Genomic DNA, 115,343 nt, shown 5'->3' with positions numbered 1-115,343 from the left:
AACCGTCGACGTGCTCGCGAGCGGCCGCGCCGCGCTCGAAACCGCCAATGTGGAACTGGGCCTCGCGCTCGCCGACGACGAAATCGACTACCTGGTCGACGCATTCACGAAACTCGAGCGCAATCCGACCGACGTCGAACTGATGATGTTCGCGCAGGCCAACAGCGAGCACTGCCGCCACAAGATCTTCAACGCGGACTGGACGATCGACGGCGAGAAGCAGGACATGTCGCTGTTCAACATGATCCGCAACACCGAGAAGCTGAACCCGCAGGGCACCATCGTCGCGTATTCGGATAACTCGGCGATCATGGTCGGCGGCATGGCCGAGCGCTGGTTCCCGCGCACGCCAGCCGAACTCGGCGCGAGCGAATTGCCCGAGCACTACGGTCGCAGCGTCGAGCTTACGCACACGCTGATGAAGGTCGAAACGCACAACCATCCGACCGCGATCTCGCCGTTCCCGGGCGCCGCGACCGGCGCGGGCGGCGAAATCCGCGACGAAGGCGCGACCGGCCGCGGCGCGCGCCCGAAGGCGGGTCTCACGGGCTTCACGGTATCGAACCTCGAACTGCCGGACGGCGTCGAGGCGTGGGAAAACGCGCGCGACTCCGCACAGCCGCTCGCGCAGCGTAATCCCGCCGACCAGCACGAAGCGTACGGCCGCCCGGACCGCATCGCGTCGCCGTTGCAGATCATGATCGACGGCCCGCTCGGCGGCGCCGCGTTCAACAACGAATTCGGCCGGCCGAACCTCGGCGGCTACTTCCGCACCTACGAGCAGAATGTCGCGGGCCTCGTGCGCGGCTATCACAAGCCGATCATGATCGCGGGCGGCATCGGCAATATCTCCGACCAGCACACGCACAAGCACGATCTGCCGGAAGGCTCGCTGCTGATCCAGATCGGCGGCCCGGGCATGCGCATCGGCATGGGCGGCGGCGCCGCGAGCTCGATGGCGACCGGCACCAACACCGCTGAACTCGACTTCGACTCGGTGCAGCGCGGCAACCCGGAAATCGAGCGGCGCGCGCAGGAAGTGATCAACGCATGCTGGCAGCTCGGCGAGAAGAACCCCATCCTCAGCATTCACGACGTCGGCGCGGGCGGTCTGTCGAACGCGTTCCCCGAAGTGGTGGATGGTGCGGGCAAGGGCGCACGGTTCGAACTGCGCAAGATCCAGCTCGAAGAAAGCGGCCTGTCGCCGCGCGAAATCTGGTCGAACGAAGCGCAGGAGCGCTACGTGCTCGCGATCGCGCCGGCCGATCTGCCGGTGTTCGAGGCGATGTGCAAGCGCGAGCGCTGCCCGTTCGCGGTGATCGGCACGGCCACCGCCGAGCGTCAGCTGAAACTGATCGATTCAGAGCAGAACGAAGCCGCGCACCAGCCGGTCGACATGCCGATGGAAGTGCTGCTCGGCAAGCCGCCGCGTATGCACCGCGACGTGAAGCGCGTCGAGCGCGCGCTCGAACCGGTCGACGTCACCGGCCTCGCGCTGCCAGAGGTCGCGCAGAGCGTGCTGCGTCATCCGACGGTCGCGAGCAAGTCGTTCCTGATCACGATCGGCGACCGCTCGGTCGGCGGCACGACCGCGCGCGACCAGATGGTCGGCCCGTGGCAGGTGCCGGTGGCCGACGTCGCGATCACGACGATGGATTACGCGGGCTTCAGCGGCGAAGCGATGACGATGTCCGAGCGCACGCCGCTCGCCGTCATCAACGCGCCGGCCTCGGGCCGCATGGCGGTCGGCGAGGCGATTACCAACATCGCGGCCGCGCCGATCGCGTCGCTCGACAAGCTGAAGCTGTCGGCCAACTGGATGGCCGCGTGCGGTGCGCCGGGCGAAGACGCGGCGCTCTACGACACGGTCAAGGCGATCGGCATGGAGCTGTGCCCGGCGCTCGGTATCGGCATTCCGGTCGGCAAGGATTCGCTGTCGATGCGCACGCGCTGGGAAGACCGCGGCGTCGCGAAGGAAGTGGTCGCGCCGGTGTCGCTGATCATCTCCGCATTCGCGCCGGTCGAAGACGTGCGCAAGCACCTGACGCCGCAACTGCGGCGTGTGAGCGAAGTCGGCGAGTCGGTGCTGATCGCGATCGACCTCGGTCGCGGCAAGCAGCGTCTGGGCGGCAGCATCCTTGCACAGGTCACGCAGCAGGTCGGCGACACGGTGCCGGACGTCGACGATCCGGAAGATCTGAAGCGCTTCTTCAACGCGATCCAGGCGCTCAATAGCGACGGCAAGCTGCTCGCATACCACGACCGCTCGGACGGCGGCCTGTGGGCGACGGTCTGCGAAATGGCGTTCGCGGGTCACGCGGGTGTGTCGCTGAACGTCGACATGCTGGTACTCGATGCAAACCACGAATCGGATTACGGCGACGCGAAGGACTGGGCGAAGCAGACCAGCGGCCGCCGCGAAGACCGCACGCTGCGCGCGCTGTTCAACGAAGAGCTCGGCGCCGTCGTGCAGGTGCGCGCGGCCGATCGCGACGCGGTGCTGGCCGCGCTGCGCGAACATGGCCTGTCGGCGTGCTCGCATGTGATCGGCAAGACCAACGAGCGTGACGTGATCGAGATCTATCGCGATGCGAAGAAGGTCTACGAAGCGCCGCGCGCCGAACTGCATCGCACGTGGAGCGAAGTGAGCTGGCGCATCGCGCGTTTGCGCGACAACCCCGCCTGTGCCGACGCCGAATACGATTCGCTGCTCGACGCGGCCGACCCGGGCATCACGCCGGTGCTGAGCTTCGATCCGGCGGAAGACGTCGCCGCGCCGTTCGTCGGCAAGGGCGCGCGTCCGCGCGTCGCGATCCTCCGCGAGCAGGGCGTGAATTCGCATCTGGAGACGGCCTATGCATTCGATCGCGCCGGCTTCGACGCGTACGACGTGCACATGAGCGACCTGCTCGCGGGCCGCGCGAACCTCGCCGATTTCGCGGGTGCGGTCGCCTGCGGCGGTTTCTCGTACGGCGACACGCTGGGTGCCGGCGAAGGCTGGGCGAAGACGATCCGCTTCAACGCGCAACTGGCCGACATGTTCGCCGCGTTCTTCGGTCGTGAAGACACGTTCGCGCTCGGCATCTGCAACGGCTGCCAGATGATGAGCAGCCTCGCGTCGATGATCCCCGGCGCCGAAGCATGGCCGAAGTTCACGCGCAACAAGTCGGAGAAGTTCGAGGCGCGTTTCTCGCTCGTCGAGGTGCAGGCATCGCCGTCGCTGTTCTTTGCGGGCATGGAAGGCTCGCGCATTCCGGTCGCCGTCGCGCACGGCGAAGGCTTCGCGGACTTCTCGCAGCAGGGTGACAAGTCGAAGGTCGCGGTCGCGATGCGCTACGTCGATCACCGTGGTCAGGCGACCGAGCAGTATCCGTTCAACCCGAACGGTTCGCCCGAGGGCATCACGTCCGTCACGACGGCCGACGGTCGCTTCACGGTGCTGATGCCGCACATGGAGCGCGTGCATCGCGCGGTGCAGATGAGCTGGCATCCGCAGGGCTGGGGCGAGATCGGCACGGACGCGAGCCCGTGGCTGCGTGTGTTCCAGAACGCGCGTCGCTGGCTCGGTTGATGGTTCAGGGGGCTGCCGCCCGTGTGCGGCGGCCTCTGTTTGCGGCAGCAGTACGTTGACGCCCCGCAAGTCTCACAGCAACAAAAAAGCCGCCCACGGGCGGCTTTTTTGCGTTCCGGCTTCTTCAGAGCCGGGAGGCGGCGGACTGTCCAAAGACGATCCGCCCGCCGCTGACACTCACTGAATCTTCGCGTTCTTGCGCAGATTCTCTTCGAACGCCTGCAGCTTTTCCTGCTGGATCTGCTGCACGATCTGCGCACGCACCTGCTCGAGCGGCGGCGGCGTGACGGCGCGGATGTCGTCGACACGGATGATGTGCCAGCCGAATTGCGTACGCACCGGCGTGTCGGTCATCTGGCCTTTCTGCAGATGGGCGGCCGCGTCCGCGAATTCAGGCACGTAGGCCTTCGGGTCCGACCAGTCGAGGTCGCCGCCGTTCTTGCCCGATCCCGGGTCTTTCGAGTACTGCTTGGCGAGATCTTCGAAGCTTGCGCCGGCCTTGATCTTCGCGATCAGGTCCTTCGCCTGCTGCTCGTTGTCGACGAGGATATGGTGCAGGTGATATTCCTTGCCGCCTGCTTCCTTGACGAGCGCGTTGTAGCGCGCGGTGACTTCGGCGTCGGTCGGCTGGTTGTTCTTCACGAAATCTTCGATCAGCCCGCGCAACACGACGGTTTGCTGTGCGACCGCGATTTGCGCCTTGATGTCCGGACGGTTCGGCAGCCCGCGACGCAGGGCTTCCTGCATCAGGATCTCGCGATTCACGAGCTCTTCGCGCACCGCCTGCTGCAGCTGCGGCGTGTCCTGCTGGCCCTGGTGAACCAGTTGCTGGATCAACGCATCGGCGCGCGACTTCGGAATCGGCGTACCGTTCACGACGGCGATGTTCTGTGCGAATGCAGGTGCGGCCGCGAACGCAGCCAGCAATACCCAGAGGCGGGTTTTCTTCAAGGTCATCGAAAGGTTCCTAGCGGGGCAACAAAGCAAATTCTTCGGGCGTGTACGCCGTGATGGCAAGGGCATGAATGCCGCGCTGCATGGCATCGGCCAGCGCATCATACACCATGCGATGCCGCGCCACGCGGGGCTTGCCGGCAAACGCGACGGCCACGATCGTGACACTGAAATGCCCGCCGGCGGCGGCACCTGCGTGGCCCGCGTGCTGCGCGCTGTCGTCGGTGATCTGGATCGACTCGACGGGTGCGAGCGCGGCCGTGAGGCGCGCTTCGATCAGCGCGGCGCGCTCGGCGGTGGTGGCGTGCATGAACAGGTCGCTCATGTCATTCCTCCTTCATGTACTTCGACAGCCACAGGCTCTGTCCGACGATGAACACGAGCAGGCACCCGGTCGCGCCGAACAGTTTGAAATTGACCCACTGATCGGTCGTGTAGTGATACGCGACGAACAGGTTCAGAAGACCGAGCAGCACGAAAAACACCGCCCAGATCAGGTTCAGCTTGCCCCAGATCGCGTGCGGCAGCGTGATCTGCTTGCCCATCATCGCTTCGATCAGGTTCTTGTTGAAGCCGAGCTGCGACACGATCAGCGCGACCGAAAACGCCCAGTACAGCCCGGTCGGCTTCCATTTGATGAAGGTGTCGTTGTGCAGTACGAGCGTCGCACCGCCGAATACCACGACGACGCCGAGGCTCACCCACAGCATCGGGTCGACCTTGCGGTGGCGGAACGCCACCCACGCGATCTGCACCAGCGTGGCGACGATCGCCACTGCCGTCGCCGTGAAAATGCCCCAGATCTTGAAGGCGACGAAGAACAGGATGATCGGGAACAGATCGAACAGGAATTTCATTATCTGGTCGGGAAGTCGGAGAGTGAGTCGAACGGTGAGTCGAACATTGATGCGCGCCAGCCTGGCGTGCAAGGTGCGCGGTGCCCGCCGACGAGCGGGGGGTACCGCATTGAAAGGGCGCCGCGCGCGGTTTCGCGCCCCGGCGCCCAAAGCGGACAAGGCTGCTGCCGCGCCGCGTTACTTGGGCTCGAATTGTAACGCAGCCGAATTGATGCAGTAGCGCAGACCGGTTGGCGCCGGACCGTCCTCGAACACGTGGCCCAGATGCGCACCGCAGTTCTTGCACTGCACCTCGATGCGCAGCATGCCGTGCGAGCGGTCGGTCTTCTCGGCGATCACCTCGCCGTTGATCGGCCGGAAATAGCTCGGCCAGCCGCAGCCGGCGTCGAACTTGGTGTCCGATTCGAACAGCGGCGTGCCGCAGCACACGCAGTCGTAGAGGCCGCGTTCCCAGTGGTCGTTGTAGCGGCCCGTGAACGGGCGCTCGGTGGCCGCGTGGCGGGTCACCTGGTATTCGATGTCGGACAGCTCCTTGCGCCACTCGGCGTCGCTTTTCTGGACGGCTGGGGCGTCATGCTTGAGATCGTCGGGGTTGCTCATGGTCGGGTTCCTGTCTCGGGTTTGTACCGGTGTTTTCTGGTGGGACGGCCGTGGCGATTCAACTGCAAAGGCGCGTCATGACGAACAGCTCACTTCCAGTGAGCTTGCCCAGTCGGGCGGCAGGCCCGCATACGACGCGTATTCGGGCTGCTCGTCGAACGGACGACGCAGCACGGCCGCGAGCCGTTCCACCTCGGAGAAATCCTTCTCCCTCGCACGCTGGATCGCCGTTTCCGCCAGATGGTTGCGAAGTACGAATTTGGGGTTCACACGATTCATTGCAATGGCGCGCGCAGCGTCGTCGCGTGACTCAACGGCCAGCCGCGCGCGATAGTCGTTCGCCCATGCGTCGAAGGCGGCGCGATCGAGGAACAGGTCGCGTACCGGCGCATCGCCGCTCGCATCGTGTTTCGACAGGCGCGCGAGGTTGCGGAACGTCAGCGTGAAATCGGCGCGGTTCGTGTGCATCGCTTCGAACAGCCGGTTCACGAGCGCGTCGTCGCCGTCGCGCGGCTGTTCGAGGCCGAGCTTCGCGCGCATGCGATTTTCGAGCGCCGGCGCGAAGCGCTCCTTGAAGCCCGCGAGCACGTGCTGCGCTTCTTCGACCGCCTTGTCGGCGCGCACGCTTTCGTCGTGCTTCTCGCCGAACAACGGCAGCAGTCCCTGCGCGAGGCAAAAGAGGTTCCAGTACGCGATTTGCGGCTGCAGCCGGTAGGCATAACGCCCCTGCGTATCGGAGTGATTGCAGATGTGGCCGGCATCGAAGCCATCCATGAAACCGAACGGGCCGTAGTCGATCGTCAGGCCCAGAATCGACATGTTGTCGGTATTCATCACGCCGTGACAGAAACCGACCGCCTGCCAGTCGACCATCAGATCGGCGGTAGACCGTACCGCTTCGGCGAGCAGCGCCAGATACGGATCGTCGGCCTCCTTGCAATGCGGATAGAAGCGCTCGATGACGTGATCGGCCAGCGCGCGCAACGCGTCGACGCGATCGTTCGCATAGAAATGCTCGAAGTGGCCGAAGCGCACGAAGCTAGGCGCGACGCGCGTGACCACCGCGGCGGTTTCGATCGTCTCGCGCCGCACCGGCTGGTCGGAGCCGATCACGCACAACGCGCGCGTGGTCGGAATGCCGAGATGATGCATCGCCTCGGAGCACAGATATTCGCGGATCGACGAGCGCAGCACCGCGCGGCCGTCGCCCATGCGCGAATAAGGCGTGCGGCCCGCGCCTTTGAGCTGCAGTTCATTGCGCTCGCCGTCGTGTTCGAGCTCGCCCAGCGTGAGCGCGCGGCCGTCGCCGAGCTGGCCGGCCCACACGCCGAACTGATGCCCCGAGTACACCGACGCATAAGGCAGTGCGTCGGCCGGCCACTCGCGCGTCGCATTGCCGCAGAACAGCTCGAGGAAGCCCTGCTCGCGCTCGATGCCCTCGGGCATCCCGAGCCGCGCGGCGGTCTCGGCCGAGAAGCCGACGAGGTAGGGTGCGTCGAGCGGCGCGGCGGGCAGCCGCGTGAAGAAGGTGCCGCCGAGCCGCGCGAACGCGTTGGCTGGGGGTGTGGCGAGTGTGTTGGAAAGATCCGTCAATGCTGCGGATAAGCCTGCAAAGCTTGGGGAAAACGACATGTTGAGCGCCTCTGGATTAGCCGATATTGTAAGTCCGCGCCCGCGGCGCTGCTGGGCGGCCGCCTTCATCGTTCGGACCATGCTGCGTACGACGCCGCCACGATCCTGCATTTCGCGCTGTTCGGCGCGCTATGCGTTTCACGACCAGGTATTCAACAAACCCGACCGCAACCCCATCGACACACTGACAAGCCGAGGAGACCCCGCCTTATGACGACGCCGCTGCTGGGCCAGATGATGGACGTGCCGCTCACCGTATCATCGTTGCTCGCGCATGCCGCACGCCATTTCGGCAGCACCGAAATCGTGTCGCGGCGCATCGAAGGCGACCTGCATCGCTACACGTACCGCGATTGCGAGAAACGCGCGAAGCAACTCGCGCAGGCGCTTATCGCGCTCGGCGTCGAGCCGGGCGACCGGGTCGCGACGCTCGCGTGGAACGGCTACCGGCATCTCGAAGCGTATTACGGCACCACCGGCTTCGGCGCCGTGTGTCACACGATCAACCCGCGCCTTTTCCCCGAGCAGATCGCCTACATCATCAATCACGCCGACGATGCGTACGTGCTGTTCGACACGACGTTCGCGGCGCTGGTCGACACGCTCGCGCCGCAGTGCCCGCGCGTGCGCGGCTGGATCGCACTGTGCGATGAAGCGCATCGGCCGCCGATGCAAACGTCGGTGCTGTGCTACGAAACGCTGATGGACGGGCAGGACGGCGGCTTCGACTGGCCCGCGCTCGACGAGCAGCAGGCGTCGTACCTCTGCTATACGTCGGGCACGACCGGCAATCCGAAAGGCGCGCTGTATACGCATCGCTCGACGGTGCTGCACGCGTTCGGCGCGGCATTGCCCGACTCGATGAGCCTGTCGGCGCGCGACTCGGTGCTGCCGATCGTGCCGATGTTCCACGTCAACGCGTGGGGCCTCGCGCATGCCGGGCCGCTGACCGGCGCTAAGCTCGTGTTCCCCGGCAAGGATCTCGACGGCAAGTCGCTGTACGAACTGATGGAGAGCGAACGCGTCACGTGTTCGGCCGGCGTGCCGACCGTGTGGCTCGGTCTGCTGAACCACCTGCGCGAAACCGGCGCGAAGTTTTCGTCGCTCGAGCGCACGGTGATCGGCGGCTCCGCCTGTCCGCCCGCGATGCTGCGGGTGCTCGAGGACGACTACGGCGTGCAGGTGATCCATGCATGGGGCATGACGGAGATGTCGCCGCTCGGTACGTTGTCGAAGCTGAACTGGGAGCAGAGCCAGCGGCCGCTCGCCGAGCAGCGCAAGCTGCTCGAAAAGCAGGGCCATGTGATCTATGGCGTCGACATGAAGATCGTCGGCGAGGATGGCCGCGAGCTGCCCTGGGACGGCGTCGCGTTCGGCGATCTGCACGTGCGCGGGCCGTGGGTCATCGACCGGTATTTCCGCAAGGAAGACTCGCCCCTCATCGACGGCTGGTTTCCGACCGGCGACGTCGCGACGATCGACCCCGACGGCTTCCTGCACATCACCGACCGCTCGAAGGACGTGATCAAGTCGGGCGGCGAATGGATCAGTTCGATCGAACTCGAGAATGTCGCGGTCGCGCATCCGGCGGTCGCGGAAGCCGCGTGCATCGCGGGCGCGCATCCGAAGTGGACCGAGCGGCCGCTGCTCCTCGTCGTCAAACGCGCGGGGCACGACGTCACGCGCGACGAACTGCTGGCGTTCTACGACGGCAAAGTGGCGAAGTGGTGGATTCCCGACGATGTCGTGTTTGTCGACGAACTGCCGCACACGGCGACCGGAAAGCTGCAGAAGCTGAAGCTGCGCGATCTGTTCCGCGACCACGTGCTGCCGTCCGCGCTCGAAGACAGCCGCAACTGTCCGCTGACCCCCGAGGCCTAGGTGGAAACCCTATATTAGAATAAATTGAACGTTCGTGCTTTTTCAGTGTATTCTGCCTGCTGACCCCGGAACCGCCGCTTGAAAAAGTCTGACAATGAGCAGACGCGGTGACCCGGACGGGCGGCGCATCATGCGCCGCCTCAATGAATGCATGGATCGCACGGAGGCACGCAGATGGCAGTGGACTACACAACTCATGACGGCGTGGCCGTTCTCACGCTGAACAATCCCCCCGTCAATGGGCTCGGTCTGTCGACGCGGGCGGGGATCGTCGAAGGGCTCGAGCGCGCGCAGAACGATCCGGCCATCAAGGCCATCGTGCTGGCGGGCGCGGGCAAGGCCTTCTCGGGGGGCGCCGACATCACCGAATTCAATACGCCGAAGGCGACCCAGGAACCGACGCTCGCGACCGTCATCAAGGCCGTCGAAGGCAGCGCGAAGCCGGTCGTCGCGGCGATTCACAGCGTCGCGATGGGTGGCGGCCTCGAGCTTGCGCTGGGCGCGCATTACCGCGTCGCCGCGGCCGGCGCGCAGATCGCGCTGCCCGAAGTGAAGCTCGGCATCCTGCCGGGCGCGGGCGGCACGCAGCGTCTGCCGCGCGCGATCGGTCTGGAAGCATCCCTGAACATGATCGTGTCGGGCGCGCCCGTGCTGTCGGAAAAGCTCGCCGATTCGGGACTGTTCGACCAGGTCGTCGCGAATCCCGCCGAACTGGCCGAAGCCGCTCTCGCGTTCGCGCGCAAGGTCGGCGCGCAAGCGGGCCCGCATCCGAAGGTGCGCGATCGCAAGATCGAGCATCCGAACGCGGCCGGTTTCATCCAGTTCGCGCGCAATAGCGTCGCGGCAATCGCAAAGAACTTCCCGGCGCCGCATAAGTGCATCGACGCGGTCGAAGCCGGCGTGAAGGACGGCTTCGACAAGGGCCTCGCATTCGAGCGCGAATGCTTCATTGCGCTCGTGCAGACGCCGGAGAGTCATGCGCTGCGTCACGCGTTCTTCGGCGAGCGCGCGGCGAGCAAGATTCCCGACGTGCCGTCCGATACGCCCGTGCGCGAGATCAATCAGGTGGCCGTGATCGGCGCCGGCACGATGGGCGGCGGCATCGCGATGAACTTCCTCAATGCGGGCATTCCGGTCACGCTGCTGGAAACCAGTCAGGACGCGCTCGACCGCGGTCTCGCGACGATCCGCAAGAACTACGAGGCCACCGTCAAGAAGGGCAAGCTGAAGCCCGAGGTGATGGAGCAACGTCTCGCGCTGCTGAGCCCGACGCTGTCCTACGACGACCTGAAGCACGCCGACATGATCGTCGAAGCCGTGTTCGAAGAGCTCGGTGTGAAGGAGCAGGTGTTCGGCCGGCTCGATGAAGTCGCGAAGCCGGGCGCGATCCTCGCGTCGAACACGTCGACGCTCGACGTCGACAAAATCGCCGCGTTCACGAAGCGTCCGCAGGATGTGGTCGGCATGCACTTTTTCAGCCCGGCCAACGTGATGAAGCTGCTCGAAGTCGTGCGCGGCAAAGAGACCGCGAAAGACGTGCTCGCCACCGTGATGAAGCTCGCGAAAAAGATCAGGAAGACCGCGGTGGTGTCGGGCGTGTGCGACGGCTTTATCGGCAACCGGATGATCGAGCAATACCTGCGTCAGGCGCTCTTCATGCTCGAAGAGGGCGCATTGCCCGCGCAGGTCGACAAGGCCATCGAGAAATTCGGCTTCGCGATGGGCCCGTTCCGCATGAGCGACCTCGCCGGCAACGACATCGGCTGGGCGATCCGCAAGCGCCGCTATGTCGAGCATCCCGACATGCACTACTCGAAGATCGCCGACCGTCTGTGCGAGATGGGCCGCTTCGGCCAGAAGACCGGCGGCGGCTGGTACGACTACAAGGCGGGCGATCGCACCGCGTATCCGTCCGGCGTGGTCAACGAAATGATCGTCGAGTACTCGAAGGAAACCCACTCCGAGCGCCGCACGATCAGCGACGAGGAGATCGTCGAGCGTCTGGTGTTCGCGCTCGTCAACGAAGGCGCGAAGATTCTCGAAGAAGGCATCGCGTCGAAGGCGTCGGATATCGACATGGTCTATCTGACCGGCTACGGCTTCCCGCTCTATCGCGGCGGCCCGATGCTGTACGCGGATACGGTCGGGCTGTACAACGTCGAGCGCGCGATTCGCCGCTATGCGGCGCGGCCGAACGGCGACGCGTGGAAGCTCGCGCCGGGCATCGCGAAGCTGGCGGCCGAAGGTCGCGGCTTCAACGGCTGAGCACGGCCCACTTCAGCAGACGAATCGAGCGCTGCGGGTGACGCCCGCAGCGGCTCGCATCAAACGACAGAGGCGGCGCGGTGATGCGCTTTTGAACGCACGGCAGGGAGCCGGCGCGCCACTTCGACATTGCAATTGGAGACACCCATGACTGACGCCGTAATCGTATCCACCGCCCGCACGGGCCTCGCCAAATCGTGGCGCGGCGGTTTCAACATGACGCACGGCGCGACGCTCGGCGGCCACGTGACGCAGGCCGCGGTCGAGCGCGCGAAGCTCGACCCGGCGCGCGTCGAGGACGTGATCATGGGTTGCGCGAATCCGGAAGGCGCGACGGGCGGCAACATCGCGCGTCAGATCGCATTGCGCGCCGGCCTGCCGGTCAGCGTGCCGGGCATGACCGTGAACCGTTTCTGCTCGTCGGGATTGCAGACGATCGCGCTCGCGTCGCAACGCGTGATCGCGGGTGAGGGCGACGTGTACGTCGCGGGTGGCGTCGAGTCGATCTCGTGCGTGCAGAACGAGATGAACCAACACATGATGACCGACGGCTGGCTCACCGAGCATAAGCCGGAAATCTACTGGTCGATGCTGCAGACCGCCGAGAACGTCGCGAAGCGCTACTCGATCTCGAAGGAGCGCCAGGACGAATACGGCGTGCGCTCGCAGCAGCGCGCGGCGGCCGCGCTCGAAGCCGGCAGGTTCAACGACGAGATCGTGCCGCTGACGGTGCTCGCCGGTGTCGCCGACAAGGCGAGCGGCCGTCTCTACACGAAGGAAGTGACCGTCAGCAGCGACGAAGGCATCCGCGCCGACACGACGCTCGAAGGCGTGTCGAAGATTCGCACCGCGCTGCCGGGCGGCGTGATCACCGCGGGCAATGCGAGCCAGTTTTCGGACGGCGCATCGGCTTGCGTCGTGATGAACGCGAGGCTGGCCGAACGCGAAGGGCTGCAGCCGCTCGGCATTTTCCGCGGCTTCGCGGTGGCTGGCTGCGAGCCCGACGAAATGGGCATCGGCCCGGTGTTCGCGGTGCCGAAGCTGTTGCAGAAGGCCGGCCTCAAGGTCGAGGATATCGGCCTGTGGGAGCTGAACGAAGCGTTCGCGGTGCAGGTGCTCTATTGCGCGGACCAGCTCGGTATTCCGCACGACCGCCTGAACGTGAACGGCGGTGCGATCGCGGTGGGCCATCCGTATGGCGTATCGGGTGCGCGGCTCGTCGGCCATGCGCTGATCGAAGGCAAGCGGCGCGGTGTCAAGTTCGTCGTCGTGACGATGTGCATCGGCGGCGGGCAGGGCGCCGCGGGTCTGTTCGAGATCGCGTAAGTCGGGCGCGAACGCCCCTCAAGAAGACGGGCGCCGCGGTTCGACGTTTTTTATCCGCCGCCTTCTTGCCTACTGCGACGCCATGCCCGGCAGCGTCAACATGCCCTGATCGGTGAAGCGTGTCGTGCCGGTCAGGCCGCCCGCGAGCTTGCCTTGCAGCCGGTACGGAACCTGCCCGGACTGCGCGATGCCCGCAAGCCCGAGCGCCTGGCGAACCGCGGCGAACGCGGGCACGGTCAGCGGCACGCTGACGACGGTTTCGCCGAAGCGCGGCACGGTGCCGCTCTGGTCGCTGACACCGCTCGCGAACGGCTTGCCGTTCAGTTCGAGATCGACCGCGATGCCGTTGAAGCTCACTGCGGAATCGTTCGGGTTCTGCACGCGCAGCTTCAGGTTGAAGCGCATCTCGAGGCCTTCGCCGGCCAGCGGCTCGATGCCGGCGACATTGACGCGCAACGCATCGCCGCCGAGCAGCCCGGCGCATGCGCCAAGCGTCAGCGTGATCGCGCAGGCGAGGTGGAAATAGCGTACGAGGGTGGCGAAACGGCTGAAACGCCGCGTGCGTGGGAAGGACATGACCGGCACCTCGAAGCAGGAAGCGGTTGGTCACGCATTCTAACTGGCGGCGAGGCGTCGATTTTGGCGATCGAGTCGGAGTTCAGGTAATACGCCGCCACGATCTCGCGACGACACCAGCGAGACGCCGGTCGGTTCGACGGACGAGTTCGCGAAGTTCCGCCGCATTGCCGGGCGAAGCTTGCGCGATCAGCACCGCAGCGCCCGCGCGCGACGCGCGGATCGACATGACGCCGCGTTGGCCGGTGATGAAATGCTCACCATCGCGCACGATGATCGACGTGCAGGGTACGGCGCTGCCGAGCCACGCGAGCGCGTGATCGCGAAATTCGAGTTAGAGATCGCCTTCGACGGCCAGGATCGTGGTCCCGGCGTTCAGATCGAGCATCGCGGCCTGGTCGCGCGCGTCGGCCGAATTCTTCGAGGCGGCGTTGGATGATGGCATCCGCGTCATGCCTGGGACCGTGTTTTCAAACACCGGGCGCTTCGATCGTTTCATCCGCCTGAGTTGCCCGAGCGCGGAGTTCGATCTTGTCGATGAAGCGGTGCGCCGCTTGGGGCGGTCGGCGACGCGTATGACGGAGCGCAATGAGGCGGATGGAGCCAGGCGATAGCCGGTAGAATTTCCCATTTAGCGCCAATGCGTACACCTCGCGGAGTGCCGGGACGCGGCGAATCGATTTCCGAGGTTGCCGGCCACGAACTCCAGACACCGCCATGACCGACCCCACCACTTCCGCCACAACAGGCAACCCATCGTTGCCGGAAAGCCCCTTCATCGACCGTCTCGGCGCGCAGTTGCTGCGCGCCGCCGATGGCGTCAGCGAAGTCGTGCTGCCGTTGCAACCCGATCATATGAACACATGGGACGTCGCGCACGGCGGGGTCACGATGACGCTCGCCGACGTCGCGCTCGCGATGGCCGCGCGCAGTCTCGCGGGCGACGGCGTCGGCGTCGTCACCGTCGAGATGAAGGTCAACTTCATGCAGCCGGGGCGCGGCGAGTTGCGCGCGACCGGCCGCGTGCTGCATCGCTCGACCACGATGGCCTATTGCGAAGGCGAGATCCGCGACAGCGAAGGTCACTTCGTCGCCAAGGCGCTCGGCACCTTCAAGTACATGCGCCGCCTCGCGGTGGGCCGCGACGTCAGGCGTCAGCGTCTGCGCAGCGACCCGGCGGCCAGGCCCGGTCCGAGCGACTGAGCCCTCATCGCAATCAACTTCCGACCTGGATTCGACGAATGCAGGTCAATCCCCGACAATCCAAGGAGACGACTTCATGGCCCAGATCAATCGCCAGGTGCTGCTGGTTTCGCGCCCGCACGGCGAAGCCACGCCCGATAACTTCAAGCTCGTCGAAACGCCGCTGGCGCCGCTCGCCGACGGCGAAGTACGAGTGCGCAACCACTATCTGTCGCTCGATCCGTATATGCGCGGGCGCATGAACGACAGCAAGTCGTACGCGCCGCCGCAGCCGCTGAACGAGGTGATGATCGGCGGCACGGTCGGCGAAGTCGTCGAGACGAGGAATCCGAAGTTCGCGGTCGGCGACAAGGTCGTCGCGATGTTCGGCTGGCAGGAGTACGGCACCTCGAACGGCGCGGGCATGCAGAAGGTCGACGACACGCACGTGCCGCTGTCCGCGTATCTCGGCCCGGTCGGCATGCCGGGCGTCACCGCGTGGTACGGGCTGAACCGCATCATCGCGCCGAAGGCGGGCGAGACGGTGGTCGTCAGTGCGGCGAGCGGCGCGGTGGGCAGCGTGGTCGGCCAGCTCGCGAAGGTGGCCGGCGCGCGCGCGGTCGGCATCGCGGGCGGCGCGGACAAGTGCCGCTACGTGGTCGACACGCTCGGCTTCGACGCCTGCGTCGACTACAAGGCCGGCAACCTGTACCAGGACCTGAAAGCCGCGACGCCCGACGGTGTGGACGGCTGCTTCGAGAACGTCGGCGGCGAGGGGCTCGACGCGACGCTCGCGCGTATGAACCCGTTCGGGCGCATCGCGCTGTGCGGCTTCATCGCGGGCTATGACGGCCAGCCGCTGCCGCTCAGGCATCCGTCGCTGATGCTGACGCAACGGCTGCTCGTGCAGGGCTTCATCGTCAGCGAACATATGGACGTGTGGCCGGAGGCGCTCAAGCAGCTCGGCACGCTCGTCGCGCAGAAGAAGCTGCACTATCGCGAGACGATCGCGCAAGGGCTCGAAGCCGCGCCCGAGGCATTCATCGGCTTGCTGAAGGGCCGCAACTTCGGCAAGCAACTGGTCAAGCTGATCTGAGCACGACGTCGTCATGCATCGGCCAGCCGCCACTCAAACAGGGAGTCACTCGATGTTCGAATTCGCAGGCAAGGTGGCGGTGATCACCGGCGCGGGCAGCGGCTTCGGCCGCGCGTTCGCGCATAAGGGCGCGGCGCTCGGCATGAAGCTCGTGCTCGCCGACGTCAACGCCGAGCAGCTCGCGCAGACCGTCGACGCATTGCGCGAAGGCGGCGCCGAAGCGATCGCCGTGCCGACCGACGTATCGAGCGCCGCGCAGGTCGAGGCGCTCGCGCGAGCCGCGCTCGCCGCGTTCGGCAAGGTCCACCTGCTGTTCAACAACGCGGGCGTCGGCACTGGCGGCTTCCTGTGGGAAAGCTCGGCCAGCGACTGGTCGTGGGTGTTCGGCGTCAACGTGATGGGCGTCGCGCACGGCGTGCGCGTGTTCGCGCCGCTCATGCTGGCGCAGAACGAGCCCGCGCATATCGTCAACACGGCGTCGGTCGCGGGGCTGCTGGCGCCGCCGGCGATGGGCATCTACAACGCGTCCAAACATGCGGTGGTGGCGCTGACCGAGACGCTGTATCACGACCTGAAGCTCGCGCAGGCCGGCACGGGCGGCGAGGTCGGCTGTTCGCTGCTGTGTCCCGCCTTCGTGCCGACCGGCATCGCGGACGCCGAGCGCGCGCGTCCGGACGAACTGCGCAATGCAAGCCGGCCGACGCGCTCGCAGATCGCTGCGGCCAAGCAGTTGCAGCGTGCGGTGCAGTCGGGCAAGCTCAGCGCCGACGATGTCGCCGACATCACGTTCGAGGCGATCGCCGCGCGGCGTTTCTATATCATCACGCACCCGGGCATCATGGCGACCGTCAAGCTGCGTCACGAGGATATCGAACAGTTGCGCGAGCCGTCCGATCCGATGTCGCTGAAACCCGAGGTGAAGAACGCGGAGTAGCGACCGGCTGCGTGGCCGCTGCGCCGGGTCCTGACAACAATCGGCGCGCTGCGCGCCGCCCTGCGCTGTGCGCATCACGTTGCCGAAACCATGCCGCTGAATCCAACGATCGAGCAGGTGCTCGACATGATCGCGCGGGCCAAACGCCCGCAGTATCACCAGATGAGCGCGCAAGCGGCGCGCGCGTCGTACGAGAAAAGCGCGCCGATCCTCGAGATCGCGAGCGCGCCGATGCTCTCCGTCGAAGACCTGCGGGTGCCGACGCGCGACGGCGCGACGATCCGCGCGCGCCTCTATTTCCCGGTCGAGCCGAACTGGGCCGAGCCGCTGCCGGCGTTCGTGTACTACCACGGCGGCGGCTTCACGGTCGGCAGCGTCGACACGCACGATGCGTTGTGCCGGATGTTCGCGCGCGATGGCCAGTGCGCGGTGCTGTCGGTCGATTACCGGCTCGCGCCCGAGCACAAGTTTCCGACCGCGGTCGACGATGCCTTCGATGCCCTTAGCTGGCTGCACGCGCACGCGGCCGAGTTCGGCATCGACGACACCCGGCTCGCGCTCGGCGGCGATAGCGCGGGCGGCACGCTCGCGACGGTCTGCGCGGTGCTCGGGCGTGATGCCGGCATCGCGCTCGCGCTGCAATTGCTGATCTACCCGGGGACAACCGGCCATCAGCAGACCGACTCGCACTCGCGCCTCGCCGACGGCTTCCTGCTGTCGGGCGACACGATCCAGTGGTTTTTCGAGCACTACCTGCGCGATAGCGGTGATCGTGACGACTGGCGTTTCGCGCCGCTCGACGGCGAGCGCGGCGCGCCGGATTTTCGCGGCGTCGCGCCCGCGTGGATCGCGACCGCCGAATACGATCCGCTCAGCGACGAGGGCGATGCGTATGCGGAAAAACTACGCGCGCTCGGCAATCCGGTGACGCTCAAGCGCTACGCCGGCATGATCCACGAGTTCTTCAAGATGGGCGGCTTCGTGCCCGAAGTCGGACAGGCGCATGCGGATGCCGCGGCGGCGTTGCGCGCGGCATTCGGCATCGGGTGAGGGTAGTCGTCGCGAAGCGGTGAGCGGCCAGCGGCGAATGCGCCGGCGAGGCGCCGATCAAACGATCACGCCACGCTCATCCGGTCGCGCTCGACGTTGAACGCGAAGCTGCGCTCGAAATCGCCGGGCCGCACGATGCGGTGCGAGCCGTTATCGTCGCTGCGCTCGGCGACCGCGACGCCGATCACGTCGCCATAGGCGGCGACGCGCAGCGCGGTGGTGCTGCGCGTGCCGTATTCCGGCGATTCGATGAATGCCGCCGACAACACGCGCTCGCGTTCGAGCGGAATACCGGTCGACGGCAATTCGTCGTCGCGCGCGAGCCGCGGATCGCGCATCAGGTCGATCAGGCGTTCGAGCGGCGGCATTGCATTGCGCGCGAGTAACGCGCCGAGCTCGCCGCGCTTTCTGACCAGCTTCGGCCACGCGGTGTCGAGCACCGCGTTCGAGATGCCGTGCGTGCCGGGCGCGAGCAGCGCGGGGCCACTGTTTGCGTCGACGGCGCCGCGATTGCAGTACCACGCGAGCTCACGGCGCGTCCAGTCGCCGACCAGCAGGTTGAAGCCGTTGTAGATGTCGCCGCTTTGCGCGACGTGCTCCAGATAGGCGAGCGGCGTTTCGTGCGGATGGCCGTCGGCGTCGCGCGCGGCGCTCGTGAGCCAGTTGATGACGAGCGTGCCGCGGGTCGGCGCATCGGCGCGCATTTCGCCCGGCGCGCGGTAATTGGTCAGCGCGGCGAAGCGGCCGTCGCGCGACAGCCCGAGCCACGTGCCGCCGCCCACGAGATCGCGGCCCGCCAGCACGCCCGGCGCGTCGCGCCACCAGCCGATGGGCTCGGCCGTGCGGCGGAAGAACTCGTCGCGATTCGCGGCGAGCGTGAACAGCGGACCATCGACCGCATCGGGTCGCCAGTCGAAAACGATCAGGCACATCGGGGAGCATCTCCCGTTCAGAGCATGGGGCGGCCGCCTGATGCCGCAAAGGCAGACGGCAAAGAAAGCGACAAAAATCAGACGAGAATAAAGTAGCCAATAAAAAACGGCGCCCGATTGCGCCGCTTCTTACCTGCCCAACGATCAGACCTCGGCCGGCAGCCCGTAGGGCAGCGTCAGGAAGCGCAGCGCGGGGCCGTCGGCCGCGCCGACATGCACGCTGCCGCTGTCGAGCGCCGTGAGCTTGATCTCGACCAGCAGATCGACGCCGCCGCCTTGTGCCGATGCCGCGTTGACGATCATCCCGCACGGCTGGCCAGGATCGTCCGAGTGGAACAGCTCGGCGCCGGGGCGCACCGTATCAAGCTCGCCGGCGACGTTGGCGAGCGACGTGCGCCGCTTGATCGTGCCGCGATACTGGCTGCGCGCGACCACTTCCTGACCCGGATAGCAGCCTTTGCGGAAATTGACTGCGCCGAGCACGTCGAAGTTGACCATTTGCGGCACGAACTGCTCGACGACCGGCTGCGTGATGCGCGGCTCGCCCGCGCGGATGTCGAGCCAGTCCCACACGGCCGGCGACACGCGTTTCAACTTGCCGTCGAGCGACGGCAGCAGCGCTTCGACCTGCGCCTTCGGCCCGATCCACAGATAGCGCAGCCGCTCCAACGCGTCCGGCACGCGGATCAGCGTGCCCGCGGTGCCGTCGACCTGCACGTGCACACCGTCGGGCAGCGCGTCGAACACGCCCGACAGCGCGCCGCGCACGTCGCCCGCGAGGCCGACCACCGCAAGCTCGCGGCTCGCGTCCACGAGCCTGGCTTTGGCGCGCAGCACGAACATCGACAGGCGCTTTTGCACGGCGGCCTGCACGTCTTTCGATACCAGCAGGCGGATCGTGTCGCCGCTGCGCCAGCTGAGGAACGATGCGAGCAGCCGGCCCTTGGCCGAGCAGTAGCCGGCGAGGCGCGCGTTCGCGGCGTCGAGATGCTGGACGTCGTTGGTCAACTGGGCGTGCAGGAAGCTTGCCGCGTCGTCGCCGGTCGTGTCGATCACGCCGAACTGCGACAGCGGCATGTACGCGCCGTGCTCCAGCACGGCAGCGAATTCTTCGGCCGACGGGCGCGGGAGGATGGGCAGGGCGGCGGGTGCCGCCGAGGTCGGAGCGAGACCGGAAGCGTTAGCTGGGGCGTTCACGAGCGGTGTGTTCATGGATTCCGGGAACAGTCAATTCTGACTTTGGCTAAGGCAAACAGTTATTATATTCAGTCCAACCCAGTCACGTTTCGCATGACCCTTTTCAAGAAATGTTTCGCAGCCGGCGCGCTCGTCGTTGTGCTGGCCGCGGCGGCCATCGCCGCTGGATACTTCTGGGCCACCCGGCCGCTCGAATTGACCCCGGCGCAACTCGACGTCACCGTCAAACCGCACAGCAGCCTGCGCAGCGTCGCGCTGCAGCTCAATCGCGGCGGTGTGCCGGTCGAACCCGAGCTGTTTATCGCGATGACGCGGCTGCTCGGACTGCAAAGCGACCTGAAGTCCGGCAACTATGAGTTCAAGAGCGGCATCACCCCCTACGAGGTGCTGCAGAAAATCGCCCGCGGCGACGTCAACGAATACGTGGCGACGATCATCGAAGGCTGGACCTTCAAGCGCATGCGCGCCGAGCTCGACGCGAATCCCGCGCTGAAACACGACACGCTCGGCATGAGCGACGCCGATCTGATGAGCGCAATCGGCGCGCCCGAGGCGTCGATCGGCAACGGCGAAGGGCTGTTTTTCCCGGACACCTACCTGTTCGACAAGGACACGAGCGACCTCGACATCTACCGCCGCGCGTACCGGCTGATGCGCGTGCGTCTCGACGAAGCGTGGCTCGCGCGCGCGCCGAACCTGCCGTACAAGACGCCGTACGACGCACTGACGATGGCGTCGATCATCGAAAAGGAAACCGGCAAGGCGTCCGACCGGGCGCTCGTCGCCGCCGTGTTCGCCAACCGTCTGCGCGCGGGCATGCCGCTACAGACCGACCCGACGGTGATCTACGGGATGGGCGAAAGCTACGCCGGCCGCATCAGGAAGAAAGACCTGCAGACCGACACTCCCTACAATACCTACACCCGGATGGGCCTACCGCCGACGCCGATCTCGCTGCCGAGCGTCGCGTCGCTGCAGGCGGCGATGAACCCGGCGCCAAGCAGCGCGCTGTACTTCGTGTCGCGCGGCGACGGCAGCAGCATCTTTTCTGACACCCTCGGCGAACACAACAAGGCCGTGGACAAATACATTCGAGGGCAATAATGGCGCGCGGCAAATTCATAACGTTTGAAGGCATCGACGGCGCGGGCAAGACCACCCATCTTGGCTGGTTCCGCGAACGCCTCGAGGCGAAGCTCGCGCCGAGCGGCCGCTCGGTGGTGATGACGCGCGAGCCCGGCGGCACGCCGCTGGGCGAGCAAATCCGCGAGATCGTGCTGCATCAGAAGATGGACCTCGAAACCGAGGCGTTGTTGATGTTCGCGCTGCGCCGCCAGCATCTGGCCGAGGTGATCGAGCCGGCGCTCACGCGCGGCGACTGGGTGCTGTCCGACCGTTTCACCGACGCCACCTTCGCGTACCAGGGCGGCGGCCGCGGCCTGCCGCGCGACAAGCTGGAGACGCTCGAGCGCTGGGTGCAGGGTGGTTTCCAGCCGGATTTGACCGTGCTGTTCGACCTGCCGCCCGCCGTCGCCAACGAGCGGCGCAGCGCGGCGCGCAACCCGGATCGTTTCGAGAGCGAGTCGGCGGCGTTTTTCGAGCGCACGCGCGCCGAATACATGCGCCGCGCCGAAGAAGCGCCGCATCGATTCGCTATCATCGACTCTTCGCAGAGCATCGTGCGAATTCAGAAGCAGCTTGAAGAGTTGATTGCAACTCTTTGATTTAAAGACGATATAATCGATTCTTATAACGACGTGTCAAGTTGATTCGCCACCTGAAGTAATGCGTGCAACCAATTGATTCAAAAAGACAAACGATGATCTATCCGTGGCAAGCCGATGACTGGAACCGCCTGCAGCAGTTGCGCGGCCACTGGCCGCACGCGTTGTTGCTGCACGGCCAGGCGGGGATCGGCAAGCTGCGCTTCGCGCAGTACCTCGCGCACGGCCTGCTGTGCGAGGCGCCGCTGCCGAATGGCGAGCCGTGCGGCGCGTGCGCGGCCTGCAACTGGTTCGTGCAGGGCAATCATCCGGACTACCGCATCGTCGTGCCGGAGGCGCTCGCCGCCGAAGCCGGTCTCGCGAACGCCGCGAACGGCGCCGACGACAAGGCCGAAAAAGCCGATGGCGACGAAGGCAAGAAGACCCGCACGCCGAGCAAGGAAATCAAGATCGAACAGATCCGCGGTCTGCTCGACTTCGTCGGCGTCGGTTCGCACCGCGGCGGCGCGCGCGTGGTCGTGCTGTATCCGGCCGAGGCGCTCAACGTCGCGGCCGCCAACGCGTTGCTGAAGACGCTCGAAGAGCCGCCCGCGGGCGTCGTGTTCCTGATGGTGTCGGCGCGCATCGACCGTTTGCTGCCGACCATCATCAGCCGCTGCCGTCAGTGGCCGATGAGCGTGCCAGCGCCGGACACCGCCGCGCCGTGGCTCGCCGCGCAAGGCGTCGAAGACGCCGCCGCGCTGCTCGCCGAAGCGGGCGGTGCGCCGCTCGCCGCGCTCGCGCTCGCCAGCGACGAGAACCGTCCGCTGCGCGACTGGACGCTCAAGCAGCTCGCGGCGGGCGCCGGCTGCGACGCATTCGCCTGTGGCGAGGCGCTGCAGAAGCTGCCGGTGCCGCTCGTGCTCGGCTGGCTGCAGCGCTGGATGTACGATCTGCTCGCGCAGCGCACCGCTGGCGCGCCGCGCTATTTCCCGCAGGCGTCGGCCGCGCTCGCGCGCTGCGCTGCGCAGGCCGACGCCAATGCATTCGCACGCTTTCTGCGCACCGTCACGCGCCAGCGCGCGGTCGAAAACCATCCGCTCAACCCGCGGCTCGTGTTCGAGGAACTGTTCATCGGCTATCGCGCGCTGTTTGCGTGAGCCCGCAGCCAGACAGCCTTCCGTCTTATTCCATTCAAGCCAAGCCACCATGAGCCTTTCCTACCGCGACGCCACGCTCGACGATCTGCCAGCGATCGTCGCCATCTACAATTCGACGATTCCGTCGCGTCAGGTCACTGCGGACCTCGAACCGGTCAGCATCGAGAGCCGGCACGCATGGTTTCATGCGCACGGCCCGCAGAAGCGGCCGCTGTGGGTGGTCGAAGATCCGCAGCAGGCGGGCCGCGTGATCGCGTGGCTGAGCTTTTCCGATTTTTATGGGCGTCCGGCCTACCAGCGCACCGCCGAAGTCAGCATCTATCTCGACGAAAGCGCGCGCGGCCAGGGTCTCGGCAAGCAGTTGCTGGCGGCGTCGCTCGAAGCGGCACCGGGTCTTGGCATCGACACGGTGCTCGGCTTCGTGTTCGGTCACAATGAAGCGAGCGTGCGGCTGTTCCGCGGCTTCGGCTTCGACGCATGGGGCACGCTGCCGCGCGTCGCGGTGCTGGACGGCGTCGAGCGCGATCTGGTGATTCTTGGCAAGCGCCTTGCGCATGCGAGTTGAGCACGCTACGTAAGTAAGCTACCTGAGCAAGCTACCTGAGCCGTCCCAAGCGGCCCCGGCCACGCCGTCGCCCGGCCGCAAAGCCCTTTTTTCGCAGGACCTGACCATGTTTGTCGATTCACACTGCCATATCAACTTCGAAGGACTCGCGGACCGTCTGCCGCAAGTGCTCGAAAACATGCGCAGCCATTCGGTGTCGCACGCGCTGTGCGTGTCGGTGGACCTCGAAACGCTGCCGTCGGTGCTGGATATCGCCAGCCGCCATGACAACGTGTACGCGTCGGTCGGCGTGCATCCCGATCACGAGCACATGCGCGAGCCGAGCGTGGCCGAACTGGTCGAACTGGCCGAGCACCCGAAGGTCGTCGCGATCGGCGAAACCGGGCTCGACTACTACCGTCTCGAAGGCCGCTCGATCGCCGACATGGAGTGGCAGCGCGAGCGCTTTCGCACGCACATTCGCGCCGCGCACGCGACCGGCAAGCCGCTCATCATCCACACCCGTTCGTCGTCGGAAGATACGTTGCGCATCATGGCCGAGGAGCGCGCGGGCGTGCCGGGCGGCGTGATGCATTGCTTCACCGAACCGTGGGCCATCGCCGAGCAGGCGCTTGCGCAGAATTTTTACATTTCGCTGTCGGGCATCGTCACGTTCAAGAACGCGACCGATGTGCAGGAGGTCGCGCGCCGCGTGCCGCTCGAGCGTCTGCTGATCGAAACCGATTCGCCGTATCTGGCGCCGGTGCCGTATCGCGGCAAGCCGAATGAACCTGCGTACGTCAGTTATGTCGGACGCTTCATCGCGCAGCAACGCGAGATGCCGGACGAGGCGCTGGCCGCCGCAACCACGCAAAACTTCTTCAGGCTGTTCGGAATCGCCGCATCGGCCGGCGCCTGAAAAAGCCGAGTACCATCAAAGAGATAGGAAGCTTTCCTAAAGTAACATATGAAAAACATTTCGACGTCGTCCGCTGCTTCCCAACCGCTGTCCGCCGGGCCGGCCGCCCGGGCTCTCGCGCCGGCACGCCGTCTTGCGTGCGCCGCCGCGCTCGCCTGCGCGGCGCTGGTCGCGGTGCCCGCGCATGCAGCGCCGATCGACACGCTCATCAAGGCGGTCAAGTTCGACGACGTCGACGGCGTCAAAAAACTGCTCGCTAAGGGCATGGACCCGAACAGCGTCGACAATCAGGGCATGCCGCTGCTCGTGATCGCCGCGCGCGAGAAATCCGACAAGGTCGCGGCCGCGTTGCTCGCGAATCCGAAAACCGACATCGAGATTCAGGACAAGGCCGGCGAGAATGCGCTGATGATGGCGTCGCTGGTCGGCGACCTGAACCTCGTAAATCTGCTGATCGCGAAGGACGCCGAGGTCAACAAGAAGGGCTGGGCGCCGCTGCACTACGCGGCCGCGAACGGCCACGACGACATCGTCAAGGCGCTGCTCGACCACTCGGCCTACGTCGACACGGGCTCGCCGAACGGCACCACGCCGCTGATGATGGCCGCGCGCGGCGGCCACGTGTCGACGGTCAAGCTGCTGCTCGACAACGGCGCGGACCTGTCGGTGAAAAACCAGATCGGCATGACCGCGCTCGATTTCGCCAAGACCTACAAGGAGCCGGACGTCGTCGAAGGACTCACGGCCCGCATGCAGCAGACCCAGCAGCAGAAACAATGACGCTGTCGGCAAACGGTGCGGCGGCCCCCGCGAGGCCGTGCCGTTTTGCTGCGGTTTTGTCCGAGCCGCGCGGCAGCGGGCCTGCTGCCGCCGTGTAAAACAGTGCAGAATGACGACTTCGGCGCGCTGCGTAGCGCGCCGCCCGGACGCGGCAGAAAGACCGCGTGATAAACAACCCTGGAAAAGGAACACCATGCTGCGGGCATTGATTTTCGCCGGCGCGCTTGCCTTGCCGCTTTCGGCAGCCGCGTTTACGGGAGGCGACCTCAACAAGCTGTGCACCAAGACGGACATCGCTTCGCGTAGCGCCTGCGCGGCCTACATAGAAGGCGCGGCCGACGGCATCTTCAACACGATCGACGCGATCGGCGGCACCACCGGTCCGCGCGTCGGCCAGTACTTCTGCCTGCCGCCGGATGCGCGCTCGGCGCAGTTGACCGACGCCGTGCGCAAGTACATCGCCGAGAATCCTAACGCCGCGGGCTACAACGCTAGCACGGCGATTTCGCTGGGTCTCGGCAAGGCGTTTCCCTGCAAGAGCGGCGGCTGATCGATAAGCGCCGCGCATCGAAGAACCCGTTGTAACGCCTGAGGCGCCGTCGAGCGCCTCGGGTGTCGGGGTCGTCGCTCCCGCTGGGGCGCCCCCGGATGTCAGTAGTCCCGCAGGCGCGCCGCCGCTCATCGAGCCCGGAGGAAGATGCCCGTTATGCCTACTATCGACGACTTCTACCGCGTGGCCGCCGCGCCGCTGCATACGTGGCTCGGCGCGCTGATCGTGACGGCATTCGTGACGATCGTGGCGATCGGCGTTCACCGCCTTGGCGCGCGCGTCGTGATGCGTCTAGCGCGACCGCATGCGCTGACGAGCGTCGTGCTGCGCTATATCGACAAGCCGTCGCTGTTCGTCCTCGTGATCCTCGTGTTCGCGTGGGTCTGGTCCGAGGCGCCCGATACCCTCAACTTTATCGAACCGGTGCGCGACATCACCGGCATCGCGCTGATCGCCGCACTGACGTGGCTGTCGGTGCGCTCGGCCGCGGCGATCGGCGAAGCGATCATCCGCGCTCATCCGCTCGATAGCGCCGATAACCTGCAGGCGCGCCGCATCCATACGCAGGCGCGTGTGCTCGCGCGCTCGGTGATGATCGTGATCGTGATCATCGGTGTCGGCGGTGCGCTGATGACCTTGCCCAATGTGCGGCAAATCGGCGCGAGCCTGCTGGCTTCGGCCGGTGTCGCCGGTCTGGTCGCCGGTATCGCGGCGCGGCCGGTGCTCGGCAACCTGATCGCCGGTTTGCAGATCGCGCTGTCGCAGCCGATCCGCCTCGACGACGTCGTCGTGATCCAGAACGAGTGGGGGCGCATCGAGGAAATCACTGGCACCTACGTGTCGGTGCGGCTGTGGGACCAGCGCCGCCTGATCGTGCCGCTGCAATGGTTTATCGAAAACCCGTTCACGAACTGGACGCGCAACAGCTCGCAGATCATCGGCACCGTGTTCCTGTTCGTCGATTACCGGATGCCGCTCGCGCCGCTGCGCGAGGAGCTCGCGCGCATCGTCGAGAATGCACCCGAGTGGGACCGCCGCGTGCAGGTGCTGCAGGTGACGGACTGCACCGAGCGCGCGATGCAGTTGCGCGCGCTCGTCAGCGCGCCCGATTCGGGCCTCGCATGGGATTTGCGTTGCCGCGTGCGGGAAGGCCTGCTCGATTTCGTGCACCGGCATTACCCGGAATACCTGCCGCGGGCGCGTGCGGAGGTGTCGGCGGAGCTGGAGACGAGCGGCGCTGGCCCGATCGACTGGCTGCCGCGCAGCCGCCAGGCGCCCGCCGGCAGCACCGCCGCGCATACGGAAGCCGATCCGGTGGCGAGCCGCCTCGGCCGCACTGGCACGGCCGAGGTCCCGCAGAAGGCGAAGGAGCAGGCTTAGCCAGGCGTTGCCGAGCGCCAATCACGAATCGCGCGCCGCGAACGTCGAGCCCGCTCACGCCCAACGATCCGCGGGCACACCGATTGCTCTTTACGGGCGCACCACGCCCGCGCAGTCGGCGCGGCGCAGCGGAAGAACTACGGAGGACATGCACTATGGGCCGATTGATCGTCGTGTCGAATCGCGTCGCGACGCCGACGGAGACCAAGGGATCGGCGGGCGGACTGGCCGTCGGCGTATTCGGCGCGCTCAAGGATGCAGGCGGCGTCTGGTTCGGCTGGAGCGGCGACGTGGTCAGCGAGACGGTCGCCAACGCGGGGCCGATGCTCGAGCAGGACGGCGCGGTGACCTTCGCGACCGTCGGCCTCACACGCAAGGACTACGACCAGTACTACCGCGGCTTCTCGAACGCGACGCTGTGGCCGGTATTCCACTACCGCAACGACCTCGCGCGCTACGAGCGCGACGAGTACGCCGGCTACCGGCGCGTCAACGCGTGGCTCGCGCACAAGCTGGTCAAGCTGCTCGAACCGGACGACATCATCTGGATTCACGACTACCATCTGATCCCGTTCGCCGAGGCGCTGCGCAGCGAGGGCGTGACGAACCGCATCGGCTTCTTCCTGCACATCCCGTTTCCCGCGCCGCAGATCCTGCTCAACATTCCGCCGCACGAGGAGCTCGTCAAGTCGCTGTCGTGCTACGACCTGCTCGGCTTCCAGACCGCCACCGACCAGCAGGCGTTCCACGACTACGTGACCCGTCACGCGCGCGGCACGGTCAGCGCCGGCGGCATCGTCGAGGCGTTCGGGCGCAAGCTGCGCACCGGCGTGTACCGGATCGGCGTGTTCCCCGACGAAATCGCCGAGCAGGCCAAGCGCTACGAAAGTCGCCAGCACGTGCTCGAACTGAAGCAAAGCCTCGAAGGGCGCAAGCTGATCATGAGCGTCGACCGGCTCGATTATTCGAAGGGGCTGGTCGAGCGGTTTCGCGCGTTCGAACTGCTGCTCGAACGCTCGCCCGAATGGCGCGGCAACGTCACGCTCGTGCAGATCGCGCCACCGACGCGCTCGGACGTCGCGACCTATCAGAAGATCCGCCAGGATCTCGAATACGAGGCGGGGCGCATCAACGGCCGCTACTCGGGGCTCGATTACACACCGATCCGCTATCTGAACCAGCAGTACGACCGCTGGAAGCTGATGTCGCTGTTTCGCGAGTCGCAGATCGGCTTCGTCACGCCGCTGCACGACGGCATGAACCTCGTCGCGAAGGAGTACGTGGCCGCGCAGAATCCCGACGATCCCGGCGTGCTCGTGCTGTCGATTTTCGCGGGCGCCGCGGCCGAGCTTTCCGGCGCGGTGCTCGTCAATCCGCACGATGCGATCGGCATGTGCGAAGCCTTGCAGCGCGCACTGCAGATGCCGCTCGACGCGCGCCAGCGGCGTCACGAGATCAATATGGCCGCTCTGCGCGAGAACGATCTCGGTGTATGGCGCGACAGCTTTCTGAGAGATTTGCGCAGCGTGCCCGTGCGCCGATCGGGCGAGGGTGGGGGCCACAAATGACGACGCGGTGATGGCGCGGCAAAGGCAAAGTTCGGCCAAAGCCGGCGCGCGGCCCCGTGTCACCGGATGTAAGCCCTTTGTAACAGCACCGAGCAATTGCAAGACCTGCGGCTTTCCCACCGACGCCAGGGAATAATCCTCCGTAGCGACGATGCATGCGGCGCTTAGGGACCGCGTGAATTGATCCGACGTCATGGCGCTGTCATACTCGGCGTCGCCGACGGCATCGCGATTGCGCGGCAGCCGCCGGCTCACGGAGACACAATATGAAGATTGCGCAGATCGCCCCGCTGACCGAATCGGTGCCGCCGAAGCTTTACGGCGGCACGGAGCGGGTCGTGTCGTACATCACCGAGGCGCTGGTCGAGCAGGGCCACGAGGTGACGCTGTTCGCGAGTGGCGACTCCGTCACGAGCGCGAAGCTCGAACCGGTGTGGCCGCGCGCGCTGCGGCTCGATCCGGGCATTCGCGACCGCGTCGCGCCGCACATGCTGCTGATGGAACTGGTGCGCCGCCAGGCCGAAGACTTCGACGTGCTGCATTTCCATCTCGACTATTACTCGTTCTCGGTATTCAAGCGGCAGGAAACGCCGTTCGTCACGACGATGCACGGGCGGCTCGATCTGCCCGAGCAGCAGCCGGTGTTCGACACCTTCAACTCGGTGCCGGTGATCTCGATCTCGAATGCGCAGCGTCATCCGCTGCCGCAGGCGCGCTGGCTCACCACGGTCTATCACGGCCTGCCGGAGCAGCTCTATACGCCGCAACCGGTCGAGCAGAAGTACCTCGCGTTTCTCGGCCGGATTTCGCCGGAAAAACGCGTCGATACGGCGATCCGCATCGCGGGCCGCTGCGGCATGCCGATCCGCATCGCCGCCAAGGTCGATGCGGCCGACCGCGAATACTTCGAGCGCGATATCCGGCCGTTGCTCGACCTGCCGTACGTCGAGTACATCGGCGAGATCGCCGATCATCAGAAGGCCGGGTTTCTGTCGGGCGCGCATGCGCTGCTGTTTCCGATCGACTGGCCGGAGCCGTTCGGTCTCGTGATGATCGAGGCGATGGCGTGCGGCACGCCGGTGATCGCGTTCAATCGCGGCTCGGTGCCGGAAGTGCTCGAAGAGGGCGTGACCGGATTCATCGTCGAGGACGAGATCGGCGCGGTGGCGGCCGTCAACCGGCTGCACAAGGTGCCGCGCGCGGGCGTGCGGCGCCGCTTCGAGGAGCGCTTCACGTCGCACCGGATGGCGCGTCAGTATGTGGAGGCGTATCAGTCGGTGATTCGCGCGCAGAAACGCTCGCGGTTCAAGGTGATCGATTCGTCGGGCGCGTGACGCGGGATCGTTCGCACGTGTCGAAGCGAAGAACGGCGGTGCGCGATGCGCGGCGCCGTTTTTTTCGCGCCTGAGTTTTCTGGCGTATGAGCGCCGGCGTCGACACCGCACAACAAAAAAGGCCGCGCGATGGCCCACACAGGGTCCCTCGCGCGGCCTTCGCCGCGATGCGATCCGGATGCAAAGCCTGCGCGCGTCTCGGGATGCGCGCGCGCAGGTGTTCGAAGCGTGCCGGGCAACGCGCTCAGATCTTCAGCCGCGAGACCTTCGTGCCTTGCAGCGACACGTCGCCCATCAGGCCCGCGTTGGTCAACACGAAAACCTGCACCGGCGCGGTGGCCGTGGTCGTGTCGACGGCGCCGTTCGCGCCGATTTTCACGAGCGCGACCGATGCATCGACGCCGGCCGACCAGCCGTCCGCGTTGCGGAATTTGTCGAGCGAATCCTGCGTCATGAACAGGAAGATCAGTGCCTTCGACTGCGCGCCCGCCGTCAGGCCCAACGAGCCCGACACGGTGCTGTAGTAGCCGACCGTCGCGCCGCCCACTCGCAATGCGCCTTCGCCATACTGACCGCCGACGATGAAGCCCGCCTGTATCACCGACGGGAACACCAGCACGCCGCGCGCCTTCGAGACCAGTTCGCGCGAGCCCGGCACGGTCGTGAACAGTCTGGACAGCGTGCCGTCGACGCTGGCGTCGATCGACTGTCGTTTCGAGGCGTTGACATGAGCATTGTCCGGAGTGTTGCCCGTCGTCGTGCACCCGGCGAGTGCAAGGCCTCCGAAAGCTAGCGCAGCGGTCGTCTTCAACATGAAGTGTCGTCTTTGCATCGTTTTTCTCCGTGGTGGATCCGGGGCGCAACCGTGTTGATGTCGCCTGGTTGCCTCTGAGTTATAACACAGCCCGGTCTAAAAGGCGCGTTGCGTGGCAACGCGAAAAGCCTTATGGAACAAGGGTTTGAGGCTAATCGCAAGGTGCTTTTCAGTAACTTTGACCGGGCCGCCGGGCGGCGTCGAAGTACGCGTCGAGCGAAGCTCGGAGGAGGCGAAGCAGACGAGCGCCCGAGGCGCGGCGATTTGGGTGACGCTTCGCCGCAGCCCCGCGATGCGCCTGTTTTTACCGATTTTCGGGTGGCGCGGCGGCCCATCGACATGGAAATGAAAGTGTTGTTTCGACGCAGCAGATGGCAGCGGAGTACCAGCCGCGCGGCCGCCGCTCACCCGTGATTCACCGGGCTCTTGACCGCGGGCGGGCGCCGCAGCGCGCGGCGCACCATGCCGATGATCGCGCCGATCGCGAACAGGATCGCCGCCGGCACGATCCAATAGCCGACGAACGCGTGCCACAGATACGCGAACAGCGTCGAGCGGCGCACGCGGTATTCGTTGATCGCCTCCTGCTGACGCGGCGCGTTGGCGGCCAGCACGTCGGCCGGGCAGCCGGCGGCTTTTGCGTCGTCGGGCTTGCCATGGCAATGCGCGGGCGCGCCGGCGGCGCGCTGCGCCTGAGTGAAATTCCAGGTGGTCAGCGCGCGCTCGAGATCGACCGCGTTGTACGACATTTCCTCGCGGATCTCGTTGACCGCGACGATCGCCACGGGCACGGCCCAGAATATGATGACCAGCAACCACCGCCTTAACCAGCGGTTTTTGTGCTTCGATACCATCCTTGCCTCCGATCGATGCTCAGTAGCACCAACGACAAGATGGCGGCCCCGTTTTGATTGGTTCTATATGTGAGGGAGGGCCGTCTCCGCAGCCATCATAGAAGAAAACGGCGCGTTGCGGCGGGTGGACCAGGAAGCCGGGGCGAGCAGAGCGCCGCGTGGGTGGAACGATGCGCCGGCGCCGCGTCGACAGGCAGGGCGCCGGCTGGAGGAACGGCTACGCGTCTCGCTCAGTTGGCCGGCGCCGACGAGGACAGGCAGGTCTTCATGAACGCCTTGCGGTCGTCGCCTTTCTTGTCGCCCGCCTGCTTGTTGCAGGCCTTCATCTTGTCCTGCTGGCTCATCGGCGCGGCGGCTGCCGGCTTCGCGGAAAGGCAGGTTTGCATGAACGCCTTGCGCTCGTCGCCCTTCTTGTCGCCGGCCTGCTTGTTGCAGTCGGCCATCTTGGTCTGCTGGCTGTTCGCCGCGAACGCCGGTGATACGAGTACCGCGCCCAACACCAGCGTAGCGATAGCGGATTGGATTTTCATGGGACACTCCATCGGTGGTGAAAACGTTTCTGATCGTTTATGCGCGCGGGCGACGACGGCATCCATGGGCCCATCGGCGCATCCATTATGGCAAATGCCGTCTGCCAGAACGGCTCGAAATGCGTTCCGGTTGACAGCTGTGCGCGCTCGTTTTCCCTGAGTGGCGCAGAGCAAGCGGTGATGCGGCGTTTGAAACGGTCGAATCAACGAGCGCGCGAATTTTGTTATGCAATGCAGATTGGTTGCGCCGATTATTCCTTGCTTATTGAATAGAAATTACGGATCGCGGTATTTGGATATATTGCCAACAGGCAATCAGGATTTCTACATTGCTGCAATGCAACTGAATAGAAAATTGGCATGAAATTCGGCAGCCTCCGTTGTGCAGAATCGCGCTCCGATGCATGCCGGTACTGGTGTCAACCTTCATCGTTGCGAGGAGACTTGCCATGCATTACCTGTTGATGTACGAGTTGGTACCCGACTATCTGGAGCGACGCGGCGAGTACCGCGACGCGCATCTGAAACTCGCTTGGGCCGCCGCCGAACGGGGCGAACTGCTGCTGGCCGGCGCGCTCACCGAGCCGACAGACGGGGCGGTGCTGCTCTTCACCGGCACCTCGCCGGCAGTCGCGCAAGCCTTTGCCCAGGCCGATCCGTACGTGCTATCCGGACTCGTCACGCGCTGGCGCGTGCGCGAATGGACCACCGTCGTCGGCGAGCACGCATCGAAACCAGTGCGCCCGTAGCGTCGCCCGAAGCGACTTCAACGTCTTTGCTCTCGCCTCTAACTCCGCGCATGCGCAGCGGCCGTATGCGCGCCTCCGATTGCTTGGCTGTCACCGCACGTGCGCATCGCCGTTCTTTCGCCGACGCTCGACACCGCTGACCACATCAATCATCAAATGGCATAGAAATGCGTGCTGGATTGGCAATTGCGTTTTTAAAGCGCATTCTGTTCGGCAATGCTGTATTGTGCTTTGCAATAGACCGATTCGATGCGAGATAAGCAGGCGACTTCTGTTACGGCAATACGAGAATCGACGGAGCGAAACGGAAAAGATTGTTTCTATCCGTAACACTTGTCTCAACTGTACTCATGCAAAGACCGGGATGGTATGCTTCGTGCACAAATTTTCCCGTGCACGAGTGAGACCGCGTTTTGTGCTTCGCAATAGGGAAGAGCCGCACCACGCGTGGGCGGACTGCTCGGGCGAGCCGAACGGATAAAACAAATTTGTGCAACCGAGGGCCGCACACGGGTCGTGAACGCTGAGAATCCGTGGCAGGCCCAACGCCGCGGCCAGGCCAGGCCGCGTGGAGAAAATCCAATGTTTTTCGATGAGCTAAACAACGACGAATGGGCGCTGCTCGCGCCGCTCGTCTCCGACGAGCCGGCCGTCCGTCTGAACCGGCGCGGCCGGCCGCGCGCCGAACCGCGCATCGTGACGAATGCGGTGCTGTGGATCATGACCACGGGTGAGCCGTGGTCGAAGCTGCCGGGCCGCTATCCGTCCGGTCCCACGTGCCGTCGCCGCTTCGAAGAGTGGCAACTGAACGGCACGCTGCTGGAGATGGTCCGCCTGCTGTCGCAGAGCGGCCGCACCTTCGCGTACATTCCCCAACCGGCGCCGCCCGTTACGGCCAGACCCGTGGCGCCGGTTGCGCAAACCCCGAGCCCGGGCGAAGACAATAGTCTGCGCGGCGTGTCGTGGAAGAGTCCCGAGTCGTGGCAGGCGCCCGGCGTCGCGAGTGCGTTGAGCCAATGGCGCACGGCCGATCCGATCGGCGACATCACGCGGCAATTGTCGGGGCTCGGGCCCGCGACAGTGCCGGCGAGGCCCGTGGCGACATTCGCGTCGGCCGCGGCGCCAGTGGCGCATGTCGAACCCGCCGCATTCGACACGGCCGGGATCTTCCCGCCCGACGAGCCGCGCCCGTCGCTGACGATGGCCCTCGCGCCGAGCGGCATGCAGGTCGCCGACTCGCGCGGTTATCTGATCTACGTGGTGGTCGAGGAAGTGCCGAATGCGATGTATCGCGGGTGGGCGGAGATCATCAGGGACGGCAGGCGTGTCGAGCGCTCCGGCCTCGTCGGCCCGCGCTTCGAGGATGCGCAGCACGCGCAGCAATTCGCGCTCGACTGGGCACGTCAGTGGATCGATCGCGAATGCGCAACCGACGCGGCGGCCGCCGCGATGACAGAGGCAAGCGCCGCTGAACCTGCGTCGGCAACCGCATCGAGCAACCCTGTGCAGCGCTCGGCGAGCCGTTCATTGGCGGGCCTGCGTCATGTGCCGGAACCCGCGTCGATCGATGGCAGCGCGAATCACGGCGCGCCTTTGCACGGGCAGCTGAAGCCATCACTGAATGCATTGCGCGTGCCGCTGCGCCGCTATCCGTTGGACACCGCGAGCGCGGGCGTGACGAGCACGCCCGCGGTGACGACCGACAGCGGCACCGTGGAGCACTTTTCGGCGACCTACAAAGAACTCATCTCGTACGTGGGATGAACCCGGCGGACCCCGCGGCCGCCTGGCGCCGCCGCAGGGTCCCGCATCGTTACCGCGGCCGGTCGCGCGTCATTGCCGTCCGTACGTATCGTCGAAGCGCACGATATCGTCTTCACCGAGGTACGAACCGGACTGCACCTCGATCATTTCGAGCGGCATCTTGCCCGGGTTTTCGAGGCGATGCGTGGTGCCGAGCGGAATATAAGCCGACTCGTTTTCAGACACGATAAAGCGCTCGTCGCCGCGCGTGACGAGCGCGGTGCCGCGCACGACGATCCAGTGCTCCGCGCGATGATGATGCATCTGCAATGACAGCCGCGCACCGGGCTTCACGACGATCCGCTTGACCTGGAAGCGCTCGCCGGTGTCGACGGAATCGTAGTTGCCCCACGGGCGATGCACCTTGCGATGATTGGCCGCTTCGAGCCCGCCATCCTCGCGAATCCGGTTGACGATCTTCTTGACCTCCTGCACGCGTGATTTATCGGCAACGAGAATCGCATCGGCGGTCTCGACGACGACGAGATCCTGCGTGCCGACGCAGGCAATCAGTCGTCCTTCGGAATGCGCGAAGGTCGAGTTCGCGCCTTCGAACATCACGCGGCCGCGGCTCACATTGCGATCGGCGTCCTTCTCGGAGATGTCCCAGATCGCGTCCCACGAACCGACGTCGGACCAGCCGGCCATCAGCGGCACGACCACGCCCGACGCGATGCTCTGATCGGCGCCGAGCTTTTCCATCACCGCGTAGTCGATCGAATTCGACGGCGACGCGCCGAACGCATCGCGTTGCAGCCGGAAGAAGTCGCCGTCCGCCGTGCTGCCCGCGAAGGCCGCTTCGGATGCTTCGTAAATGGCCGGTTGAAAATGGCGAATCGCTTTGAGCCACGTCGATGCGCGCACGATGAAAATACCGCTGTTCCACCAGTATTCGCGTGATTCGACGTAGTGCCGCGCGAGTTCCAGATGCGGCTTTTCGACGAAGCTGTCGAGGCGGTGCGCGACGAGGCGCGCCGATGCATCGGTCTGTCCAACATCCTGCGCATCGTCAGAACCGAGCGGCGCGCCGATGCGGATATAGCCATAGCCGGTTTCCGCGCGCGTCGGCACGATGCCCATCGTCACGATCCGGCCGGCGGCCGCATGCTGGACGCCGGCGGCGACCGCCGCGTGAAAGCCTGCGCTGTCGGTGACCGCGTGATCGGCGGGCATCACGACCATGATGCCGTCTTCGTCCTGCGCGGCGACGGACAACGCGGCCACCGTCAACGCGGGCGCGGTGTCACGGCCTACCGGTTCGAGTATCAGCCGGCTCGGCTTGCCGCTCGTGCGCAACTGTTCGGCCGTCGTGAAGCGCTGCTCTTCGTTGGCGACGACCACGAGCTGGCCGGCGAGGGGATAGCCGGCTTCGAGCCCATCGAGACGGCGGGTCGTCGATTGCAGCAGCGACTCGTCGCCGAGCAGGCCGATCAGCTGCTTCGGATGCTGCTCGCGCGACATCGGCCACAGCCGGGTGCCCGAGCCGCCCGCGAGAATCACGGGATGAACCTTGAGCTTGACGCTGGTTCCGGTTGGGGAGGTGGACGAAGGGGCGGCGGTGGGCCGGGTGCAGGCGGGCGTGACAGGGGCCGGAGCTGTCATGGTGAACTCTCCTCGAGGCTGGATGAATGCGTCGAGTTTTATCACGAAGTCGAGAATCAATAAAAGCGCGTTAAATACAAATCGGATAAAGCGCGCCTCGAATTTATTCGAAATACCGGAAAAAATGTGCCACCGATTGATTCAAAAATAAAAATTACCTGAAAAAAATCGACAAGCATTTTTTTCGCTTAATGATGCGCAAGAATGATGACACTCATGGAGCCGGGCGTCCCCCGGCAGAACTGTTGGAAAAAGCGCAAGTTTCGGTGGGCAAGGCCTCGGATGGGCGGGTGGGAAACCGCTGTCGAGCCTGATTGCGGCAAAAATTACCTCTCAAAATGCACAAAAAATGCCGAAATTTTGACCGATACAATTTGAGATTTTTTGCGGCCTTGCCGTGCGAATTTTAATACCGCTTTATTGAGGCATGTACAAGGGTATTCACTCATTCGGCCGCGGTTTTTCCGCGATGGTCTATTCATGCGCATTGAGTCCAATTCAGCCGCGAGGCAAATGGGAAATAAAAAGCGCAACGGTGAAACCTGCATGCAACACCCATTTCAACCAACCGACGGATCGCACTTTGACTGACGAACAGAGGGGCGGCGCATGCTGAGCGTTCTAGCGAGAATCATCGACATAGCCATGGTCGCGCTCGGCGCGATGGCGGCGGCGGCCGTGCACAGCGGCAGGGTGGTATGGCTCGACGATATGCAAAGCGTGTCGCTCGCGTTCGGCTGCCTGCTCGTGGTGGTGTTCTTCCCGGCGCTCGGCATCTATCAGTCGTGGCGCGGCAAGCCGCTCTACGATCTGCTGTCGCGCGTCACGGGCGGCTGGCTGATGGTCGAAGTGACCGGCGTGCTGATCAGCTTCAGCGTGCACCGCGCCGACAGCCTGTCGCGGCTGTGGCTCGTGTACTGGGCGCTCGCGTCGATCGTGCTGCTGGTCGTCACGAAGGTGATCGTCTATTCGATCCTGCGCGGACTGCGCCGCGAGGGCTTCAATCAGCACGCGGTCGCGATCGTCGGCGGCGCGCCTTACGGGCGCTTCCTGATCGAACAGATGAGGGGTCGGCCCGAAGCCGGCTTCACGCCCGTGGTCGTGTTCGACGAGGACGGCACGATCAATCCATATGAAGACCCGGACGCGGCGCACGCGGTCGCTGGCGTGCCGGTCGAGCGCGACTATCAGCGCATGATCGAGCTGGTGCGCCAGCGCTCGATCCGCGAGCTGTGGCTCGCGCTGCCGATCTCGAAGGAGAAGGCGATCCATCGCTTCGTGATGGATCTGCGCAACGATTTCGTGAACATCCGCTTCATCCCCGATGTGGGCAGCCTGACGCTGTTCAATCAGCCGATGGTCGAGCTGCTCGGCGTGCCCGCGATCAACCTGGCCGCCTCACCGATCACCGATCTGCGCGTGCTGCCCAAGCGCGTATTCGACAGCCTGTTCGCGCTCGGCGCGTTGCTCGCGCTGTCGCCGCTGATGCTCGTGATCGCGCTGATGGTGAAGCTCAGCTCGCCGGGACCGGTGTTTTTCCGCCAGCGCCGCAAGGGCATCGACGGCCGCGAGTTCGAGATCTTCAAGTTCCGCTCGATGAAGGTCCACAAGGAAGCGGCCGGCCAGATCACCCAGGCGACGCGACGCGATCCGCGCATCACCGCGGTCGGCGCTTTCCTGCGCCGCACCAGCCTCGACGAGCTGCCGCAGTTCATCAACGTGCTGCGCGGCGAGATGTCGGTCGTAGGTCCCCGTCCGCACGCGCTCGAGCACGACGACATCTACAAGGATCTGGTGAAGGGCTATATGCACCGCTACCGGATCAAGCCCGGCATCACCGGCTGGGCGCAGATCAACGGTTATCGCGGCGAAACCGACCGCATCGAAAAGATGATGGGCCGCGTGAAGCTCGATCTGTACTACATGCAGCACTGGACCTTCTGGCTCGACATCAAGATCGTCGTGCTGACGCTGTGGAAAGGCTTCGCGGGCAGCAACGCCTATTGAACGTGGAGCGCCGGGCCGCGCCGATGCCGCGCATCGCGCGAGCGCATTCCTGAATCAACTTTATTTATCGAGGTGCAATCCATGAACCTGACGATCATCGGTAGCGGCTATGTCGGCCTCGTGACCGGCGCATGTCTGGCCGACATCGGCCACGACGTGTTCTGTCTCGACGTCGATCAACGCAAGATCGACGTGCTCAACAACGGCGGCGTGCCGATCCACGAACCGGGTCTGCAGGAGATCATCGCGCGCAATCGCCGCGCGAAGCGCCTGACGTTTTCCACCGACGTCGAGGCCGCGGTCGCGCACGGTGACATCCAGTTCATCGCGGTCGGCACGCCGGCCGACGAAGACGGTTCCGCCGATCTGCAGTACGTGCTCGCCGCCGCGCGCAACATCGGCCGCCATATGAACGGCTTCAAGGTGATCGTCGACAAATCGACGGTGCCGGTCGGCACCGCGTCGCGCGTACGCGAAGTGGTCGCCGCCGAGCTAACCGCGCGCGGCGTCGAGCAGATGTTCTCGGTCGTGTCGAATCCGGAGTTCCTGAAGGAGGGCGCGGCCGTCGAAGACTTCACGCGGCCCGATCGCATCGTGCTCGGCTGCGACGACGACGTGCCCGGCGAAAAGGCGCGCGAGCTGATGAAGCGCCTGTATGCGCCGTTCAATCGCAATCGCGAACGCACGTTGTATATGGACGTGCGTTCCGCCGAGTTCACCAAGTACGCGGCCAACGCGATGCTCGCGACGCGCATCTCGTACATGAACGAGCTCGCGAATCTGGCCGACCGCGTCGGCGCGGATATCGAGGCGGTGCGCCGCGGCATCGGGTCCGATCCGCGCATTGGCTATGACTTCCTGTACGCGGGCTGCGGCTATGGCGGCTCGTGCTTTCCGAAGGACGTGCAGGCGCTGATCCGCACCGCCGCCGATCACAGCGCAAACCTGCGCATTCTCGAAGCGGTGGAAGCGGTCAACGACGCGCAGAAGCAGATCCTCGCGCAGAAGATCGTCGCGCGTCTCGGCGAGGATCTGTCGGACCGCACGTTCGGCGTGTGGGGTCTCGCGTTCAAGCCGAACACCGACGACATGCGCGCGGCGCCGAGCCGCGAGCTGATCGCCGAACTGCTGCGCCGCGGTGCGCGCGTGAAGGCCTACGACCCGGTCTCGATCGACGAAGCGAAGCGCGTGCTCGCGCTCGATCTGAAGGACGTGCCGCAGCAGCATGCGCGCCTGTCGTTCGTGAACGAGGAGATGGAAGCGGCGAGCGGCGTCGATGCACTCGTGATCCTGACCGAATGGAAAGTCTTCAAGAGCCCTGATTTCGATGCGCTGAAGCGCATGCTGAAGACGCCGCTGATTTTCGATGGCCGCAATCTGTACGAGCCGGATGTGCTGCTCGAACTGGGCATCGAGTATCACGCGATCGGCCGGCGCCACGCGTTGCGCAATGCGCCGGCACGGGTCGGCGCGAACAGCGCGATGCATGCGGCGGACCTCGCCGCCGCGGAAACCTCCGGCCGCTGAGGCCATTGCGACCGCCGCGCGAGGGAAACCGCCATGTTCGCCAACGTTCTGATCGTGTGCCACGCCAACGTGTGCCGCTCGCCCGCCGCCGAGATGCTGTTCAAGGCGCGCCAGGCGCGCGCGCCGCGTCCGAGCGCCGCGCCGATCGCGTTTCATTCGGCGGGCATTCGCGCGGTGAACGGCCACGGCATGGACCCGGTGATGCAGCGCCTGCTCGAAGAGCGCGGCGTCGCCGCCGGCCTCCATCACGCGCGACGTCTCGACCGCTCGCTCGTGCGCGCGGCCGATCTCGTGCTGGTGAGCGAGCGCGCGCAGGTGAGCAAGGTCGAAGCGCTCGATCCGTCCGCGCGCGGCAAGGTCTATCCGCTCGGCAAGTGGGAAGCCGATTCGGACGTCGCCGATCCGCACGGCGGCGCGGAAGACGAATACAGGGAGAGTCTCGTGCTCATCGAACATCTGGTCATGGGATGGCTGAAAAAAATATGCTGAAGCAACCCCGCATCGAAAACTCATTCGCGAGCTTGCGCACGAAGCTCGCCGCCTCACTTCTGCTGACGTCATTTCTGTCGGCCTGCGCGACCGCACCGGGCAACTATCTCGACACGTCGCGCCTCAAGGACAACGATCAGGCGCCGAGCGAAACCTATCCGGTCCATCTGATCGACGCGAACCTGATCATGGCGCAGGCGCAAGCCGCCGCCGAGAAAACCCAGCCGTTGCCGCCGTCGGCGCTGTCCGATCCGTCGCTGTACGTGTACCACCTCGCGCCGCAGGACATTCTCGGCATCACCGTGTGGGATCACCCCGAGCTGACCACGCCGCAGGGCAGCACCTTGTCCTCGGGCGGCAACACCACGCAGACGATCGCGGGCGCGTTGCAGCAGCCGTATACGGCCGCGCTGCCGGGCCAGGCCGATCCGTACGGCCAGACGATCGCCGCCGACGGCACGATCTTTTTCCCGTTCGTCGGCCGCATCCAGGCCGCGGGCAAGACCACCACCCAGCTGCGCGATCAGCTCGCCTCGCGCCTCGTGCCATATATCCGCAATCCGCAGGTCGATGTGCGCGTGCTGTCGTATCGCAGCCAGAAGGTGCAGGTCACCGGCGAAGTGAAGCAGCCGGGACCGCTCGCGGTCAGCGACGTGCCGCTGACGCTGGTCGACGCGATCACGCGCTCGGGCGGCACCAACCCGGACGCCGACATCCAGCGCGTGCGCCTCACGCGCAACCACAAGCTCTACGTGCTCAACGCCGATCGCATGCTCGATCAGGGCGACACCAGCCAGGACGTGATGCTGCAGAACGGCGACGTGGTCAACGTGCCGGACCGCACCGACAGCCGCATCTTCGTGATGGGCGAAGTGAAGACGCCGATCCAGGTGCCGATCATCCGCGGCCGCATGACGATCGCCGATGCGCTCACGCAAGGCGGCGGCATCCTCAATACCGACGCCAATCCGCGCCAGATCTTCGTGATGCGCGGCATGCGCGAGCATCCGACCACGCCCGAGGTGTTCCGCCTCGACATGACCCAGCCGGACTCGATCATGCTGTCTTCGCAGTTCCAGTTGCAGCCGCTCGACGTCGTGTACGTGGGCACCGCCGCGTCGACCACGTTCAACCGCGTGTTGCAGCAGGTGCTGCCGAGCGTGCAGACGCTGTTCTATCTGAAGCAGCTGACGCGCTGAACGTTTGGGCTGTAACGTCCCGCGCCGCTGTTGTCCGGGCGGCGCGGGACGCGCAACGAAAGCAGAAGTACCGCTGACGCGAAAGCCGAAGCCAACGACACGGGATGGAACAGTGAGCAATCAACTCTCTCCACACATGGCTGGTCCGATCAAGACCGAAGAAGAAGACGTCGTCCTCGGACAACTGGTACAGGTGATCCTCGACGACATCTGGTGGCTGCTCGCGATCACCGCGGTCATCGTCACGATGGCGCTCGCGTACTGCTACCTCGCCAAGCCGACTTATTCGGCCGATGCGCACGTGCGCGTCGAGCCGTCCGACAGCATGTCGCAGGCGCTCACGCAAACGCAGACCGGTGCCGCGATCACCAGCGGCTCGACGTCGCTGCCGACCGATGCCGAGATCGAAATCATCAAGAGCCGTGGCGTGGTCGCCCCGGTCGTGCAGCAGCTGAAGCTGAACTTCAGCGTGACACCGAAGACGATCCCGCTGCTCGGCAACATCGCCGCGCGGCTCGCCACGCCGGGCCAGCCCGCACGCGCGTGGCTGGGGCTCACGTCATACGCCTGGGGCGGTGAAGACGTCGATGTCGATTCGATCGACGTGACGCCGTCGCTCGAAGGCGAGAAGCTGCTGCTGCGCGTGATCGACGCGCAGCACTATGAGCTGTTCGCGCCGAACGGCTCGCTGCTGCTGCGCGGCGAGGTCGGCCAGCAGGCGCAGGGCGGCGGCGTCACGATGGTCGTCAACCAGCTGGTCGCGCGCCCCGGGCAGGAGTTCACGATCGTGCGCTCGAACGATCTCGACGCGATCACCGCGTTCCAGTCGGCGATCACGGTGCAGGAGCAGGGCAAGCAGACCGGCGTGATCCAGATCTCGCTGGAGGACAAGAGTCCGCAGCATGCGGCGCTCGTCGCCAATGCGCTCGCGCAGTCGTATCTGCGGCAGCACGTGTCGAACAAGCAGGCCGATGCGAGCAAGATGCTCGACTTCCTGAAGAGCGAGGAGCCGCGCCTGAAGGCCGACCTCGAACGCGCGGAAGCCGCGCTGACCGCCTACCAGCGTCAGTCCGGCTCGATCAACGCGAGCGACGAGGCGAAGGTCTACCTCGAAGGCAGCGTGCAATACGAGCAGCAGATCGCCGCGTTGCGGCTGCAGATGACCCAGCTCGCCGAGCGCTACGGCGACGACCATCCGACGCTCGTCGCCGCGCGTCAGCAGATGGCCGAGCTGCAGGCGCAGCGCACCAAATACGCGGACCGTTTCCGCGATCTGCCGGCCACCGAAGTGAAGGCCGTGCAGCTGCAGCGCGACGCCAAAGTCGCCGAAGACATCTACGTGCTGCTGCTCAATCGCGTGCAGGAGCTGTCGGTGCAAAAGGCGGGCACGGGCGGCAACGTGCATATCGTCGACGCGGCGCTGCGCCCCGGTGCGCCGGTCAAGCCGAAGAAGATGCTGATCATGTCGGCGGCGGTGATTCTCGGGCTGATCGCGGGCACCGGCTTCGTGTTCCTGCGCCGCAATCTGTTCAAGGGCATCGACGACCCCGATCACGTCGAGCGCGCGTTCCATCTGCCGGTGTTCGGCCTCGTGCCGCAAAGCGCCGAGCAGGTGCAGCTCGAAAACAGCTATGCGCGCGGCGGCGAACGGCTGCGTCCGGTGCTCGCGAATGCGCGGCCGAAGGACCTGACGATCGAAAGTCTGCGCAGCCTGCGCACCGCGATGCAGTTCACGCTGATGGACGCGCGCAATCGCATCGTGATGCTGACGGGTCCGATGGCCGGCGTCGGCAAGAGCTTCCTCAGCGTCAACCTCGCGATGCTGCTCGCGCATTCGGGCAAGCGTGTGCTGCTGATCGACGGCGACATGCGGCGCGGCGCGCTCGAATGTCAGATCGGCGGCGTGCAGGAGAACGGCCTGTCCGAGTTGCTGAGCGGGCAGATCTCGCTGGAAGAGGCGATCCGCCCGTCGAACGTCGAGGGCCTGAGCTTCATTTCGTGCGGCCGCCGTCCGCCGAATCCGTCCGAGCTGCTGATGTCGCCGCGTCTGCCGCAGTACCTCGACGGCCTCGGGAAGCGCTACGACGTGATCCTGATCGACACGCCGCCGGTGCTCGCGGTGACCGATGCATCAATCATCGGCGCGTATGCGGGCTCGACGTTCTTCGTGATGCGCTCGGGCATGCACAGCGAGATCGAGCTGGCCGACGCGCTGAAGCGCCTGCGCGCGGCCGGTGTGCACGTGCAGGGCGGCATCTTCAACGGCATGCCGGCGCGCTCGCGGGTCGGCTACGACCGCGGCTACGCGGCGACCCAGGAATACCTGAGCACGTGACGCGCGCACCGCACCCCGGGACCGACTTCTGCACGACAGGAACAGAGGACATCACGATGAAAGTAACGGTACTGGTACCGACTTATCGCCGCCCGGCCGATCTCGCGCGCTGCCTCGCGGCGCTCGAGCGGCAATCGCGCGCGCCCGACGAAGTGATCGTGGTCGCACGCGTCGACGACGACGCGACCCATGCATGCCTGCGCGATCCGTCCACGCGCGGCCGCCTGCCGCTGGTGATCGCGCCGGTGGACCTACCCGGCCAGGTCGCGGCGCTCAATCGCGGGCTCGATGCCGCCAGCGGCGACGTGATCGCGATCACCGACGACGACGCCGCGCCGCGCCGCGACTGGGTCGAGCGCATCGCCGCCGCGTTCGAAGCCGATGCGCGCCTGGGCGCCTTGGGCGGGCGCGACTGGGTGCACGAAAAAGGCCACGTGCTCGACGGCGAGCGGCCGCTGGTCGGCAAGGTGACCGCGCACGGCAAGATCATCGGCAATCATCACCTGGGGGTCGGTGCCGCGCGCGAAGTCGACATCCTGAAGGGCGCCAACATGAGCTACCGGCGCGACGCGGTGCGCACGATCCGCTTCGACGCGCGTCTGCGCGGCGCGGGCGCGCAGGTGCACAACGACATGGCATTCAGCCTCGCGGTAAAGAACGCGGGCTGGAAGCTCGTCTACGACCCGCAGGTCGCCGTCGATCATTTCCCCGCCGAGCGTTTCGACGACGACAAGCGCGACGCGCAGACGATGGCCGCGCTGCGCAACGCCGCGTTCAACTTCCATCTGATCCTGCGCGACCAGTTGCCGCCGCTGCGCCGCGAAGCCGCGTGGTGGTGGTGGACGCTGGTCGGCACACGGCTTTATCCGGGCCTCACGCACGCGGCGCTCGCGCTGCTGTCGAAGCAGGCGCAGTTGCAGCTGTCGCGCTGGCGCGAGGTGCGCGCGGGCGCCCACGAAGCGCGGCGCGCGCTGTCGAAGAGCGGAGTGTCCGCATGAGTACCAAGGTTCATGTTCATCTGTTCTACGGCGCCGATCCGCGCTTTTATCGCAAGGGCGACGATATTGGCTGTCTTTACGGTTATCACCACGCGGAGTCCGAAGCATTCGCGCTGACCTATTCGCAAGACGCGCGCGAAAGCCGGCCCGTACGGCTCGTGCGGCGCGCGCTGAAGGCCGCGCTCGGCTTCGATTTCATCCATACGTGGCGCAATCGCGCCGAGATGCTGCGCTCGGACGTGATCTGGACGCATACCGAGCAGGAATGGCTGTCCGTCGCGCTGATGCTGCTGCTGTGCGGCCGCAAGGCGGGGCCCGGCGCGTCGCCGCTGCTGCTCGCGCAAAGCGTGTGGCTGCTCGACAAGTGGCCGTCGTACGGCATCGTGCGCAGCTGGCTGTATCGCAAGCTGATGACGCGCGCCGATCGGCTGACCACGCTCGCGAGCGAAAACGCCGAGCTATGCCAGGAATACTTCCGCCGCGACGCGACGCCGCTGCTGTACGGCCTGAACACGCGCGACTTCCCGGTCAATGCGCCGACGCAGTGGACGCCGCGCACGCCGCTGCGCATCGCGGCCATCGGCAACGATCGCGACCGTGACTGGGAGACGCTCATCAAGGCATTCGGCAACGATTCGCGCTATTCGGTGAAGCTCGCGACGCGGCGGCGTATTCCCGCGTCGCTGCGCGCGTCGAATGTCGAGATCGCGCTGTTCTCCGGCATCAAGAAGCAGCACGAGCTGTACGACTGGGCCGACGTGATCGTCGTGCCGTTGCGGCCGAACTCGCACGCATCGGGCATCACCGTCATGCTCGAAGCGGCGGCGGTCGGCAAGCCGATGGTCGCGACCGACGTCGGCGCACTGCGCGACTATTTTCCCGCCGACGAAGCCGCCTACGTGCCGCCGTTCATTCCGGAGGCGCTGCGCGCCGCGGTCGACCGGCTCGCCGCCGACCCCGCCGAGGCGCTGCGCCAGGCGCAGGCAGCCGCGGCCGGCCTGCTCGCGCGCGATCTGACCACCGAGCACTACGCGATGCAGCACGTGCGGATCACGCGCGAGATGCTGAGCGCGCGCGGGCAGGCGAGCGCGCACGCGGCCGCGGCCAGGCACGAGCAACGCGCCGCACCTGCGCGCGAATCGCGCGGAGGCCTCTAGGCGATGTCGACGATTCCGCGCGCGAACCCATTGCCGCCGGCCGGCGCGGGCAACGCCGGCGCCGCGCAAACCAATGCGAGCGGGCTGCTGTCCGGCGCAACGCGAGAATGGCTGCCGCCGCTGTTGCTGTGGCTGATCACCGCGGTGCTGATCGTCGCGCATCAGGGCACGGTGCTGACGCTCGCGTTTCCGGCGCTCGCGATCCTCACGGGCCTGTGGCTCTACTTCAAAAGCCCGGCGCGCTATATCGGCTTCATGTGGTGGCTGTGGTTCCTGAGCCCCGAAGTGCGGCGTCTCGCGGACTGGTCGAAAGGCGCGTTCACGCCGACCAGCCTGATCCAGGTCGCGCCGCTCGCCGTGACGATGATCAGCGGCCTGTCGCTGCTGCGCTACTACCGGCTGCTCGCGCAGCGCCGTGGTCTGCCGGTGCTGCTGATCCTGCTCGGCCTCGTCTACGCGTTCCTGATCGGCGTGATGTCGAGCGGGCCGCTTGCGGCCACCTACGACCTCGCGAACTGGCTCTATCCGATCCTGATCGGCTTTCACATCATGGCGCACACGCGCCAGTATCCGCAGTACCGCGACACGATCGTGGGCACGTTCATCTGGGGCATGCTGGTGATGGGCGGCTACGGCCTGATCCAGTTCTTCATCATGCCGCCATGGGACGCGCTGTGGATGCTCGGCTCGCAGATGAACTCGCAGGGCGACCCGGTGCCGATGGGTGTGCGCGTGTTCAGCACGATGAATTCGTCGGGCCCGTTCGCGTTCGCGATGATGGGCGCGATGGTCTTCGTGATGGCCGCGCAGCACCGCGTGCGCTGGATCGCCGCCGGGCTCGGCTTCTTCTCGTTCGCGTTGAGCCTCGTGCGCTCGACGTGGGGCGGCTGGGTCATCGCGCTCCTGATCCAGCTGGTGAAGTCGAACAACAAGGTGCGCGTGCGCATCGTCGCGAGCGCGGTGCTGCTCGCCGGCTTCTGCGTCCCATTGCTGGCGGTCGGTCCGGTGGCCGAACGGATGCAGGCGCGTCTGAACACGATCGTCAATCTGCACGACGACCAGAGCTACGCGGCCCGCAACGAGTTCTACGCGACCTTCGCGAAGACCGCGTTTACCGACGTGTCGGGCGAGGGCATGGGCGCGACCGGCACCTCGACGAAGCTCTCCAACGACGGCGGCCAGCTCGGCCAGTACGGCAACTTCGACAGCGGCGTGATGAACGTTCCGTTCGTGCTCGGCTGGCCCGGCACCTTGCTGTACATGTCCGGCATCGTGTGGCTGCTGACGCGCGCGGTGCTCGCGTCGTTCAGGCTGCGCGACGACAAGTTCGTCTCCGCGTGCCTGAGCCTGTGTCTTGCGACCTTCGCGATGCTGGTGTTCACGAACTCGCTGGTCGGCACCGGCGGCCTGCTGCTTTTCATGGGCGCTTTTTCGATTCTTTCCGCGGTTCACTACGAAAAGATGAACCGCGCACGCACGCTATTTCTCCACGGAGGCACGGATTGAGAGTCGCCATAGTCACGCACGTAGTGCGTCATAACGACGGCCAGGGGCGCGTCAATCACGAGATCGCGCGCGCGGCGCTCGACGAGAACATCCGCGTGACGCTGATCGCGTCGCACGTGGCGCCCGAACTGCTCGCGCATCCGAACGTGCGCTGGGCGCCGGTGAAGATCGGCCGCTGGTGGCCGACCAATCTGCTGCGCCAGCAGGTGTTCGCTCTCAAGAGCGCGCTATGGCTGCGCGCGCATCGGCGCGACTACGACGTGCTGCACGTGAACGGCTTCATCACGTGGATGCGCGCCGACGTCAATACCTCGCATTTCGTGCATAGCGGCTGGTTCGCGAGCAAGTACTACCCGTTCGGTTTGACGAAGGGCGTGTGGTCCGCGTACCAGTCGGTCTATACGCGCTGCAATGCGCTGCTCGAACGCTGGGCGTACCGGCGCTCGAAGGTGATCACCGCGGTGTCGCAGAAGGTCGCCGACGAAATCCGCGCGATCGGCCTCACGCCGCGCAACCGCGTGGACGTGATCTACAACGGCGTCGACACGCAAGGCTTCGCGGCGGCGAGCGGCGATCGCGCGAAGTTTCGGTTACCGGACGATGCGTTCCTGCTGCTGTTCGTCGGCGATCTGCGCACCCCGCGCAAGAATCTCGGCACCGTGCTCGCCGCATTGAAGGATCTGCCCGAGCACGTGCAGATCGCGGTGGCCGGCTTTCTGCCGGGCAGCCCGTATCCGGAACAGGCGAAGGCGCTCGGCATCGCGCATCGGGTGCATTTTCTCGGGCTGGTGAAGGAGATGCCAGTGCTGATGCATTCGGTCGAGGCGTTCGTGTTTCCATCGCGCTACGAGGCGATGAGTCTGTCGCTGCTCGAAGCGATGGCGGCGGGCCTGCCCGTCGTGACCGCGCGCACCGCGGGCGGCGCCGAGATCATCACGCCGGAGTGCGGCATCGTGCTCGACGATCCCGACGACCCGCAGGCGCTCGCTCGCGCAGTCGCGCAACTCGCCGGCGACGACACCGCGCGCCGCGCGATGGGGCAAGCCGCGAGCGAGCTCGCAACCGGCTTCGGCTGGGCGCGCATGGCCGCGCAATACATCGCGCTGTACCGGCAACTGGCCGGGCAGCAGGAAAACCGCCGGCGCAGCCGGACGGAGGCGACGGTCGTCGCGCAGAACGATGCGCTGACACTGAATCATCTCGCCGGACAGAAGAGCGTGGAATGAACGCGCGAGCCGCGCCATCCACGCAACGGCATAGCAACTCACCGCAAGCAACACACAGGGGCACACCATCATGACGACTGGCTCAATCAAATCACTGCAGATCGGGATGCACTGGTTTCCCGAACGCGCGGGCGGCCTCGACCGCATGTACTACTCGCTGGTCAGCGCGCTGCCGGGCGCGGGCGTCGCGGTGCGCGGAGTCGTCGCCGGCTCGCCGAAAGTCGCGGCCGATACCGGTGGCGCGATCAACGGTTTCGGCTCCGCCGCGCAATCGCTGCCGTTGCGGCTGATGGCGGCACGCCGCGCGCTGCGCCACGAGATCCGCAGGTCGCGGCCCGACGTGATTTCATCGCACTTCGCGCTCTATACGTTTCCGGGCCTCGACGTGACCCGCGGCATTCCGCAGGTGTCGCATTTCCAGGGGCCGTGGGCCGACGAGAGCCACGTCGAAGGCGCCGATTCGCTCGGCCAGCGCGCGAAGCGTTATCTGGAGCAGTCGGTGTACGCGCGTTCGTCGCGGCTGATCGTACTGTCGGACGCGTTCGGCAAGATCCTGACGACGCGTTACGGCATCTCGCCGGACCGCGTGTGCGTGGTGCCGGGCTGCGTCGACGTCGAGCAGTTCAATCTGCCGATCACGCAGGCCGAAGCGCGTCTGCGTCTGCAATTGCCGCAGGATCGGCCGATCGTGCTGGCGGTGCGACGGCTGGTGCGGCGCATGGGTCTCGAAGATCTGATCGATGCGGTGAAGCTGGTGAAACGCAGCGCGCCCGACGTGCTGCTGCTGATCGCCGGCAAGGGGCGGCTCGAAAGCGAGCTTCAGGCGCGCATCGACGACGCGGGGCTCGAACACAACGTGAAGCTGCTCGGCTTCGTGCCCGATCAGCATCTGGCGGCGCTATATCGTGCGGCCAATCTCAGCGTCGTGCCGACGGTCGCGCTGGAAGGCTTCGGGCTCATCACAGTCGAATCGCTTGCGTCGGGCACGCCGGTGCTGGTGACGCCGGTCGGCGGATTGCCGGAGGCGGTGGCGGGCTTGTCGCCGGATCTGGTGTTGCCGGAGACCGGCGCAGCGGCGATCGCCGCGGGTCTCGCCGGCGCGTTCAACGGCACGCTAAAGCTGCCCGATGAAGATGCATGCCGCCGCTATGCGCGCGAGCGCTTCGATAACGCAGTGATCGCGAAGCGGGTCGCGGCGGTGTATGCCGAAGCGATCGCGGCGGACGCACTGCATTGAAGCGCTGTGGGCTAGCGAAAAAAACAGGCTAAAAATAACGGCATTTTTCTGTCGAACTTGAGCCCGGATCAGCCCTGATTCACGAATTTTTCGACCTTATTTTTCAAATCCCTAAAACGTGTGGTTCGGCGTCGACTTCGTCACGTTGACGTCACACATCCGCGACGATAATCCCCGCGCCCGAAAGTACAAAAACACACGGGCGTCCCGCTCAATGCGTGGACCTTGTATTTTCAGACCTCGGGGATTCTCAGATGACTATCCGTCACCGCATCACGCTACTCGTCATTCTGATGCTCGTCGCGCTATCCGCCATTGGTGGATACGCTGTGCTTCAGACTCGCAACAGCGCCGCCAACGTCAGACAGGTTACCCAGGGTGTCGTGCCGAGCGCGCTCGCGTCGGCCGACCTCGTGTCGCAGCTCAAGGACGTGCAGCTCGCGATGATGACGCTCGTCTATGCGCCTGACGAGAATATGGTCTCGCAGGCGCGAGACCTGCTGAAGAGCAAGGAAGCGTCGCTGCACGCGGCGCTCGACGTGCAGGCGAAGGCCGCGCAAGGTCAGGCCCAAACCGGGCTCGTGAGTCAGGCGCGCGACAGCCTCGCCAACTATTTCAACGCGGTCAACGACACCGCGAAGATGAAGGCCGACGGCAAGAACGAACTGGCGCAGGCGTATCTGTTCGCGAACGTCGCGCAATACCGCGATGAACTCGAAGGCATCGTCGAGACGCTGCGAATCGAAAAGAACCGCCAGAAAGACGCCGCGATCGACGACCTGAACAGCGCGCTCGCCACCACGACGACGGCGATCGGCGCCGCGACCGGCGCGGCCATCGTCGTGCTGCTGCTGATCAGCGCGCTGCTGTATCGGCAGATCACCCGGCCGCTGAGCCGCATGCAGGTGGAGATGAGCGAGATCGCGGCAAGCCAGGACTTCACGCGCCGCGTGCCGGTCGGCCGCATGGACGAGATCGGTCATTCGATCGTCGCGTTCAACGGCATGATCGAGAAGATCCAGCAAAGCTCGCTGCAGTTGAAGCAGAAGACCGCCGATATCCAGGCGATGCTGCAAAACATGCAGCAGGGGATTCTGACTGTGGTCGAAGGCGTGGTCGTGCATCCTGAATACTCCGCGTATCTGGAGGCCATCTTCGAGACTCGCGAGATTGCGGGCCGACCGCTGCTCGACCTCGTGTTCGGTGGCACCGGTATCAACAGCGATGAGCTCGCGCAGATCGAAGCGGCGCTGCACGCATGTATCGGTGAAGACAGCATGAACTTCGAGTTCAATCAGCACCTGTTCGTCAACGAGATCGCCAAGCCGATGACCGATGGCCGCGTGAAGACGCTCGATCTGAGCTGGTCGGCGATCACCGACGAACACGACGTCGTGCAGCGTTTGATGCTGTGCGTGCGCGACGTGACCGAACTGCGCGCGCTCGCCGCCGAGGCCGGCGAACAGAAGCGCCGGCTGGAAATGATCGGCGAGATTCTCGCGGTGAGCCAGGAGAAGTTCCATCACTTCGTCGAAAGCGCGACGGGCTTCATCAGCGAGAACGAGCGGATCATCCGTCAGCATCACGAGCCGAGTCACGAAGCGGTCGCCGAGCTGTTCCGCAACATGCACACCGTCAAGGGCAATGCGCGCACCTACAGCCTTCAGCATCTGACCGGCGTCGTCCACGAAACCGAACAGCGGTACGACGCATTACGCCGCGCGGACGGCGGTGTAGCGTGGGACCAGCAGCTTCTGATCGACGATCTGCAGCGCGTGAAGGCCGCGCTCGAAACCTACGCGACGATCAACGAAGTGAGCCTCGGCCGCAAGGGTCCGGGCCAGAACGGCGCGGTGGATCGCTACCTGATGGTCGATCGCGAGTTGATCCAGAAGCAGTTGGACTTGCTCGAAAGCGCCGATCCGGCCGACCGGGACGCACTCGTGTCGATGCGCGAATCGTTGCAGCGTGAGCTGCGCCTGTTGGGCACCGAATCGATCTACGAAGCGCTCGCGGGCGTGCTCGAATCGCTGCCGTCTCTGGCGGCCGAACTCGGCAAGGAAGCGCCGATCGTCAGCATCGACAACAACGGTTATCGCGTGCGCAGTGAGGTCAGCAATACGCTGCGTAATGTGTTCACGCACCTGCTGCGCAATTCGGTCGATCACGGCATCGAGCCCGCCGCCGAGCGTATCGCGAACGGCAAGGACGCCGCCGGCGTCATCGAGTTGGAAGTGGGCGTAGACCATCACGCGCTGCAGATCACCATCAGCGACGACGGCCGGGGTCTCGCGCTCGCAAAGATCCGTGCCGCGGCGATCGAACGCGGCTGGATCGACGCCGATGCCGCGCTCAGCGACGAAGCGATTGCCGAGCTGATCTTCCGTTCCGGCTTTTCGACCGCGCAGAGCGTCAGCGAGATTTCGGGCCGCGGCGTCGGCATGGATGCGGTGCGCGATTTCGTGCGGCGCGAGCGTGGCCGCATCGAATTGCGTTTCACCGACGATCGTCGCGGCGCCGACTATCGCCGCTTCCAGACCGTCGTGTCGTTCCCCGAGGACTGGGCGGTGGACAGTCTCGATGCGTCCACCGATGCAGCGCGCGAGCGTGACGCGGATGCGGTAGCGGGCTGATCGCCTGATCGATTGAACGAAGCGATGGGAGCAGGTCGTGTTTGAAAGTTATCTTGTGGCCGCAGGCGTTGGCGGTATCGTCTGCGCGCTCGCGACGGGAATTTATTATCGTCGGGGACTTCGCGCCAGTGCGGAAACGCAGCGTGTCGACACGCTCGCGCGGCAAGCCCTCGAACAGCAACTCGACGCGGCGCTCCGGGCCGGCGAGCAGGCCAACGGTGAGCGCGCCGCCCTGGAGGCGATGCTCGCCGATCTGCGCGCACAGGCCGAGCAGGGCGAGCGCAATCGCGAATCATTGCAGGCGAGCCTCGACGCCGCGAGCACGCGAAGCGACGAATGGCTGCAGCATGCGACTCGGATCGCACACGAGGCCGCCCGTCTGAAGACGCTGACGATCACGTTCGAGCGCTGGCACGAGCAGATGATTTCGCTGATGTCGCAGAACCGCGACATGCACAAGAAGAACCAGGAGCTGTCGTCGATCGTGCAGCACGTGCTGATCGTTTCGCTGAATGCGTCGATCGAAGCGGCGCGCGCCGGCACCGCGGGTCGCGGCTTTTCGATCGTCGCGGGCGAAGTGCGCTCGCTCGCGTCGCGCTCGCAGGAACTGTCGAAGAGCTATCAGGAGAGTCTGCATCGCAACGATCTGACGACCGCGGCGACGTTCCAGGACATCCAGGCCGGCGGCAAGATGATCACGGCGTCGCTCGGCGGCGTCGAAGCGCTGGCGACCCAGTTTCAATCCAGGCTCGAGCAGGCCGCAGCGTGATTACCGATCAGGCGTTGCAAAGCATCGCGGATATCTTCTGTCACGCGGCTCGCGCGAGATTGCCCGCGACGCCGGGTGATGCGTGCGAGATCAGCGCGGTGCCGAGGTGGGATCGCGATCATCCACCCGGACCCTGCGCGATGGCGCTGACGATCTCGTCGATCGGTTTTCGTCTGCTGTTCGTGCTGCATTTCAGCAAGGACGAAGCAACGCGCGCGTACTACGCGAGCGGCGACACGACGCGTTCGCTGTCCGAAACGCTGATGGAACTCGGCAACCTGTGCTGCGGCTACATGAACCAGCAACTGGTCGAGCATTTCCCCGATCTCGGCATGTCGACTCCGTATGAATTGAACAGCCGCTGTATCGAGTATCTGGACGAGTTGCGGCCCGATCACGTGTGGGCATACGAGCTGACGATCGGCGCTGCGGCCCGGCTGGGCGTGACGTTATGCGTATGCGCGCAGGCGCCACTCGATTTCAAGGCTGAACTCGCGGCGGCCGACGAGGCCGCTGGCGAACTCGAACTTTTCTAGCAACACTGCATTCGCAGACTGAAACACGATGAATACCAGCAAGCCCGTCAGCAAGGTGCTCGTGCTCGACGACTGTCCGGCACACGCGCAAGCGCTGAAGCTCTTTTTCGACGAGCACAACCTGATTGCACTGAAGGTGCGCGACAGCAGCCGCCTCGGCTCGGTGCTTGCCACCAATATCGATCTCGGCGGCGTTCTGCTGGCGGACAACTACGGTGGATCGGTCGAACAGGCGGCGACGACCGCGGCGCGGATCAATACGTTGCGCCCCGAACTGCCGGTGATCCTGCGTTCGAGCGGCAACTTGCCCCTCGAACAGCTTCCGAAGCCGTTGAAGAACGCGGCATGCGCGCATTTCCATGGCGCCGATCTGACGGCGCTGCGTGAAGCCGTCGATCAATACATCTTCAGCCTCGACTTCCCGAATGCGCTCGTGCGCGGCATCGCCGAGATCACGGAAGCGCGGCTCGCCACGTTATTCGACGGCGTCACCGTGCAACGCGACACGCCGAGCGTCGTACGCGATCGCATCATCTTCGGCGAGGTGTTCAGCCTGATTCCGCTCGAAGGCACCTGGTGCCGCGGCTATATGTTGATGCAGGCCGAAGAGGAACCGCTGCTCGGCATGATCGAGCGCGATCGTGCCGCACGGGGTCCCGGCATGGGCGCGGCGCAAGCGGGCTTTCGCGATCTGAACAACGTGCTCGGCGAATTGACGAATCTGATCTGGGGCGCGTTCAAGGACCGGTTCCTCGCTGCGCGGAACGCTCGCGAAGCGAGCCAGGTGCAGGTGCCTCTGCTCGTCAATCACAAGCACCGCTATATCTCGTTCGGCTCGGACAATCCGCAGTTGCGGTTTCAATACCGATTGAGCCACGGGGCGAGCGGACAGTCGGTGTCGATCGACCAGCGCTTCGTTTTCAACCTGAGCTGGTCACCCGAGGATTTTTCTGAAAACACGGTGGATGTCGACGATCTGGTCGAGTCCGGCGAACTCGATCTGTTTTGATACTACGCGTCGATGACGCAAGGGAATGGCTATGGCAAAGATTCTGGTGGTGGACGATTCGAGCACGGTACGCGAAGAAGTGGCGGGCTTTCTGGCGAAAAACGGTCTGGACGTCGCGACCGCCATCGACGGCAAGGATGGTCTTACGAAGCTGAAGACGGATTCGAATATCCGCCTGATCGTCAGCGACGTGAACATGCCGAACATGGACGGCCTGACGATGGTCGAAAAAATTCGCGGCGAACTCGCGAACAAGACCGTCAACGTGATCATGCTGACGACCGAAAGCAGCCCAGCAATGAAGGAGCGCGGCAAGGCCGCCGGCGTGAAGGGCTGGATCGTCAAGCCGTTCAAGGGCGAAGCGGTGCTGGAGACGTTCCGCAAACTGGCGGGTTGACGCAATAGTGTGCGGCGAACCCGCCGCACACGGATGCCGTGTTAGAACGTCTCGTGGTGCTCGTTGCGTGCGATGTCCGCCTGCACCATCATCTGGCACAGCTGTTCGAGGGAGGTTTGCGGTTGCCAGCCGAGCGTGTCGCGCGCCTTGTCCGCGCAGCCGATCAGCAGGTCCACTTCGGCCGGCCGATAGAACTTCGGGTTCACGCGCACGAGCGTCTTGCCGGTTGCGACATCGATGCCGGTCTCGCGCTCGTCCTTGCCCGACCATTCCAGCTGGAAGCCGGCCGCGGTGAACGCCATGCGCACGAAATCGCGAACCGTTTCGGTGCGACCGGTCGCGAGCACGAAGGTGTCCGGAGCGTCGGCCTGCAACATGCGCCACATGCCCTCGACGTATTCGAGCGCGAAGCCCCAGTCGCGCTGCGCGCTCAGGTTGCCCAGTTCGAGCACATCCTGCTTGCCGAGCTTGATCTTCGCGACCGTGTCGGTGATCTTGCGCGTGACGAATTCGCGGCCACGTAGCGGCGATTCGTGATTGAACAGAATGCCGCTGCTCGCGAACAGGTTGTACGACTCGCGATAGTTAATCGTCGACCAGTGCGCGAACAGCTTCGCGACGCCATACGGGCTGCGCGGGTAGAACGGCGTGCTTTCGCGTTGCGGCACCGCCTGCACGAGGCCGAACATCTCGGAGGTCGACGCCTGGTAGAAGCGCGTCTTCGGGCTCAGGATACGCAGGCCTTCGAGCAGATTCAGCGCGCCGACACCGGTCACTTCGGCGGTGGTCACCGGCTGGTCGAACGACACGCCGACGAAGCTCTGCGCGGCGAGGTTGTACAACTCGTCGGCCTGGGTGCCGTCGAGCAGACGCAGCGTCGAGCCGAGGTCGGTGAGGTCGTGTTCGACCAGACGCAGATTCGGATGATCGAGCACGCCAAGCTCACGCATGCGCCAGAAGTTGACCGAACTCGTGCGCCGGTAGGTGCCCGTCACGTGATAGCCCTTGTCGAGCAGCAGCTTGGTCAGATAGGCGCCGTCCTGTCCGGATACGCCGGTGATGATCGCTTTGCGTGGTTGGCTCATAGCTTGCCTTCTAGTTTGTGAATGAAAAAAGAACGGAACGCGCGTAAAAGCGTGGCTCAATGTGTTTCGTCCAGCAGTCGCCGCACCAACGGTTCGACGACTCGATAGTCCTGTTCGGCCTTCAGCCGGTACAACTCCGGTTTCGGATGCGCGCCGTCCGACATCAGCGATTTCCAGTCGGGCAGGCCGCTGACATACGCGTATTGATCGACGAGCGGCACCCGCTGTTCGGTGGCCACGCGTCGCGTCATCGCGACCATCGTCGCCAGCATCGCGTTGAGCCGGTTATCGGGCATCGGGTTCGAGGTCTGCAAAACAGGCTGCTTGCCGAGTGCTCGCGCCGTTTGCACAAGCGATGTTTCGGCCGCGTAGAACTGCTCGGGCGTCTGGTTTTGCATCACTTCGTTGATGCCGTAGTTGATCAGCACGATTCGCGCGGACGAGACGGCGAGACGTTCGTGCCACGGCAGGCCCGCCGTCGGTCCCGCGCGGCGATTGCCGGTGCCGTCGCGCAACTGCTGGGCCATCGTGCCGCCGACGCCGTAGTTCGTGACGCGCACGCGCTCGCCGTCATGCGCCTGCAACGCCTGCTGCAGATACGTGACGGCATTGCGCGCTTGCGGGCCGCAGTGGCCATCGCTGCAGGTGATGCCGAGCGTGGTCGAATCGCCGTACGCGTCGATCAGCACTTGCGTCGGCGATGACGTTGGCGGCTCGTCCACGGCCGCGCTCGTTGTCGGCGCGAGCAACGTAAGCGCCGACACGACGCCCAGCACGCGGGCAGCAACAACGGCCAGGCGGTTCATGCGCGGCTTTGCGGTGCTTGCCGCGCAACGCTGGCGCCGGCAGTCGCCGTCGCTCTCGTGCCGCGCGTGGCGAAAATCAGGCGCTTCTCGAACGCGAACCACGTGATGCTCGCGTACACGAGCGTGATCGCAAGCGCGATCACGGCGCTCAGATAGCGATTCAGATGCAGCGGCCACACCATGTACAGCACGCTCAGGTGGATCAGATAGATCGTGTAGCTGATCGTGCCGATATAAACGAGCACGGGGTTGCACAACAGCCGCTTGACGATGCCCTTGCTCTGCAGTGCGATCACCACGATCGACGTGCACAGCACCAGCGACACGCTATAGAGCCCCGCATTCGACAACGGCGTGTTCGCCGCGCGAAAACGCGGGAAGTGCAGATGCAGCCATGCCAGCACCGCGAGGGCGGCGAGCGCGCCGAGCACTGCGAGTCCCTTGTACGCTTCGAGCGCATTGCGATCACGCCGCACGGCCACCGCGAGCAGCGCGCCGGCCGCGAGCAGATCCATGCGGAACGGCGTCAGGTAATAGATCGGCCAGAACGAATCGAACCACGGCGTCGCAAGCGCGCGCAGCAGCGGCACCAGCACGATCAGCGCCGCCGCCACGCCGCCGAGCAGACGCTCGGGTACGAGCAGGATCACGAACGGCCAGAAGATGTAAAACTGCTCTTCGACCGCGAGCGACCACAGCACGTTGAGGCTTTCGTGACCGCTCTGATTGAGCGCATCGCCGATATTGGTCGCGAAAAACGCGTACCAGTACCAGTGCTGTGCCCACGCGAGGCCGAACAGCACCGACGACACGGCCATCAGCAGCAGGTACGGCGGCAGGATGCGGCGCGCGCGCCGCGCATAGAAATAGCTGAAATACGACTGCTGACGCGACTTGCGATCGAGCAGGATGCCGCTGATGAGAAAGCCGCTCAAAACGAAAAACAGATCGACGCCCATCCATAGCGGCGCTTTCAACGCGTGCTGCGCGAACACCGCGAGCACGGCGATCGCACGCAGACCGTCGAGTTGCACGATGCGGGAATGGGAGGGCGCGAGGGGCAATGCGCTGGCTGTCATGAACCGTCCATGGTGTAAAACGGATGGGCCGGGCGAAGGGCCGCGCGGTTCGCAACGGATAGCCGGCGAACAGGCGCGCGCTTCGCGTCGCAACTGAAGTGCAATCGATTCTAGGGAAAAGAAATTCGAGAAAAAATCTGTTGGAATGGGCTAATTGAATCAGATTGAAACAGGGTATTTCTTTGGCCATTCCAGAAAGATTTATATGGTTATGTGGTGGGCGCCGGGCAATCCGCAATAAATGCGTATTGCGTGATTCCACATCGTTACGAACGGAAGATGGCGGCAACGGGGGCGCGCGCGACGCCGCGGCTTTCGTTTTCATCGATTTTTAAATTCATTTCTTTTGCGACGTATAAGCGAACGAATATTTTTGAATTATTTTCGACTTTCGTCGCTGCATTTTTTCCGCGTAACTTAGTCGTGCGGACGGCTGCCTTCAGGCGCCGCGCTTCAATCGGTTGCGCTTCGTTTCGCTTTACCACATCACTGATTTTCGCCCCGAGCGGGCACGGGTCCGCGTGCATCGCGTTGACCGGACATCGACTGGAGGTTCCGCCTTGCGCCGCATCACGTTCAAAAGCTGGTTCGCCCTGACAGCCTGCGCCGCCGGCGTCGTCGCCGCAACGGCCGTTCTGCCGGCTCGCGCCGAAACCGCGTTGAACGCGAAGACCTCATGGATCGGCAACAGCTTTGGCTTCGGCGATGGCACATGGACGCAGATCAACATCACCGCGATCGCGGTCACGCCGGACGGCAAGGTCTATACGAACGCGCCGTGGGATGAAAGCGGCGCCGAAGCGAGCGTCTATCAGGACGGCAAGATGCTCGGCTTCGCGGGTGGCACGCATGGCTGGGGCAACGCCGGCGGCAATGCGATCGCGGTCAACCGCAAATATGCGTTCGTCGCGATCGCGGTCGGCAATGAGAAGGGGCACCTGGTCGAGCCGGGCGTATGGCCGGACAAGGGCAAACAATGGTTCGGCATTTCGCGGCGCCTGATCGGCGAGCCGAAGCGCGTGGCACCGTTTCAGCCCGCCGCCAAAAACGCGGACCCGCATGCGCAGCTCGCGGCCGGCTTTCTGATGATGAACGAAGTGCCGACCGGCACGAACGCGGAGATCGACGGGCTCGCTGCGAACGACACGACGCTGTTCGCGGCCAATACCGCGCGCAATCGCATCGAAGTCTACGATGCCGAGTCGATGCAGCAGAAGGCGACGTGGAGCGTGCACGAGCCTGGACGTCTCGCGCTCGCACCCGACGGCACGCTCTGGGTGCTGAGCGGCACACGCAGCGATCGCGCGCCGGGCATCGAGCATTACACCGCGACCGGTCAGCGCATCGATGAAACCATCACGCTGCCGGCCGACACGGTCGCGGTCGCCCTCGCCGTTGATGCGCAAGGCCGCCTGCTGATCGCCGACAACGGTCCGCGCCAGCAGGTGCTGTTCTTCACGAAGCGCGACGGCCGCTACACGGCGTCGGGCACGCTCGGCGAGCGCGGCGGCATTTTCAGCGGCGTCGCGGGCAAGCCGGGACCGTTGCGATTCAACGGCTTGACTGGCGTCGGTGTCGATGCGCGCGGCAACGTGTACGTATCGACCAATGGCATCGGTCCGCGTTACGAGCCGATCGGCGCGGGCCTCGGCGCGACGCTCGAAAGCTACGCGCCGGACGGCAAGCGCAACTGGCAGGTCGAAGGGCTGCTGTTCGTCGACGGCGCGTGGATCGATCCGGCCCGGCCCGACAGCGTCTATACCGGCAACAAGCGCTTCGAGCTCGATCTGTCGAAGCCGTCGGGGCAGGACTGGAAATACGCGGGATTCCTGTCGAATCGGTTCAAGTACCCGGACGATCCGGTGTTCCATACCGACCAGTATCCGGGCCTGCCGATCGCGCGGCGGTTGAAGGGGCGCACGTTCCTCTATCTGAGCGACATGTATGCGGACCATCTGAAGATCTATCGCTTCGATCCGCAGCACGACGGCGAGAGCGCGATTCCGTCTGGATTTATCGCAGGCCGCGAACGCGCGGTCACGAAGGTGCCGAATGCGCCGCCGGGCGGTGACTGGATCTGGCGCGACACGAATGGCGATGGCCAGTTCGAGCGCGACGAATACACGCTGAACACGAGCGGCACGAAGCTCGCGGGCGGCTGGGGCTGGTGGGTCGATACGGCCGGCGACATCTGGCGCACCCGGGATACGAAGGGCATCTATCGCTTCCGTTTCGGCGGACTCGATGCGAAGGGCAACCCTGTCTACTCGTACTCGAACCTGGCGCAGTACCCGGTGCCGGCACCGTTCAGCGAACTGCATCGCGCGATCTACGAACCGGACACAGACACGATGTACGTAAGCGGCTATACGGCCGATATGCCGACCGCGCAGGGCTTCTGGAAGGAAGTGGGGCGTGTGCTGGTGCGCTTCGACAAGTGGTCGAGCGGCAAGCCGGTGCAGCGTTACGCGATCAGCTTGCCGTGGCAGACGCAAAGCAAGCCGATCGCGACGATCATCGGCGTCACCGTCGAGGGGCAATACGTGTTCGGCGTCGAGCCGGTCGGCGCGGTGCACGTGTGGGACAAGGACAGCGGCAAGGAACTCGGCGTGATCCGGCCAGGCCCCGAAGTGGGCCGCGCGTCGGGCTGGGTCGACGTGCCGAACGGCATCAGCGCGACGAAGCGCGCCGATGGCGAGTACCTGGTGTTCGTCGAGGAAGACGCGCGCGGCAAGGTGCTGATGTATCGCTGGAAGCCTTGAGGCGCGTTGGCCTCGCTGACGCAGCCCCGCGCGCAATCTAACCGCAAAACCCAAGGGATTCGATGGACAAAGGCATTCTCAGGAACGTAGCGATCAATTTTTTCGGGCTCGTGCTGCCGACGTTCGTGTCGCTCGTGACCGTGCCGGCGTATATCCGGCTGCTCGGCGTCGAGCGCTACGGTGTGATCAGTCTCGTGTGGACGCTGATCGGCTACTTCGGGATTCTCGATCTCGGCATGAGCATGGCCGCGCAGAACCATATTTCGAAGGCGCGCGCGTCGGGCGATCAGCGGGAAAGCGCGCGCGTGTTCTGGAGCGCGACGTGGCTCAATCTGACGACCGGCGTGGTCGGCGGTTTGATCATCTACTTCGGTGCGTTCCTGTACACCGCGTATTTCACGAAGGTGTCGCCCGAGCTGCAGCACGAAGTGTATATGGCGCTGCCGTGGCTCGCGGTCGCGATTCCGATCGCGAACGTGTCGTGGGTGTTCGCGGGCGCGATCAATGGCGCGGAACGCTTCGGCGTGTACAACACGAATCAGACCATCGGCACGTTCCTGTTCCAGCTTCTGCCGCTCGGTGCCGCGTTGTGGCTCGGCGCGACCTTGCAGAATGTACTCGCCGCGGCCGTGGTCGCGCGGATTCTCGCGGCGCTGCTGCTCGGCCGCTACGCGCTGAAAGTGCTTGAGATACGCAGCATTGAACCGCCGCGGCTCGGCGTCTCGAAAGGGCTGTTCAACTTCGGCGGCTGGATGCTGATCGCGAGCGTGATGACGATGGTCGCCGATTCGCTCGATCGCGTGATGCTCGGTTCACGCCTCGGCGCGCGTTTCGTCACGTACTACACGGTGCCGCAGAATCTCGTCACGCGTCTGAACATCGTGCCGACCGCGCTGGTGCGCACGCTGTTTCCGCGGCTGTCGGCGGTCGGCCGCGCGGATGCCGACACGATCACGCAGCAGTCGCTCGAATTTCTCAACGGCGTGTTCACGCCGGTCGCGCTCGTTGCGATGCTGGTGCTCGAACCGTTCCTGCATCTTTGGGTCGGCAACGAGATCGCGACGGTCGCGGCGCCCGTCGGCCGCATCATGATCGTTGCCGTGTGGCTCGTCGGCCAGGCGAACGTGACGCGCATCCTGATTCAGTCACAGGTCAATCCAGCCACCGCCGCGCGCATCGGGCTCGTCGAGTTGCCGCTGTTCGCCGGCGCATTGTGGCTCGGGATCACGCATTTCGGGCTGACGGGCGCGGCGGTCGCGGTTTCCGCGCGCGCACTGTTCGACTACGCGGTGCTGCTGCATTTCGCGGCGATCCGCGCGCGCCAGATCGTGCTCGACATGCTCGCCCATCTCGCCTTCCTGCTCGCCAGCCTGTGGCTCGCGAGCTTCCTGCCGAGCCTCGCGCTCGCGATCGCCGCTGGCTTGCTGATGGTCGGCGCGAACGTCGCGTGGTCGCTCACGATGACGCCCGCCTTGCGCAATCTTGCGCGTTCACTGCTATTGCGACTGAATCCGAGGAAAAGCGCATGAATCACGACGTCCTTGAAAAAAACCTGTTGAGGCCTGCGACGCGCGGCGCGCTCGACGAACTGACGAGCGTGCCTGGCATGCAGCCGGCAGTGCGTCGTACCGCGCCGCGCGCGGACAGAAACGTGCGCATTGCGATCGTCCACGATTGGCTCGTCACCTACGCGGGCGCGGAGAAAGTGCTCGAGCAGATCATCGCGTGCTTTCCCGATGCGGACCTGTTCAGCCTCGTGGACTTTCTCGACGATCGCAGCTTCCTGCGCGGCAAGCCGGTGACGACGTCGTTCATCCAGAAACTGCCGCTCGCGCGCAGCAAGTACCGCTCGTATCTGCCGCTGATGCCGCTCGCGATCGAACAGCTCGACGTGTCGGCGTACGACGTGGTGATCTCGAGCAGTCACGCGGTCGCCAAGGGCATTCTCACCGGTCCCGACCAGGTGCATATCAGCTACGTGCATTCGCCGATCCGCTATGCGTGGGATTTGCAGCATCAGTATCTGCAGCAGTCGAAGCTGACCAACGGCCCGAAGTCGGCGCTCGCCCGGCTGATTCTGCATTACATACGCAACTGGGATATCCGCACGTCGAACTCGGTCGACGGCTTCATCGCGAACTCGGCGTTCATCGCGCGACGCATCAAGAAGGTGTATCAGCGCGACGCGCAAGTGATCTTCCCGCCGGTCGATGTCGACGCGTTCACGCTGTGCACGCAGAAGGAAGACTTTTATCTGACCGCGTCGCGGATGGTGCCGTACAAGAAAATCGATCTGATCGTCGAGGCGTTCGCGCGGATGCCCGAGCGCAAGCTCGTCGTGATCGGCGACGGACCCGACATGGCGAAGATCCGCGCGAAGGCGGGGCCGAACGTCGAGATCATGGGCTATCAGCCGTTCAAGGTGCTGAAGGACCGCATGAGCCGCGCGAAGGCATTCGTGTTCGCGGCCGAAGAGGACTTCGGCATTTCGGTGGTCGAGGCGCAGGCTTGCGGCACGCCGGTGATCGCCTACGGCAAGGGCGGGGCGCTCGAAACCGTGCGCGATCTGTCGGAGCCGAAGCCGACCGGCATGTTCTTCGATGAACAGGATGCCGACTCGATCATCGCCGCCGTGAATCGTTTCGACGAGCTTGGGCACCGGTTCCAGCCCGAGCATTGCCGCGGCAACGCCGAGCAGTTTTCGGCCGCGCATTTCCGCGAGCGCTTTTTCGCGCAGGTGCGCGCGGCGGTGCCCGCGCTGCGCGCCGCGACGCTGCCGCCCTATACGCCATATCGGCCGGGCGCGCAGAGCGCCGCGAACGTGCCGCGCATTCTCGCCGTCGATCAGAGCGGCGTGCTCGGCGGCGCCGAGCTGTCGCTGCTCGAAATCGTCAAGGCGCTGCGCTCGCGCATCGAGGTCGTGCTGTTCGACGACGGGCCGTTCAACACCGCGCTCACGAAGACCGGCGTCGAGGTCTCCGTGCTCGATGCCGGAGTGCTGAAAAACGTGCGCAAGCAGGGCGGGTCGCTGCCGAAAGGTCAGGCATTGAAGGGGCTCATCTCACTCGTGCGTGCCACCGCGAAACGGGCGCGCAATGCGGACGTGATCTACGCGAATACGCAGCGTGCGATGGTGATCGGCGCAGTGGCCGGCAAGCTCGCGAGACGTCCGGTGGTCTGGCATTTGCGCGACATCGTCAGCGCCGAGCATTTCGGCGGCAAGCAGCTCGCGATCATCAAGTGGTGCGCGCGGGTCGGCCTCACGCACGTGATCGCCAATTCGGCCGCGTCGGCGCAGGCGTTCGCGAAGCTCACGCGGTTCGACGGCAAGCGCATCGACGTCGTATTCAATGGGATCGACGCGGAGCCGTTCGACGCGTTGCGCACGGTGCCGCAAGCGGTGCTGCGCGAGCGCCTGAATCTGCCGCGCGACGCGTTCCTCGTCGGCTCGTTCAGCCGGCTTGCGCGTTGGAAGGGGCAGCATGTGCTGCTCGAAGCGATGGTGCTCAATCCGCAGATGCATGCGGTGCTGGTCGGCGCGGCGCTGTTCGGCGAGGACCAGTACGAAATGGAACTGCGTGCCTTCGTTGCCGCACACGCGCTGGGCGAGCGGGTGCATTTTCTCGGCTTCCAGCACGATATTGCCGCCTGCATGTGCGCGGTCGATGCGGTCGTGCATACGTCGATCACGCCGGAACCGTTCGGCCGCGTGATCGTCGAGGGGATGCTCGCGCAGCGGCCGGTCGTGGCGTCGCGCGCGGGCGGCGTGCTCGAAATCATCGACGACTACGAGAACGGCGTCCTGTGTACGCCGGGCGACGCGCATGCGCTCGCCGATACGCTCGCCGAATTGCGCTCGAACGGCGACTTGCGCGACAAGCTGGTCGAGAACGGCTATCGGACCGCGCAGGAGCGTTTCGGCACGCGCAGCTATGTGGATGGGGTCGCGGGGATTCTGAAGAGTGTGGCGGGGCGGTAGAGCGGGGTTTTTTTGCGCGAGGGTGGACAGGGGCTTGGCCAGTCCTTGCTTGGCGTGACGGGGCGGAAGTCGAAGGGCTTTCGCTCCGTTTTTTTGCGCCGCATTCAACGACATCACGTATTGTGCATGCGCAGAGTGACATCGAACCCCCTCGCGCGGCGACCACTGGATTACTCGCTCAGAAGGCGCTTCAACTCGTCAAGGAATGAGGCTGTAGTGTGGCCCCACAGATTAGGATCAAACCCTGAACCGTAATCTCTTTCGAACGCAGAATCCAGGTCGGACGGATGTTCACTCATGAACGAATTTATTTCATCAATTATTTCTTTTTGGTATTCCGGTGAACTATCATGTCTATAGCATGAGACAATTTCGGAGATTGTGTTTCCCCACAAGTCAAAATCTTCATTGAAATACGCGCCGAAAAGCTCGTACATTCTGGGGTAGCGGTCAGATAACATTGACCATCCTTTAGCCGACGTGCGCAGTTAATATGTAATATGGCATATTGTTATATTCTTAAAACTTCAGAACTACCGTGACTTCGTTCATCTTGGTCAGTTCGTTGGTTTTTCTCGTTATCCCATATCCGATATCGCCAGGAACCTTCTTAACCAATGTAAGAGGAATGCGGTTTCTCGGAGATTTCGCCCAACTCTGAATTCTAAAGATATTTGAATTCATTACATCAGAAATCGCCAATACCGCCACCCGAAGACTACGAAACGATGAAACAACCCTCTTTTGGGGTTCCCGTCTTAGGCGCTCCCGCAGCCATGCCTCATCCTTCGCAACGTGCGGTTCCGGCAGCACGCAAAGCGCTGCCGCCCCAACCATTTCCAGTACCCCGCCGACTACCTGCAAGCCGCCCCATAGCCGGTTGGAAAGCATTTCGGTGGGGTTGATCGACTGACGGGAGAGCACCGCAGCCAGTTGCGGCGCACTCAGTACCACCCGCACGCCGTCCGAATCGTGTTGATATGACATTCCGGTGTCCTCTGGAGTTATTGGGCTGCCACGCTAGCAGGCAACTACACGGAGATGGAATGGGCGACGGATGATTTTATTGGCTCAAAATGAGGCACCCGGAAATAATCGTGAACATTTGTCAAAAAGTCTTAATCTCAAATTAAAGATGTTGACGGAAAACATTTGAAGATTAATTCGTTGGGTGTTTTCTGGAAAATCAGAATGGGTCGCATGGAAAAAACCGAAACAGGGAAATGCCGTGGACGAGCCCCGACTATCGGATAGCGACAGGAGCCAAGGCATACCGATGAGAGTCACTCCGATACTGTTGGCGGCTTTGGCCGCCCTATCGGGCAGCGCACATGCCGACCACTCCTACGACAGCTATGAAGCCTTCTACACTCCGATGTCAAAGTTCTATCGGCGCCGTCCAGGCTTGAAACTCGCCGACCACTTCATCGCAGGCAACTCGACCAGCCGATAGAAGACATAGGCAGCCGGCACCGCGACCAACATATAACCAAACGACGGCCAGATCGACACCTGCAGCGACGAACGAAACAGCCACGCCGAGAGCAGAACGAAGATCGGCAGATGAATCAGATACAGCGAGAAGCTGAAGTCACCCACGCGGGACAGCAAGCGCGACAGCGCGCGCGACCCAGTGCGAAGCAGCGCGAGCACGCCACTCCCTTCGTGTTGCGGGTCATTGGGCACATCGAGCGCCTTGTACAGATAGCACGCGAAGCCAAGCGCCCAGATCTGGAACGCACCATACTGACCGAAATGAAACACGACGCAGCCTGCCGCGATCAATCCCGCCGCGAGAACGTACAGCAATGCGGGCGCGCGCGCCTCTCGCGCGTTGCGCGCCCTGACATCGGCGATCCACGCACCGAGCATCCACGAGAACCAGTACGACGTGAAGAACTGCAGATCATGTCGTTCCAGCCCATACGCGGACGCAACGTTGATCACCGCGACGAGCGCGAGCACGGCATTCATGCCGATGCGCCGCCGCAGCGCGAACAGCAGCGGATAGATCGCATAGAACTGCACTTCGAGCGACAGCGTCCACAGCGCGCCGTTCGAGCCATACGTTTTGCCCGCCACACCCTGCAGCGAAAACAGATTGACCAGAAACGGCTGCCAGCCGATCTCGCGAATCTTGTGACTGACGGGCGGCAATTGCAGGCTCAGCGAATCGAGCGCGAAGGTCAGTACCAGCGCCGCGAGCAGCACCGGATAGATGCGCGCAAAGCGGCGCAGCCAGAAGTTGCCTGCATCGAGCCGGTAAGCGGGATTGCCCGCGAGCCGCAGCGCGCCGCCGCGATGGATGCAGTAGCCGCTGATCACGAAGAACATCGGCACGCCGGCCGAGCCCCATGCGATTGGAAACGTCAGATACGCGGCGAGACTGCCCGGACTCAACGAATGTCCGACGCTCTGATGAAACGCCTGCATGCCGACCCACGCGATCTGGCGGCAATGAAAATAGGCGACCAGCAGCGCGGCGAAACCTCGCATCGCGTCGATCACATGCTCCTTGCCGACGCTATCGGTCCGCGCGTCGCTGCGAGCGTGCGCCGCGGCCGGGTTTTTCTCGGGGCGCGGCAGCGGGGAGAGGGGCAGGGATGAGCCGGCGGCATCCAGTGCTGGGTCGCTCATACGCGGTCCTTATCTGAAGCGGAAAAGAGAAAAAATCGACGCGGAATCGGCCTTCGAGCGGGCGTCCTTGCGCACCCCGCGACGCATCCATGCTAGAGCACCACAATCCCACAAAATGATTAAAAAATTGCGTTTCGAATTGAATCGGCATCTATTTTGTGACGAATTGTAATTACGCAGCGATGTATCGAGCGTCGAATTATTTATCGCTTTTGTCGTGCTAATTTAGATCAAGGATTCTCTGACCCGAGGTGAAGTCATGAACCTGCATTTACTGGCCGGCATCGCCGTCCTGCTGATCCTGGTGGCCGCCTCCGCCTACCGCGATGCGTTGCGCAACGAGCCGATCCGTCGCTACAGAATGAACCCAGGCAAGCTGCCGCCCGTTGACGAACAGGACTGACGTGCTGCCGAAGCCGGTCGCCAGATCGCCAGACGGGCCACGCCAGGGGCTGTCCGAAAGGTAAGACTTTCGGATTTCGCCATTCGCCGCCTGGCAAATATATGCGTAACAATTTGCTCTCAATTTTTTCGCAATATCGCATTGCGATCAATGCATGAATTATCCGAATTAAATCGGAGAAAGACCGCTTCCGTGAACCTCGCAGATTTTTCTGCTAGTCTTGCGCCGACATCGATTGGCCACCGGGTCCGCGAACACACCAACTTCTAACCGATGTGGGAATGCCTACCATGCTGAAAGTCACCAAAGCCGTGTTTCCCGTAGCGGGCCTCGGGACACGATTCCTGCCGGCTACCAAAGCAAGTCCGAAGGAAATGCTGCCGATCGTCGACAAGCCGCTGATCCAGTACGCGGTCGAAGAAGCGATCGCCGCCGGCATCACCGAGATGATCTTCGTGACGGGCCGCAGCAAGCGCGCGATCGAAGATCACTTCGATAAATCCTATGAGATCGAGTCCGAACTCGAAGCGCGCAACAAGCAGAAACTGCTCGATCTGGTTCGCAGCATCAAACCGGCCAACGTCGACTGCTTTTACGTGCGCCAGGCCGAAGCGCTCGGTCTCGGCCATGCGGTGCTGTGCGCCGAAAAACTGGTGGGCGACAGCCCGTTCGCGGTGATACTCGCCGACGACCTGCTGCATAGCTCGAAGCCTGTGATGAGCCAGTTGGTCGATACCTTCAATCACTATCACAGCTCGGTGATCGGCGTCGAAACGATCGCACGCGAGGACAGCCGCTCGTACGGCGTCGTCGACGGCCGCGAGTGGGAAGACAACGTGATCAAGCTGTCGGGCATCGTCGAGAAGCCGGCGCCGGACGAGGCGCCGTCGAATCTCGGCGTGGTGGGGCGCTACGTGCTGATGCCGACGATCTTCAAGCATATCCGCGCGCTGAAGCCGGGCGCGGGCGGCGAGCTGCAACTGACGGACGCGGTGCAGTCGCTGCTGACCGAAGAGCAGGTGCTCGCGTATCGGTACTTCGGTACGCGCTTCGATTGCGGCAGCAAGCTCGGCTATCTGAAGGCGACCGTCGAATTCGCGCTGCGCCATCCGGAGGTGAAGGCTGAATTCGAGGCGTATCTGCAGGCGTATATGCAGAACGAAGCGCCAGCCGGCGAGGCGGGGCAATTGACGGCAGAAGCCGCGTGAACTGACGAGGCCCTGAAATAAACAACGGGCGCCGCGTTGCGCGGCGCCCGTTGTCGTTTCAGCAGGACGGCCTCAACCTTGCTGCTTCACCTCGAGCCGGAACTTGTGCAGCAACGGCTCGGTATAACCGCTCGGCTGCCGGCGCCCCTCGAACACGAGCGCCTGCGCGGCCCTGAACGCAATCGTGTCGAAGCCCGGCGCCATCGGCTGGTAGAGCGGATCACCGGCGTTCTGCGCGTCCACGACCTTGGCCATGCGCTTGAACGTCTCCTCGACGAGCTCGCGTTCGATCACGCCGTGATACAGCCAGTTGGCGATGTGCTGGCTCGAAATACGCAGCGTCGCGCGGTCTTCCATCAGGCCGACGTTGTGAATGTCCGGCACCTTCGAGCAGCCGACGCCCTGATCGATCCAGCGCACCACGTAGCCGAGAATGCCCTGCGTGTTGTTGTCGACCTCGGCGCGGATTTCTTCGTCGCTCCATTGCGCCTTTTCGACGACCGGAATCGTCAGCAGGCCATCGAGCAGTTCGTCGTACACCTTCGCGTAGTCGGTGCGTTCGAGTTCCTGCTGGACCGCCTGCACGTCGACCTGGTGATAGTGCAGCGCGTGCAGCGTCGCCGCGGTAGGCGAGGGCACCCACGCGGTATTAGCGCCAGCCTTCGGATGGCCGATCTTCTGCTCGAGCATCGCGTGCATCAGGTCGGGCATCGCCCACATGCCCTTGCCGATCTGCGAGCGCCCGCGCAGGCCCCCGCTCAAACCGACCAGCACGTTGCTGCGCTCGTACGCCGTGATCCACTTGCTCGACTTCATGTCGCCCTTGCGGATCATCGGGCCCGCTTCCATCGCGGAGTGCATCTCGTCGCCGGTGCGATCGAGGAAGCCCGTGTTGATGAACGCGACGCGCGCCGACGCTTCGGCGATACACGCCAGCAGGTTGACGCTGGTGCGGCGCTCCTCGTCCATGATGCCCATCTTGAGTGTGTTGCGCGGCAGCTTCAGCAGGTCTTCGACGCGCGCGAACAGCTCGCTCGCGAACGCGACTTCCGCCGGGCCGTGCATCTTCGGCTTCACGATATAGATCGAGCCGGTGCGCGAGTTCAGCTTGTTCTGACGGTCTCGCAGCGCGCACAGCGTCGTGATTACCGCGTCGAGAATGCCTTCCGGAATCTCATGGCCGTCTTTGGTCAATACGGCCGGGTTCGTCATCAGGTGGCCGACGTTGCGGATGAACAGCAGCGAGCGGCCATGCAGCTTGACCTGCGACCTGCCGTCCGCGCCGGTGTACTCGCGATCCGCGTTGAGCCGGCGCGTGAAGGTCTTGCCGTTCTTCGTGACCTGTTCGGTCAGGTCGCCGTTCATCAGGCCGAGCCAGTTGCGATAGAGCTGCACTTTGTCGTCGGCGTCGACGGCCGCGACCGAGTCCTCGCAATCGATGATCGTCGTGACCGCCGCTTCGACAACGACGTCCTTCACATGCGCCGCGTCGGTCGTGCCGACCGGATCGTTCGCATCGATCTGGATCTCGACGTGCAGGCCGTTGTGCTTGAGCAGCACCGCCGACGGCGCGCTCGCGTCGCCCTGATAGCCCACCAGTTGCGCGGGTGTCTTCAGCGCGGTAGTGCCGTTCTTCAGCGCGACCACGAGCTGGCCGTTCGCGACGCTATAGCGCGTCGCATCCGCGTGCGAGCCGTTCGCGAGCGGCGCGGCCTGATCGAGGAACTTGCGCGCATACGCGATCACCGCGGCGCCGCGCACCGGGTTGTAACCCTTCTGCTTTTCCGCACCATCCGTTTCGGGGATCGCGTCGGTGCCGTACAGCGCGTCGTAAAGGCTGCCCCAGCGCGCGTTCGCGGCGTTCAGCGCGTAGCGCTGGTTCGACAGCGGCACGACGAGCTGCGGGCCGGCCTGCTCCGAGATTTCGCTGTCCACGTGGTCGGTCGTGGCCTGGACGCTGGCGGGCACAGGCACGATGTAGCCGATGCCTTCGAGAAACGCACGATACTCGCGCAGATCCCGCACCGGGCCGGGATGGCTCCGATGCCAGTTGTCGAGTTCGCCTTGCAGGCGGTCGCGCTCGGCGAGCAACGCCCGATTTTTTGGCGCCAGCTCGTGCACGAGGGCGTCGAAACCCGACCAGAAGGCGGCGCTGTCGATTCCGGTGCCGGGCAGGGCTTCGGTTTCAACGAACTGGTCGAGGTTGGCGGCGACCTGCAGTCCGCCGCGCGGGTTCATCTGAGTCATCGGCTGCTCCATCTGTTATGGGACCGATGAGGGGGCATCGGTCCGCGTTGAGCCTCGGGATTGCTGTGACGCGCGGCGCTTTAAACGCCGAGCGCCTGAATGCCGGCCTTCGCGATCTGCGCATCCTGCTCCGACTTGACACCCGACACGCCGACCGCGCCGACCACATGGCCGTCGACGATCACCGGCACGCCGCCTTCGAGCGTGCCCTGCAACGGTGCGCTGAGGAATGCGGTGCGGCCGTTGTTGATCATGTCTTCATACACCTTGGTTTCGCGCCGGCCGAGCGCCGCGGTGCGCGCTTTCTCGGTCGCGATATACGAGGTGGACGGCGCCGCGCCGTCCAGACGCAGCACCGCGAGCGGATGGCCGCCGTCGTCCACGACCACGATCGCGACGGGCCACCTGTTCTTCTCGGCTTCCGCGCGCGCGGCATCGACGATGCGAGTCGTCTCGGCGACGGTCAACACGGGTTTGGTCAGCATAATGAATGTCCTGTCTCGGTGAGGGGAAGGTGGCGTCTTCGGCTTCTTTCGGTAACGGGTCGATGCGGCGCCTGCGCGCACGTTTCGCCGCTCTGTCGCATGCCGCATGCCGCGCGCCGGCGCCTGCCTGATCTGAAGATTCTACTTCCCGCCGCCCCAGCGCGGAACGGCAGCTTCCCTGGTCGCGATCACCGATCCACGCGGAGCGCTTTACAATCGCGTCTCCACCCAATAACCGCGCTTCCCACGAGATCCCAGACCATGCCAACCATCAGCGAGCTGTTCGTCTATCCGATCAAATCCTGCGCCGGCATCCCGCTCGATGCGGCGCGCCTGCTGGCGACCGGCCTCGAATACGACCGCAACTGGATGATCGTCGATCCCGAAGGCGCGATGTTCACGCAGCGCGCGTATCCGCGCATGGCCCTGATCAAGGTCGAACTCGGCGGCGAGGATCTGATCGTCAACGCGCCGGGTATGGGTGAGCTGCGCACGCCGCTCGATGCCGCGCGCCTGGCCGGCGCGGCCCGGGTCGATACCGCGGTGTGGAGCGACGCCGCCTACGGGCTCGATACCGGCGAAGCAACGGCGGCGTGGTTCACGGAGTTCCTCGGTCTGCCCGCGCGCTTGCTGCGCTTCGATCCGGAGCGTGAACGCATCGTCGATCCTGACTACACGGACAGCACCCGCGGTGCGACGACCTTTTTCGCCGATGGTTTTCCGCTGCTGGTGGTCGGCCAGGCCTCGCTCGACGATCTGAACGCGCGCCTGAACCGCAAAGGCGCGCCGTCGATCAGAATCGATCGCTTTCGGCCCAACATCGTGCTCACGGGCCTCGATGCCTATGAAGAGGACTATGTCGAGACGCTCGCCGTCGACGCGGATGCGGACTCGAGCGCGCGCGTCGAGTTGCGTCTCGTCAAGCTGTGCTCGCGCTGTCCGATGCCGACCATCGATCAGGCGCGCGGCGCGCCCGATCCCGACTGGCCGAACGAGCCGACCGACACGATGCTCCGTTATCGCGTCAGCGAACGCTTCGACGGCGCGGTCACGTTCGGCAACAACGCGCTGGTGGCGAGCGGAGCGGGGGCGTGGCTGCGGGTCGGGCAGCAGGTCGACGCGGAGCTCGGGTTCGGCGATTGATTGGATGAAAGGCGGGCGAGGCCGCTTCGATCTGATCTCAGGCAGCCCGCGCAATTGCCGCCGCGGGCAGCGTTTCCCCGCCTTGTTCGCCGCGACCTTCGCGTTCCCAGCAAGGCGCTTCGGCGCTCTCGCCAACCGCATCGCCCACCAGAATCACCGCCGGACTGCCGAAGCCCGCGCCGAGCGCATCGGCGGCGAGCCGATCGAGCCGCGTCAACAGGCGCCGCTCGTCGCGGCCGCCGGCCCACTGCACGACCGCGGCCGGCGTGTCGGCCGGCAGGTGCGCGAGCAAGGCAGCGGCGATGCCGTCGATGCGCCGCATGCCCATATAGATCGCCAGCGTCGTGCGCGTCGCGGCGAGCGCGGCCCAGTCCGGCTCGCCGTGATCTTCGGTGTGCGCGGTGATGAAGCTCACGCCGTGGCAGTGCCGCCGATGCGTGAGCGACATGCCGAGCCCCGCCGCGGCCGCGAAGCCCGACGAGATGCCGTTGACGATCTCCACCGCAAGGCCCGCGTCGCGCAGCACCGCGAGCTCCTCGCCCGCACGGCCGAACAGCAGCGCTTCGCCGCCTTTGACGCGCACCACGTGCAGCCCCTTCAGCGCATAACGCCGCATCAGCCGCTCGATGAACGCCTGCGGCGTCGAGCGGCAGCCGCCGCGTTTGCCGACGCGGATCACGCGCGCCTGCGGCGCGAGCGTCACGATCTCGGGATTCGCGAGGTCGTCGAGCAGCACGACGTCGGCGGCCGCGAGCGCCTTGACGGCCTTTAGCGTCAGCAAGTCGAGGTCGCCTGGGCCCGCGCTCAGCAGCGTGACCTTGCCGGTGTTGGTGTTCATGTTGTGTCCTTGTGCCGTGGGTTTCTCGTGGCTCGAAACGAAAACGGCGTCCGCCCGTGAAGATCACGAGGGGACGCCGTTGTCCATTGCATTGCCGGTTGACGGTTGAGTCTGCGCATCGCGACGACGTTGCCGCGACGACGTTGCGGATGACCAATGCAAAGACCACGCCATGGATCGGATAGCGGCACGCAAGACGTTGCCACACGCTGCGATTCACGCGGAAAACAGCATCACCATCGCACCTGCGTGCAGCTTCGTTCCGCACGTCCACAGTGCTGCGTCGCACCATCCCTGTGCCTTGCCGCATCAAAACGCGTCGCGTTCGGGATGCGGGCCGAAGCCGCGCAATTTGCCGCAAAGGCCCGTCCCACCGCGTCTTCCGGCGCATCGATCGAAATTGGCACAGCCTTTGCGTTAAGCGTTGCCATCGGACCAACGTAGGTTCGTAGCGCTTGCAGCACAAAGCAGCGCCCCGCAGCAACCAACAGGACAACGGCGTCCCCCGGATTCAGCCTCGGCTGGGTTCGCGGGACGCCGTTTTTATTTCCGCAATCGCTTTCGCCAGACACCAGAGGACAGCGCGCTCATGAAAATCATCGTTATCGGTCACGGGATGGTCGGCCACAAACTGGTCGAATGCCTGGCGCTTCAGGACGCGCACGATCTCGACATCACGGTGCTGGGCGAAGAATCGCGACCGGCCTACGATCGCGTGCATCTGTCCGAGTTCTTCTCGGGCAAGACCGCCGAGGACCTGTCGCTCGTCGAGCCCGGTTTTTTCGAGCGCCACGGCGTGCAACTGAAGCTGAACGCGCGGGCCGTCGCGGTCGATCGCGACGCGCGCACGGTGACGGTCGCGAGCGGCGAAACGCTGCCGTACGACCGCCTCGTGTTCGCGACCGGCTCCTATCCGTTCGTGCCGCCGGTGCCGGGCCGCGAGCGCGGCGACTGCTTCGTCTACCGGACGATCGACGATCTCGAAGCGATGCGCGAATGCGGCGCTCGCTCGAAGACGGGCACGGTGGTCGGCGGTGGCCTGCTCGGTCTCGAATGCGCGAAGGCGCTGCGCGATATGGGCCTGCAAACGCATGTGGTCGAATTCGCGCCGCGCCTGATGGCGGTGCAGGTCGACGACGGCGGCGGCCGCGTATTGCGCGGCCGGATCGAAGAACTGGGCGTCACCGTGCACACGCACAAGAACACGACGGCGATCATCGACGGCGAAGCGGGCACGCACCGCATGCAGTTCGCCGACGGCAGCCATCTCGACACCGACATGATCGTGTTCTCCGCGGGCATCCGTCCGCGCGACGATCTGGCCCGCGCATGCGGCCTCGAACTGGGCCCGCGCGGCGGCATCGTCATCGACGACGCGTGCCGCACCAGCGATCCGCACATCTACGCTATCGGCGAATGCGCGCTGTGGGGTGGTCAGTTGTTCGGGCTCGTCGCGCCCGGCTATGACATGGCGCGCGTGGTCGCGAAGCAGTTGCTGGGCGACTCGGCCGAATTCGCCGGCGCCGACATGAGCACCAAGCTGAAGCTGATGGGCGTCGATGTGGCCAGCATCGGCGACGCGCACGGCAATACGCCGGGCAGCCGCACCTACCAGTTCAGCGACGAGCGCAAGCAGATCTACAAGAAGCTCGTCGTGTCCGATTGCGGCAAGTATCTGCTCGGCGGCGTGATGGTCGGCGACGCGAGCGAATACGGCACGCTGCTGCAGATGATGCTGAACCGCATCGAGCTGCCCGCGTCGCCCGAATTCCTGATCCTGCCGCAAGCGGACGGCAACGCGAAGCCGGCGCTCGGCGTCGAGGCGCTGCCCGCGGCCGCGCAGATCTGCTCGTGCAACAACGTGTCGAAGGGCGAGCTGTGTGCGGCCGTCTGCGCGGGCGCGACCGACATCGGCGCGTTGAAGAGCGCGACCGGCGCGGGTACTTCGTGCGGCGGCTGCGTGCCGCTCGTCACGCAAGTGATGAAGGCCGAGATGAAGAAGCAGGGCCTCGCAGTGAACAACCACGTCTGCGAGCATTTCCCGTATTCGCGCCAGGAGCTTTACCACCTCGTGCGCGTCGAGGGGCTGCGCAGTTTCGGCGCGCTGCTCGCGAAACATGGCCGCGGGCTCGGCTGCGACATCTGCAAGCCGGCGGTCGCCAGCATTCTCGCGTCGTGCTGGAACGAATTCGTGCTGAAGAAGGAGCACGCGTCGCTACAGGACACCAACGACTACTACCTCGCGAACATCCAGCGCGACGGCACTTATTCTGTCGTGCCGCGCATGCCGGGCGGCGAAGTGACGCCCGATGGCCTGATCGCGGTCGCGCAGGTCGCGAAGAAATACGGCCTCTACACGAAGATCACCGGCGGTCAGCGGGTCGATCTGTTCGGCGCGCGTGTCGAGCAATTGCCGTCGATCTGGGAAGAGCTGATCGCGGCCGGCTTCGAATCGGGCCACGCGTATGGCAAATCGCTGCGTACCGTGAAGTCGTGCGTCGGTTCTACGTGGTGCCGCTATGGCGTCGGCGATTCGGTAGGGCTCGCGGTCGAACTCGAGAATCGCTACAAGGGGCTGCGCACGCCGCACAAGATCAAGTTCGGCGTGTCGGGCTGCACCCGCGAATGCGCGGAAGCGCAGGGCAAGGATGTCGGCGTGATCGCCACCGAGAAGGGCTGGAATCTGTACGTGTGCGGCAACGGCGGGATGAAGCCGCGTCACGCGGAACTGCTCGCCGCGGACCTCGATAAGGACACGCTGGTGCGCTACATCGACCGCTTCCTGATGTTCTACGTGCGCACCGCCGACCGGCTGCAACGCACCAGCGTGTGGCGCGACAACCTCGAAGGCGGTCTCGACTATCTGATCGACGTGATCGTCAACGATCGCCTTGGCGTTGCCAGCGAACTCGAAGTGGAGATGCAGCACGTGGTCGACACGTACGAGTGCGAATGGAAGAAGGCCGTCACCGATCCCGAAACACGCAAGCGCTTCCGCCATTTCGTCAACAGCGCCGAGTCCGATAGCAACGTCGCGTTCGTCGAGGCGCGCGGACAGATCCGGCCGGCCACGCCCGCCGAGCGGCAGGCGCCGCGCATCGAGATTCCCATTGTCGTCGAGACGGTTTGACCTCAACCGATTCCCGCTTAACTCAAAAGGAGCCCAGTCATGAAGAACGAACGCTTGCCCCGCGCCTGGACGGCGATCTGCGCCCTCGACGACATCGTGCCGAACACCGGCGTTTGCGCGCTCGTCAACGGCGAGCAGGTGGCCGTGTTTCACGTCGAAGGCGGTGAAGTGGAGTCGCCCGCCGAGCCCATGGTCTACGCGATCGAAAACTTCGATCCGGGTTCGCACGCGGCGGTGCTGTCGCGCGGACTCGTCGGCAGCCTCGGCGAGCGCATCGTGGTCGCGTCGCCGATCTACAAGCATCACTTCGATCTGCGCACCGGCGAATGCCTCGAAACGCCGTCGTATTCGGTCAGCGCGTTTGCCACGCGCGTCGAAAACGGCCAGGTGTGGGTCGCGGTTTGAGGTAACGGCCTCGCTTCATCGTTCAGAGTTCTAACCAGATCATTCGCGCATGTCTGATACCAGCGTAAAGAGCGTGTGTCCTTATTGCGGCGTCGGTTGCGGCATGGTGCTGCACGTCGAGGACGGCCAGGTCGTGAAGATCGCCGGCGACAAGGAGCATCCGGCCAACTTTGGCCGGCTCTGCACCAAGGGGCAGTCGGCTCACGTCGCGCTGCGCAAGTCGGGGCGTCTCGAAGGCGCGTTCGTGCGTCATGCGCGCGACGAAGACCCGGTGCCGCTGACGATGGCGCAGGCATTGAGCGACACCGCGGCGCGTCTGCGGCGTGTGATCGACGAGCATGGTCCCGATGCGGTGTCGTTTTACGTGTCGGGGCAGATGTCGCTCGAAGCGCAGTATCTGGTCAACAAGCTCGCGAAGGGCTTTATCGGCACGAACAATATCGAAGCGAATTCGCGCCTGTGCATGGCGAGCGCGGCGAGCGGCTACAAGCTGTCGCTCGGTGCGGACGGTCCGCCCGGCTCGTATGAAGACTTCGATCACGCGGATCTGTTTTTCGTCAGCGGCGCGAATATGGCCGACTGTCATCCGATCCTGTTCCTGCGCATGATGGATCGCGTGAAAGCGGGCGCAAAGCTGATCGTCGTCGATCCGCGCCGCAACACGACCGCCAAGAAAGCCGATCTGTTCCTGCAGATCAAACCCGGCACCGATCTCGCATTGCTGAACGGTCTGCTGCATCTGCTGCACGAAAACGGCGCAACGGATGCGGCGTTTATCGCCGAACACACCGAAGGCTGGGACGCGATGCCCGCGTTTCTGGCCGAGTACACGCCGGAGAACGTCGCCCGCATCACGGGCCTCGCCGCTGACGACATCCGTCGCGCCGCGCAGATGATCGCGTCGGCCAAAGACTGGATGAGCTGCTGGACGATGGGCCTGAACCAGAGCACGCACGGCACGTGGCACACCAATGCGCTGTGCAATCTGCATCTGGCGACGGGCCGTATCTGCCGGCGCGGCAGTGGACCGTTCTCGCTGACGGGCCAGCCGAACGCGATGGGCGGCCGCGAAATGGGCTACATGGGCCCCGGTTTGCCGGGTCAGCGTTCGGCGCTGGTCGCTGAAGATCGCGCGTTCATCGAGGCGCTGTGGGGCATCGCACCGGGCACGCTCAAAGCGGATGCGGGCAACGGCACGATCGACCTGTTCGCGCGCATGGCCGCGGGCGACATCAAGGCGTGCTGGATCATCTGCACGAATCCGGTCGCGACCGTCGCCAACCGGCAGACCGCGATCGCCGGATTGCGCGCGGCCGAACTCGTGATCGCGCAGGACGCGTTCCTCGACACCGAAACGAATCGCTACGCCGACGTGCTATTGCCCGGCGCTTTGTGGGCCGAAGCCGAAGGCGTGATGGTCAACTCGGAGCGCAATCTGACGTTGATGCAGCAGGCGATCGAACCGCCCGGCGCGGCGTTGCCCGACTGGCAGATCATCGCGCGCGTCGCATGTGAAATGGGCTTTGCCGATGCGTTCAGCTATGCGAGCGCCGACGAAGTGTTCGCCGAACTCACGCGCGCGGCGAACCCGGCGACCGGCTACGATCTGCGCGGCGCGAGTCATCGCCGCTTGAAGGACGCACCGCTGCAGTGGCCGATCGCGTCGGCGGATTCGTCCGAGCGCAATCCGCTTCGCTATCTGAATGACGGCGTGAGCCAAACGCTTAGGGAGGCTGAAGATGGCAGCCGCCCGCGCATTGCTTTTCCGACCGCGAGCGGCAGGGCGAAGTTTTTCGCGCGCGCGTATCAGCCCGCGGCCGAGTTGCCCGATCGCGAGTTTCCGATCGTGTTGAACACGGGCCGCGTGCAGCATCAATGGCACACGATGACCAAGACCGGCAAGGTCGCGATGCTGAACAAGCTGAACCCGGGACCCTTCGTCGAGATTCATCCGCACGATGCGGCCGAACTCGGCATTCGCGCGAAAGACGCGGTCGAGATCCGTTCACGGCGCGGCCGCGCAGTGCTGCCCGCCGTCGTCACCGATCGAGTGAGCGCGGGGCAGTGCTTCGCGCCGATGCACTGGAACGACGTGTTCGGCGACGAGCTTTGCATCAACGCGGTGACCAACGACGCGGTCGATCCGGTTTCATTGCAGCCCGAACTGAAAGTCTGCGCGGTCGCGCTGAGTCCGGTAACGGCCGATCGCATCGCGGACACACGCAACGACGACGCGCTCTCTACTCCCGCCGACGCAGCGGCTTTTGCGCCCAGCGCCAAGGATCAACCCATGCCTCGTATCGAAGCCCTCACGACTTTGCTGCAATTGCCGCCCGAGCCCGTACCGATGCCCGCGCTCAGCGATCCGGAGCGCGCGTATCTGGCCGGGTTCGTCAGCGGCCTGCGTTCGTCCGAAGCGCAAGGCGTCGACAACGTGCCGGTGCTGCCGCACAGCGCACCGTTCGATGCGGTGAAGCGGCTCTATGTCGATGGTCTGCTTGCCGGACTGTATAGCCGCAGCGCGACGACGGCCCGGGCTTCAGGCGCTGCATCGCCGCCGAATGCCGCGCAGGAAGAGGCCCGCGAATCGGGCGTGCGTATCGTGCGCATCCGGCCGAAGGTCACGCTGTTGTGGGCCTCGCAAACCGGCAACACCGAATCGCTGACCGAGCGTTACGCGACGCGTCTGATGGAATCGGGCTTCGAGATTCGCACCGCGTGCATGGCCGACTATCCGTTCGCGGCGCTCGCGAAGGCGCAGTACGTGTTGCTGATGACCAGCACGTTCGGCGACGGCGATGCGCCCGACAACGCGCAGGACTTCTGGACGCATCTGAACGCCGCCACGGCGCCGCGCCTCGACGGCGTGCGCTTCGCGGTGCTCGCGCTCGGCGATCGCAACTACGATCAGTTTTGCGGTCACGGCCGTCGGCTCGATGAACGGCTTGCCGCTCAGGGCGCGCTGCGTCTCACCGAGCGCGTCGATTGCGACATCGAATATCAGTCGAGCGCAGATGCCTGGCTCGAACGCGTGATCGTCTGTATCAAACAGGCGGATGCCGCGCTGCATGCGGTGCCGCCGGGCGGCATGATCAACGCGGTGGTGGGCGCGGTGCCGACCAAGGCGCGGCCGGCCGCGTCGCGCATCGTCGGCAATATGCGACTGAACCGGCAGGGCGCCGTGAAGGATACGCGCTACGTGTCGCTGCAAACGGGCGATTCCAACCTCGAATACGAAGCGGGTGATGCGCTCGGCGTGTGGCCGAGCAACTGCCCCGAACTCGTCGACGAACTGATCACGCTGAGCGGTCTGCACGCTGAAGCATCGGTGCACGTCACGGGTATCGGCGACATGCGCCTCGCCGATGCGCTCACCAAACACTACGAGATCGCGCGGCCGAGCGCCGAAGCGCTTGCGCTGGTCGCCGCGCGCAGCCGCAACGGCGCGCTGGGCGATCTGCTCGCGCCCGAACGCAAGGCGGATCTGAAGCAATGGCTATGGGGACAGCAGCTCGCCGACGTATTGCACGAGTTTCCGGTGAGCCTCTCGGCCGCCGAACTCACCGGCATGCTGAAGCGCCTGCAGCCGCGCCTGTATTCGATCGCATCGAGCCCGAAGGCGCATCCGGGCGAGGTGCATCTGACGGTATCGGCGGTGCGTTACAGCAATGGGCGGCGGCACCGCAAGGGCGTGTCGTCGACGTTTCTCGCGGATCGCGCAAGCGACACCGAGGTCCCCGTGTTCGTGCAGAAGTCCGCGCACTTTCGTCCTCCTCATCAGTCGGACACGCCGATGATCATGGTCGGTCCCGGCACCGGCATCGCACCGTTTCGCGGCTTTCTGCACGAACGCCAGGCACGCGGCGAACGCGGACGCAACTGGCTGTTCTTCGGCGAACAACATGCCGCGACCGATTTCTACTATCGCGACGAACTCGAAGCGATGCGCGCGAGCGGTCTCTTGACCCGACTCGACGTCGCGTTCTCGCGCGACCAGGCCGACAAGATCTATGTGCAGGACCGCATGCGCGAACAGGGTGCGCAACTGTGGGCATGGCTCGAAGACGGTGCGCATTTCTATGTATGCGGCGACGCGAACCGGATGGCACGCGATGTCGATGCAGCGCTGAAGGACATCATCGCGACGCACGGTGGCATGAGCGAAGAGAAAGCACTCGAATACGTGAGCCGTCTGACGCGCGAAAAGCGCTATGCACGCGACGTGTATTGAGCCGCCGACGCGTTTCAAAAAAAGGCCTTAAAAAAGGCCTCAAAACACACAGCATGATGGCATGACGCTTGCATATCGAGTCCCGGTTAAAACTCCGGGCGATATGCCGGTGCAAAACACAAGTAACGCAGCAACCGGACTACCAGGCATTTTATTTACCGAGGATCTCTAATGAAAAACGTGATGCACTCCCTGCGAAGCGGCGATTGGCGCGCACTGGTCGCCTGCTTTCTGTATTTCGACACGGGCTTCACCGTCTGGGTGCTGTATGGGCCGCTCGCGCCGTTCATCAGCAAGAGCATCGCGATGACGCCCGCGCAGCAGGGTCTGCTGGTCGCGGTGCCGGTGTTGTCCGCGGCGATTCTGCGCGTGACGCTCGGCAATCTGTATCAGTCCGCGCATGGCAAACGCATTGCGTTGATGGGCGTGTTGCTATCGGCGGTACCGACGATCGTGCTGCCGTTGCTGCAATCGGTGCCGTCGTACGAAATGCTGCTGGTGCTCGGCGTGTTCCTCGGCGTCGGCGGCGCCAGCTTCGCGGTCGCGCTGCCGATGGCCGGCAGCAACTATCCGCCGAAGGTGCAGGGCCTCGTGTTGGGCCTGGCCGCGGCCGGCAACATCGGCGCGGTGCTCGACGGCTTCCTGTTCCCGCAACTGGCGACGCGCTATGGTTGGCAGCTCGCCGCGGGCGGCGCCTTGCCGCTGCTCGCGATCGCCGCGATCACGCTGTACTTCTGGGCCAACGACGCGGGCGTCAAAACCGGCAGCGTGCTGCGCGCGTTCGGCAGCTTCGCGACGACGCTCGCCGGCCTGATCGTGCTCGTGCTGCTCGTCGAAGCGGGGCTGTTCGGCGCGGGCAAGACCGGCGTGCTGCTGTTGCCGGTGGTCGGAGCGCTGCTCGCGATCGCGGTGCTGCCGCAACGCTACCGCTCGGTGCTCGCCGAGCGCGATACGTGGGTCATCATGCTCGTCTATAGCATCACGTTCGGCGGTTTCGTCGGCATGTCCTCGTATGTGTCGCTGCTGCTGACCAACCTGTATCAACTGTCGAAGATCGACGCAGGTCTGTTCATGGCGCTGCTCGCCGCGACCGGCGCGATGGTGCGTCCGCTCGGCGGCCTGATTGCCGACCGCGTGTCGGGCGTGCGCGCGCTGACCGTGCTGCTCGCGATCATCTCGATTTGCGACTTCCTGTTCGCGACGGCGATGCCGTCGTTCGCGGGCGGCATCGCATTGCTGCTGTGCATGTACGTCGCGTTCGGCCTCGGCAATGGCGCGACGTTCCAGCTCGTGCCGCATCGCTGGGCCGGCCGCACCGGTCTGATGTCCGGCATCGTCGGCGCGGCGGGCGGCATCGGCGGCTTTTATCTGCCGGTCGTGATGGGCATCGCGAAGGAGAGCACCGGCAGCTATCAGATGGGCTTCGCGACGTTCGGCACGCTGTCGGCGTGCGCGTTCCTTGCGATCGTCGCGCTGCGCCGGCCGTGGATGGCGTGGTCGATGCAGACCGGCGTCATGCATGCGCATGCGACGGAGTGAGGCACGGCGCTGGCAAAAGCGCAGTCGAATGCTTGCATATCGGTCGCGGCGTTTCTAATATGCAGCCAGGAGGCTGCATATGAACTCATCGACCGATCGCATCGAAAAGCAGATTCTGTTGAAGGCGCCGCGCACGCGCGTCTGGCACGTGCTGGCCAACGCCGAGGAATTCGGCAAATGGTTCGGCGTGAACCTCGCCGGCAAGCAGTTCGTCGCCGGGCAATCCACGCAGGGGCACATCACCTATCCGGGCTACGAACACCTGGTGATGGACGTGCTGGTCGAGCGTGTGGAGCCCGAGCATCATCTGTCGTGGCGCTGGCATCCGGCCGCGATCGACATCACGATCGACTACACGCCGGAGCCGACCACGCTCGTCGAATTCGATCTGAGCGAGGTCGAGTCCGGCACGCTGCTGCGCGTCGTCGAATCGGGCTTCGACCAGTTACCGGTCGGGCGCCGCGCGGAAGCGTTCCGGCTGAACGACGGCGGCTGGGGACAGCAGATGGTCAATATCGAACGATATGTCGGCGCGGGTTAAAGCGGGCTCCGCGAAGGCGGGTCTCAAGGCGGCGACGCTGCGCAGTTCGGCGGCGGTGTTCGCCGCGCTCGGTGACGAGACGCGCCTGCGTCTCGTCGCGGCATTGTGTGCGGGCAGCGCGATGTCGATCGCGCAGCTGACGGCCGGCACCGACATCACGCGGCAGTCGGTCACGCAGCATCTGCAGGTGCTGGCCGACGCGGGGCTCGTACACGATGTGAAGGTTGGACGCGAGCGCCTGTGGGCGTTCGAGCCCGCGCATCTCGACGCGGCGCGCCGCGCGCTCGACGCGATTTCGCGGCAATGGGATCAGGCGCTGCTGAAGTTGAAGACGATGGTCGAGGAATAAAGGGCGGGACGGTCGCGGCGATTGCGCGAACCGAACAAAGATGACGCGCGACGGCGCGTACCGCATTTTTTACCGACTGCAAGCGGCGCATCCTGCCCAGCAAGGGCGGAACAACGCAAAAGGGGCCAACCATTGGCCCCCAAACCACCGCAAAAAAGGAAGAAAAACCAGCCCGCGGCTAATCGGCGATCCGCTTGTCGGCTAGCGCGCTCTGGCAGTCGGCTATCACCTGCCGGACGAGCCGGGCTTGTGGGTCGAGTTCGTCGGTATCGAGAATTTCCTCGACCGCGTCGCGCGCCCAATCGGCATCGACGAAGCGCGCGTGGCGCTGCGCGATTTCGACGGCGGTGGCAGACAGCTTCGCAATGCACAGCCAGTCGGCTTCGCGCGCGCGGCGGTCGAGCCACTTGTGCGCGGACTGCACGTGAAACGCCGCGTCGGGCCAGTCTTCGTTCAGATAATAAGCGCCGAGGCTTCCGCATGTGAGCCAGCACAACAGCTCCAGGCGGTCACGGGGACTCAGGTGTTGGCGTACATCACTCATGGCGACGCTCGCTGCAGTAAATGGCTTCCCGGTGAGGCCGGCGGGCGCCGTCCTCCGCTTTTTATAAACATTAGCATGCGGAATTCCCGGGCGGCAATTCCTGACCAACCCTAGCGTGCGGCACCGCAACAGGCGGGCTTTCGGGCGATGCATCCGCGACGTGCGCGGGCCGCCCGATCGAGCTCGGAGCATCCGCCGCAGCCCCGCCGCGCAGCGTTCAGCGGCTTGCGGCGGTTCCGGGGCGCGGCCTCAGCGTTGGCCACGCGTCGCGACGATGAAAAGCCGCGGAAACGGCAGCAGCACCGTGCCATCGGCGAGCGCCGGGTAGGCTTTGGCGATTTCGTCGCGATAGCGTTGAAGAAACGCGCTGCGTTCGGCGTCGTCGAGCGCGGCCAGAAACGGCCGCAGCGCGCTGCCCTTGAACCATTCGACCACTGCGTCGGCGCCCGCGAGCGGGTGGTGATAGACCGTGCGCCACACGTCGACGCGGGCGCACAGCGGCTTGAGCAGCGCGTAGTACCAGTTCGCGTCGTGGCGCACGGTGCGCTCGAGACCCATCAGCTTCGCCGCCCAAGGCCCGTCGGCGGCGATTTCGCGCAGCAGCCGGTGCGCCGGTTCGCCGAGATTGTCGGGCATCTGCACGGCGAGGCTGCCGCCCGTGGCCAGTTTTGCCACCAGCGCGGGGAACAGATGCTCGTGGTCGGGCACCCATTGCAGCACCGCGTTCGCGAGGATCGCGTCGAACGGGCCACGCGCATCCCACGTCGACACGTCGCCGATGTCGAAGCGCACTTGCGGCAGCCGCCGACGGGCCGCCGCGATCATGTCGGCCGAGCTGTCGATGCCGCTGACCGACGCGCCCGGCACCCGCTCGGCCAGCACCTCGGTCGAGTTGCCCGGTCCGCAGCCGATATCGACCGCGAGCCGCGCACCGTCCAACGGCACCGCCGCAAGCAGATCGCGCACCGGCCGCGTGCGCTCGTTCTCGAACAGCGTGTACTGCTTCGCGTGCCAATCGCTGTGCTCGTTCGTGGTTTTCTCGGTCATCTTTTGCTCCTTCGCGGGGTTCGTTGCGGCCATTCTCGACCGCTATCAGCCCCGAGTAAAATGAATTTATGATTCCGATTACTTCATTTTTCTAATGAAAATCGACACGCTCGGCGTGCAGGCATTCGTCGCGATTGCCGATCGCGGCAGCTTCCAGAGTGCGGCGGATTCGCTGCACGTGACGCAAACCGCGATCACCCAGCGGCTGCGCAAGCTCGAAACCTATCTCGGCGTCACGCTGATCGAGCGCACCACGCGGTCGATGGCGCTCACCGAGATCGGCCGCAGTTTTCTGCCGCAGGCGCGCCGGCTGCTCGGCGAACTGGCCGACGCGCTGGTCGAAATCCGCGAAACGGGGATCGCGCGACGCGGCGACGTGTCGATCGCGTGCGTGCCGACCGTCGGCGTGCAGTATCTGCCGCGCATCCTGCAGGCGTATTCGGCGCGCTATCCTCACAATCGCATCAAGATTCTCGATCATGCGTCGTCGGCGGTGGAGGAGGCCGTGTTGCGCAGGGAGGTCGAGTTCGGCATCAACATCGCGCGCGAGCATCATCCGGATCTCGCCACCGTGCCGCTCACCGAAGACCGCTATGTGCTGATCTGCCACGAAGACCATCCGCTCGCGAAGCGGCGGCGCATCGCATGGCGGCAGTTGCAGGCGTTCCCGCTGATTTTCGCCGGCGAGGTCAGCGGCAATCGCGCGCTGCTCGACGTCGCGTTGGCGTCGAGCGAACTCGCGCTGCGGTCGTTCTACGAGGTGCAGCGCAGTTCGACCGCGGTCGGGCTCGTCGCGCAGCGTGTCGGCGCGGCCGTGGTGCCCGCGCTCGCGCTGCAGAAGGGTGCGTATCCGAGCGTGCGCACCGTCGAGCTCACGCAGCCGACCGTGTCGCGCACGCTGGTGCTGGTCGCGCGCAAGACCGCGCAGTTGTCGCCGGCGGCGCAGGCGCTGTACGACATGATCCGCGAACAGGCGACGCTGAAAACCGGATGACGCTGCGACGCGCGCAAGGCAAACTCTCTGGCTGCTGAGTTTGATCCCTTCAACCTGCTCTACCGACGCGACATACAACCACTGATGCTGCAGATACTCGGCAAGACCACCTCGATCAACGTGCGCAAGGTGCTGTGGACCTGCGCGGAACTCGGGCTTGCGTTCGACCAGCAAGACTGGGGCTCGGGCTTTCGCTCGACCGATGTCGCCGAATTCCGCGCGCTCAATCCGAACGCGATGGTCCCCGTGATTCGCGACGGCGACTTCGTGCTGTGGGAATCGAACTCGATCATCCGTTACCTCGCGAACCGTTATCGCGGTGACGCGCTGTATCCGGCCGATCCGGTCGAGCGCGCGCGCTGCGATCAATGGATCGACTGGCAGGCGAGCGAATTGAACCGCTCGTGGAGCTACGCGTTTCTCGCACTCGTGCGGCACTCGCCTGAGCATCAGGACCCGCGGCAGATCGCCGCGTCGTGTGCGAACTGGTCGAAGCATATGGCGATCGTCGAGCAGCAACTCGCGCGCACCGGCGCGTATATCGCGGGCGACGCGTTCTCGCTCGCCGATATTCCGATCGCGCTGTCCGCGAACCGCTGGCTCGAAACGCCGCAGCAGCACGACGATTTGCCGGCGCTGACCGCGTATATGGCGCGCCTCGCCGAGCGCGACGGGTATCGCAGGTATTGCCGTAACGGCACGCCGTAATCGTTGATTCACGCGCGCGTCGGCAAACCCGCCGATGCTGGCAGATGCCGCCTTCAACGCTTACGTATTGCTTTCGTTGCCGTGCTCGACGGCTTCTGCGCGGTGCACCCCGCGTCGCCTACAATGGCGCCCATTTAGCGACATTGAAGGTCCAACGATGCGGGTAACGAAATTCGCGCTGGCTGCGCTGACGGCGTGTTTCACTCTGAATGCGAGTGCCGAGATGACTGCCGCCCAGTACAAGAAATGGGCGCACGCCGACAACAACTCGATCTATGCGGCGTACATCACCGGCACGATCAACGCGTTCGGCTGGGCGAACGGCGACCTGGTCTCGCGCAAACAGCGGCAGCTGTTCTGTCCGCCAGAAACGCTCGCGATCGGCAACCAGACGGTCTATCCGCTGCTCGATGCGTTTTTCGCGAATCACCCGGGCATTTCCGACGATTTTCCGATCGGGCTCGCGATTCTGCGCTCGTTGCAGGCCGCGTATCCGTGCTGACGTGTGGGTGGAAGAAGTGAGGGGAGGGAGTCGAGCGGGGGTAACAGCAGGGGCGAACTCGCGAAGCGGGGCCGCCCCTCGGGGGATCAAACCTGAACGAGATTCGGAATCTGCACGTCCGGATTGACGTCCGCGTCGTAATCGACGCCCTTCATTTCAAAGCCGAACAGACGCAGGAAATCGGTCTTGTAGCCGGCGAAATCGGTGAGTTCGTAGATGTTGTCGTTGCTCACCTGGTTCCACAGCTCCTGCACGCGGCCTTGCACCTGCGGATCGAGTTCCTTGTAGTCCGCGCGCAGACGGCCTTCGTCGTCCAGATGCGGCTGGCTGCCATAGAGGCTGTCCTTGTACAGGCCGTACACCTGTTCGATGCAGCCTTCGTGCGTACCTTTTTCCTTCATCACCTTGAAGAGCAGCGACAGATACAGCGGCATCATCGGAATCGCCGAGCTTGCCTGCGTGACGACCGCCTTCAGCACCGCGACGCGCGCGTCGCCGCCGTTGGCCGCGAGCTTTGCGCGGATGCCGAGCACCTTCTGGTCGAGATCCTTCTTGGCCGCGCCGATCGAGCCGTTCCAGTAGATGTCGTGCGTGATCTTTTCGCCGAGGTAGGTGAATGCGGTGGTCTTCGCGCCGTCGGCGAGCACGCCGGCTTCGCCCAGCGCGTCCATCCACATCTGCCAGTCCTCGCCGCCCATCACCGCGACCGTGTGCGCGATTTCTTCCGGCGTCGCCGGTTCGAGCACCGTTTCCTTGATCACTTCCTTGTCGGTGTCGATGCCGCGCAGGTTGACTGCCTTGCCGATCGGCTTCAGCACCGAGATGAACACCTCACCGGTTTTCGGATGCTGGCGCTTCGGCGCCGCGAGGCTGTAGACGACCAGATCAACCTGGCCGAGATCGCGCTTGATCACTTCGATGGTGCGCGCCTTCACTTCGTCGGAGAACGCGTCGCCGTTGATGCTGGTCGCGTACAGGCCTTCGGCGTTGGCGAACTTCTCGAACGCCGCGGTGTTGTACCAGCCGGCCGTGCCCGCCTTGGTTTCGCTGCCGGCGCGCTCGAAAAACACGCCGAGGGTCGCCGCGCCCGAGCCGAACGCGGCGCTGATGCGCGCGGCGAGGCCATAGCCGGTAGACGCGCCGATCACGAGTACCTTCTTCGGCCCGTTCGCGATGGGGCCGCGTGCCTTCACATACTCGATCTGTTCCTTGACGTTGGCTTCGCAGCCGGTCGGATGGGTCGATACACAGATGAAGCCACGCACACGCGGTTTGATGATCATGAAGCACCTCTTGTCGGAATTGGCGACATTATAGTGGCCCCGCCGGAGCCGCACGCCATCACGCGAGTGGAGCAAAAAACGGCGCACTCCCCACATCTTGGTACGATTGCGCCTTTCCCAGCCGACGACAGCACGTGAAGCGCCTCTTTTCCTCCTTTCTGGCGGCCCTCGACAAAGGGCTGACCCTCGCGAATCCGCTGTTCGCGAAGGCCGCGTGGCATCTGCGACACCCGACCCGCCGCACGTTCGCGTGGGGGCTCGCCGCGCTGCCGCTGCTGTTCGTGCTGTACGTGCTGCTGCTGATTCCGTTCACGCCGAGCATCGGCGACATCCGCAAGGCGAAGATCGAGCAGCCCGCGCAGATCCTTTCGACGGACGGCAAGCTGCTCGCCGAGTTCAAGCCGTCGAACCGCGAGTGGGTCAAGCTGACGGACATCTCGCCGAACGTCGTCAACGCGCTGATCGCGACCGAGGATCACCGCTTCTATCAGCATTTCGGGCTCGACTGGCGGCGCACCGCTTCGGCCGCGCTGCACACGTTCTCCGGCGACCGCCAGGGCGGCTCGACGATCACGCAGCAGCTCGCGCGCAATCTGTATCCCGACGAAATCGGCCGCGCGCCGACTCTGACGCGCAAGCTGAAAGAAGCGATCACCGCACTGAAGATCGAGGCGTTCTACACGAAGGACGAGATCCTCGAAACCTACCTGAACACGGTGCCGTTCCTGTACAACGCGTACGGCATCGAAATGGCCGCGCGCACCTATTTCGACAAGTCCGCGTCCGAGCTGAACGTGCTCGAAGCCGCGACGCTGACCGGCATGCTGAAGGGCAACGCGTACTACAACCCGGTGCTGAACCCCGAGCGCGCGTTGCAGCGGCGCAATACGGTGCTCGCGCAGCTGGTCAAGTACGGCAAGCTGACGCCCGCGCAGTACGACGGGCTCGCCCGCAAGCCGCTGCGTCTGGACTTCGAGCGCCAGATCGAGCCGCCCGGACCCGCGCCGCACTTCACCCAGCAACTGCGCAAATGGCTGGTCGCGTGGGCCGATCGCAACGACTACAACATCTATTCCGATGGGCTCGTCGTGCGCACGACGATCGACTCGCGCCTCCAGGCGATGGCGACCCAGGCGGTCACGCTGCAGGGCAATCAGTTGCAGAACATCGCGAACTCGGCGTGGGGCACCCGCGCCGGCTGCTCGGCCGACAAAGACCTGCTGCGCACGTTCCTGCGCGAGACGCCCGACTTCCGCGCGGCCAAAGACACGGGCCTGTCCGACGACGACGCGCTCAAACACCTGCTCGCCGATCGCAAGCTCGTACAAAGCGTGTGCGATACGAAGACGCGCGTGCAGGCCGACTTCCTGGCGATGGATCCGCGCACCGGCGAGATCAAGGCGTGGGTCGGCAGCCGCGACTTTGGGGTTGATCCGTTCGATCACGTGCAGCAGGCGCGCCGTCAGCCGGGCTCGACGTTCAAGCCGTTCGTCTACGCGGCGGCCTTCGAGGCCGGCGCGAAGCCCGACGACAAACTGCCGGACAATCCGGTCCAGATCGAACTCGCCGGCGGCGAACTCTGGAAGCCGAACGACGAGGACGAGCCGAGCGGCCGCATGATCAGCCTGCGCGATGCGCTCGCGTATTCGCGCAACCGCATCACCGCGCAGGTGATGGAGTCGGTCGGTCCGAACCGGGTCGCGAAGCTCGCGCGCGCGATGGGCGTGCGCGACAGCCAGCTCGACCCGGTGCCGTCGCTCGCGCTCGGCACGAGCCCGGTCACGCTGAAGGAAATGGTGTCGGCGTACGGCACCATCGCGAACCTCGGCGGCTATGTCGAGCCGCTGATGGTCACGCGCATCGAGGATCGCAACGGCAACCTGCTCGCCGAATTCAGCCCGGCCACGCCGAGGCGGGAGTTGCCCGCCGACGCGGCGCGCACGCTCGTCGACGTGATGCGCGACGTGGTCAGCCGCGGCACCGGCGCGAGCATCCGCACGCGCTTTGGCGTGCGCGGCGACGTCGCGGGCAAGACCGGCACGACCCAGGGCAACGCGGATGGCTGGTTCATCCTGATGCAGCCGCAACTGGTGGCGGGGGCGTGGGTCGGCTTCAATGACAGCCGCGTGACATTGCGCAGCGATTACTGGGGGCAGGGTGCGCATAGCGCGCTGCCGATCGTCGGTGATTTCTTCCAGCGCGCGCAGCGCTCGCGGCTCGTCGACAGCCACATGAAGTTCGATACCGCGCAGCAGCCCGGGTGGTTCGCGGAGCGCGCCGAACGCTTGCGCAACTGGATCGGGAGTCTGTTCACGCGCACGCCGGCGCAGCCGGACAAGCCGGTCATGGCGCGTGCTCCGGCGCGGCGCGCGCCGGTGGCGCCGGTGCAGCCATCGGCGTCCGCCGTGGGTGCTCCGGCGGCGTCAGAGGCAGCGGGCGCGTCCGCGGTGCAGGGCGAGGTGCGCGAGTTGCCGCCGTTGCTGCCGGCGCCTGGGTCGGGGTCGGGGTCCGGGTCGGGGTCGGAAGGGGCTCCCACGACGCCGCCCGGTAATCCCGTCGACGGTGAAACGCATGGCGGCGGTGCGGCCGCGCTCGCGCCGACCCCGACGCCAGACGACGTCGTACCGCCCGACGCGGGCGGTCAGGGCGGCGCAGGGTCGAATAACGGCAGCGGGGCGAACTGAATGCGACCCGGGCGCGCTGCCCGGGTGCGAATCGAACTGGGTGAGGCGGAAGGCTAAGACCTCGCGACGCCCGTTTCACCCGGCGGCCGCGCATGCGGATTGCCATGCGCCGTCTCGAGCGACGTGTCGTGATGCAGCAGCAACACCGCCGCCATCCCGATCAGCCCCGCGCCCGCGAGGCATAGCAGCCCGGCGCCGAAGCCGCCGGTGCTGTCCTTGATCCAGCCCATCGCGAACGGGCCGAAGAAACCCGCCAGATTGCCGAGCGAATTGATCGCGGCGATGCCGCCCGCGGCCGCCGCGCCCGACAGGAACGCGGCCGGCAAGGTCCAGATCACCGGCAGGCAACCGAAGATGCCGAAGCCGGCAATCGATAGCGCAATCATCTTCAGCACCGGATTGTCGAGTCCGGCCGAGACCGCGATGCCGCCCGCCGCAAGGAACAGCGCAATCGCGACGTGCCAGCGGCGCTCGAGGTGGCGATCCGAATGCCGCCCCCACACAATCATGCCGATGAGCCCGACCACGTACGGCAGCGACGTGACGAAACCCGTCTGCAGATTGGTCAGACCGAACGCCTTCACAATCTGCGGCAGGAAGAAGCTCAGGCCGTAGTTGGTCGCATTCGCGCCAAAATAGATCAGCGCGATGGCGAGCACGCGCGGATTGATCAGCGCCTCCTTCACGCTGAAGTGGCGCACCGCCTCGCGATGCTCGCGCTCCTGCTTCTGGCGTGCGATCAGCCATTCGCGCTCCTCGGTGCTGAGCCAGGTGGCGTCGGCGGGCTTGTCGGTCAAATAGAGCAGCACTGCGACCGACAGCAATACCGCGGGCGCCGCCTCGATCAGATACAGCCACTGCCAGCCGCCGAGTCCACCGATGCCGTCGAGCGACAGCAGTGCGCCGGAGATTGGGCCGCCGATCACAGTCGACAGCGGAATCGCCGCCATGAAATAGCCGACCACGCGCCCGCGATACGCGGCCGGAAACCACAAGGTCAGCAGAAAAATGATGCCTGGGAAAAAGCCGGCCTCGGCAATACCAAGCAGAATGCGCAGGCCGTAAAACACGCGCGCGGGCGATAGCCCGGTGAAGCGCGAGATGTCCGGGATGAAGGCCATCGCGCCTGCGAGTATGCCCCACGAGAACATGATCCGCGCGATCCAGCGGCGTGCGCCGAATCGTTCGAGCAGCAGGTTCGACGGCACTTCGAAAAAGAAGTACGCGAGAAAGAACACGCCCGCGCCGAAGCCGAACGCGCTCGCGGACAGATCGAGCGCCTTGTTCATCTGCAAGGCCGCGAAGCCGACGTTCACGCGATCCAGATAAGCGATGAAGTAGCACAGCATCAGAAACGGTATGAGCCGCATCGTGACGCGATGAAGGGTACGTGCCTCGAGATCCATATATGTCTCCTCCGGTTCGGCGACCGGTGTATGCCGCTATGTGGTGGGGTCCGTCCGCGGTTCGATATGCCCGTCTGTCGAACAGGCATCGCTACAGACTAAACGCTCACAAGGGATTCCGGAAGTCTTTTGTGAACCACGTGGTCCGCTCAATGCCGATGTGGTCACGGCATTGTGGTCATGTCCATTGTTAAGAGCCGCGCAACAGTGTTTTCGGTTGTATCGGCTGATCTTGCGCGAACGATTCCGGATAATCACTGCCTGACTAATCGGTTAAAAATGCAGGTGATCCACGATGTTGAATCAGAGTTCGGACGGTCTTGCCGAAGCGTGCACAACGGTGCGGGTATGCGAAGCCGAGGGCGTCGCGCGAGTGGCGAGCGCAGCAAGGAAGAGGGCGCCGCTGCTCACGCGTGTGCGCGGAGCGCTCGCATTGGCGCTCGCGTGCGCGAGTCTCTTCGGTTGCGCGTCGAGCACGGATGTGGTCGCGAGCGGCGAGCCCGGCAGCTACACGGTCGCCGCGAGCGCGACCGGAGGACGCATGGCCTGGGCGCGCGCGCACGAACTCGCGATGAACGAGGCGCGCGACTACTGCGATCGTCGCGGCATGCAAAGCAGCGTGAATCGGGAGACGGTCAGCGGTGTCAGCGCGATGACCGAACACGCGTCGTCGGTCAGCTTCGAGTGTCATCCGCGCTTCTGATGCCGCGTTGCGCGCAGCTCGTTGCACCTGCATCGATGCGCGCGGGCGGCGAGTGCCGCCGCCCGATGACGATTACTTTTTATCGAACGTCACCAGGTGCTGGTCGTTCGTACCCGCGACGAAAATCGCGAGCAGTTTTGCCGGCTCGGTCGTGCTCGCGTCCTCGCTGACCATGTGATGCGCGCCGGGCTTCTCGGTCCACGATTCGCCCGCATGGTAGACGCGCTCCCCGCCGTTATCGACACGGCTGCGGATCGCGCCCGACAGCACATAGCCCACCACGAACGCCTGGCCATGCCGATGCGGCGCCGACTTGCCGCCCGGCGCATAGTCGACGACGAGCGCGGTCATCGTCTTGCCCGGCACGTTCGCGATCGGGACGGCGAAGGCGGGGGCGATGGTTTCGTGAGGGGCTGCGCTCGCCTCGGCGGTGTCGGCGGCATAGGCGGACCGCCACGTGCCCGTGATCGCGGCGCCGGCGAACAGCGCCGACGCGAATAAAGTGCGGATCGTATTCATAGCTTCACTCCGCGTCAGCCTGGCACAACGGCTCGGCTTGCCGGTTTGCCACGCGTTCGCCTTGTGCCCACTGCACCGCAACCCTGGCCAATTCTCCACGCGCGCGTTCGAGCGCCGCGGCCCGCGCTTCGGGATTGGCGAACTGCAGCGGCTGCGCATCGACGAACGTCGGCGCGGCGACGCCAAGAAAACCGAATGCAGCCTTCAGCGCCGGCGTCAGCGCATCCATCGATTCATACGGCGAGCCCGCGCGCAGATCCGCGCCGCGGCTCGTGATGAACAACACCTTGTGCCGGCCGAGCTGCCCGACGATGCGACCGTCTTCCGCGTGCAGGTAGGTCACGCCGGTCCGCGTGACGCTATCGATGAACGCCTTGAACGCCGACGGCATCGACCAGTTGTACATCGGCATGGCGAACACCAGCGCGTCGGCGGCGAGCAGGCGCGCGCATAGCGCATCCGATGACGCCAGCGTCGCTTTCATCGCCGCTGTGCGCTCTTGCGCGGCCGTGTAGGTGGCGATCGCGAACGCTTCGGAGACGTGCGGTGGTGTGTCGACTGTCACGTCCAGATAGTCGACGTCGAACTCGACGCGCTCTTCGCGCAGACGCTCGAGAAAATAGCGGGCGAGCGCGCGGGAATTGGATCGCTCGCGCTTCGCGCTGCCGTCGACGTGCATGATCTTCATGGGGACCGTCCTTGCGGTGGGTTTAACGTGAGCTCAGGTTAGACGGTCGACTGGCGTGGTGGAATAACCGGTTTTGTTGAATTCGAGGTGACCACTTATGCCGCTTATGCGCGTTGTTACGACTCGCGTGATTTGGCGGTGGTCGAGCGTTTGACGAACGGTCCGCCAGAGAAACCCGCCGTTGCGCGGCCTTGCGCGGATGTTTTTTCGCGGGCGCGGCGGGCAGGGCGCGCGGACGTTTTTTCTGTTCGCGCCGTCTCGATCTGCCGCGACAGCGTGTCGATACGCTGGCGTAACTGGTCGGTCGCAGCCACGCGTTCAGCCAGCAACGCGTCCTTTTCCGCAAGCTGTCCGCGGGTCTCGGCATGCCGCGCAGCCGAGGCAGCCAGTTCCGCCTTTGTTGCGGCCAACTCGTTGCGCAGCGCGTCGCGCTCGGTTCGCGATTCGGCTTCGAGCGTCGCCGCCCGCTCCTGACTCGCCTGAAGCTCCTTGCGCAGACGTTGCGCCGCGGCCCGTTCACCGTCGATTTCGAGCAATGCGCGCTTTTCCGCAGCGGCGAGCCGCTGCTCGTTCTGCTCGTGCGAGCGGCGCAGCTTCGCGAGTTCGTCGGCGAAATCCCGGCGGGCATCGGCGAGCGCGGCGGCGCCTGCCGCGATTTCTTCCTTCGATGCCGTCAGTTGCGCCGTCAGCATGTCGTTGGCGGTCTGCAGTTCGACGATGCGCGCCTCGAGCCCGGCGAGCCGCGCGCGCAGGGTCGCGGCGTCGTTGGCCGACTTTTCGGCCTGCTCGACGGCTTCCTGACGCTGCCTGTCCCGTTGCTCGGCCTGTTTTTGCGCTGCGGAGATTTGGGCGTCGGCGTCCTGCCTGAACACGTCTAGCGCAGCGTTCGCGGCGTCGCTCGACAGACGCCACATCTGCGCCGCGAACTCGCCGGCGGCTGTTGCGACCTCGGCCGGCAAATCCGGACGGCCGACATCGACACGCGTTTTGTCACGCACGTCGGTCCAGAAATCGCGCAACGCCTTGGCCGGCGCGCTCATGCTGCCTTTACGCACCAATTGATACAGGCGGTTTGCGGTCGGCGTTTCGCCGTAGCGGAAAAACAGCAACGCGCAGACTTCGCGATAAAGCGTCTGCGTGTCGGACGCATTTTGGCGGGCGACTTCGATGTCGGCTTCGAGGGTCATGGTGGTACCGGCCTGGGAAATTTGGATTGCGTTGATAATACAACGTAAAACGCTCGAAATACTACGCACTTGAGCCTTATACACGACATTAGTACTATAATGTCGTGTATACTGTCGTCCAGATAGCGGATCAGTCTGTCGGCGGCCGCCCATGCTTCGTCGGTCAGTGATTCCCTCAAGACTCGTTCTTTTGTCCCATCAAAACATCTACAGGGACCCGAATCGCCTAGGCCTAAGTATTTCTGCCGAGTTTTTGCGGGCTCTTCCTCATTTGAATCCACCACATCGATCTTCTGAAAGCTCCAGCGACTCGCACGTCAAACGGCCACCATCTGCCCCTCGCACCAGAAATAACTTGACCATGTCCGACATTGATCGAAAGCTATCCGACCGTTCGAGGCCTGACCGAACTTAAATCAAAGTCTGGAAGCGTCGGAAAGATGACGAATCCCTCGGTCACGTCCAAGCTCGCCGGGAGCCGGAAGTCAGGTAAATACGCGACTGGTACAAACGAGTCGACGATCCGGACGCCTCTTACGTCTAACACCCCTCCTTCTTTGACACGTCTTTTCAGAACCTCGAACAGAAGGGAATAAGTCGCAAGCAATAGCGCGCGCAGTGGTAGCCTTGGCCGACGTTGAGAGAGCCGCCTTCGAGACACCGGAACAAACGTGTGCACAATCAATCTCCATGCTCCGTACGGCATGTAATGCGAATTCCACGGAACGGTGGAATATTTATTGACTGCCAGATGTTGTATGAATCGTGAGACGGCGAGGCAAAGCCATGGCCCATGCGAAGAACTGGTGAGCGCAAAGCGATGCCCCAGTCCCCACCATTAGTTGGAGATGAGGTTCGTCGTGCTCGCCGCTAAGATGGATGTATTGCCTTTGTTGCTCACGGCGGTCTGCGTCGTGCGCCTCTGCTTATGGAGCGCCGCCCGCAGATCTTGGGGGGTTTGGGGGGAAAGACAAGTCAACATTCATTCTTTTTGCGGGATATTTCCGCCCAGGGATACCGTCTACTCTGTTTTAGGTGGCCTTCTTTTTTTGGTCAGCGCTCTTGCGCGTTCGGCTTGAGAACTGGTGAGCGATGTGGAGCGGCTGCGAGTCGGCGCGGGTGTGAGCACTCAATTCCGGGCCCGAAGCTATTCCATCAAGCGGATTCTTTATCGCGATCACTTCAACAAACGTAATTCCCGACACCTTGCTGAAAAAGTTCGTTTGGGCGAGGACACGAAATACTCAACCGGAGTACGGACATGGTTGCCGCTTCACATAGTTCAGCTTCTAACAGGAAAGTCAAAAGTAAATCCAGGACCACAATCATTCCCAATCCAACCCAGAAGAAAAAAATCAGGCAATGGGCCGCTGCGGCCGAGCAGCCCCTACGCATTCACCGGATGCACACAGGGGAAATCAACTTCGTGGGACGACCGGCCTGGACGACTGAAGCAGAAAAGATCAGTGTCAATCGGGACGAAAAGAAAACAGTTAATGGTATTCTGGTTCCAGTAGAGGATAGACGCCATCTCCTGCATTGGGACGAACATCTCAAGCCGATACTAAACGGTGTATTCACCGCGATGGAAAAGGAATTCAAAAAACCTGGTGAGCTCTTGAGTGAATTAAAAAAACCAATAGACGAACTGCGTTACCGGACTATGGCCAAGACCGTCGATGAATACATGATATTCGTCGCCAAAAAGATCAATGGATCTCCGGATAATCTCGTTCCAGACCGGGCCGATATCAATCAGGCCATCGAGAAAGTGCGAGCGAACCTTAGAAGCTATGCCAACGCCCTGCATGAAGCATTAGCCGCCTCTGACGAATTCTCGAACGGTCCGGCCTATGATGCGCAAGGCAAGCCGCAACTCTCATCGCAAGCTATCGGGAGGATGGTCATCTACAAGAATATGGCCCGAGAGCATCTGAAGTTCGATCCGAATCTGACCGGCGCGACCCCGATCCGGGAAAAGGTCAATGCGATACAAGGGGAAATGCTCGGCCTTATTGATGGTTTCCATACGCCACATGAGGTATGGACGTTCTTAAATGATCTCCAGTATTCGGTCACCTTCGATCTTTCCGACAAGGCTACGCGCGATAAGACCAGCAAGTCTCTAGCCTGGCATCGTTTGATGAATCGCAATACCGAAATGCCTGCCAGGCAACGCTACATGGATCTGCTGAGCTTTCTGGTTTGAATTCATGCTGGCGCTCGCGATGCCGGTGCCCCGTATGCGGTCTATCTACGACGCCCCAAAGAGATACCCGGAGAACACCATCAATTGCACGCTCTCGTTTATGCGGAAGATGGCTTGCTTATGCCCAATGGCCCATATTGCAGAGATTTTTTTGATTGGCGGTCGCGGCAACCAGCGCATCGCCATGTCGTCGGACCTGATCCGCGACCGGTAATCAAAAAAATGTTTGTGCTAAACCGCTCCACAGACGTGCGCAGCCGGCATCGGCCTGAATCCTCGCCAGATCTGGGCCAGTGCGGGCGTTCTCATATTATGTGCGCATAGTTGCGACCTGCGCATAGGGGTCGGGAGTACGCGCATCGGCGGGTTTCGGAGTGGACCAGCCGTTCGAGTGACCACAGCATCCCTGCGCCTGCCTCGCTACCGGATTCCGATAATCATCGAGTTTTGCCCGACCAGCGGCTCGACTCTAACCTCCCGGAAACCTGCCTCGGTCATCCATTCACGGCACTGCCTGGCGGTATAGTCGAAACCACCGGGGGTCTCGATCAGCATGTTCAAACTCATCAGCAAACCGAAAACGTTCCGTTTGCGTTCGTCGTCAATCACCGCGTCGTAGACGATCAAACATCCGCCAGCAGGCAGCGCCTCGTAACTCTTCGCGAGTAACTCGCGCTTCTGTTCGAGATTCCAGTCGTGAAGAATGTGTCCCATCACCAGCACGTCGGCCGAAGGCAACTCGTCTTTGAAGAAGTCGCCTGGATGAAAGTGAATTCGATCCTGTAGATCGTTCGCCGCAATGTAGTCGTTGAACACGGGACTGACCGCGGGCAGATCGAACCCAATACCCGCAAGATGCTCGTGCGCACGCGCGACCTCCGCCGCCAAGGCACCCTGCGCAGTACCGACGTCGACGAACGAGCGATAGTTCTGCCATGGAAATTTCTGCGCAATCTCTTTTGCCAGGTCCAGACTCACGCCAGTCATCGCGCCCAGAAACTCACGGAGCCCGCGTTCGTCCTGATAGATTGCGTGGAATGGGTCACCGCCCTGCTTTGCTTCGTTCTGCGGTAGCCCGGTGCGCAGCGCTTCGGTCAGCGAACCCCAGAACGGGTATAAGCGGTTGTTGGTCATGAGCAACAGTCCTCCGATACAACCCGGCTTTGCTCTGTCTAGAAACGCACCTGCGTCAGCAGTGTTCCGGTACAGGCCGTCGTCTCGATCCAGGACCCCTAGCGCAACCAGAGCATCGAGAAAGTCCAGCGCCGATCTCGGATGCAACTGCAATTCCTCGATCAGTTGGGTCGCATTGCGGGGGCCCTTCCCAAGAACCGTGAACAGGTCGAGTTCGACCGCGGATAGCAGCGTCTTTGAGGCCCAAAAGCCCATCGCCAACTGAAGCAGCTTTTGGGGAGAGTCGGCGGACGCACTCCCGGTTTCAGACGTGAAGGTGCTCGATTGCGTTTCCATTGGCTTGTTTCCTTTCGCAGAGGTACTAAGGTGTTCCCCGCCGGCCTTGCTTCGCTATGTGAATCTTCTTCTGAAACGTACCGACTCCGTTGGCGACGACGACTTCCTGGTGAATCGAATTTCCTGTTTGCAACAACAGAACACTGCGCCGGCGAACATTATTCCCCCGCTTGCCTCACATTCCACACATCGGCGACGCGTCGTTACGTTGCTCGATGTCGTGCCAGCGCCGCCACGCCCCCCAGGGAGCCTCGCCAATTACATCGCACGTAATGGAAAGTGCTCACTGACCGAAGATTGGATGACACGGAACAAACACCGGGTGTTAGCTGTTATGTGGTTGTTCTCCCCGGCCTTTACTTCCTCGCGAGTCAGTCATGACGCTATTCGATCCAGACAAACTGCTACGTCCTGTCGATGACCATTCCCCGACCGGCGATAACCTCGAATACGACCCGGAATTCATCGCTCTCGAACAGATCGCAACGCCGATATCCGAGCGGGCGATGGGCGACAGCCTGAAGGCCGCCGTAGAACCCGACTGGGACAGGGTGGCAAGCGCCGCCGAGGCTTTATTCAGCCATACCAAGGATCTGCGCGTAGCGATCCATCTCACGGCTGCCTCGGCCCGCATACACGGCGTCGCAGGTTGGAGCGCCGGCCTTGGGCTGGTTCGTGGTCTGCTGGAGCGTTACTGGGATGAAGTGCACCCCCAGTTGGATGCCGACGACGACAACGACGTGACGGCGCGCTCCAACGCGATCAAGCCACTTGGCGATCCCCGGAGTGTGCTCGCGTATTTCCGCAAGGCGCCCTTCGTGACCTCGCCTCGGCTCGGCCGCTTTTCGTTGCGCGATCTGCGCATCGCGACAGGCGCAATCGATCCGACGCCATCCGCCGAGGGCGTGCCGCCGACACTGCCCGAGCTCGAAGCGTGCTGCATCGATTGCCCCGTCGACCAGTTACCCGCTGCGTCAGCGGCGCTTGCCTGCGCGCTGGATCACGCGCGCGCCATCGCTGCGATTGCGGGCGAAAAGCTGGGTGCGGCCGGCCCCGATCTGAACCAGCTCTGCGGCGATATCGAAGAACTGAAGAAGTTCGTCGATACGCAATTGTCGAGGCGCTTTCCAGAACTCGGCGAAGCACACACCTCAGGATTGGCGTCGGCCGGCGAGGACGCGCCCGGCGAGCATCCACTCGCCAAACCGGGCCCCCGGCGCGATGATGAAAAAAATAACGGGCGAATCCAGGGACCTGACGACATCGCCCTGCGTCTCGATGAAATTTGCGAATACTATGAACATCACGAACCGTCCAGTCCGCTTCCGGTCCTGCTCAAGCGAGCCCGACGTCTGGTCGGCAAGAGCTTCGCGGAGGTCCTGAAAAACGTCGCACCCGGCAGCCTTGCGGAACTGCAGACGCTGGCCGGGCCCGAGGAAGAATAAATGCCGCGGGCCACTATCGAGCAAAGGCTGACCAGCAAAACAGCACGGCGCTCACCACGACTACGCAGAGCAGCAACGTGCACGCGGCAAGCAGCCGGATACCGTAGCCCCGGCGCGGTGTCGCCCCTTCAGCACTGCGGGCGCCGTCGGCCGCCCGCCCCTCGCTATTGCCGGCACCCGCAGTATCCCCAACCATCGATTCGAGCAAGACGCGGCGGCGTTGCCGATATTCGTTGCGCTGAATCCGCTGCAAGCGATGAGCTTGGTCGAGCGCACGCAATGCTTCGTTGACCTGTTGTTCGTCCACTCTCATTCCTGCCGCCTCCTCTTTCCATCGCCGGCACTTCCGGGCGTGTGCTCGTTCAGCGCCTCGCTCTTGTCGAGCGCTCCGCCGAGGCCGCGCTCCCGTTGCTGCTTGCCGTTGCGATTGGCAAGCTCATCGCAGGAAATCACGATGCTTCAAACCGTACGATGACGGCGGAGATGTTGTCGCGCGCGGGGCGAGCCAGGGCGAGCTCGAACAGGCGCTCGATCTGCCGGCCTGGACTATGAGGCTCACGAAAAGTCGCCGTCAATTCGCCGTCGCTCAATTCCTTGTTGACGCCATCCGAGCACAGCAGAAATTGCATGCCGGGACGGCTGGCGGCAACGGCCCAGTCAACGTAGAGCGTTTCATGGGCTCCAACCGCTCGGGTCAGCACGCCCGCGCCGGCGCCGGCCTGCGCGCCGCGTCCAGAATGCATGACGTCAATCGGCCGAACTTCCGCGTGGTCGCGGGTGAGTTGCGTCAGTGCGCCGTTTTCCTGCACGTACACCCGGCTATCGCCGACCCAGCCGCACAACACGAACTGCGGGTCATGCACCAGCAGCGCGACGGTCGAGCCGATCAGGTCGGCTCGCCGCGTGGCGGCGGCCTCGCGCAGTTCGGTGTTCACCTGCTGCAGACCGTCTTCGATCGCGGCAATGAAGTCGAACACGTCGTCATTGCGTTTCAGCGCGCCGAGCCGCTCGACGATCAGCGCGCTCGCGTAGTCGCCCGCGCAATGGCCGCCCAGACCATCGGCCACCGCCCACAGTCCGAGGTCCTCGCGAACGAGAATCGCGTCTTCATTGCGGCTGCGCACGTTGCCTGTCTCGGTGCGCCCCGCGGAGCGGCAACGCGTCGTCATGAGCCGACTTTGATCACGGCCAGTGGCCATTGCGCGGGCCGCCCGGCCAGCCCCGCGCACGCCGCGAGATGCAGGCGGGCGTCCTCGTTCGTGGGCAAGGCCAGCGCATCGCTCAGACACGCGCGCGAAAGCTCGGTGAGCGCGCGCGTGACGAGCAGCAGCAGCCGGTCCCCGTCCTCGAGCGTGACCCACGCTTCGTCGCAATCGGGCTCTTCGGCGGCACCGATGCCCGGCATCGTGAGCCAGGCATTGCCGAACAACAGATCGTCGAATTCGCCGCCCGCGCCGGCCGCCCGCTCGACGAACAGCGGTTGTAACTGGCCACGCCGGTAGTGCCAGGCAGCCACCGCGCCGACGCGCAGCAATCGCACCTGCGCTGCGTCGAAACGCGCGACGAGGGCGGCGCCGTTTTCTGTTGCTGCGTGGCGTGCATCGTGCCGCGCCTCGCGCAATTGCGCGTGCAGCGCCAGCAGGCCAGACCGCAAACCAGGCAGATCCGCCGCGCAGCGCTGCGCCGTCTCGCGAATGGCGCGGGCCGCGTCTCGCTGCGGGTGGGACGGCCCGTCGTTGGCGCTCAGCACCAGCGTACGGCCGTCGTCGAGCAGCAGTAATGCGTCGTCGGGGTCCGCAGAGGGATGGATTGCCGATACGGCTACGGGCAACGCTCGATCGTCAATATGCGACGCAAGCGGGGCGCACACCCTGTATGGCGCGTCCAACGACGGCACATTCGTCGATGGATCACCGGGGGCTGCCCCGGTGAATGCCAATCCATCGACGGCCAACGGATCGGACGTCTCATGCATCGCCACCGGGTCCAGCAACGCCGCATAGCTCTGCGGCAAGCCGCGTGTGGCGAGCAGGCGTCCGGCGCCCTCCGTCCACCAGAGGCACCAAGGCCCCGGCCGCCGGCCGAGCTGCGACCAGGCTTCGGCCAGCATCACCGCTGCGGTTGCGCCTTCGGGCAGCCCCAATTGCCATTGGCCGCCATCCCACGGCAGCGCGCGCCAGAGCGTGGCCATGTCCGTCGCCGGTTCCGCGCGCGTCTGCGGACCGGGCAATGCCGTCACGCTCGCGTCGAACGTTTCGACGCTCACGGCTTCGCGCTGGGCGCCGCGATAGACGCGCTCGAGTGCGTCGAACCATGCGTGATTGCCGAGCAGCGTCGCGATATCACTGCCGCTGGGCGCAGCCAGCACCATTGGGAAGGCTCGGCCGAGCCGGTCGTGAGCCGGGCCGATCAGCCCACACCATGTGACGTTGCCGCACACCCCTGCGGGCAGCACGAAGCGCCACGCCGCGCCCTGCCGCCACGCGCCGTGCCAGTGCGCGCCGAACTCGCGGCATCCGGCTTCGATCGCGCGCTGGAAGTGACGGTCCCAGCTTTCGACGAATGCCGATGGCAGCCGCCGCTGAACGAAATCGCCCGCACCGGGCAGCTTGCCGAAGAAGCCGACGCCGCCGTTCATCGCGGGCACCTGAAACGCCGGACCGCATCGTTGAGGAATGGGCTCTGCAGACTCGCTGGCGCGACAGGCAACTTCGCGGCATGGCCGCCGAAGTCGAAACTCGCCAGATAGCGCAGCTCGCTCTGCTTTTGCAGATGACCGGCATCGAGAGCGTGAAAGAGCGCCCACTCGCCGTCGAACTTCAGCGGCGTACCGACGATTTGCCCCGACGCGTCGAACGCGCTGACGACCACATGCCCAGGCTGCGGTCCGGGCCAAGTCATCTGCATGCTGGCGGGACCATTACCCGCACTACCGGTGTAGTCGTACTTCTGCCCGTCGACCTCGACAGTCAACCTCGCGATCGACGGGTCGAGCTGCGGCGCGAGCAACGTAAAGCCGACCTGCGGCTGCGCGCCATTGCGGAAATAGATCTGGCGGATCGCGTCGGCGGTCTGCGCCTCGCTCAGCACGGCATCCGGACCGGCAGCAGAGCCAGGCTTCCAGCGCCAGTTGCGACCACTGGTATCGACGGACCTCGCAAGCGTCGACTTGAAGAAGCTGTCGAAGCGGCCGCCGCTGCCAAACAGCTCCGCGAAATTCTGCAAGGGAATATCCGATGTGCCGTTCGACGCGAACGGAAAGCGTCCGTCCACGAAACTCGCACAGTCGTTGCCCGCCGCCTCGCGAAACTGGCTGGCGAGCGCTGCGCTGCCGCCGCTTGCGACGAGTTCCACGCTCTTGCCTGTCAAGCCAGAGATCAGCGTAGCCACCTGCGGCGGCAACTGGTCGCTCTCCTGGCGCGCCGCGAGCACGGCCGGGTTGTTCTGCGTGCCGGGCGCGCTCAGGTCGGTCATCGTGAGCAGGTTCTTGCCGAGTTGGTCGAGCACGGTGCTCATCTGATCGAGCGGCGTCGAACCGGGTGTGCCGACGCTCACCTGGTTCAACTGTGCGAAATGCGCCTCGATGGCGGCGCCCGGCTGGCTGGCCGACGCCTGGCCCGAACCCACGCCAGCGTTTGCGGCATTTGCGCCGCGGCTGCCCGGTGGCCCGTTCGGCAGCGTCGCGCCCGCACCACGCAGCTCGCGTGCGAGACGCGTGTTCAGCGCGCGTCGCGTGACGAGGTTCTCGCCGACCGTCGCCGCCTCCGCACCCACCGCCGACGCCGACGAAGCCGGCGTTGCACCGTCGACCGTGGGACCGCGCAACATATCACTGGTGTTGTCACGCACGAGATGCAACAGCGCCTTTAGCGGCGAACTCGGGCCCGACAGTTTCGCGGCCAGCGCACTCGCGCCCTGAATATCGGACACCGGCTGAAGCTGGAGATCGGACAGCAGCGCGTCCCATGCCTTGATGTAATCCTGCTCGTACAGCGTCAGCACTTGCTGCTCATAGCGCGAGCGAGCGAGCGGATCGATGCGGCTGGCGTTGAACACCCAGTAGTCTTTCACGAAACCGTCCACCGACCGATCGATTCCGCCGTACGCCTCCGCGGCGAATACCGGCCTCGTGAACAGTGCGGGAAACGGCTGCGAAAGTGGTGCACCGCTTTTCCGGTTGAATACATTGCCAAGAAGTCCTAGAGACTGATCGAGACGCACCGGCGGCGCACCCGAACGATTCGCGTCGAGCTGGACGCTGCCGTAGATCAGCGTAGCGAGATCGGCCGTCTTCAGCGTCGCCCGTGCCTGATCGATCAGCGCATTGTCGAGTGTCAGGGCGCGCGGCTTTACCGGATCGTCGACCAATGCAGAAAAGTGCTTGTCGAGCGCCTTCTGGATCGTCGGGTCCTGCGGGAACAGACGTTGCCATTCGATGCGGGCGAGCGCGGCCAGCTCGCCAGGATCGAAATGCTGAGGCTGGCCCAGCATCAGATAGCCCTTCAGGTAGTCGTAGAGCGACTGCGGATCGTTCGCGCTGGCGCTGAGTCCTTCGCGAAAGCGCACGCCCGCGCCGGGCAGCAAAGTGCCATCCAGTTCGCGCAGATACGCGCGATGCACCTGCTCGAATAGCGCGTGCCCCTGGAACAGGCCTAAGCGCATCAGCCATGGCACATGGCCCTGATATCGACCCGCGACGTCCTGTGCGCCGGAGATGACTTCGAGGCGAGCAAGCGCACGCGCGAAATAAGCCTTGATGTCCGGTGCTGCGGCGAGGCTGCTGGCGGGCGGCAAACCTTCCAGCGAGTCCCGGACCTCCGCGACGTAAAGGCGGTTGCGCGTGTAGCTGGTGGCGAAGCCGCCAATCAATAGCGTCGTGACGAGCGCGATGCCCAGGTACGCGCCGGTCTGCATCAGAAGCATCCGCCGTTCAAGCCGCGGATTGGTGCCGACGAGGCCCGACTCGCGGAATAGCACTTCTTTCAGCAGCCGCTCGACGAAATAGGTCCGCGCTTGCGTGCTGCCGCCCTGCACGCGTGCAGCGTCGACGCCGAAGGTGCGCGCGACCGCGCTCAGCATACGGTCGATGGGCGCGTCCTGCTGGGTGCCGGAGGTCAGATAGACGCCGCGCAGCAGCGGTGTTGCGCCGTATTGATGCCGCCCGAACACGCCTTCGACGAACTGCCGGGCGATTTCGCGAAACGCCCCGAGCTGCTGCGGAAAGCTGAGCACGGCGGCGCGCCGGCTGCGATCGCGCTCTCCATGCAAACGCTCGATCACACGCGTATTGAGACGCTCCAGCAAGAGGTCGAACTCGCCCGCGAAGCACGCACAGGCGCTGCCTTCGATACCCGCCGCGACGGGAAACGTCATGCCCCAGACCTGGCTGCGCAGATCAGGCCCGAGGTCGTCGAAGAACTCGGTGAAACCCGCCACGAGATCGCACTTGGTGAACACGAGGTACACGGGCACCGCCACCTTCAGATGCTGAGCGAGTTCGTCCAGGCGCCGACGCACCGCGCGCGCGTGCTGTTGACGCGCCGCTTCGTCGAGTGTCAGCAGATCGGACACGCTCATCGTCACGATCACGCCGTTCAACGGACGGCGTCGCCGGTACCGGCGCAATAGCGACAGAAATGCCAGCCATGCCGAAGCATCGGCGGTCGCATCGGAGTCCTGCGTGGTGTAGCGGCCCGCGGTGTCCAGAAACACAGCTTCGTCGGTGAACCACCAGTCGCAGTTGCGCGTGCCGCCGATGCCACGCAGCGCCTGCTTGCCGAAGCGCTCCGACAGCGGAAACTCCAGGCCGGAATTCTGCACCAGCGTGCTCTTGCCCGAGCCTGGCGGACCGATCACGACATACCAGGGTAGCGCATAGAGGTTGCTGCCGTTTGTGCGCGTCTTGCGCAACGTGTCGATCGCTTCGCGAAAGCGCAGCTGCAACTGCTCGCGCTCGGCGCCGGCGGGAAGCTCGGCGTCCTGCCCCGCAAGCTCGCCAGACAATTGCGACGTCTTGCGCCGCGCGCGCCATTGCAATGCCTGCTCGTAAAGCAGCCAGGCCAGCACGAGCGCGAAGATCAGCGCGAGCCGCGCTGCGGGGCTCGCGAGCGGTTGCCGTGCGCCGATGCCCAGGTAAGGACCGCCCAGCCAGATCAGCGCAGCGATCAGCAGCAGGCCGATCGCGACGGGGAACCACCGGGACGTCACCCAGTTCTTCAGTGTTTTCATGGGCTCAGTGCTCCGGGATATACAGGATTTCCACGCGCCGGTTGCGCGCGCGGTTCGCCGGTAGATCGACCGGCGTCGCGCTCGGCTGCGAGGAACCGGCGCCGCTCGCTTCGAGGCGATTGGGATCGTCGAGTCCTTGCGCGAGAATCCGCTGCGTGTTTTGTGCGCGCGCCGTGGAGAGCGCGAAGTTGTCCTTGAAGGACAGCGAACGTACAGGCTGGTCGTCCGTGTGGCCGACCACGATCACCCGGCCCTTCAACTGGTTCAGCGCCCACGTGATCCGGTGCAGCAACGGCACGACGTCGGGCGCGATGTCGGCGCCACCGGACGGAAACAGTTCGGCGGCGGCGAGACGCACGGTGTCACGACCGTCGGATTGCTCGTCAACGCTCAACTGGCCCGCTTGCTCCTGCGGCGCGAGCAGTTGCTTGAGCGTCACCCGTGCAGCCGCGGGTGCGGGCGCGATGCCTTGCGGCGGCGGCGCGTTTTCCAGGCCGATCGCGGCAAGCTGCGCGCTGACTGGCGCGGCGATCGCGTTGAGCTTCGTGAAGAACACCAGGAACGCCCCGAGCAGCACGACGGCCGCCGCCGATGCGGCCACCCACAGCGGCACATGCCGCATCACAGGATTGCGGCGGTCTTCGACACCGCGCCAATGTGGCGCGAGCTCGGTGGCGGGCGCTTCGCGCAGGCCGCGAATGCGCCGATAGAGATCGTCCTGAATGTCAGCGAGACGCGCGAGGCCGCCTGGCTCCACGAGATACCGCCCGCCAAAGCCCAGCGCGAGACAGATGTACATCAGCTCGATCAGATCGAGATGGCGCGAGAAGTCGACGCTCAGGCGATCGAGGATCTGGAAGAACTTCGCACCGCCGTAGGCCTCGCCGTGAAAGGTCACGAGCAAGGTCTTTTGCGCCCAGCCGCTCATGTCGCCCCACGGTGCGTTGTTCACCGCCTCGTCGAGCATCGTGCAGAGCACATAGCGCGCCGCCATGATGGCTTGCGTGTCGACGCCGGCGGACTGTGCATGGCGCTCGAAACTGCGAACCTGGGCGACGGCCTGCTCGCGCAGACGGCCAACGTCGGCCGGCGGCGATACGCTGTGCCGCAACTGCACGGTCAATAGCAGCAGCGGATTGGCCGCGCGCACGAGCGGATTGCCGACACCGCTCAGGAAGTCACTCAGTTCGGCGCGCAGCGGCGCCTTGCCCGACGACTGTGATGAGCGGGTTCCCTGTATGACGCGCGAGGCCGGCGGTATGGGCGACACGATACGGGTGCCGTCGTCGGCGTCGGCGCTGGCAGAGCGTTGCGGGCGCACCATCGTGGCATTGCTATCCTGGGCCGCGTTGCCGGCACGATCGTTGTTCGCGTTCATGCGCGTACGGCCCACAGTTGCAGGTCAAGACCGGCGAAGCCGCTGCCGAAGTGCATCGCGATGCCGCCCGACGTCTTCAACATGCGCCACATTGGCGAGTTTCTGTCGCACTCGAAATAGAGAAATCCGGATGTGTACGGCAACTGGCGCGGCGCGACCGCCATCGGCGACACGCCGATGCCCGGCAATTGCAGGTTCACCAGATCGCGGATTTTTTCCACGGGACCGATCTTCGATTGCGCGGGCAATTGCCGTCGCATGTCCTCCGATTTCAGGTCCGCCTTCGCCGCAAGCACGAAAGTGGCGGTGTCAAGCAGCGTGACATCGGGCACCATGCCCACCCACACCCCGTATTTGCGTTGCTGCAGCGCAATCGCGACTGCACTCTGTTCGAGCACCGCGCTCAACGCGATCCGCAGCGCCGCAATCACCGGCTCGAAGCTTTCGCGCAGCAGTTCGTGCCGATACGGAGGGAAAGCCCGCGCGCGCTTGCCCGGCGCGGTGAACGTGGCCAATTCTCCAGCCAGTTCCAGCAGCAGCCTGTAAAGCGCTTCGGGATGCAGCAATGGTGCTTGCGCGAGATGCGCGACGAGCGGCTGATAGCGGTTAATCACCTGCAGCATCAGAAAGTCCGCGATTTCCGCGGCGCCGCCCCGATCGGTCTCGGCCACGCGCCCCGCCAGCGCCTCGCCGCGCTGATGCAGCAGCCCGAGCAGTTCGGACATGAACGTCACGAGCCGTGCGGCCGCTTCGGTGCTCTGCGCAGTCGGCATGAAACCCTCGTCGAGCATCACCCGCCGGTCTGCACGGCATTCGACGACGCGCGCCAACGGAATCCGCATCAGACCTTCCATCGGCTGCGACTCGGGTAAGAGCCGCGTGCTCATGCCGGCCACCTCGAGCGCGGTCGCGCCTTCCATGCTGCCCGACGCATCGTGCACTTCGGTTTCGCGCACGCGATAGCGGAACAACCGATCGCCACCGGTGTCGGGCCATGCGCTGTCCGGCTGGGTGCGCGAGCGCAGCGGCAAAGTCAGATGCACGATCTGGTCGCGCCAGTTCGGATCGATGTCGAGTGGCGGCGGTAGCGGATCGTCGCCGGGCATCGCAAACGGCGTGCCGTCGGGAAACACGCCGCGTGCACGCTTGATGCCGAGTTTGCCGATTGCGAGCAGGTCGCTTTCCACTTCGAGTTCGTGAAAGCCCCATGCGTGCGGACGCAGGCTGCCGGCGCGCAGTTCCACGTAACGCTCGAAATAGCGTTCCTGCTGCTGCATGTGCTGCGGCCTCAGAAACAGGCCTTCGCTCCAAATCACCTTGTTGCTCTGGGTCATGTCGATGTGCCGGGTAAGGGTTGTCAGACGTCGCGCCGCTTTTTCAGGCTTCCGAGCTGTTCCTCGTAGGCGCGCGCGAATTCATCTCCGAACAGCCGCTGGAAGCACTCGTCAGGGTTCCTGGTGACTGTCTCGAACTGCTCCTTGTAGCGCTCCCAATAGCGCGGCCTTCCCCCAAGTGAAAAGCGACGCATACTGCCTCCGGTTTCCTGTTCGACGCGGGCCGGATCGAAATGCGCGAGCAGCGACCGGAACGCTGAGCGTACGCCGGCGAGCATCGCCATCTGGTGATTGCGGATGTCGTCGGCGGCATCGTTGAGCGCGGCGCGGCCCGACAGGAATCCGCCATCAGGCGGCGCAAGCAACCGCTGGACGGCATCCTGCGCGGTCGGCGCGAATTTCAGCGGGTTGTTTTCCGAACGCTGGATCAGCGTCGCGGGCAAGCGGAAGCTGTTCTTCAATTCGGCCCGCGCGCGCAGCACGTCCATCATCGCCTCGACGGCGATGTGAAACATTTCCTTCAGCTCGGGGGCCATGTCCGGAGCCGCGGGCGAATGCTGTGGCGATGGCATTTGCGACGGCACACAATGCTCGCCGGCCGTCGCGGATGCGTCCTCACCAGGTTCGGACAGCACCGGCTCGCGACGCGCCGCGACCAGACTCGCGGCCGCGTCCCAGTCTTCCGGGAGCACGGCCCCTTCGAGCCGCGCGGCCTCGGTCTGTGGTGGCCGGAAGCGGTCGGCCGCCGCTGGCGTGTGATTCCATCCGGGCGCTGCGGACATGCGCGGCGGCGGCTCGTCGGCGTAGGACGACGGCGCGTCGAACAACGCTAACGGATCCAGACTCGCACCGGGCCGTGATCCATCGGCGACATCTGGAATCAGGCCTTCGGATTCGCCTATGTCCTCCGCCGGCGTAGTACGTCGCGGCGCGAGCAGCAGGCTCAGATCCGGCGCATCGTCGTTGCGCGCAAGCGCAGGCGCGCAAGCCGGCATCGGCGCGGACGAAACAGCGGGTGCTGTTCGCACCGGATCGTGCGAATCGTGCGGATCGTCCGGATCGCCGCGCATCTTCGCTTCAGTTTCATCGTTTCCGCTCAATCGGACGCTGATCTCGAACGTATCGATCAGCAACCGGTCACCTTCCTTGAGCGCTGCCGGGTCGCCCTTTCGCAGCGGCGTGCCATTCATCGACATGCCATTGGTACTGCGATCCTCGATGAAATAGATGCCGTTCAGGTAGCGCACCAACGCATGCAGACGAGAGACGCCCTCCGCGCCAAGCGTCCAGTCGCACTCGTCGGCGCGGCCAATGCTGCCGTCGCGGCAGTCGAACACCTGCTCGAGGCGCGCGCCAGCCTGGCCCGCCCGCTCGGCTTCGATCGAGAGAATCAGCCGTTGTGCGGCACTCATTGCAAGCCTCCATCGATCCCCTCGGGAACACCTAGGAGGCCCAGCGCATCGCGCGCAAATGCGGCACGGCGCGCATCAAACTGCGCGGGAACCAGCGCGGCCATGTAATTCACCGCCGCCGTCGCCGCAAGCGCGCTCAGGTGTTCCGGCGGCGGCGTTGGTCGCGCGTGATCCGGGCTCAGGTTGCCGCCTGCCCATCCCGCGGCGGCGGCCGTCCACGCGCCGATCGTCTGGTAGCGGTGGGCCTTCGCGAACGCGAGCGCAGCGGCGCATTGCGCCTCCACGGGATCGCGCAGCCACGCTTCCGCCAGCGCGAGACCCGCGCGGTCGTGCTCGTCGAGCGTTTGACGGCGGCCGCACTGGCACGCCCACGCCACCACATAGCGATGCGGCAGCAGACGGCTGAGCAGGCTCAACGCATCGGCGCAATAACCTGCGTCTAGCAGCGCCTGCACGGCCGCGCGCGCCGTCATCGAAGGCCGCAGGCAGGCCCGAGCGCGCGCGGAAAGCCGCATCTGGTCCGCAGCTTCGAGAATCGGCGGCGTGCTCATAGAATCATCGGCGCCGCGCCGCCCAACACCGCCGTGGCGGTCCCGATCAACTGCAGGTTGGTGGACTGCACGAGACAGTCGGCCTCGGACTCGATTTCCATCGCCGCAATCGAACTCATGTTCAGATTGGCTTTCGAGTTAATCTCCATCGCGAGACCCGATGCCATTGTCACGTTCATCTCGCCGTTAAGGGTGATGTTAGTGCCCTGAATCGCGATTTCGCCGGTGCTGTTCATCGTGATACTTGCGAGACCGGTGACGAGCTTGATCTGGTTGCCCGCGGTCAGTGTGTAGTTGTGTGCGACCTGCACGTCATGGTCGTGCTCCGACTCTTCGCGCAGATCCTTTTGCGCATGAATCAGCACCTGCTCGCTGCCCATCCGGTCTTCGAAGCGGATCTCGTTGTAGTCGTCGCTGCCGCCGCCCTCGTGACTGCGACTTTTCACGCCGCTCTGGGTCTTGTTTTCTGGCAGGTTGTACGGTGGCATGTTGTCGGCGTTGTAGACACTGCCGATGATGAGCGGCCGGTCCGGATTGCCGTCGAGAAAGCTGACTACCACCTCCTGCCCGACGCGCGGAATGAATTGCGCGCCCCAACGCTTGCCGGCCCACAGCTGCGCGACCCGCACGGGGCAGGAGTTTTGCGCGTTGGGCTTGCCCGGACGGCTCCAGAGGAACGTGACCTGCACGCGGCCGTATTTGTCGACGGCTATGTCCTCGGGCGTATTGCCGTAGACCACCGCTGTCTGCAGGCCAGCAATGACCGGACGCGGTGTGGTCGGCATCGTGCGAAACGGCTGACGGCTGCGAAGCACCTTGAGGTCGCACTCGAACGGCGTTTCACCATCGTCACCGCCGCCACCCGTCGAGTAGTCCGGCTCGACGAGACGCGTGACCGTTTCGATCACCATGTACTCCTGATTTGCATCGACAAGCGGAAAATCCTTGAGCGTGAACAGCGCCCCCGTCGCGAGACCGCAGGCATCGGTGCGCCCAGAGCTCATCGCGAGCGGCACGTTCAATGCGTCCGCGCGCACCTGCGCATACCGCTGCCCGTCGGACAGACGCTCGTCGAAGCCGACGTAGTCGTACCCGTAGTCGTAGATGTCGAGGCCACTTACGCCGTGCGCGTCCTCCATATCGGCCAGCTCTTCGGTGGCGAGGAGTGACGCTTTCGGCTTCAGATAGTCGTAGTCGTCGAGTTGTACCTTCGTTGTATTGACAGCGCGTGAGCTTGTCCAATCACTGATCGAGGCCTTCATGCGCTTACCGTGCTCGATAGGCGGCGCATAGGGGATCTGCTCGAATCCTGGCACCGCCGAGTGCGCGCCGAGCGAATCGGCCAGCACCATCGTGTGCGTGCTCTGCGTATGCGTGAAGAAGTAATAAATGCCCTCCTGCTCCATCAGCCGGCTGATGAAGTCGAAGTCGCTTTCGCGGTACTGCACACAATAGTCGCGCGGCGCATAGTTGCCGCTCAAGCTGAGCTTCACATCGCTATAGCCGATGTCGTTCAGCACCGACTGGATGATCTGCGGCACGCTCATGCTTCGATAGATGCGGCAATCGCGCTTGCGCGTGGTCAGCCACGGTTTTGGCACCAGCGTGAACGCGTAGACCGCATAGCGCACGTTCTCGATATTGACGAAGCCGCCTTGCTCGCCCTCGCAAACAATCGCATTGAAATAACGCGTGTAGCCTTGCGGCGTGACGAGCTTCACCGTCATCGGCGTTCCCAGCAGCGAGCGCAGATCCACTTGCGGGTTCTTGCTTATAGCTTCGAGCCGCCAGGCAAAGAGCCGGCCGAGCGATTCGGTCGCGGTCATGTTGGCGAACACGAGACTGCTACCGAGACTCGAAGTGAGGGTGATTGCGTGGGCCATGAGGTGCTCTGTCGATGGGTTGCTGTTGCGCTTCAGAAAACAGAACAGCTAGCGGGCCCGGCCTATTCCCTCCGGGTACGCGACGACGACCCGGCCGGCTCAATGAGGAAAGACGTTGGCGTTCAGCTGGCTCTTCCACGCATCGAAGTTGCCCGGGTCGTAAGATACCTTTTCCTCCTGGAGGTCCTGCCTGATCGCGAGAAGCCACTTTCTGACAAGCCCCGTAAGCTCGCCTTTGATGAACTCCGACAGCTCGACACATCGCGCGCGGCGAGCATTTTCGCTCGCGGGCGATCCCTCCAAACTCGACCCTTGTTTGACATACGATTCCTGCGCCGCGACGTCCGATCCGGCATTGACCAACTGACGCCAGTTTTCCATCGGATCGTCAGCGGCAACGGCCATCGCCCACTTCATGACTGCGGCTTCAAAAGCGGCAGAAGCCCTACCGAAATCCTGCGAGTTGCCATCGTTGGCGATGACGGGACGGTCGTCCTGAGTGGCACCGATCAGCGCTATTTTTTCGTGATCCCTGATTTGCCTGAAGAAGTGATACGAATATTTGTACTTCGATCGAAGCACGGCTTCAGCGTCGGCTACGTTCGCACCGCTGCCATTCACGGCATCGAGATCGCGGTCATTGCCGTAAAGCGCCAGAATTTTCTTGAACGCACCGTGAATAACCTTGTCGAAACGGTTAAAAACGTGATTGCCTTTTGCCATCGTGCACTCCGCGCAGGGTGATCAGCCGCAGCCGGCTACAGCTCATTGACGATTGACGCGTACTTCGCGCCTACCGTGTTGGGGCCGAGCCCGCGGAAATAGATCAGGTAGTCGTCCTTTTCGAGCGGTCTCCAGTTGGGTGTGTAGTTCCCGTTGACGTCGAACCGGCCGAATCGCTTCGCGACATGGTTGTAGGCCTTGAAGACGATT

98 protein-coding genes and 1 pseudogene (2 of these 99 running past the window's edge) are annotated in these 115,343 nt (G+C 64.5%); 56 read left to right on the top strand and 43 right to left on the bottom strand.

Annotated elements, in window-relative coordinates; genetic code table 11:
- Positions 1–3,571 carry the 3' portion of a phosphoribosylformylglycinamidine synthase gene (gene purL, locus AB3X96_RS05715; RefSeq protein WP_368588945.1) on the top strand. It extends 512 nt beyond the left edge of the window, so 3,571 of the gene's 4,083 nt are visible here — the last part of the coding sequence; the start codon falls outside the window, past its left edge; it ends in the stop codon at positions 3,569–3,571.
- Between the two features lie 177 nt (positions 3,572–3,748).
- Here the strand turns inward: purL and AB3X96_RS05710 are convergent, their stop codons facing one another.
- The 5 genes from AB3X96_RS05710 to AB3X96_RS05690 all read right to left on the bottom strand — a co-directional run bounded on the left by AB3X96_RS05710 (position 3,749) and on the right by AB3X96_RS05690 (position 7,614).
- A complete protein-coding gene (locus AB3X96_RS05710) occupies positions 3,749–4,528 on the bottom strand; it encodes a peptidylprolyl isomerase (protein WP_368588944.1) in 780 nt (259 codons plus the stop codon).
- A 10-nt stretch (positions 4,529–4,538) separates the two neighbouring features.
- The gene (locus AB3X96_RS05705; RefSeq protein WP_368588943.1) at positions 4,539–4,850 is read right to left on the bottom strand and encodes a BolA family protein; all 312 of its coding nucleotides are present in this window, start codon (positions 4,848–4,850) and stop codon (positions 4,539–4,541) included.
- Position 4,851: 1 nt separating this feature from the next.
- Positions 4,852–5,382 (bottom strand): septation protein A, encoded by a 531-nt coding sequence (locus tag AB3X96_RS05700; protein ID WP_368588942.1) that lies wholly within the window; start codon positions 5,380–5,382, stop codon positions 4,852–4,854.
- Between the two features lie 177 nt (positions 5,383–5,559).
- On the bottom strand, positions 5,560–5,982 hold the full coding sequence (gene msrB / locus AB3X96_RS05695; protein ID WP_368588941.1) for a peptide-methionine (R)-S-oxide reductase MsrB: 423 nt from the start codon (positions 5,980–5,982) through the stop codon (positions 5,560–5,562).
- A gap of 75 nt (positions 5,983–6,057) precedes the next feature.
- The gene (locus AB3X96_RS05690) at positions 6,058–7,614 is read right to left on the bottom strand and encodes a YdiU family protein (protein WP_368588940.1); all 1,557 of its coding nucleotides are present in this window, start codon (positions 7,612–7,614) and stop codon (positions 6,058–6,060) included.
- 210 nt (positions 7,615–7,824) lie between these two features.
- On the opposite strand from AB3X96_RS05690, the gene AB3X96_RS05685 reads away from it, so the two are divergent.
- From AB3X96_RS05685 to AB3X96_RS05675, 3 genes are all read left to right on the top strand, one after another.
- Positions 7,825–9,495, top strand: coding sequence for a 3-(methylthio)propionyl-CoA ligase (locus AB3X96_RS05685; protein ID WP_368588939.1), 1,671 nt, complete (start codon positions 7,825–7,827; stop codon positions 9,493–9,495).
- Between the two features lie 174 nt (positions 9,496–9,669).
- Positions 9,670–11,760 (top strand): 3-hydroxyacyl-CoA dehydrogenase NAD-binding domain-containing protein, encoded by a 2,091-nt coding sequence (locus tag AB3X96_RS05680; protein ID WP_368588938.1) that lies wholly within the window; start codon positions 9,670–9,672, stop codon positions 11,758–11,760.
- Positions 11,761–11,907: 147 nt separating this feature from the next.
- Complete coding sequence (locus tag AB3X96_RS05675) at positions 11,908–13,086, top strand: acetyl-CoA C-acyltransferase (RefSeq protein WP_368588937.1); 1,179 nt, start codon at positions 11,908–11,910, stop codon at positions 13,084–13,086.
- A gap of 69 nt (positions 13,087–13,155) precedes the next feature.
- On the opposite strand, the gene AB3X96_RS05670 is transcribed toward AB3X96_RS05675, so the two are convergent.
- On the bottom strand, positions 13,156–13,662 hold the full coding sequence (locus AB3X96_RS05670; protein WP_368588936.1) for an LEA type 2 family protein: 507 nt from the start codon (positions 13,660–13,662) through the stop codon (positions 13,156–13,158).
- An 82-nt stretch (positions 13,663–13,744) separates the two neighbouring features.
- Positions 13,745–13,933 (bottom strand): hypothetical protein, encoded by a 189-nt coding sequence (locus tag AB3X96_RS05665; protein WP_368588935.1) that lies wholly within the window; start codon positions 13,931–13,933, stop codon positions 13,745–13,747.
- 133 nt (positions 13,934–14,066) lie between these two features.
- Between AB3X96_RS05665 and AB3X96_RS05660 the strand changes: the two are divergent.
- The 5 genes and pseudogenes from AB3X96_RS05660 to AB3X96_RS05640 form a co-directional block, all read left to right on the top strand.
- A pseudogene (locus AB3X96_RS05660) lies at positions 14,067–14,276 on the top strand (PLP-dependent aminotransferase family protein); the annotation flags it as partial.
- 103 nt (positions 14,277–14,379) lie between these two features.
- Positions 14,380–14,865, top strand: coding sequence for a PaaI family thioesterase (locus AB3X96_RS05655; protein ID WP_176108587.1), 486 nt, complete (start codon positions 14,380–14,382; stop codon positions 14,863–14,865).
- 76 nt (positions 14,866–14,941) lie between these two features.
- Complete coding sequence (locus tag AB3X96_RS05650; protein WP_368588934.1) at positions 14,942–15,940, top strand: NADP-dependent oxidoreductase; 999 nt, start codon at positions 14,942–14,944, stop codon at positions 15,938–15,940.
- Positions 15,941–15,992: 52 nt separating this feature from the next.
- A complete protein-coding gene (locus AB3X96_RS05645; protein WP_368588933.1) occupies positions 15,993–16,874 on the top strand; it encodes an SDR family oxidoreductase in 882 nt (293 codons plus the stop codon).
- Between the two features lie 90 nt (positions 16,875–16,964).
- The gene (locus AB3X96_RS05640) at positions 16,965–17,924 is read left to right on the top strand and encodes an alpha/beta hydrolase (protein ID WP_368588932.1); all 960 of its coding nucleotides are present in this window, start codon (positions 16,965–16,967) and stop codon (positions 17,922–17,924) included.
- A 65-nt stretch (positions 17,925–17,989) separates the two neighbouring features.
- Here the strand turns inward: AB3X96_RS05640 and AB3X96_RS05635 are convergent, their stop codons facing one another.
- Both AB3X96_RS05635 and AB3X96_RS05630 read right to left on the bottom strand, forming a co-directional pair.
- On the bottom strand, positions 17,990–18,856 hold the full coding sequence (locus AB3X96_RS05635; RefSeq protein ID WP_368588931.1) for an NRDE family protein: 867 nt from the start codon (positions 18,854–18,856) through the stop codon (positions 17,990–17,992).
- Between the two features lie 144 nt (positions 18,857–19,000).
- Positions 19,001–20,068 (bottom strand): folate-binding protein YgfZ, encoded by a 1,068-nt coding sequence (locus tag AB3X96_RS05630; RefSeq protein ID WP_368588930.1) that lies wholly within the window; start codon positions 20,066–20,068, stop codon positions 19,001–19,003.
- A 78-nt stretch (positions 20,069–20,146) separates the two neighbouring features.
- Here AB3X96_RS05630 and mltG point away from each other — a divergent pair, with 78 nt between their 5' ends.
- The 10 genes from mltG to AB3X96_RS05580 all read left to right on the top strand — a co-directional run bounded on the left by mltG (position 20,147) and on the right by AB3X96_RS05580 (position 29,991).
- Positions 20,147–21,157 (top strand): endolytic transglycosylase MltG, encoded by a 1,011-nt coding sequence (gene mltG / locus AB3X96_RS05625; RefSeq protein ID WP_176367306.1) that lies wholly within the window; start codon positions 20,147–20,149, stop codon positions 21,155–21,157.
- Positions 21,157–21,777, top strand: a complete 621-nt coding sequence (tmk, locus tag AB3X96_RS05620) for a dTMP kinase (protein WP_176108577.1) — start codon at positions 21,157–21,159, stop codon at positions 21,775–21,777. Before mltG ends, tmk begins: the two co-directional genes overlap by 1 nt.
- Before the next feature lie 95 nt (positions 21,778–21,872).
- Positions 21,873–22,916: a DNA polymerase III subunit delta' gene (locus AB3X96_RS05615; protein WP_368588929.1), complete on the top strand. Its 1,044-nt coding sequence runs from the start codon at positions 21,873–21,875 to the stop codon at positions 22,914–22,916.
- Positions 22,917–22,965: 49 nt separating this feature from the next.
- On the top strand, positions 22,966–23,481 hold the full coding sequence (locus AB3X96_RS05610; protein ID WP_368588928.1) for an N-acetyltransferase family protein: 516 nt from the start codon (positions 22,966–22,968) through the stop codon (positions 23,479–23,481).
- Between the two features lie 106 nt (positions 23,482–23,587).
- Positions 23,588–24,379 carry a TatD family hydrolase gene (locus AB3X96_RS05605; RefSeq protein WP_368588927.1) on the top strand — a complete coding sequence of 264 codons (792 nt, stop codon included), beginning with the start codon at positions 23,588–23,590 and terminating at the stop codon, positions 24,377–24,379.
- 48 nt (positions 24,380–24,427) lie between these two features.
- The gene (locus tag AB3X96_RS05600) at positions 24,428–25,159 is read left to right on the top strand and encodes an ankyrin repeat domain-containing protein (RefSeq protein ID WP_368588926.1); all 732 of its coding nucleotides are present in this window, start codon (positions 24,428–24,430) and stop codon (positions 25,157–25,159) included.
- Positions 25,160–25,352: 193 nt separating this feature from the next.
- A complete protein-coding gene (locus AB3X96_RS05595; RefSeq protein WP_176108572.1) occupies positions 25,353–25,709 on the top strand; it encodes a Rap1a/Tai family immunity protein in 357 nt (118 codons plus the stop codon).
- A 156-nt stretch (positions 25,710–25,865) separates the two neighbouring features.
- The gene (locus AB3X96_RS05590; protein WP_176108571.1) at positions 25,866–27,089 is read left to right on the top strand and encodes a mechanosensitive ion channel family protein; all 1,224 of its coding nucleotides are present in this window, start codon (positions 25,866–25,868) and stop codon (positions 27,087–27,089) included.
- Between the two features lie 155 nt (positions 27,090–27,244).
- On the top strand, positions 27,245–28,657 hold the full coding sequence (gene otsA, locus AB3X96_RS05585) for an alpha,alpha-trehalose-phosphate synthase (UDP-forming) (RefSeq protein WP_368588925.1): 1,413 nt from the start codon (positions 27,245–27,247) through the stop codon (positions 28,655–28,657).
- A gap of 266 nt (positions 28,658–28,923) precedes the next feature.
- Positions 28,924–29,991, top strand: a complete 1,068-nt coding sequence (locus AB3X96_RS05580; RefSeq protein WP_368588924.1) for a glycosyltransferase family 4 protein — start codon at positions 28,924–28,926, stop codon at positions 29,989–29,991.
- Positions 29,992–30,235: 244 nt separating this feature from the next.
- On the opposite strand, the gene AB3X96_RS05575 is transcribed toward AB3X96_RS05580, so the two are convergent.
- The 3 genes from AB3X96_RS05575 to AB3X96_RS05565 form a co-directional block, all read right to left on the bottom strand.
- Positions 30,236–30,823: a YSC84-related protein gene (locus AB3X96_RS05575; protein ID WP_176377804.1), complete on the bottom strand. Its 588-nt coding sequence runs from the start codon at positions 30,821–30,823 to the stop codon at positions 30,236–30,238.
- Between the two features lie 386 nt (positions 30,824–31,209).
- Positions 31,210–31,659 (bottom strand): hypothetical protein, encoded by a 450-nt coding sequence (locus AB3X96_RS05570; protein ID WP_368588923.1) that lies wholly within the window; start codon positions 31,657–31,659, stop codon positions 31,210–31,212.
- A 230-nt stretch (positions 31,660–31,889) separates the two neighbouring features.
- Complete coding sequence (locus AB3X96_RS05565; RefSeq protein ID WP_018431983.1) at positions 31,890–32,189, bottom strand: PsiF family protein; 300 nt, start codon at positions 32,187–32,189, stop codon at positions 31,890–31,892.
- Positions 32,190–32,638: 449 nt separating this feature from the next.
- On the opposite strand from AB3X96_RS05565, the gene AB3X96_RS05560 reads away from it, so the two are divergent.
- Both AB3X96_RS05560 and AB3X96_RS05555 read left to right on the top strand, forming a co-directional pair.
- Positions 32,639–32,938, top strand: coding sequence for a YciI-like protein (locus AB3X96_RS05560; protein WP_368588922.1), 300 nt, complete (start codon positions 32,639–32,641; stop codon positions 32,936–32,938).
- A 582-nt stretch (positions 32,939–33,520) separates the two neighbouring features.
- On the top strand, positions 33,521–34,702 hold the full coding sequence (locus tag AB3X96_RS05555) for a transposase (RefSeq protein ID WP_368588921.1): 1,182 nt from the start codon (positions 33,521–33,523) through the stop codon (positions 34,700–34,702).
- Positions 34,703–34,771: 69 nt separating this feature from the next.
- On the opposite strand, the gene AB3X96_RS05550 is transcribed toward AB3X96_RS05555, so the two are convergent.
- Positions 34,772–36,343, bottom strand: coding sequence for a mannose-1-phosphate guanylyltransferase/mannose-6-phosphate isomerase (locus AB3X96_RS05550; protein WP_368588920.1), 1,572 nt, complete (start codon positions 36,341–36,343; stop codon positions 34,772–34,774).
- A gap of 609 nt (positions 36,344–36,952) precedes the next feature.
- On the opposite strand from AB3X96_RS05550, the gene AB3X96_RS05545 reads away from it, so the two are divergent.
- The 15 genes from AB3X96_RS05545 (at position 36,953) to AB3X96_RS05475 (ending at position 55,368) form a co-directional block, all read left to right on the top strand.
- Positions 36,953–38,350, top strand: coding sequence for an undecaprenyl-phosphate glucose phosphotransferase (locus AB3X96_RS05545; protein ID WP_368588919.1), 1,398 nt, complete (start codon positions 36,953–36,955; stop codon positions 38,348–38,350).
- 81 nt (positions 38,351–38,431) lie between these two features.
- Complete coding sequence (locus AB3X96_RS05540; protein WP_368588918.1) at positions 38,432–39,877, top strand: UDP-glucose/GDP-mannose dehydrogenase family protein; 1,446 nt, start codon at positions 38,432–38,434, stop codon at positions 39,875–39,877.
- Between the two features lie 33 nt (positions 39,878–39,910).
- Positions 39,911–40,366 carry a low molecular weight phosphotyrosine protein phosphatase gene (locus AB3X96_RS05535; RefSeq protein WP_368588917.1) on the top strand — a complete coding sequence of 152 codons (456 nt, stop codon included), beginning with the start codon at positions 39,911–39,913 and terminating at the stop codon, positions 40,364–40,366.
- Positions 40,360–41,565, top strand: a complete 1,206-nt coding sequence (locus tag AB3X96_RS05530; RefSeq protein ID WP_368588916.1) for a polysaccharide biosynthesis/export family protein — start codon at positions 40,360–40,362, stop codon at positions 41,563–41,565. The genes AB3X96_RS05535 and AB3X96_RS05530 overlap by 7 nt, the downstream gene beginning before the upstream one ends.
- A gap of 136 nt (positions 41,566–41,701) precedes the next feature.
- Positions 41,702–43,900, top strand: coding sequence for a polysaccharide biosynthesis tyrosine autokinase (locus tag AB3X96_RS05525; protein WP_368589071.1), 2,199 nt, complete (start codon positions 41,702–41,704; stop codon positions 43,898–43,900).
- A gap of 56 nt (positions 43,901–43,956) precedes the next feature.
- The gene (locus tag AB3X96_RS05520) at positions 43,957–44,898 is read left to right on the top strand and encodes a glycosyltransferase family 2 protein (protein WP_368588915.1); all 942 of its coding nucleotides are present in this window, start codon (positions 43,957–43,959) and stop codon (positions 44,896–44,898) included.
- Entirely contained in the window at positions 44,895–46,055 is a 1,161-nt protein-coding gene (locus AB3X96_RS05515) for a glycosyltransferase family 4 protein (RefSeq protein WP_368588914.1), read from the top strand. Before AB3X96_RS05520 ends, AB3X96_RS05515 begins: the two co-directional genes overlap by 4 nt.
- A 3-nt stretch (positions 46,056–46,058) precedes the next feature.
- Positions 46,059–47,561, top strand: coding sequence for a glucose-6-phosphate isomerase (locus AB3X96_RS05510; protein WP_368588913.1), 1,503 nt, complete (start codon positions 46,059–46,061; stop codon positions 47,559–47,561).
- Positions 47,558–48,787 (top strand): glycosyltransferase family 4 protein, encoded by a 1,230-nt coding sequence (locus tag AB3X96_RS05505; protein WP_368588912.1) that lies wholly within the window; start codon positions 47,558–47,560, stop codon positions 48,785–48,787. The genes AB3X96_RS05510 and AB3X96_RS05505 overlap by 4 nt, the downstream gene beginning before the upstream one ends.
- Before the next feature lie 70 nt (positions 48,788–48,857).
- Positions 48,858–50,024 (top strand): glycosyltransferase family 4 protein, encoded by a 1,167-nt coding sequence (locus AB3X96_RS05500; protein ID WP_368588911.1) that lies wholly within the window; start codon positions 48,858–48,860, stop codon positions 50,022–50,024.
- 254 nt (positions 50,025–50,278) lie between these two features.
- Positions 50,279–52,657, top strand: coding sequence for an ATP-binding protein (locus AB3X96_RS05495; protein ID WP_368588910.1), 2,379 nt, complete (start codon positions 50,279–50,281; stop codon positions 52,655–52,657).
- Between the two features lie 37 nt (positions 52,658–52,694).
- Complete coding sequence (locus tag AB3X96_RS05490) at positions 52,695–53,426, top strand: methyl-accepting chemotaxis protein (protein WP_368588909.1); 732 nt, start codon at positions 52,695–52,697, stop codon at positions 53,424–53,426.
- The gene (locus AB3X96_RS05485) at positions 53,423–53,962 is read left to right on the top strand and encodes a hypothetical protein (protein ID WP_368588908.1); all 540 of its coding nucleotides are present in this window, start codon (positions 53,423–53,425) and stop codon (positions 53,960–53,962) included. The genes AB3X96_RS05490 and AB3X96_RS05485 overlap by 4 nt, the downstream gene beginning before the upstream one ends.
- 28 nt (positions 53,963–53,990) lie before the next feature.
- Positions 53,991–54,971, top strand: coding sequence for a chemotaxis protein CheX (locus AB3X96_RS05480; RefSeq protein ID WP_368588907.1), 981 nt, complete (start codon positions 53,991–53,993; stop codon positions 54,969–54,971).
- Between the two features lie 31 nt (positions 54,972–55,002).
- Positions 55,003–55,368, top strand: coding sequence for a response regulator (locus AB3X96_RS05475; protein WP_176108549.1), 366 nt, complete (start codon positions 55,003–55,005; stop codon positions 55,366–55,368).
- Positions 55,369–55,409: 41 nt separating this feature from the next.
- On the opposite strand, the gene gmd is transcribed toward AB3X96_RS05475, so the two are convergent.
- From gmd to AB3X96_RS05455, 4 genes are all read right to left on the bottom strand, one after another.
- Positions 55,410–56,453 (bottom strand): GDP-mannose 4,6-dehydratase, encoded by a 1,044-nt coding sequence (gene gmd, locus AB3X96_RS05470; protein WP_013089460.1) that lies wholly within the window; start codon positions 56,451–56,453, stop codon positions 55,410–55,412.
- 56 nt (positions 56,454–56,509) lie between these two features.
- A complete protein-coding gene (locus AB3X96_RS05465; protein WP_368588906.1) occupies positions 56,510–57,259 on the bottom strand; it encodes an SGNH/GDSL hydrolase family protein in 750 nt (249 codons plus the stop codon).
- Complete coding sequence (locus AB3X96_RS05460; RefSeq protein ID WP_368588905.1) at positions 57,256–58,338, bottom strand: acyltransferase family protein; 1,083 nt, start codon at positions 58,336–58,338, stop codon at positions 57,256–57,258. The genes AB3X96_RS05465 and AB3X96_RS05460 overlap by 4 nt, the downstream gene beginning before the upstream one ends.
- 266 nt (positions 58,339–58,604) lie before the next feature.
- Positions 58,605–58,865, bottom strand: a complete 261-nt coding sequence (locus AB3X96_RS05455; RefSeq protein WP_368588904.1) for a hypothetical protein — start codon at positions 58,863–58,865, stop codon at positions 58,605–58,607.
- 33 nt (positions 58,866–58,898) lie between these two features.
- On the opposite strand from AB3X96_RS05455, the gene AB3X96_RS05450 reads away from it, so the two are divergent.
- The 3 genes from AB3X96_RS05450 to AB3X96_RS05440 all read left to right on the top strand — a co-directional run bounded on the left by AB3X96_RS05450 (position 58,899) and on the right by AB3X96_RS05440 (position 65,079).
- Positions 58,899–61,100, top strand: coding sequence for a hypothetical protein (locus AB3X96_RS05450; protein ID WP_368588903.1), 2,202 nt, complete (start codon positions 58,899–58,901; stop codon positions 61,098–61,100).
- 62 nt (positions 61,101–61,162) lie between these two features.
- Positions 61,163–62,629 carry a flippase gene (locus AB3X96_RS05445; protein WP_368588902.1) on the top strand — a complete coding sequence of 489 codons (1,467 nt, stop codon included), beginning with the start codon at positions 61,163–61,165 and terminating at the stop codon, positions 62,627–62,629.
- Positions 62,626–65,079 carry a glycosyltransferase family 4 protein gene (locus AB3X96_RS05440; RefSeq protein WP_368588901.1) on the top strand — a complete coding sequence of 818 codons (2,454 nt, stop codon included), beginning with the start codon at positions 62,626–62,628 and terminating at the stop codon, positions 65,077–65,079. The genes AB3X96_RS05445 and AB3X96_RS05440 overlap by 4 nt, the downstream gene beginning before the upstream one ends.
- Before the next feature lie 170 nt (positions 65,080–65,249).
- Here AB3X96_RS05440 and AB3X96_RS05435 read toward each other — a convergent pair whose 3' ends face one another.
- The 3 genes from AB3X96_RS05435 to AB3X96_RS05425 form a co-directional block, all read right to left on the bottom strand.
- Positions 65,250–65,516: a contact-dependent growth inhibition system immunity protein gene (locus AB3X96_RS05435; protein ID WP_368589070.1), complete on the bottom strand. Its 267-nt coding sequence runs from the start codon at positions 65,514–65,516 to the stop codon at positions 65,250–65,252.
- 82 nt (positions 65,517–65,598) lie between these two features.
- On the bottom strand, positions 65,599–66,066 hold the full coding sequence (locus AB3X96_RS05430) for an RNase A-like domain-containing protein (RefSeq protein WP_368588900.1): 468 nt from the start codon (positions 66,064–66,066) through the stop codon (positions 65,599–65,601).
- Between the two features lie 399 nt (positions 66,067–66,465).
- Positions 66,466–67,716: an acyltransferase family protein gene (locus tag AB3X96_RS05425; RefSeq protein ID WP_368588899.1), complete on the bottom strand. Its 1,251-nt coding sequence runs from the start codon at positions 67,714–67,716 to the stop codon at positions 66,466–66,468.
- A gap of 259 nt (positions 67,717–67,975) precedes the next feature.
- Between AB3X96_RS05425 and AB3X96_RS05420 the strand changes: the two genes are divergently transcribed.
- The gene (locus AB3X96_RS05420) at positions 67,976–68,119 is read left to right on the top strand and encodes a hypothetical protein (RefSeq protein ID WP_176108538.1); all 144 of its coding nucleotides are present in this window, start codon (positions 67,976–67,978) and stop codon (positions 68,117–68,119) included.
- Between the two features lie 290 nt (positions 68,120–68,409).
- Positions 68,410–69,327 (top strand): UTP--glucose-1-phosphate uridylyltransferase GalU, encoded by a 918-nt coding sequence (gene galU / locus AB3X96_RS05415; protein ID WP_176108537.1) that lies wholly within the window; start codon positions 68,410–68,412, stop codon positions 69,325–69,327.
- Positions 69,328–69,399: 72 nt separating this feature from the next.
- Here galU and AB3X96_RS05410 read toward each other — a convergent pair whose 3' ends face one another.
- Together AB3X96_RS05410 and AB3X96_RS05405 are read right to left on the bottom strand one after the other, a co-directional pair.
- On the bottom strand, positions 69,400–71,574 hold the full coding sequence (locus AB3X96_RS05410) for a malate synthase G (protein ID WP_368588898.1): 2,175 nt from the start codon (positions 71,572–71,574) through the stop codon (positions 69,400–69,402).
- 80 nt (positions 71,575–71,654) lie between these two features.
- Complete coding sequence (locus tag AB3X96_RS05405) at positions 71,655–72,059, bottom strand: heme-binding protein (RefSeq protein ID WP_368588897.1); 405 nt, start codon at positions 72,057–72,059, stop codon at positions 71,655–71,657.
- 261 nt (positions 72,060–72,320) lie between these two features.
- Between AB3X96_RS05405 and AB3X96_RS05400 the strand changes: the two genes are divergently transcribed.
- On the top strand, positions 72,321–73,202 hold the full coding sequence (locus AB3X96_RS05400) for an MOSC domain-containing protein (RefSeq protein ID WP_368588896.1): 882 nt from the start codon (positions 72,321–72,323) through the stop codon (positions 73,200–73,202).
- Positions 73,203–73,239: 37 nt separating this feature from the next.
- On the opposite strand, the gene cobA is transcribed toward AB3X96_RS05400, so the two are convergent.
- Positions 73,240–74,040 carry a uroporphyrinogen-III C-methyltransferase gene (gene cobA, locus AB3X96_RS05395; protein ID WP_368588895.1) on the bottom strand — a complete coding sequence of 267 codons (801 nt, stop codon included), beginning with the start codon at positions 74,038–74,040 and terminating at the stop codon, positions 73,240–73,242.
- A gap of 589 nt (positions 74,041–74,629) precedes the next feature.
- Between cobA and nirB the strand changes: the two genes are divergently transcribed.
- The 6 genes from nirB (at position 74,630) to AB3X96_RS05365 (ending at position 84,235) form a co-directional block, all read left to right on the top strand.
- On the top strand, positions 74,630–77,170 hold the full coding sequence (nirB, locus tag AB3X96_RS05390) for a nitrite reductase large subunit NirB (protein ID WP_368588894.1): 2,541 nt from the start codon (positions 74,630–74,632) through the stop codon (positions 77,168–77,170).
- Between the two features lie 39 nt (positions 77,171–77,209).
- Complete coding sequence (gene nirD, locus AB3X96_RS05385; protein WP_368588893.1) at positions 77,210–77,575, top strand: nitrite reductase small subunit NirD; 366 nt, start codon at positions 77,210–77,212, stop codon at positions 77,573–77,575.
- A gap of 49 nt (positions 77,576–77,624) precedes the next feature.
- Positions 77,625–81,806: a sulfite reductase subunit alpha gene (locus tag AB3X96_RS05380; RefSeq protein ID WP_368588892.1), complete on the top strand. Its 4,182-nt coding sequence runs from the start codon at positions 77,625–77,627 to the stop codon at positions 81,804–81,806.
- Positions 81,807–81,977: 171 nt separating this feature from the next.
- On the top strand, positions 81,978–83,345 hold the full coding sequence (locus AB3X96_RS05375; RefSeq protein ID WP_368588891.1) for an MFS transporter: 1,368 nt from the start codon (positions 81,978–81,980) through the stop codon (positions 83,343–83,345).
- A 79-nt stretch (positions 83,346–83,424) separates the two neighbouring features.
- The gene (locus AB3X96_RS05370) at positions 83,425–83,886 is read left to right on the top strand and encodes an SRPBCC family protein (protein ID WP_368588890.1); all 462 of its coding nucleotides are present in this window, start codon (positions 83,425–83,427) and stop codon (positions 83,884–83,886) included.
- A complete protein-coding gene (locus AB3X96_RS05365) occupies positions 83,870–84,235 on the top strand; it encodes a helix-turn-helix transcriptional regulator (protein ID WP_176367277.1) in 366 nt (121 codons plus the stop codon). Before AB3X96_RS05370 ends, AB3X96_RS05365 begins: the two co-directional genes overlap by 17 nt.
- Positions 84,236–84,413: 178 nt before the next feature.
- On the opposite strand, the gene AB3X96_RS05360 is transcribed toward AB3X96_RS05365, so the two are convergent.
- Positions 84,414–84,779 carry a hypothetical protein gene (locus AB3X96_RS05360; protein ID WP_368588889.1) on the bottom strand — a complete coding sequence of 122 codons (366 nt, stop codon included), beginning with the start codon at positions 84,777–84,779 and terminating at the stop codon, positions 84,414–84,416.
- A 249-nt stretch (positions 84,780–85,028) separates the two neighbouring features.
- A complete protein-coding gene (tam, locus tag AB3X96_RS05355) occupies positions 85,029–85,826 on the bottom strand; it encodes a trans-aconitate 2-methyltransferase (protein WP_368588888.1) in 798 nt (265 codons plus the stop codon).
- A 94-nt stretch (positions 85,827–85,920) separates the two neighbouring features.
- On the opposite strand from tam, the gene AB3X96_RS05350 reads away from it, so the two are divergent.
- From AB3X96_RS05350 to AB3X96_RS05340, 3 genes are all read left to right on the top strand, one after another.
- Complete coding sequence (locus AB3X96_RS05350; protein WP_176108524.1) at positions 85,921–86,820, top strand: LysR family transcriptional regulator; 900 nt, start codon at positions 85,921–85,923, stop codon at positions 86,818–86,820.
- 84 nt (positions 86,821–86,904) lie between these two features.
- Positions 86,905–87,528, top strand: a complete 624-nt coding sequence (locus AB3X96_RS05345; RefSeq protein WP_368588887.1) for a glutathione S-transferase family protein — start codon at positions 86,905–86,907, stop codon at positions 87,526–87,528.
- Between the two features lie 223 nt (positions 87,529–87,751).
- Positions 87,752–88,030: a hypothetical protein gene (locus tag AB3X96_RS05340; protein ID WP_368588886.1), complete on the top strand. Its 279-nt coding sequence runs from the start codon at positions 87,752–87,754 to the stop codon at positions 88,028–88,030.
- Positions 88,031–88,116: 86 nt separating this feature from the next.
- Here the strand turns inward: AB3X96_RS05340 and fabV are convergent, their stop codons facing one another.
- The gene (gene fabV / locus AB3X96_RS05335) at positions 88,117–89,313 is read right to left on the bottom strand and encodes an enoyl-ACP reductase FabV (protein ID WP_368588885.1); all 1,197 of its coding nucleotides are present in this window, start codon (positions 89,311–89,313) and stop codon (positions 88,117–88,119) included.
- A gap of 134 nt (positions 89,314–89,447) precedes the next feature.
- Between fabV and AB3X96_RS05330 the strand changes: the two genes are divergently transcribed.
- Positions 89,448–91,997, top strand: a complete 2,550-nt coding sequence (locus AB3X96_RS05330; RefSeq protein WP_368588884.1) for a penicillin-binding protein 1A — start codon at positions 89,448–89,450, stop codon at positions 91,995–91,997.
- Between the two features lie 53 nt (positions 91,998–92,050).
- Here the strand turns inward: AB3X96_RS05330 and AB3X96_RS05325 are convergent, their stop codons facing one another.
- Positions 92,051–93,403 carry an MFS transporter gene (locus AB3X96_RS05325; protein ID WP_368588883.1) on the bottom strand — a complete coding sequence of 451 codons (1,353 nt, stop codon included), beginning with the start codon at positions 93,401–93,403 and terminating at the stop codon, positions 92,051–92,053.
- 295 nt (positions 93,404–93,698) lie between these two features.
- On the opposite strand from AB3X96_RS05325, the gene AB3X96_RS05320 reads away from it, so the two are divergent.
- Positions 93,699–94,106, top strand: a complete 408-nt coding sequence (locus AB3X96_RS05320) for a hypothetical protein (RefSeq protein WP_368588882.1) — start codon at positions 93,699–93,701, stop codon at positions 94,104–94,106.
- A gap of 72 nt (positions 94,107–94,178) precedes the next feature.
- Here AB3X96_RS05320 and AB3X96_RS05315 read toward each other — a convergent pair whose 3' ends face one another.
- The 3 genes from AB3X96_RS05315 to AB3X96_RS05305 form a co-directional block, all read right to left on the bottom strand.
- Positions 94,179–94,625: a cupin domain-containing protein gene (locus tag AB3X96_RS05315; RefSeq protein WP_368588881.1), complete on the bottom strand. Its 447-nt coding sequence runs from the start codon at positions 94,623–94,625 to the stop codon at positions 94,179–94,181.
- Between the two features lie 4 nt (positions 94,626–94,629).
- A complete protein-coding gene (locus tag AB3X96_RS05310) occupies positions 94,630–95,313 on the bottom strand; it encodes an FMN-dependent NADH-azoreductase (RefSeq protein ID WP_368588880.1) in 684 nt (227 codons plus the stop codon).
- A gap of 116 nt (positions 95,314–95,429) precedes the next feature.
- Positions 95,430–96,500 (bottom strand): DNA-binding protein, encoded by a 1,071-nt coding sequence (locus AB3X96_RS05305; protein ID WP_368588879.1) that lies wholly within the window; start codon positions 96,498–96,500, stop codon positions 95,430–95,432.
- Between the two features lie 1,261 nt (positions 96,501–97,761).
- On the opposite strand from AB3X96_RS05305, the gene AB3X96_RS05300 reads away from it, so the two are divergent.
- Positions 97,762–98,709 (top strand): hypothetical protein, encoded by a 948-nt coding sequence (locus AB3X96_RS05300; RefSeq protein WP_368588878.1) that lies wholly within the window; start codon positions 97,762–97,764, stop codon positions 98,707–98,709.
- A gap of 4 nt (positions 98,710–98,713) precedes the next feature.
- Positions 98,714–98,923, top strand: a complete 210-nt coding sequence (locus tag AB3X96_RS05295) for a hypothetical protein (RefSeq protein WP_368588877.1) — start codon at positions 98,714–98,716, stop codon at positions 98,921–98,923.
- A 206-nt stretch (positions 98,924–99,129) separates the two neighbouring features.
- Here the strand turns inward: AB3X96_RS05295 and AB3X96_RS05290 are convergent, their stop codons facing one another.
- Positions 99,130–100,179 (bottom strand): methyltransferase, encoded by a 1,050-nt coding sequence (locus tag AB3X96_RS05290; protein WP_368588876.1) that lies wholly within the window; start codon positions 100,177–100,179, stop codon positions 99,130–99,132.
- A 377-nt stretch (positions 100,180–100,556) separates the two neighbouring features.
- On the opposite strand from AB3X96_RS05290, the gene tssA reads away from it, so the two are divergent.
- Entirely contained in the window at positions 100,557–101,624 is a 1,068-nt protein-coding gene (gene tssA / locus AB3X96_RS05285; protein WP_368588875.1) for a type VI secretion system protein TssA, read from the top strand.
- A 13-nt stretch (positions 101,625–101,637) separates the two neighbouring features.
- Here tssA and AB3X96_RS05280 read toward each other — a convergent pair whose 3' ends face one another.
- The 12 genes from AB3X96_RS05280 to AB3X96_RS05225 all read right to left on the bottom strand — a co-directional run.
- Positions 101,638–101,931 (bottom strand): hypothetical protein, encoded by a 294-nt coding sequence (locus tag AB3X96_RS05280; RefSeq protein WP_368588874.1) that lies wholly within the window; start codon positions 101,929–101,931, stop codon positions 101,638–101,640.
- Between the two features lie 2 nt (positions 101,932–101,933).
- Positions 101,934–102,077 (bottom strand): hypothetical protein, encoded by a 144-nt coding sequence (locus AB3X96_RS05275; protein ID WP_368588873.1) that lies wholly within the window; start codon positions 102,075–102,077, stop codon positions 101,934–101,936.
- Complete coding sequence (locus AB3X96_RS05270; protein ID WP_368588872.1) at positions 102,074–102,793, bottom strand: PP2C family serine/threonine-protein phosphatase; 720 nt, start codon at positions 102,791–102,793, stop codon at positions 102,074–102,076. Before AB3X96_RS05270 ends, AB3X96_RS05275 begins: the two co-directional genes overlap by 4 nt.
- Positions 102,790–104,262: a type VI secretion system-associated protein TagF gene (gene tagF / locus AB3X96_RS05265; RefSeq protein ID WP_368588871.1), complete on the bottom strand. Its 1,473-nt coding sequence runs from the start codon at positions 104,260–104,262 to the stop codon at positions 102,790–102,792. Before tagF ends, AB3X96_RS05270 begins: the two co-directional genes overlap by 4 nt.
- Positions 104,259–107,852 carry a type VI secretion system membrane subunit TssM gene (gene tssM / locus AB3X96_RS05260; protein WP_368588870.1) on the bottom strand — a complete coding sequence of 1,198 codons (3,594 nt, stop codon included), beginning with the start codon at positions 107,850–107,852 and terminating at the stop codon, positions 104,259–104,261. Before tssM ends, tagF begins: the two co-directional genes overlap by 4 nt.
- A gap of 4 nt (positions 107,853–107,856) precedes the next feature.
- Positions 107,857–109,230 (bottom strand): type IVB secretion system protein IcmH/DotU, encoded by a 1,374-nt coding sequence (gene icmH / locus AB3X96_RS05255; RefSeq protein WP_368588869.1) that lies wholly within the window; start codon positions 109,228–109,230, stop codon positions 107,857–107,859.
- A complete protein-coding gene (gene tssK, locus AB3X96_RS05250; protein ID WP_368588868.1) occupies positions 109,227–110,564 on the bottom strand; it encodes a type VI secretion system baseplate subunit TssK in 1,338 nt (445 codons plus the stop codon). Before tssK ends, icmH begins: the two co-directional genes overlap by 4 nt.
- A gap of 23 nt (positions 110,565–110,587) precedes the next feature.
- A complete protein-coding gene (tagH, locus tag AB3X96_RS05245; protein ID WP_368588867.1) occupies positions 110,588–111,976 on the bottom strand; it encodes a type VI secretion system-associated FHA domain protein TagH in 1,389 nt (462 codons plus the stop codon).
- On the bottom strand, positions 111,973–112,527 hold the full coding sequence (locus AB3X96_RS05240) for a hypothetical protein (protein WP_368588866.1): 555 nt from the start codon (positions 112,525–112,527) through the stop codon (positions 111,973–111,975). The genes tagH and AB3X96_RS05240 overlap by 4 nt, the downstream gene beginning before the upstream one ends.
- Positions 112,524–114,410, bottom strand: a complete 1,887-nt coding sequence (gene tssI / locus AB3X96_RS05235; RefSeq protein ID WP_368588865.1) for a type VI secretion system tip protein TssI/VgrG — start codon at positions 114,408–114,410, stop codon at positions 112,524–112,526. The genes AB3X96_RS05240 and tssI overlap by 4 nt, the downstream gene beginning before the upstream one ends.
- 99 nt (positions 114,411–114,509) lie before the next feature.
- Positions 114,510–115,133 (bottom strand): hypothetical protein, encoded by a 624-nt coding sequence (locus AB3X96_RS05230; protein ID WP_368588864.1) that lies wholly within the window; start codon positions 115,131–115,133, stop codon positions 114,510–114,512.
- Positions 115,134–115,168: 35 nt separating this feature from the next.
- Positions 115,169–115,343: the 3' portion of a hypothetical protein gene (locus AB3X96_RS05225; protein WP_368588863.1), read on the bottom strand. Its footprint extends 422 nt past the window's final position; only the last 175 of its 597 coding nucleotides appear in the window; its start codon lies off the right edge, out of view; its stop codon occupies positions 115,169–115,171.

It is taken from the genome of Paraburkholderia sp. BR13439 (genome assembly GCF_040948805.1).
GTDB classification, from domain to species: Bacteria; Pseudomonadota; Gammaproteobacteria; order Burkholderiales; family Burkholderiaceae; genus Paraburkholderia; species Paraburkholderia youngii.
The sequence above is the reverse complement of the archived record's forward strand: the minus strand, read 5'-3'. Positions and strand labels throughout refer to the sequence as shown.

Excerpts from the sequence above, each read along its gene's own strand:
- AB3X96_RS05710 (WP_368588944.1), bottom strand. The coding sequence starts at position 4,528 with ATGACCTTGAAGAAAACCCGCCTCTGGGTATTGCTGGCTGCGTTCGCG.
- AB3X96_RS05705 (WP_368588943.1), bottom strand. The coding sequence starts at position 4,850 with ATGAGCGACCTGTTCATGCACGCCACCACCGCCGAGCGCGCCGCGCTG.
- AB3X96_RS05700 (WP_368588942.1), bottom strand. The coding sequence starts at position 5,382 with ATGAAATTCCTGTTCGATCTGTTCCCGATCATCCTGTTCTTCGTCGCC.
- msrB (WP_368588941.1), bottom strand. The coding sequence starts at position 5,982 with ATGAGCAACCCCGACGATCTCAAGCATGACGCCCCAGCCGTCCAGAAA.
- AB3X96_RS05690 (WP_368588940.1), bottom strand. The coding sequence starts at position 7,614 with ATGTCGTTTTCCCCAAGCTTTGCAGGCTTATCCGCAGCATTGACGGAT.
- AB3X96_RS05685 (WP_368588939.1), top strand. The coding sequence starts at position 7,825 with ATGACGACGCCGCTGCTGGGCCAGATGATGGACGTGCCGCTCACCGTA.
- AB3X96_RS05680 (WP_368588938.1), top strand. The coding sequence starts at position 9,670 with ATGGCAGTGGACTACACAACTCATGACGGCGTGGCCGTTCTCACGCTG.
- AB3X96_RS05675 (WP_368588937.1), top strand. The coding sequence starts at position 11,908 with ATGACTGACGCCGTAATCGTATCCACCGCCCGCACGGGCCTCGCCAAA.
- AB3X96_RS05670 (WP_368588936.1), bottom strand. The coding sequence starts at position 13,662 with ATGTCCTTCCCACGCACGCGGCGTTTCAGCCGTTTCGCCACCCTCGTA.
- AB3X96_RS05655 (WP_176108587.1), top strand. The coding sequence starts at position 14,380 with ATGACCGACCCCACCACTTCCGCCACAACAGGCAACCCATCGTTGCCG.
- AB3X96_RS05650 (WP_368588934.1), top strand. The coding sequence starts at position 14,942 with ATGGCCCAGATCAATCGCCAGGTGCTGCTGGTTTCGCGCCCGCACGGC.
- AB3X96_RS05645 (WP_368588933.1), top strand. The coding sequence starts at position 15,993 with ATGTTCGAATTCGCAGGCAAGGTGGCGGTGATCACCGGCGCGGGCAGC.
- AB3X96_RS05640 (WP_368588932.1), top strand. The coding sequence starts at position 16,965 with ATGCCGCTGAATCCAACGATCGAGCAGGTGCTCGACATGATCGCGCGG.
- AB3X96_RS05635 (WP_368588931.1), bottom strand. The coding sequence starts at position 18,856 with ATGTGCCTGATCGTTTTCGACTGGCGACCCGATGCGGTCGATGGTCCG.
- AB3X96_RS05630 (WP_368588930.1), bottom strand. The coding sequence starts at position 20,068 with ATGAACACACCGCTCGTGAACGCCCCAGCTAACGCTTCCGGTCTCGCT.
- mltG (WP_176367306.1), top strand. The coding sequence starts at position 20,147 with ATGACCCTTTTCAAGAAATGTTTCGCAGCCGGCGCGCTCGTCGTTGTG.
- tmk (WP_176108577.1), top strand. The coding sequence starts at position 21,157 with ATGGCGCGCGGCAAATTCATAACGTTTGAAGGCATCGACGGCGCGGGC.
- AB3X96_RS05615 (WP_368588929.1), top strand. The coding sequence starts at position 21,873 with ATGATCTATCCGTGGCAAGCCGATGACTGGAACCGCCTGCAGCAGTTG.
- AB3X96_RS05610 (WP_368588928.1), top strand. The coding sequence starts at position 22,966 with ATGAGCCTTTCCTACCGCGACGCCACGCTCGACGATCTGCCAGCGATC.
- AB3X96_RS05605 (WP_368588927.1), top strand. The coding sequence starts at position 23,588 with ATGTTTGTCGATTCACACTGCCATATCAACTTCGAAGGACTCGCGGAC.
- AB3X96_RS05600 (WP_368588926.1), top strand. The coding sequence starts at position 24,428 with ATGAAAAACATTTCGACGTCGTCCGCTGCTTCCCAACCGCTGTCCGCC.
- AB3X96_RS05595 (WP_176108572.1), top strand. The coding sequence starts at position 25,353 with ATGCTGCGGGCATTGATTTTCGCCGGCGCGCTTGCCTTGCCGCTTTCG.
- AB3X96_RS05590 (WP_176108571.1), top strand. The coding sequence starts at position 25,866 with ATGCCTACTATCGACGACTTCTACCGCGTGGCCGCCGCGCCGCTGCAT.
- otsA (WP_368588925.1), top strand. The coding sequence starts at position 27,245 with ATGGGCCGATTGATCGTCGTGTCGAATCGCGTCGCGACGCCGACGGAG.
- AB3X96_RS05580 (WP_368588924.1), top strand. The coding sequence starts at position 28,924 with ATGAAGATTGCGCAGATCGCCCCGCTGACCGAATCGGTGCCGCCGAAG.
- AB3X96_RS05575 (WP_176377804.1), bottom strand. The coding sequence starts at position 30,823 with ATGCAAAGACGACACTTCATGTTGAAGACGACCGCTGCGCTAGCTTTC.
- AB3X96_RS05570 (WP_368588923.1), bottom strand. The coding sequence starts at position 31,659 with ATGGTATCGAAGCACAAAAACCGCTGGTTAAGGCGGTGGTTGCTGGTC.
- AB3X96_RS05565 (WP_018431983.1), bottom strand. The coding sequence starts at position 32,189 with ATGAAAATCCAATCCGCTATCGCTACGCTGGTGTTGGGCGCGGTACTC.
- AB3X96_RS05560 (WP_368588922.1), top strand. The coding sequence starts at position 32,639 with ATGCATTACCTGTTGATGTACGAGTTGGTACCCGACTATCTGGAGCGA.
- AB3X96_RS05555 (WP_368588921.1), top strand. The coding sequence starts at position 33,521 with ATGTTTTTCGATGAGCTAAACAACGACGAATGGGCGCTGCTCGCGCCG.
- AB3X96_RS05550 (WP_368588920.1), bottom strand. The coding sequence starts at position 36,343 with ATGACAGCTCCGGCCCCTGTCACGCCCGCCTGCACCCGGCCCACCGCC.
- AB3X96_RS05545 (WP_368588919.1), top strand. The coding sequence starts at position 36,953 with ATGCTGAGCGTTCTAGCGAGAATCATCGACATAGCCATGGTCGCGCTC.
- AB3X96_RS05540 (WP_368588918.1), top strand. The coding sequence starts at position 38,432 with ATGAACCTGACGATCATCGGTAGCGGCTATGTCGGCCTCGTGACCGGC.
- AB3X96_RS05535 (WP_368588917.1), top strand. The coding sequence starts at position 39,911 with ATGTTCGCCAACGTTCTGATCGTGTGCCACGCCAACGTGTGCCGCTCG.
- AB3X96_RS05530 (WP_368588916.1), top strand. The coding sequence starts at position 40,360 with ATGCTGAAGCAACCCCGCATCGAAAACTCATTCGCGAGCTTGCGCACG.
- AB3X96_RS05525 (WP_368589071.1), top strand. The coding sequence starts at position 41,702 with ATGGCTGGTCCGATCAAGACCGAAGAAGAAGACGTCGTCCTCGGACAA.
- AB3X96_RS05520 (WP_368588915.1), top strand. The coding sequence starts at position 43,957 with ATGAAAGTAACGGTACTGGTACCGACTTATCGCCGCCCGGCCGATCTC.
- AB3X96_RS05515 (WP_368588914.1), top strand. The coding sequence starts at position 44,895 with ATGAGTACCAAGGTTCATGTTCATCTGTTCTACGGCGCCGATCCGCGC.
- AB3X96_RS05510 (WP_368588913.1), top strand. The coding sequence starts at position 46,059 with ATGTCGACGATTCCGCGCGCGAACCCATTGCCGCCGGCCGGCGCGGGC.
- AB3X96_RS05500 (WP_368588911.1), top strand. The coding sequence starts at position 48,858 with ATGACGACTGGCTCAATCAAATCACTGCAGATCGGGATGCACTGGTTT.
- AB3X96_RS05495 (WP_368588910.1), top strand. The coding sequence starts at position 50,279 with ATGACTATCCGTCACCGCATCACGCTACTCGTCATTCTGATGCTCGTC.
- AB3X96_RS05480 (WP_368588907.1), top strand. The coding sequence starts at position 53,991 with ATGAATACCAGCAAGCCCGTCAGCAAGGTGCTCGTGCTCGACGACTGT.
- AB3X96_RS05475 (WP_176108549.1), top strand. The coding sequence starts at position 55,003 with ATGGCAAAGATTCTGGTGGTGGACGATTCGAGCACGGTACGCGAAGAA.
- gmd (WP_013089460.1), bottom strand. The coding sequence starts at position 56,453 with ATGAGCCAACCACGCAAAGCGATCATCACCGGCGTATCCGGACAGGAC.
- AB3X96_RS05465 (WP_368588906.1), bottom strand. The coding sequence starts at position 57,259 with ATGAACCGCCTGGCCGTTGTTGCTGCCCGCGTGCTGGGCGTCGTGTCG.
- AB3X96_RS05460 (WP_368588905.1), bottom strand. The coding sequence starts at position 58,338 with ATGACAGCCAGCGCATTGCCCCTCGCGCCCTCCCATTCCCGCATCGTG.
- AB3X96_RS05455 (WP_368588904.1), bottom strand. The coding sequence starts at position 58,865 with ATGCACGCGGACCCGTGCCCGCTCGGGGCGAAAATCAGTGATGTGGTA.
- AB3X96_RS05445 (WP_368588902.1), top strand. The coding sequence starts at position 61,163 with ATGGACAAAGGCATTCTCAGGAACGTAGCGATCAATTTTTTCGGGCTC.
- AB3X96_RS05440 (WP_368588901.1), top strand. The coding sequence starts at position 62,626 with ATGAATCACGACGTCCTTGAAAAAAACCTGTTGAGGCCTGCGACGCGC.
- AB3X96_RS05435 (WP_368589070.1), bottom strand. The coding sequence starts at position 65,516 with ATGTACGAGCTTTTCGGCGCGTATTTCAATGAAGATTTTGACTTGTGG.
- AB3X96_RS05430 (WP_368588900.1), bottom strand. The coding sequence starts at position 66,066 with ATGTCATATCAACACGATTCGGACGGCGTGCGGGTGGTACTGAGTGCG.
- AB3X96_RS05425 (WP_368588899.1), bottom strand. The coding sequence starts at position 67,716 with ATGAGCGACCCAGCACTGGATGCCGCCGGCTCATCCCTGCCCCTCTCC.
- AB3X96_RS05420 (WP_176108538.1), top strand. The coding sequence starts at position 67,976 with ATGAACCTGCATTTACTGGCCGGCATCGCCGTCCTGCTGATCCTGGTG.
- galU (WP_176108537.1), top strand. The coding sequence starts at position 68,410 with ATGCTGAAAGTCACCAAAGCCGTGTTTCCCGTAGCGGGCCTCGGGACA.
- AB3X96_RS05410 (WP_368588898.1), bottom strand. The coding sequence starts at position 71,574 with ATGACTCAGATGAACCCGCGCGGCGGACTGCAGGTCGCCGCCAACCTC.
- AB3X96_RS05405 (WP_368588897.1), bottom strand. The coding sequence starts at position 72,059 with ATGCTGACCAAACCCGTGTTGACCGTCGCCGAGACGACTCGCATCGTC.
- AB3X96_RS05400 (WP_368588896.1), top strand. The coding sequence starts at position 72,321 with ATGCCAACCATCAGCGAGCTGTTCGTCTATCCGATCAAATCCTGCGCC.
- cobA (WP_368588895.1), bottom strand. The coding sequence starts at position 74,040 with ATGAACACCAACACCGGCAAGGTCACGCTGCTGAGCGCGGGCCCAGGC.
- nirB (WP_368588894.1), top strand. The coding sequence starts at position 74,630 with ATGAAAATCATCGTTATCGGTCACGGGATGGTCGGCCACAAACTGGTC.
- nirD (WP_368588893.1), top strand. The coding sequence starts at position 77,210 with ATGAAGAACGAACGCTTGCCCCGCGCCTGGACGGCGATCTGCGCCCTC.
- AB3X96_RS05380 (WP_368588892.1), top strand. The coding sequence starts at position 77,625 with ATGTCTGATACCAGCGTAAAGAGCGTGTGTCCTTATTGCGGCGTCGGT.
- AB3X96_RS05375 (WP_368588891.1), top strand. The coding sequence starts at position 81,978 with ATGAAAAACGTGATGCACTCCCTGCGAAGCGGCGATTGGCGCGCACTG.
- AB3X96_RS05370 (WP_368588890.1), top strand. The coding sequence starts at position 83,425 with ATGAACTCATCGACCGATCGCATCGAAAAGCAGATTCTGTTGAAGGCG.
- AB3X96_RS05365 (WP_176367277.1), top strand. The coding sequence starts at position 83,870 with ATGTCGGCGCGGGTTAAAGCGGGCTCCGCGAAGGCGGGTCTCAAGGCG.
- AB3X96_RS05360 (WP_368588889.1), bottom strand. The coding sequence starts at position 84,779 with ATGAGTGATGTACGCCAACACCTGAGTCCCCGTGACCGCCTGGAGCTG.
- tam (WP_368588888.1), bottom strand. The coding sequence starts at position 85,826 with ATGACCGAGAAAACCACGAACGAGCACAGCGATTGGCACGCGAAGCAG.
- AB3X96_RS05350 (WP_176108524.1), top strand. The coding sequence starts at position 85,921 with ATGAAAATCGACACGCTCGGCGTGCAGGCATTCGTCGCGATTGCCGAT.
- AB3X96_RS05345 (WP_368588887.1), top strand. The coding sequence starts at position 86,905 with ATGCTGCAGATACTCGGCAAGACCACCTCGATCAACGTGCGCAAGGTG.
- AB3X96_RS05340 (WP_368588886.1), top strand. The coding sequence starts at position 87,752 with ATGACTGCCGCCCAGTACAAGAAATGGGCGCACGCCGACAACAACTCG.
- fabV (WP_368588885.1), bottom strand. The coding sequence starts at position 89,313 with ATGATCATCAAACCGCGTGTGCGTGGCTTCATCTGTGTATCGACCCAT.
- AB3X96_RS05325 (WP_368588883.1), bottom strand. The coding sequence starts at position 93,403 with ATGGATCTCGAGGCACGTACCCTTCATCGCGTCACGATGCGGCTCATA.
- AB3X96_RS05320 (WP_368588882.1), top strand. The coding sequence starts at position 93,699 with ATGTTGAATCAGAGTTCGGACGGTCTTGCCGAAGCGTGCACAACGGTG.
- AB3X96_RS05315 (WP_368588881.1), bottom strand. The coding sequence starts at position 94,625 with ATGAATACGATCCGCACTTTATTCGCGTCGGCGCTGTTCGCCGGCGCC.
- AB3X96_RS05310 (WP_368588880.1), bottom strand. The coding sequence starts at position 95,313 with ATGAAGATCATGCACGTCGACGGCAGCGCGAAGCGCGAGCGATCCAAT.
- AB3X96_RS05305 (WP_368588879.1), bottom strand. The coding sequence starts at position 96,500 with ATGACCCTCGAAGCCGACATCGAAGTCGCCCGCCAAAATGCGTCCGAC.
- AB3X96_RS05300 (WP_368588878.1), top strand. The coding sequence starts at position 97,762 with ATGGTTGCCGCTTCACATAGTTCAGCTTCTAACAGGAAAGTCAAAAGT.
- AB3X96_RS05295 (WP_368588877.1), top strand. The coding sequence starts at position 98,714 with ATGCTGGCGCTCGCGATGCCGGTGCCCCGTATGCGGTCTATCTACGAC.
- AB3X96_RS05290 (WP_368588876.1), bottom strand. The coding sequence starts at position 100,179 with ATGGAAACGCAATCGAGCACCTTCACGTCTGAAACCGGGAGTGCGTCC.
- tssA (WP_368588875.1), top strand. The coding sequence starts at position 100,557 with ATGACGCTATTCGATCCAGACAAACTGCTACGTCCTGTCGATGACCAT.
- AB3X96_RS05270 (WP_368588872.1), bottom strand. The coding sequence starts at position 102,793 with ATGACGACGCGTTGCCGCTCCGCGGGGCGCACCGAGACAGGCAACGTG.
- tagF (WP_368588871.1), bottom strand. The coding sequence starts at position 104,262 with ATGAACGGCGGCGTCGGCTTCTTCGGCAAGCTGCCCGGTGCGGGCGAT.
- tssM (WP_368588870.1), bottom strand. The coding sequence starts at position 107,852 with ATGAAAACACTGAAGAACTGGGTGACGTCCCGGTGGTTCCCCGTCGCG.
- icmH (WP_368588869.1), bottom strand. The coding sequence starts at position 109,230 with ATGAACGCGAACAACGATCGTGCCGGCAACGCGGCCCAGGATAGCAAT.
- tssK (WP_368588868.1), bottom strand. The coding sequence starts at position 110,564 with ATGACCCAGAGCAACAAGGTGATTTGGAGCGAAGGCCTGTTTCTGAGG.
- tagH (WP_368588867.1), bottom strand. The coding sequence starts at position 111,976 with ATGAGTGCCGCACAACGGCTGATTCTCTCGATCGAAGCCGAGCGGGCG.
- AB3X96_RS05240 (WP_368588866.1), bottom strand. The coding sequence starts at position 112,527 with ATGAGCACGCCGCCGATTCTCGAAGCTGCGGACCAGATGCGGCTTTCC.
- tssI (WP_368588865.1), bottom strand. The coding sequence starts at position 114,410 with ATGGCCCACGCAATCACCCTCACTTCGAGTCTCGGTAGCAGTCTCGTG.
- AB3X96_RS05230 (WP_368588864.1), bottom strand. The coding sequence starts at position 115,133 with ATGGCAAAAGGCAATCACGTTTTTAACCGTTTCGACAAGGTTATTCAC.